This is a genomic window from Rhizobium sp. N621, assembly GCF_001664325.1.
Classification (GTDB): domain Bacteria; phylum Pseudomonadota; class Alphaproteobacteria; order Rhizobiales; family Rhizobiaceae; genus Rhizobium; species Rhizobium esperanzae.
This window is the reverse complement of sequence record NZ_CP013495.1, coordinates 4,017,501-4,129,879: the sequence shown is the minus strand read 5'-3', so window position 1 is coordinate 4,129,879 and position 112,379 is coordinate 4,017,501. Positions and strand designations below refer to the sequence as shown.

Genomic DNA, 112,379 nt, shown 5'->3' with positions numbered 1-112,379 from the left:
ACCGACGAACGCAGTGGTCCGCGTTTTCCGCTGCTGCTCACCACCGGCCGCATCCTCAGCCAGTACAATGTCGGGGCGCAGACGCGGCGGACCGAGAATGTCGTCTGGCACGCGGAAGACCGGCTGGAAATTCATCCGCACGACGCCGAACAGCGCGGTGTGCGTGACGGCGACTGGGTGAAGCTCATGAGCCGCTCCGGCGACACGACGCTCCGAGCGTTGATCACCGATCGTGTTGCGCCGGGCGTCGTCTATACGACCTTCCATCATCCCAATACGCAGGCGAACGTCATCACCACCGATTTCTCCGACTGGGCGACCAACTGCCCGGAATATAAGGTGACGGCGGTGCAGGTCTCGCCGTCGAACGGGCCGAGCGACTGGCAGCTCGAATATGACGAGCAGGCACGGCAATCGCGCCGTATCGCCGGCAAGCTCGAAGCGGCGGAGTGACAATGCCGGGGCGATTTGGCGTTTTCGGCGAGATCCTTCCTTCTCCCCTCGAGGAGAAGAGGAGGCGTCTGCGATGACTTTCCCCACCACCGCCCGTGCTCCCGAAACCGCCCGCCGCAACGGCGTCATGCACAGCGGTTCGCGCATCGTGCCTGAGGAAGTGCCGATCGCCTTTTCCTATGGCGGCAGTTCGCATGCGGTAATGATGGCGACACCCGCGGATCTTGAGGATTTCGCGGTCGGTTTCAGCCTGACCGAAGGGATTATCGCCAGGCCGGCGGAGATATCCGCCATCGAGATCGTCGCGGGCGGGCAGGGCATCGACGTGCAGGTCAGCCTTGCCGACGATGTCGCCGATCGGCTGCGGGCGCGCCGCCGCAGCATGGCCGGACCGGTCGGCTGTGGGCTCTGCGGCATCGAATCGATCGAACAGGCGGTGCGGCCGGTGCCCGATGTCTCGACATCGCCGTTGGCGCTGTCTCATGCGGATATCGTTCGGGCTGTTTCGCTTCTGAACGAGGCGCAGCCGCTGCATCGGGAGACGCGGGCCGTACATGGCGCTGGATTCTACCTTCCCGGCAGCGGGCTGATTGCGGTTCGCGAAGATGTCGGCCGCCATAACGCTCTGGACAAACTCTGCGGCGCCGTCATCCGCGCCGGCGAAAGCGGCGGAAACGGCGCGGTCGTCGTCACCAGCCGGCTGTCGGTCGAAATGGTGCAGAAGGCGGCGATCCTCGGCAGCCCCGCGCTCATCGCCATTTCAGCGCCGACGGCCCTTGCTATCCGCACGGCCGAAGCGGCCGGCATGACGCTCGTCGCGCTGGTGCGCGGCGAAGATTTCGAGATTTTCACACACCCGCACCGCATCTCGCCCGGAAGTATCGCCGATGTCGCATGATACCAAAACCAAGCTTGTCTATATGGCAAATCAGATCGCCACCTTTTTCAAAAGCCAGCCGCAAAATGAGGCCGCGCAAGGCGTCGCCATGCACATCAATAAATTCTGGGAGCCGCGCATGCGGCGGCAATTGTTTGAAATTCTCGATAAAGAGGAGAACGGTCTGGATGCACTGGTGCTTCAGGCCGCTCCCATGATCCGCAAGCCGGAGGCGGAGGCAAACCAGGTCCGGTAATCCAAAGTGGTGTCTGCCGGAGGGGGCAGCAGCAAACTGCCTGCGCACGCGCCACTGCATACGTCGAAATCTAATCGATTTAAAAAAATACGAAGTTTAAAGCGTTACAGCGTCCTTTGCGCGCCTGAAAAACAGGCGAGGCTACAATCACAGCAAGGTCTGAAACAAGGAGGAGTTGTTCATGACTGCAGCGGGAACACGTACTGACGGAGCGTTGGCGGGCTCAGGCCTGCTTGATCGCGAAAGGATTATCGCAAGGCCCGGTTTCAACAGGTGGCTGGTGCCGCCGGCCGCACTTGCCATCCATCTTTGCATCGGCATGGCCTATGGTTTCAGCGTGTTCTGGCTGCCGCTTTCCAAGTCGCTCGGGATCACGGCCTCGACCGCCTGCCCCGATCTGACCCTCGCCTCGGCGCTCTTCACCACCACCTGCGACTGGCGCGTTGCCGATCTCGGCTGGATCTACACGCTGTTCTTCGTTCTGCTCGGCTCGTCGGCCGCCATCTGGGGTGGTTGGCTGGAGCGGGCCGGCCCGCGTAAGGCGGGCGTCGTTTCCGCCTGCTGCTGGTGCGGCGGCATCGTGCTTGCCGCCGTCGGCGTCCTTACCCATCAGCTCTGGTTGATGTGGCTCGGTGCCGGCGTCATCGGCGGCATCGGTCTCGGCCTCGGCTATATCTCGCCGGTCTCGACGCTGATCAAGTGGTTTCCCGACCGGCGCGGCATGGCAACCGGCATGGCGATCATGGGCTTCGGCGGCGGCGCAATGATCGGCGCTCCGCTTGCCAACCTGCTCATGAACACCTTCAAGACCGATACATCGGTCGGCGTCTGGCAGACTTTCATCGTCATGGCGGCGATCTATTTCGTCTTCATGATGGGCGGCGCCTTCGGCTATCGCATCCCGCCGGCCGGCTGGCGGCCGGAAGGCTGGACGCCGCCCGCGGCCAAGAGCACGATGATCACCACCAGACATGTGCATCTGCGCGACGCCCACAAGACCAAGCAGTTTTGGCTGATCTGGGCCGTGCTCTGCCTCAATGTTTCGGCCGGAATCGGCGTTCTCGGCATGGCCTCGCCGATGCTGCAGGAAATCTTCGCCGGCTCGCTGATCGGCCTGCCTGATGTCGGCTTCGCTCAACTCGATGCCGGGCAGAAGGCATCGATCGCCACGATCGCTGCCGGTTTTGCCGGTTTGCTGTCGCTCTTCAATATCGGCGGACGGTTCTTCTGGGCGTCATTGTCCGACAAGATCGGCCGGAAGAACACCTATTATTGCTTCTTCCTCATCGGCATTGCGCTTTATGCGCTGGCGCCCACCTTCGCCGGCATGGGCAACAAGGCGCTGTTCGTTCTTTCCTTCGGCATCATCCTGTCGATGTATGGCGGCGGCTTCTCCACCATCCCGGCCTACCTTGCCGATATCTTCGGCACGCAGTTTGTCGGCGCCATTCACGGCCGGCTGCTGACTGCCTGGGCAACGGCGGGGATCGTCGGCCCCGTCGTGGTCAATTATATCCGCGAGGCTCAGATCGCCGCCGGCGTTGCCCCTGGTCCGGCCCTCTATACCGGCACCATGTATATCCTTGCCGGCATGCTGGCGCTCGGTCTCATCGCCAATGCGCTGGTCAGGCCGCTTCCGGACAAGTGGTTCATGAGGGATGACGAGGTCGCGGCGCTGCAGGCGAAGTCTGCGGCCGTCAATGCCGGGCCGACCGGCTCCTTCGGCATCGGCACCGGCGGGCTGGACGCCAAGGCAATGCTGGCCTGGGCCGTCGTCGGCATTCCGCTGCTCTGGGGCGTCTGGGTTACGCTGAAGGCGACTTTCGCCCTCTTCGGGTGAGCGGTCGCATTGCGCCGCCCGGTTTCCGCGGCGGCGCGCTCTATCGCAGCTTGCGCGACGATTTCCTCAAACGGTTGACCGATCCCGCCGACGAGACCGACCGTTGTAGGCCTAAATTACCTATGACGAATAATAAAAAACCGCCGAGAACGGCGGCTTTTCGATATCCAATTGTTCTGGCAGATCAGGCAGCCAGTTCATCCGTCTCGTTTTCCTTGAACATCTTGGCGAGGTTCAGGAAGCAGATCATGCCGTTTTCCGAAGCGATGATGCCCTCGCAGAAAGCGCGGTCGAAGGAGGCGGTCACCTCAGGCACCGGCTGGACCTGGCTGGACGAGATGGTGAGAATATCCGAGACGCGGTCGACGAGCATGCCGATGACCATGCTGTGAACTTCAGCGACCACGATGGCGCTGCGTTCGTTGGCAACGGTGCTCTTCATGCCGAGCTTATAGGCGAGATCGATGATCGGGATGACCGAACCGCGCAGGTTCATGACGCCGATGACATCGGCCGGCGAATGCGGGATCGGGGTCGAAGGCGCCCAGCCGCGGATTTCGCGAATGGTCGTGGTCTTGACGCAAAATTCCTGATCATGCAGGCGGAAGGCAATGATCTCGAGCGTATCGCCGCTGAAGCTAGTGGAATTGATCGTGGCCATTAGAATTCTTCCCAACTGTCGTAAGCCAAAGCAGAAGCGGGTGCGCCACCATTGGCGCCGACGAGCTTTGCCTTCACACCACGCGATGACTTTGCATTTGGCAAAGCATCGTTGCGGTTAGCGACGACATTAACGGAAGAGTGTTGCCCAAATCTAAATCGGGAACGGGAGTGTGAAGCTTTTCCGCCTCGATCTACTTCAACCGATCGTCTTTTCGATCTGCGAGACGGCCCAATCGACCTGCTCCCTCGTTATAACAAGTGGCGGAGCAAGGCGAATCGTGTGGTCATGGGTGTCCTTGGCGAGAAGGCCGCGCTCCTTCAGTGCATGGCAATATTGCCGCGCGCCGCCGGCTTCGGGCTCCAGCTCGATCGCCATCATCAGGCCGCGACCGCGCACCTCCCTGACGATGTTGGAGCGGATCGACCTCAAGCCTTCGATGAAATAATCGCCCATCGCGGCGGCATTCTCGATCATGCCTTCGTCGACGAGCACCTTGAGGGCCGTGCGCGCAACCGCGCAGGCGAGCGGATTGCCGCCGAAGGTCGAGCCGTGCTGGCCGGGCTTCAGCACGCCCAGCACCTCGGAATTCGAAAGGACGGCGGATACGGGATAGAAGCCGCCGGAAAGCGCCTTGCCGATCAGCGTCACATCGGCCTCGATGCCTTCGTGCTCCTCGGCCAGCAGCTTGCCGGTGCGGCCGAGGCCGGTCTGGATCTCATCGAGGATCAGAGTGACGTTGTTATCAGTGCAGAGTTCCCGGATACGCGTAAAGTAACCGGCCGACGGGATGATGACGCCGGCTTCGCCCTGAATCGGCTCGATCAGGGCCGCAACGGTATTGCCGTTGATCGCGGCCTCGAATGCCTCGGCATCGCCGAAGGGAATGATGCGGTAGCCCGGCGTGTAGGGGCCGAAGCCGGTGCGGGCGTCGGGATCTGTGGAGAAACTGATGATGCTCAGCGTGCGGCCATGGAAATTGTCGGCGCAGACGATGATCTCCGCCTTGCCTTCAGGCACGCCCTTGACCTCGTATCCCCATTTGCGCACAGCCTTGATGGCGGTCTCCACCGCCTCGGCGCCGGAATTCATCGGCAGGATCTTGTGCGAGCCCGTCAGTGCGGCAAGCTCCTCGTAGAGATGGGCGAGCTGATCATTGCGGAAAGCGCGGGATGTCAGCGTCAGCCTGCCCGCCTGTTCGACCATGGCGGCGAGAATCTTCGGGTGGCAATGGCCCTGGTTGACGGCAGAATAGGCCGAGAGGCAATCGAGATAACGATTGCCGTCGGTATCCCAGACATACACGCCTTCGCCACGCGTCAGCACCACGTCGAGCGGCTTATAGTTGTTGGCGCCGAGCCGCTGTTCCGTTGCGATCAGTTTTTCCGAAGTGTTCATGGCGCTTCTCCCTCAGCCTTGTCTATGCGGCACGTGTCGGACGATCGAAGATGCGGCGGCCGAACAGGCTTGCCGTCAGTTCCACCAGGATGCGAGCGCTCTTGCCGCGATCGTCGAGAAACGGATTGAGCTCGACGAGATCGAGCGACGAGACGAGGCCGCTGTCCGAAAGCATTTCCATGACAAGATGCGCCTCGCGAAAGGTCGCGCCGCCAGGCACCGTCGTGCCGACGCCTGGGGCGATGTCGGGATCGAGGAAATCGAGATCGAGGCTGACATGCAGCAGCCCGTTGGCCTTGGCGACGACAGCGAGAATCTCCCGCATGATCGCGCCGATGCCCTGCTCGTCGATCGCGCGCATGTCGAAGACATTGACGCCGTGTTCATGGATTTCCTCGCGCTCGCGCGCATCGACCGAACGGATACCGACCTGGAAGACATTCTTCGGGTCGACGAAGGGCCGGTCCTTCGGGAGGATTTCGGCGAACTCCGCCTCGCCGCAGAAAAAGGCAACGGGCATGCCGTGAATATTGCCGGAGGGCGACGTGGCCGGAGAGTTGAAATCGGCATGGGCATCGAGCCAGAGCACGAAGAGCGGGCGCTCCTTGCTGGCGGCATAACGCGCCATACCGGAGACGCTGCCCATCGACAGGCTGTGATCGCCGCCGAGAATCAGCGGAAAGCGGCCAGCGGCGGCGACGTCATAGACGCTGCTTTCCAATGCGCGCGTAAAGGCGCCGACGATCCTCAGATTATGGGCTTTCGGATGATTCGGCAGATCCATCGCGGGCACGATGGAGAGATCGCCAATATCGGCGACGTCGTGGCCGAGATCGATCAGTGTCTGGTCGACGCCGGCAATCCGCAGCGCTGCGGGGCCCATGGCGGCGCCTCTGCGGCCGGAGCCTTCTTCCAAGGGTGCGCCGATGAGGGTGACAGATCGCGATTGCGCGTTCATTCGAGGGCTCCGTGTTGAGGCCTGTTTCGGCCGATAGTGGGATAAAGGGCTGGCGGCAAAAAGATGGAAAAGTGCCAGAAATGGACTATGATTGCGCAGATTGATAAACCTATTTTGACAAAGTGTTCGACGTGGACGATCTCGATACCGAACTTCTGAGTGCGCTTCGCCACAATGCTCGCATCTCCGTCTCCTCGCTCGCGGCAATGACCGGTGCATCGCGGGCAACGGTCGCCGCCCGAATCGACCGGCTGGTCGCCAGCGGCACCATCGTCGGCTTCACCATCCGTACCAGTCACGAGACGCGATCCGCCGGCGTGCGCGCCATCGTCATGATCGAGGTGCTCGGCAAGCTCGCCGACCGGGTAGCCGATCAGCTCAGGGGCCTGCCACAGGTGCGTGCGCTTCACAGCACCAACGGCAAATGGGATTTCGTTGCCGAGCTGGAGGACCGCGATCTCGCCGCCTTTGACGAGACGCTGCGTCGAATCAGATTGATCAACGGCATCAATTCGACCGAGACCAATATTCTTCTCAAAACGAGCAAGACAGGTTTCTAGGGCATGATCTGCGGAACTAGCCCCTCATCCGCCGGCCGGCACCTCCGCTCCAACCTCGACGTTGCATTTGGCACGTCCCCCTCGCCCCGCAAGCGGTCGCAAGCAGGGAGAGGGTTAGGGTGAGTGGCAGACCTCAGGTCCGAACCGAACCGCCATCCGCTGCGTTCTGCTCCTGATTTAGCCGGCTTAATATTCCCGCTCGTAAACGACGCCTGCTTCGCCGGCACCATTCCCGCCAGCGGCTCCTCGCAATTTGACGCCGCGGCCGACATCGAGATTGATGATTGCCTTGGCGCCGGCCGAGCCGCCCTGCTGCAGTTCGAAATAGGTACGGTCGTTGAGGTAGCGGCCGACGCTGACACTCGTCTGGCCCTTCTCGTCGGTGCTGACGTCGAAATCGTCGACGCCGAGCTGGTTGCGCAGGCCCTCGAAGAGCGAGGTGGAGCGGTTGCCGGCCAGCTGGCTGACGGCGTCCGCGAGCTGGGCGATCTGTACCGGCGAGAGCTTCGACATCGACTGGCCGAAGATCAACTGCGCCAGCACCTCGTCCTGCGGCAGCTGGGGCGAGGAGGAAAAGGTGATCGAGGGATCGGTGGCAAGGCCTGAGACATCGACCGTCAGGGTCGTCGTGCCGGAGGTAGAGGTCGCTTCCATGTCGAGCGCCGGCGTCAGGTCGCCGGCAAAGGTGATCCTGCTCTTGTCGGAGAAGTTCAGACGGCGGTTGAGAATGGTCAGCCGGCCGCGGCGCATGGTAAAGCCGCCGGTGACGATGGGTGCTGCCGCCGTTCCGCGGATGGTCACGAGACCTCCGAGCTCGGCATCGATGCCGCGGCCGCGCGCGAAGATCTGCGAGGGCGCATCGATTTGGAGGTCGAGCGTGATAACGGGGGACTTCTCGCCCGGCTTTCGCTCGCCGTCATTGCGCAGCTGCGCCAGCACCGCTCGCGGTGCATTCTTATGCCGGATGTCGATTTCGCGGAGCGAGGTCGGCAATCTCTCCGGGACGGTGATCGAGGTCTTGTCCAGCCGGAGCTTGCCGCTCAGCGTCGCGCTCATGATCGGCCCGCGCAGGCCCACCGTTCCATTGACAGTCGAGACAACAAGCGTTCCGTCGACATAGACGGCCTTGTCGAGCTTGATCGAAATGTCGGCGGGAAATCCGCCGGCCGGCTGGATGCCGATGGTGCCGCTTGCCGAAATCGTGCCGCCGCCGCCAAGATTGCCGCTGAGGCGCGAGATGACGGCCTGGTTGCCATTGAAGGTGACGGTGGCTGCGAGATCGTTGACGGCAAGATTGCGCCTGACGTCGACGAGCTTGGCGGCTGATGTCGAGACAGTGCCGTTGATGACGGGTGCCGCGGCCGTTCCGCCAATCTTAAGATCGACGCTGGCGACGCCGTCGGCGACAAAGCCCTGCTGTGCGAGCGGGGCGCCAAGCACGGCGAAGGGAACATTGCCGTTGAAGCGCATGTCGACGGCGCGGTTGCCTGACATCACGACGCTACCGCCGCCTTTCAGCGACATGCCGGCATCGCCGGCAAGGTTGGTGTCGACTGTCAGCCTGTTATCGGCAAGCTTGCCGGATGCCCCGATGCTGAATGGCGAAAGACCGGCGCCTTTCGTCTGGCTCGTCGCGGCATTCTTCCAATCGACCTTGAAATCGACGGCGGGCGAGGACAGCGCGCCCGCCGCCTTGGCCGTCGCCGTGATCGTGCCTTCGGCTCCGATGCCCGGAACAAAGCCGTTGGCGATGGCGGCCGGAACATTGGCAGCGTTCGCGGTGACGTCGATCGATCGGATCGTAGTGCCTGCAATGGAAAGATTGCCGGCGGCTTTCAGCGAAATGCCGCCACTGCCGCTGAGGTCGGCATCGAAATCCAGTCGGTCGCCGGAATATTTTCCCGTCGCCGCCAAAGCAAGGCGGGAGAGGCCGGCGGCCTTGGTGTGGCTGGTCGCGGCATCTTTCCAGTTCAGCTTGAAATCGACGATCGGGTCTGCCGGCGTTCCAGATGTCTGGGCGCTCGCCGACAGAGTGCCTTCGGCACCGAGGCCGGGAACAAAGGCATTGGCGATATTTGCCGGCAGCGCCGGAATATCGGCATTGATCGAAATGTCGCGTATGGCCGTTCCCGCGATCGTCACGCCACCCGCCGCCTTGGCCAACATGCCGTCCTTGCCGGCAAGGCTGGCATCGAAGTCGACCCTGCCATCGGCGAACTTGCCGGAGGCCACGGCACTCAGGCCCGACAAGCCGCTGCTCCTGGTCTGGGCGGTGGCGGCGTTCCTCCAATCGAGCTTGAAATCGACGGCGGGCTTGGGCAGCGATCCTGAGGCGGATGCCGTTCCCGATACCGCGCCCTCCGCGGCAAGGCCGGCAACGAAGCCGTTGGCAAGGCGCGCGGGTAGATTGGCAAGATCGGCTTTGACGTCAATGTTGCGGATCGAAGTGCCCGATATCGCCACATTGCCCGCGGCATTCAGCGACAGGCCGTCCTTGCCGCCGAGATTGGCGTTGAAGTCGAGCTTGTTGTCGGCGAGGTGTCCCGATGCGGCAAGCGCGAGGCCGGAAAGATGCGCGCTTCTGGTGTGACTGGTCGCGGCGTCCGCCCAGTCGAGCTTGAAATCTGCCTTGGGTGCAGCGGGCGTTCCGGCTGCCGAAAGCGTGCCGGATATCACGCCGCCGGCCGCCAGATCGGGGACGAAGGCATTGGCGAGGGCGGCGGGGAGTTTGACGATTTCGGCATCGACCTTCACGCTGTCGATTGCCGCACCGGCGAGAGCGACATTGCCCATGGCCTTCAATGAGAGACCTTGGTCGCCACCGGCCGCCGCGTTGAAATCCAGCTTGTTATCGGCAAATTTCCCCGATGCGGTAACGGCGAGAGCGGCAAGGCCGGCACGCTTCGTGTGGCTGGTCGCAGCGTCTTTCCAATTGAGGTCGAAATTGGCGGTGGGGGCCGAAAGCGAGCCCGCAGCCGAGACCCTCCCCGAGACCGTGCCTTCGGCGGCGAGATCGGCGACGAAGCTGTTTGCCAGGCTTGCCGGAATATTTGACAGCGTCGCATCGGCCGCGACGGTGCCGATCGTCGTGCCGGTAACGGCGACATTGCCGTTCGCCTTCAGCGAGAGGCTGTCTGTGCCGGCAACTGCGACGTCGAAATCAAGCTTGTTGTCGGCGAACTTTCCGGACGCGGTGAGGCCAAGACCGGCAAGGCCGGCCCGTTTCGTGTGGCTCGTCGCGGCGTTTTGCCAATGGAGATCGAAATCGGCGGCCGGGGCTGCAAGCGACCCGCTGGCCGCGACGGTTCCGGAGATTGCGCCTTCCGCTGCGAGATCGGGAACGAAGCCGTTGGCAATCGCTGCGGGGATATTGTCCAGTGTTGCGCCGACCTTGATGTTACCGATCGTCGTCCCGGCGATATCCACGTTGCCGTTTGCCTTGAGCGAGAGTCTGTCGGCGCCGATGGCTGCGGCATCGAAATCGAGCTTGTTGTTCGCGAATTTGCCGGACGCGGTCACATCAAGAGCCGCGAGGCCGGCGCGCTTGGTGTGGCGCGTCGCAGCGCTTTTCCAGGCGAGGTCGAAATGGGCGATTGGGGCCTTAAGGGAACCGGCGGCGGTCACCTTTCCCGTGATCGTGCCTTCGGCGGTGAGATCGGAAGCAAAACCATTGGCGACCTGCGCCGGCAGGTTGAGGATATCGGCGTCGATATCAAGCACCGGCGCCGTCGGATCAGCGAGAGCGACGTTGCCGCGGGCCTTGAGCAACAGGCTGTCGGCACCGGCGATTGTCGTGTCGAAATCGAGCTTCTTCTCGGCAAATTTGCCGTTGGCGTTGATGCCGAGCGGTGCCAGGCCCGCGCCCTTAAGCTGCCCGGTCGTCGCATCCTTCCAGTCGAGTTTGAAATCGGCGATGGGTGCTGCCGGCGTTCCCGTCACGACAATCGTTCCCGAGATTGTGCCGCCGGCCGAAAGGTTCGGCACGAAACCATTGGCCAGCGCTGCCGGCAGTTGGTGGATGTCGGCATTCAGCTTCAGCGTCTCGCCGGCGGAACCGGTGACGCTCACCGAACCGGTGCCTGTTTTCAGCGTCAGTCCGTCCAGACTGGCGGTGCCGCCGCCGATCGTGACCTCAGTCGGTGCGGCAAGCTCGACCGGGATGTTGCGGGGGCTGGCCGAGAAGCGGTCAAGGTTTACCGCGATCGTGCCGCCTGATGCCAGGATATTGCCAGCGGCCAGCACCGGATTGCCGTCATAGGCGGCGTTGAGATCGAAATCGGTTCGGTTCTGCTGCTTGGTGAAATCGAGCGAAAGGCCGGCGAGCCTGTTTTCTCCGGCAGCCAGCTCTTCGGCGCGGATCGTGCCGTTTGCCGCAAGGGCGCTGAGATCGCTGACCGTCAGGTCGATATCCGGCTTGATGATCGCCAGCGTATCGCGGCGGATCGAGGCACCTGATGCAACGAGCTTGAGCGCGATCTTGCCGCCGTCGCTCTCGATGCCGAGCGAACCCTTGAGATCTCCTTCGGCTTTCTGGCCGCCGAGCGCAGCCAGCACGCCGAGCTTGGGGAAATCGAAGGTCAATGCGCCCGAGGGCGTCAGGGAGGGCGAAAGCTCCAGCTTGCCGGTCAGCCGGTTGCCGCCGACATCGGCGGTCAGTGCGGGAATGCTCGTCCTGCCGTTCTCAGAACGGATGTCACCGTTGATGCCGATCGGCTGTCCGTCGATCGTGCCGGTGGCCGCAAACTTCCCCTGCGGCGCCTTGGCATCGGCGACGCCCGACAGATCGATATTGAGGTCGGCGAGCGCGCGATCAGCCATCTCAAGGCTGGGAGCCTTGATATTGGCTGTCACGGAGATCGCCGGCAGTTCGCCTCCGATCCTCAGCGCGTAACCGGCGCCGCCGCTCGCGCCCGTCATCAGCTTGCCGATATCGGGCAGCCGACCTGAAAGATCGGCGTTCAACATCGAACCGTCTAACGCGACGTTGCCGGCGGCTTCAAGCGTGCCGGATTTCAGGACGAGATTGGACAGCGCGAATTTCGACGGGATCGTGCCGGTCACCTGGCTTTCGAGCGAGATCGGCTGATCGAACCTGCTCGTCGCCGCGGCCGGCAGGGCCGCTGGTTCGACGCTCAGCTTGACATTGCCGGTCAGCGCGCGGTCTGCCAGCCGATAGGAACCGTTGAGGCTGCCGTTGATATTGGCGCTTTCGACGGTGGTGCCGTTGAAGCCAATGTCGCCCGACGAAATCTGGAGCGGCGAGGCGATCGTGATAGGGCCCTGAACTGCGCGATTGAGGTTCGGTTCGGCAAAGGTTGCGTCCCCGGCCACGAGGCGCAGCTGAACGCTGCCGGAACGGGCGGCAAGATTGAAGGCATCGCTCTTTGCCGTCAGCTTGACGTTGCCGATATCGGCCTGCGGCAGGGTGGCGCTGTCGAGCGAGCCGCTGAGGCTTAGTCGGGCGCTCTGCGCATCGCCCGTCAGAGCCAGGTTGAGGCCTGAAATCAGGAAGCGCGCTTCGCCTTCGGCGAGCGGCCAGCGGAAATCGACGGGGCCGGATGTGCCGAGCAGATTGGCGTTCAGGCTGTTGTTGCCGGCCGGATCAAGCGCGCCCGATGCGGCGATGACGACGCTGCCGGTGGCGATATTGCCGGTCTGGATATCGATCTTGCCGTGGTCGTCGAAGGTGGCGGCAAGATCGATATTGGTCTGGCCGGCGAAAAGCGGCCGGAATGCTGCGGGAAGAAGCGAGCTCAGGTCACCGCCACCCTTGAGTTCGAGATGATGCAGCCTGTCTGCGCCAATCGCATGCCGGCCCTCGATTGCAGCGCGCTGCTGTCCGTCGAGCGCAGCCTGTATCTTGCCTGTCCAGTCGGATATCGGTCCCTGGCCGTCGAGGTCGATGTTGACCGCAGGATTGCCAGGCAGGCCGAGGAAGCCCGCCAACAGCCCACCCTTCGGCTCGGCAAGCTGCGCCTTCAGCCGCAGCCGGTTTTCGGCCGGCGCGTAGGCGATATCGGCAGTAAGGCGCGCATCCGGAACCGCGTGGCGGCTGACATTGACCATCGCTTCGCCGCCGTCGCCATTTGCCGAAAGGCTGCCTTCGGCGGCGAGCGCGAAAGCCCGCCCGGCAAAAGCTTCGGCCAGTTTGATATCGGGCAAGGCCACATGGTCGACATCGATCTTGACCGGAAGAGTGAAGCCGCCGGAGTTTTCGGCGCTGGGCCGCGAGGGCAGGGTGCGCACCGGCTTGCGCAGCACGTTGATCGTGTCGATCTGGAAACGCTTGGCGTGGAATGTTCCCGTCAACAGCGCCAGCGGGTTCCAATCGATCGCCACACCGTGGATTTCCGCAAAAACGCCCCTCGTGTCGGATAGGGAGATTTCGGTGGCGCGAAGCCCGCCGGTCAAAAGCCCTTCCGGTTCGCGCACCTCGATCGTCATATCGCGGTTGGAAAGGGTGGAGGCGATCTTTTCGGTGACGATGCGGGCGCCAAAGGAGGTGAAGCCGAAGATCGCAAGCGCCGCGACAGCGAGAATCAAGATGGCGCCGACGGCATAACCGGTGACCCGCACGATCCAGTTGACGATTTTTGCCAGCGTTTGCATCGGCGCGAACTACCCCGTTTTCATGCGGCCCATCGATTGGAACAAACCGGAATCGCAACCCTAGAAGGATTGGCCGATGCCGGCATAAATTCCATAATCTGTGCCATCTTCGTACTTGTTCAGCGGCACGGCAAAATCAAGCCGCAGCGGCCCGAAAGGTGTGGCATATCGTATTCCCGCGCCGGCGCCGGCGCGGATATCGGAAAAACCCGGGAAGGTGCTGTCCGATACGGTGCCGACATCGATGAAGGGCACGAGGCCGATCGTATCGGTGATCTTGAAGCGGGCCTCCAGCGACCCGGTCACATAGGAACGGCCGCCGGTGGCATCGCCATTGTCGTTGTAAGGCGAAATTTCCTGATAACTGTATCCGCGCACCGAGCCGCCGCCGCCGGCGAAAAAGCGCTGCGTGGCAGGAATGTCCTCGATTCCGCCGCCGCCGATCAGCACGCCGGCGGCGACCTTGCCGGCAAGCACGAGGCGATCCTCGGCGCCGAACGGCAGATAGCCGGAAATCGAGCCTTCGAACGCCGCATAGGGTGTGGCGTTGAAGACCTCGTAGCCGGGCTTTGCCGAGACTGTCGCGCGATAGCCTTCGGTCGGATTGAACTTGTCGTCGCGTGCGTCACGATCATACTGAAGCGGCAGGGTGATGGTCAGATAGTCATTGGTGCCGAAGGCGTCGTCATCGCGCTCCCAGCTGACTTCGCCGCTCGCCGAAACCGTGTCCTTCTCGGTCAATTCATAGGAAAGCCCGAGCGAGGCGGTGACGAGCGTCGCGTTATAGGCGTCCGGATTCTGGGTCTTGGCGACGATACCGGCCTTCAGCGTGGCGGCCGGGAAGAAGGCGCCGGGCTTGGTGAAGAGGATGCCGGCGGAATAGTCGAGGCTGCCGACATCGGTGGCTTCGCCGAGCCGCGAGACCGAGCCTTCGATCCTCAGCGTCTCGGCCTCGCCGAACAGGTTGCGGTGGCCCCAATAGCCCTGGATGCCGAGGCCGTCGGTGGTGGAATATTGCGCGCCGACGCCGAAATAACGCCTCTTGCCTTCGGAAACCTCGATCGTCATCGGCAGCGTACCATCAGGCGACAGCACATCGCCCTCATGAATGGTGACGCTCGAAAAGACGCCGAGGGCGCGAAGCCGCTCGCCGGCCTTCTTCAGCCTTTCCGGCGAATAGGCATCCCCTTTGTTCAGCCGGGAATAACGCTGGATGAAACCTGGCCGCACGGTTTTTTCGCCGGTGACCCCGACATCGCCGATCGGGGCGACAGGCCCGCCTTCGGCAGCAAGCACGATGTCGACCGTGTCGCTCCTGTGATCGGCGACGACCTTGCGTTCGGTCAATTTAGCGAAGGGCCGACCTTCGCTTTTCAACTGTTCGACAATCTTGTCGCCCGCCTTGATGATGGCGAGCGAGCCGGCCTCGGCGCCGGGGGCAAGGTCGTAATCGGCGGGATTGCGGTCCGCGGCGTCGCCGCCGAACTGCACCTCTTTGACCCTGAAAACGGGTCCGGGGGTTATATTGACGGTGACGGGGACCGGGCCGGAGCGGTCGAATGTCGGATTGGGCGGCAGCTCGTCGATATCCTTGCCGTCGATGGTGATCGTCACCACGCCGCCGTAACGGGCTTTTTCATACAAGGTGGCGATCAGCCGCTCGCGGTCGTCACGCGCCTTGACGACGATGCCGAGATCGCCGGAGACGGGCTGTTTCTGGTCGCTGACGAGGCGGGAGCTGTTTTCGAGCGCTTCCCTGAGATCGGGATCGGCGGTGTCGGCCTTGAGCTCGACGTGATAGCGCACCGGATCGGGCACCTGTTCGCTCTCGTCCTCCTCCTTGCCGAAGATGGTGATGCCGAAAAGCTTGAAGGCGTAAGCATCGCCGATCAGGACCGGTGAGAAAGCAGCTGCCGCTGCGACCACCATCATGGTGCCTGTTCGCCGATACGCAAAACCTGTTTTCGGACTTGTCCCTCTAATCCGCATCCGCTGCTTTTGGTTACGCCTACATGAAGCTTCGTTGCCCAGCCGTGAACAGCTTAGCGGCAAAATCGCGCAGGGTGTACCATTTTAAATTGCCCACGCGCTAATTCAGCACAAAAAATCCCGGATGTGTGTCCGGGATTTCCTGTTTTTGCGTTTTGCCAGCGCTCTCAGCGCGGGCAAGCGTCGATGTAACGGCGGCCATAGCGGTCGCGATAGTAGCACTGGCCGGGCTGTTCCGCGACGCTGCCGATCAGGGCGCCCGACACGCCGCCGATGGCGGCGCCGACCGCCGCGCCACGAACGTTGCCGGTGACTGCACCGCCAATGACTGCGCCGGATGCAGCACCGATGCCGGCGCCCTGCTGGGTCGGTGTGCAGCTTGCGACCGACAGGCCGATCAATGCGAGTATGACAGCTTTTTTCATCTCTTTTCTCCTGGGTTGTCGCCCAATGGGCATAGGCCGTCCCTATTGTTTTTTTGGCACGCTAGCTCGAAAACTATGTCGGAAGAAAGGGTTGTCCACTCTTGTCCGGATTTTTTTGCATTGAAGGGGTGTTGCGGGTGTTGCGGATTTTGCGCCTATGTCGGGCGCTTTTGCCGCATGGCCCCATTGATTGTGGCGCGCGTATTTTTTTGTCTGGAATCATTCAAAAAACTGGGCCTTTTGCCGCAGTTGATGTTAAACCAAAGGGTAAGCATTGACGCGCGGACGTCCCATCGGCAAGAACGGCCGCGTGATACTGGAGCATATGATGGATTTCGAAGCATTTTTCAAAAACGAGCTGGACGGGCTTCATGCCGAGGGCCGCTACCGCGTTTTTGCCGATCTCGAACGTCACCGCGGCAACTTCCCGCGGGCGACGCGCCATACGGCCGATGGCGAGAAGGAGGTCACGGTCTGGTGCTCCAACGACTATCTCGGCATGGGCCAGAACCCGAAAGTGATCGAGGCGATGAAGACCGCCATCGACCACTGTGGCGCGGGTGCGGGAGGCACCCGGAATATTTCTGGCACCAACCATTACCACGTCCTGCTCGAGCGTGAGCTTGCCGATCTGCACGGCAAGGAATCGGCATTGATCTTCACCTCAGGCTATGTCTCCAACTGGGCCGCACTCGGCACGCTCGGCGCCAAAATCCCGGGCCTGATCATCTTCTCCGATGCGCTCAACCATGCCTCGATGATCGAGGGCATCCGACATGCCAAATGCGACAAGGTGATCTGGAAACACAATGACGTCGCCGATCTCCAAGCCAAGCTTGCCGCCGCCGATCCGAAGGCGCCGAAGCTGATCGCCTTCGAGAGCGTCTATTCGATGGACGGCGACATCGCCCCGATCAAGGAGATCTGCGACCTGGCCGACCAATACGGCGCGATGACCTATCTCGATGAGGTGCATGCGGTTGGCATGTACGGCCCGCGCGGCGGCGGCATTGCCGAGCGCGAGGGGCTGATGGAGCGGCTGACGGTCATCGAGGGCACGCTCGGCAAGGCCTTCGGCGTGATGGGCGGCTATATCGCCGCGTCGACGGCGCTGTGCGACTTCATCCGATCGTTTGCCTCCGGCTTCATCTTCACCACGGCGCTGCCGCCCGCATTGGCAGCCGGCGCCGTCGCCTCGATCCAGCATCTGAAGGTCAGCCAGTTCGAGCGCGCCCGCCATCAGGACCGGGTGCGCAAATTGCGCTCGCTGCTCGATCAGCGCGGCATTCCGCATATGCACAATCCCAGCCATATCGTGCCGGTGATGGTCGGCGATGCAGCCAAGTGCAAGTGGATCTCCGACCTCTTGCTCGACAATTGCGGCGTCTATGTCCAGCCGATCAACTATCCCACCGTGCCGAAGAAGACCGAGCGACTGCGCATCACCCCGACACCGCTGCATTCCGACGCCGATATCGCCCATCTCGTCGACGCCCTGCATTCGCTCTGGTCGCGTTGCGCGCTGGCAAGGCACGTCGCCTGATCTTTCAACGATCGCCTGGGTTCTAACCTCGCGAATCAGAACCTCCATCGGAGGTTCTGATGGCGATTGTTTGTTCCGCATTCATCAGCTGGATAAGATTATCTAGCCTCAGTCCTGTCGCTCTATCGATGAATGACGCATTGCAGTCCGGTCTCGTGGATTCGCATCGGCCTTTTCCACGCCTTCCTTCCTTCAATTCACGCTTGTTGTTCCATCTGTCGAATTGCATGAGAAAACCTTTTCTCACTTGACAGAGAGATTGGTAAAAGCTTTTCTCAAGCCAATTCAGAAGGAGGAAGGCCTGAACATATCGGGAGGAAAAAGAGGCAGGATCACCATCCATGAGGTCGCGTCGGCTGCCGGCGTGAGCATCTCGACGGCGTCGAAGGCTCTCAACGACACCGGCCGGATGGGAGCGGAAACCCGCGAGCGCGTGAAGCGGATTGCCGGCGAAATCGGATATCGGCCGAATGCGCTGGCAAGAGGTCTGCTCAGCAAGCGCAGCTTCACCATCGGGCTGCTGACGAACGACACTTACGGCCGTTTCACGCTGCCTGTGATGGCGGGTATTTCGGACGCGCTCGTCGATCATGGGGTCTCGGTTTTCCTGTGCGCCATCGAAGACGATCCGGCGCTCGCCCAGATCCATGTCGATGCGATGCTGGACAAGCAGGTCGACGGTATCATCGCAACCGGCAAGCGGCTGGACAGGCGTCTGCCTGTCGACCTGTCGAATTTGCATGTGCCTGTCGTCTACGCCTTCACCGAGGGGACGCAGAACAGCGTTACCTTCCGTTCGGACGACGAACAGGGAGCGAGGCTGGCCGTCGAATGGCTCGCGACGATCGGGCGGCGGCGGATTGCGCATATTACCGGGCCGGAAGACTTCTTTTCGGTGCGGGAGCGGGCCGGGGCCTATCATCAGGTGGCGGGCCACCGCGAGCCGGTGCTCTATGGCGTCTGGTCGGAAAGCTGGGGCCATGAGGCGGTGGAACAGCTTTGGAAGAGACCGGGGGAAAAGCCGGATGCGCTCTTCTGCGGCAACGACCAGATCGCCCGTGGCGCGGTGGATGCGCTGCGTGAGCGCGGCGTCAAGGTGCCGCAGGATGTTTCGGTAATCGGCTTCGACAATTGGGAGATTGTTGCGGCCCAGACGCGGCCGCCACTGACGACGGTGGATATGGAGCTGAAGGAGCTCGGGCGGCAGGCCGGTTTGACGGTGCTGGCGCTTGCGGAAGGACGGCCCGTCGAGCCGGGAGTGAGGAAATTGCCCTGCCGGCTCGTCATCCGGCGGTCATGCGGGGGTAGGACTCCTCCGGAATGAGACTAAGGGAATGAGAATCAGGGAAATGAGCAAAGGCGCGAGGAGATGCGCCATATTGGGAGGAGTGTCATGATCAAGCGTCTATTGGCGGCGACCGGCATCGCTACTTTGTGCCTGGTGTCGGCTGCATCGGCTGCCGAAAACGTCGAAATGTGGGTCCGGTCGGGGATCGGCGACGCGTTCAAGAAGGTCGTCGAGGCTTATAATTCCAGTCATGAGAACAAGGTCGTGATGACCGAAGTGCCGTTCTCCGAGCTGGTGCAGAAATATGCGACGGCAATCGCCGGCGGACAGGCGCCGGATGCCCTGTCGATGGACCTCATCTACAATCCCGCCTTTGCCGCGGCCGGCCAGCTGGAAGACCTGACGGACTGGGCGAAGTCGCTGCCCTATTTCAACTCGCTGTCGCCGTCGCATGTCCGCCTCGGCACCTATCAGGACAAGATCTACGGCCTGCCGCTCTCTGTGGAAACATCGGTTTTTGCCTGGAACAAGGATCTCTACAAGAAGGCCGGCCTCGACCCGGAAAGGGCGCCGGCCAACTGGGACGAAATCACCGCCAATGCCGAGAAGATCCGGGCTCTCGGTGACGATACCTACGGCTTCTATTTCTCCGGCGGCGGCTGCGGCGGCTGCATGATCTTCACCTTCACCCCGCTCGTCTGGGGTGCGGGCGCCGACATCCTGTCGGCCGACAGCAAGAAAGCGACGCTCGATACGCCTCAGATGCGCAAGGCCGTCGACATCTACCGCAACATGGTCAGGAAGGACCTCGTGCCGGCGGGTGCGGCCAGCGACAACGGTACGAACTTCCTGACCTTCACCAATGGCAAGATCGGCCAGCAGAGCCTCGGCGCCTTTGCCATCGGTACGCTGGTGACCCAGCATCCTGAGATCAATTTCGGCGTGACCCTCATTCCCGGCGTCGACGGCAAACCGTCGTCCTTTGCCGGCGGCGACAATTTCGTCATCACCAAGGGAACGAAGAAGATCGACGCCGTGAAGGAATTTCTCGAATACATCTATTCGATGGACGGCCAGAAGATCATGGCGAAATATGGCAGCCTGCCGACACGCGGCGACATTGCCGATAAGGTGCTCGAAGGTCTCGACCCGCGCATGCAGGTCGGTCTGAAGGCAATCAGTGTCGCCAAGACGCCCTATACGCTGCAATTCAACGACCTGATCAACAGCGCCAACGGTCCCTGGGCAAGCTTCACCAATGCGGCGATCTTCGGCGACGATGTCGACGGGGCGTTCTCCAGCGCCCAGTCGGAAATGCAGTCGATCATCGATAGCGGCCAATAACTCTCCCAAGGCCGCGGCCGGGGAGCGGTGGCAGCTTCCCGGCCAACTTCAATTGACAGATGCGGAGCGTTTGATGACCGGTTCCGGTTCAGAGACTCTATTGCCTCGGCGCAGGCGGCGGCGCAGATCCAACTGGCGCGGCCTTGCCTATATCGCGCCGGCCATGGCGCTGGTCATCGTCTTCTTCATCATGCCGGTTCTCTTCACGGGGTGGATGAGCCTGCATAACTGGCCGCTGATGGGGGCGTCGCGCTGGATCGGCTTCAACAATTATTTCCGAATGGTCAACGACACTCGCTTCATGGCGGCACTGAATTTCACCGCCTATTACACCGTGATCGTCACCATTGCGATCTTTGCCGTCGCCTTTCCGCTGGCAATCTTCGTCGAGAAGGAACGGCAGTTCGTCAGCGCCTACCGCACGATCATCTTCCTGCCTGTCGTGGTCGGCCTTGCCACCGCCTCGCTGCTCTGGGTCTGGCTTGCCAATGTCGATAGCGGCTTCATCGGCCCAGCCTTGAAGGCGCTGGGTCTTCTGGAAAAGAGCCCCAATCTGCTTGCGACCTTCGACACGGCCTTTCTGACTGTTGTGGTGATGGTCGTCTGGAAGATCGCCGGCTTCACCATGATCATTCTGCTGACCGGGCTTCAGGCCATTCCGTCCGAGCTGACGGAGGCGGCCCGCATCGACGGCGCCGGCCGCTGGCAGCGTTTCCGGCATCTGACGCTGCCGCTGATGCGTAAGACGATCGCGCTGGCGCTGATCGTCTCGGTCACCGGCTCGATCCTTGCCTTCGACCAGTTTTACATCATGACGGCGGGCGGACCGCAGAACAAGATGATCTCGGTGGTCTATTACGTCTTCAACCAGTCGTTCGTCTCCTTCAATCTCGGTTATGGCGCAGCGCTTTCGATCGCCCTTCTCGCCATCCTGGTTGCCATCAGCATCGTCCAGCTCTGGCTGCTTCGCGTCGGGGAGGAGCGTCCATGACGACGTCAAGGCAACGCCGCGCCCGCAAGGCCATCCGCACGAAGTCGGCCTATCATCTCACCGGCATCGCCATTTCGATCTTCTTTCTGGCGCCCTTCGCGATCACGCTGCTCGCCTCCTTCCGGCCGGGTGCCGAAGCCAGTCTGCCGCCCTTGCCGCCGTGGCCGACATCCGGGGTCAGCTTCGATGCCTATGCGCTGCTCGATACGTTCGGCGCCGGCATCTGGCAGCACATGATCAATTCGCTGTTGGTGTCGGTCGCCACCGTGGTGCTGACCGTTCTGGTCAGCCTGCTCGCGGGCTATGGCTTCTCGCGTTATCGCTTCCCGATGAAGAATGCGCTCTTCGTGCTGATCATCGCCACGCTGATGATTCCGTTCCAGTCGATCCTGACGCCGCTCTTCATCATCCTAGCAAAACTCGGCCTCAACAATTCGCTGCTCGGGCTGACGCTCGTCTATGTGACGCTGCAGCTGCCTTTCTCCGTTTTCATGATGCGCAATGCCTTCGACGCCGTGCCGAAGGAAATCGAAGAGGCCGCGCGCATCGACGGCGCGCGCGATCTGAGGCTCCTGGCGCGGGTTCTCCTGCCGCTGGTGCTTCCCGGTGTTGCGACGGTGGCGATCTTTGCGTTCCTCAATGCCTGGAACGAGTTTCTCGCCGCGCTTGTGCTGCTCTCGAGCAATGAGAAATACACCCTGCCGGTGCTGATGACGGCAGTTCGCGCCGGGCGGCTCGGCGCCATCAACTGGGGAGCGGTGCAGGCCGGTGTCGTCGTCATGACGATCCCCTGCCTGATCGTCTTCCTGCTCCTGCAACGCTACTACATGCGCGGGCTGATGGCCGGCGCGGTGAAATGATCCCAAGAAGGTAGAGCCCATGACCAAGTCAAGCAACGACCGCCAGTTTCGCCCCGTCGCCGTTCCCGATGTCGAGCTCGGCGGGTTCTGGGGCAAATGGCAGGATGCCGTCTGCAATTCGACCGCCGAGACCCTGCTCGACCGCTGCGTCGAAGCCGGCATGCTCAAGGCGATCGACGTCAGCCAGCCGAGCCCCGGCGTCGTCATTCCCATTCAGCCGTGGGGCGGGACGACGCAGATGTTCTGGGATTCCGATCTTGGCAAGTCGATCGAGACCATCGCCTATTCGCTTTATCGCCGGCCGAACCCGAAGCTGGAGGCTCGGGCCGATGAGATCATCGACATGTATGAGCGGATGCAGGATAAGGACGGTTATCTGAACGCTTGGTTCCAGCGCGTCGAGCCATCCCGCCGCTGGACCAACCTGCGCGACCATCACGAGCTCTATTGCGCCGGCCACCTGATGGAAGCCGCGGTCGCCTATTATCAGGCGACCGGCAAGCGCAAGCTGCTCGACATCATGTGCCGCTTCGCCGACTATATGATCAAGATTTTCGGCCATGGAGAGGGTCAAATACCAGGCTATTGCGGCCATGAGGAAGTCGAGCTGGCACTGGTCAAGCTCGCTCGCGTGACCGGCGAGAAGAAATATCTTGACCTCTCGAAATTCTTCATCGACGAGCGCGGCACCGAGCCGCACTTCTTCACGGCCGAAGCGGCTCGCGACGGCCGGAGCGCTGCCGACTTCCATCAGAAGACCTATGAATATGGTCAGGCGCACTTGCCGGTACGAGAACAGACGAAGGTCGTCGGCCATGCCGTGCGCGCCATGTACCTCTATTCCGGCATGGCCGACATCGCCACCGAATACAAGGACGACAGCCTGACGGCAGCTCTGGAAACGCTCTGGGACGATCTGACGACCAAGCAGATGTACATCACCGGCGGCATCGGCCCGGCCGCGTCCAACGAAGGTTTCACCGACTATTACGACCTGCCCAATGATACGGCCTATGCCGAAACCTGCGCCTCTGTCGGTCTGGTCTTCTGGGCAAGCCGCATGCTCGGGCGCGGGCCGGACCGGCGTTACGCCGACATCATGGAGCAGGCCCTTTATAACGGCGCGCTGCCCGGCCTTTCCACAGACGGCAAGACCTTCTTCTATGACAATCCGCTCGAAAGTGCGGGCAAGCACCACCGCTGGAAATGGCACCATTGCCCCTGTTGCCCACCGAACATCGCCCGGCTGGTGACGTCGATTGGCTCATACATGTATGCGGTTGCCGATGATGAGATCGCCGTACATCTCTATGGCGAAAGCACCGCCCGGCTGAAGCTTGCCAACGGCGCCGAGGTGGAGTTGGAACAGGCCACCAACTATCCGTGGGACGGCGCCGTCGCCTTCACGGCCAAGCTGGCAAAGCCGGCCCGGTTTGCACTGTCGCTGCGCATTCCGGATTGGGCGGAGGGCGCAACCCTCAGCGTCAACGGGGCGATGCTCGACCTCGATGCTCATGTCCGCGACGGATATGCGAGGATCGACCGCGAATGGGCGGACGGTGATAAGGTGGCCCTCTACCTGCCGCTGGCGCTTCGCCCGCAATATGCCAATCCGAAAGTGCGCCAGGATGCCGGCCGCGTCGCCTTGATGCGCGGTCCGCTCGTCTATTGCGTGGAAACAACGGACAATGGCAAAGATCTCAACGCCATCGTTCTGCCCCGCGAACTCCCGGCCGCCGAAACCGTCGTGCTGAAGGACCTCAATGATGCCGTCGCCCTCGATCTCAAGGTCGAGCGTGAGGAAACATCGAATTGGGGCAATTCGCTCTACCGCAAGGCGCCGGCCGAAAGGCGGGTCGCCACCGCACGCTTTGTGCCCTATCATCTCTGGGACAACCGCGCGCCCGGAGAGATGCTCGTCTGGGTCCAGGCGGACAAGTAGGTCGTTTGGGGATGACGAACGGTATGGGTAACAAGAGCGTCGTCCTTCAGGACGTGCGAAAAAGCTATGGCAATCTGCAGGTGGTCCATGGCATCGACCTGACGATCGAGGAGGGCGATTTCGTCGTCTTCGTCGGTCCGTCCGGCTGCGGAAAATCGACGCTGCTTCGGATGATCGCGGGTCTTGAGGACGTGACCGATGGGGAGATCGAGATCAAGGGACGTGTTGTCACCGATCTCGATCCGTCCGAGCGCGGCATCGCCATGGTCTTCCAATCCTACGCGCTCTATCCGCATATGAGCGTGCGCGACAACCTGGCCTTCGGACTGAAGATGGCGCGTACGAATGGTGCGGAGATCGAGACGCGCGTCAAGGCCGCCTCGGCGATCCTGAAGATCGACCATCTGCTCGACCGGCGGCCCGGGCAGCTTTCCGGCGGCCAGCGCCAGCGTGTGGCGATCGGCCGGGCGATCGTGCGCGAGCCCGATGTTTTCCTGTTCGACGAACCGCTCTCCAATCTCGATGCAGAGCTGCGCGTTTCCATGCGCATCGAGATCGCCCGCCTTCATCGCGAGCTCGGCAACACGATGATCTATGTCACCCATGATCAGACCGAGGCGATGACGCTCGCCGACAAGATCGTCGTGCTGCGTGACGGTCGCGTCGAGCAGGCCGGAACACCGCGCGAAATCTACGAGAATCCTTCGAATACATTCGTGGCGGGCTTCATCGGCTCGCCGAGGATGAATCTCCTGAATGCTCGATGGGGCGAAGACGGTCTGGTCGACGTTGCCGGCGGGCGCGTCGAAAGTGGCCTGTTGCCGAAAGACAGGCCGGCCGGTGCGGCCGTGACGCTCGGTCTGCGGCCGGAGCATCTGAAGGTGGCCCCGGAGCTCACAGGCAGCCTGACGGCAAGGGTCGATTTTTCGGAATATCTCGGCGGAACGCAGTATCTCTACTGCCAGCTCTGCGATGGCCAGTCGCTCACCGTCGAGCACCGGTCGCCGACCAGCATTGCTGCCGGGGAAGAGGTCAGCCTGCAGTTTGAGCCGTCGAATTGCCGATTGTTCGACGAAGGCGGCAATCGGCTGCGATAATCGCCGCCCGAGCCCTCACCCGACAAGATCGAGTTTCATCAGCGCCGACGCGCGCTGCCGGGCCTGCCTGTCGGCGTTGAAGACATCGTCCATGCCGGCAGCCGGCGGCAGGCCGGCCAGATCATCCATGACTCTCTCGGTGACCTCGGCCATGGCGAGGAAGGACAGGCGCCCTTCGATGAAGGCCTCGAGGGCCACCTCCTTGGCGCCGTTCAGCACCGCGCCCTGAACGCCGCCGCGCGTCATCGCAAGGCGCGCCAGTCGCAACGCGGGGAACCGCACCTCATCCGGCGCTTCAAAATCCAGTCTCGCGAGCCTTGCGAAATCCAGCCGCTCGACCGGCAGGTTCGGCCGGCGGGGAAAGGACAGCGCGTACCCGATGGCGGTGCGCATGTCAGGTGCGCCGAGCTGCGCCAGCACCGAGCCATCGGTATAACCGACCATGGAATGAATGATCGACTGCGGATGGAAGATCACCTCGATCTGCTCGGGCTTCAATCCGAAAAGGTGGCGGGCTTCGATCATCTCCAGCGCCTTGTTGAACATCGAGGCGCTGTCGATCGAGATCTTCAAGCCCATCGACCAGTTCGGATGGGCGCGCGCGGTTTCCACCGTCACATCGGCCATCTCCTTCAACGAGGCGGTGCGGAAAGGGCCGCCGGAGGCGGTCAGGATGACACGCTCGACGGCATGGCGCTGGTTTTCTTCCAGCACCTGGAAAATCGCATTGTGCTCGCTGTCGACGGGAAGCAGCCTGCCGCCGCCGGCGCGGATCGCCCCGATGAAGAGATCGCCGGCCGAGACCAGACATTCCTTGTTGGCAAGGGCGATATCGGCACCACGGCGTGCAGCGGCAAGCGTCGGCGCCAGACCCGCGGTGCCGACGATTGCCGCCATCACCCAGTCGGCTTGCCGGTCGGCTGCTTCCATGAGGCCGGATTTCCCCGACGCGACCGCGATGCCGCTGCCGGAAAGTTCGCTTTTCAGCGCTTCATAATGCCGGTCGTTTGCCGTCACCGCCAGCCGCGCGCCGAAGGATCTGGCCTGCCGGGCGAGCAGCTCGACATTGCCGTTGCCTGTCAGAACGGAAATTTCGAAGTTCTCCCGCCCGCCCAGATGTTCGACAACATTGAGGGTATTGCGGCCGATCGACCCGGTGGAGCCGAAAATGCTGAGGCGCCGCGGCGCGGTTTTGCCGGTCATCATTTGGAATTTCGCGAAAAATGTCTCTCGTAGGCTCAGGCTCTACTAGGGTTTGGAGGGTGCGGCAAGTGTGCGGTGCAGCAGATATCAGCTCTTCAGGGGTTTACAGAGCGGCGGCTGGATGTGATCCTTATGACATTCCTGAAGGGGATGTGATTCCCCTGCGGCCTCTCGTAGGCACATGGGCAATTGGGCCGCTGCGGCGGCCATTGAAAAACGGGCACTTGGCTGTCCTCGGCTTTTTCGGCCAACATTAAATCGAGGATGACATCGGGAAAACGGCTTGGCCGTGCTGCCTGCCCGTTTTCGCTGCCGGCACTTTGGTGCGGTATCGTGCCATTCGATGAGCCAGCACGTGTCAGGTCAAAACGATCGGATCACATGACGATATTCAGAATAGCCATCCTTCTTTTCGCCATCGTGCCTTCGCTGAGCGTGGCTGCGAAGGCGGACGACCTACTGATCTGGTCGCCTGCCAAGGTTTCGGATCGGTCGTACAAGGCGACGATGGGTTTTCGTCTGCCGACGGAATGGGAGACGAGCGCCGGCGCCGACCTCGCATTGGCAGCGACAAAAGGCGGTGCGCCGCTGCCCCATTCCGAACAGGCCATGCTTTGGGGCAGGATCAGCAAGACGAGTGTCACGCCGGCAGGTCAATCACAGCAGGGCGCCAGGGTCAGCGTCGATACGCTGCGCGGCAGCGGCGCGCTGACACTCAGCCGCTCGCGCAGCTGGATCCTGTCGGATTCGCTCGACATGCAATCGAGCCGCTCCGTCAGCGTCCGTTACGACCCGGTCGATGCCAGGGAGACTTCGGTGACGGCGTCGCAGGCGCTGAAATTGATCCATCCCTGGACGGGAACCTCGCTTTCGGCCGGCGCAGGCATCAGCAACGCCAGCGGCGACTTCTCGAGCACGGTGGCGGTCAACCAGGCGATCCTGCCTAACCTCAACCTCGATGCCTCGGTCAGCAATCCGTTCTCGCCCGATCAGGCCGGCAGCGTCAATCTTCGCTATCGCGTGCAGTGGTAGCGGTACGAAACCAAACGAGGCTGGTGGCGTTTCTTCTTCAGGTTTTTCGGAGGAATGGAATATGGTTTTCAAAGAGCCGACATTTCACGGGCTTGCGCCCGAAATGGAAGCGGAGATCGCCAATCGCGCATCTCTCGAGGCCGCCGTCGCCAATGCATTGGCAATTGCCGGCGGCATCGATGCGTCGGATGTGGAAGTGACGATGGAGGAAGATCAGGTCGTGTTGACAGGCACTGTTGGTACGGTCGGGGAGATCGAACGGGCAACCGCCGTCGCCAGGGCGGTGGAAGGCGTGACCGCGGTGCAGAACCGAATCCTGCTCAGCGGGTCTGCCAGGGGCGACCCGCATTGATATTATCGAAACTCGCTTGCGATCGCCGGTCTTGCCGGCCGCACGCTGTTACGCCGGCGCTCGGCTGATCAACCTGCGAAGCGCTCGACGAGGAAGGATGAACCTTCCAGGCGATCGGTCTTCGCTGCGGTCACCGGCCCCTGCGGCTGATAGGCGATGGCAAGCAGCAGAGCGCTGACGGCGACATAGGCGATTGCCAAAAGAGTCATCTTGATACGCATGATGCGTTCTCCCATTTTCGCGATAAACGCGGCCGATGTCGCGAAGTTCCTGATGGCGAAATCAGAGGAAAGGCCCGACCAGGGGAGGAGCGGCCGGGCTTTTCGTGCATGGACCGCCTTATCGGCAGATCCGGGTCTCCTTGATGATCGTATGGCCGTGACGGCGGATTCTTTCCGTCTTGGTGAAGCAATCATCGGAGACGCGGCGCATCATGTGATGGCGGTAGTAGGGCCGGTGGTGGCGATAATAGGGGCCTTCCGAATCGCTATAATAAGGACGCGGGTTATCCGTGGTGATCGTCACGCTGGCCGCCTGGGACGGCATGGCGGAAAGGACGGACGCTGCAGCGAGCGTGCAAGCAAGAATGAACTGTTTCATGACGAACCTCTCTTTCTCAGTTGCTCACGGGAGCGACTTGTTGGTCATAGTCTCAACTCGTCGGAAGCGCCGCCGGTTCAATCACATAGCGTTACCGATTGTGTCGAAGGCAGAAACCTTTGGCCCGCCGGATCGTTAGCGCAGGGAACAGCCGGAGGCCACGATCATGGGACAGATTGCAAGGATCATCGCCATTGTCGCCGGACTTGCCGGCGGCACGGTGTTTTCGCAAGCGCCGGAATTTGCGCAGCAATATCGCCAGCGGATCGGCGGGGCGATCGATGAACTCCGTGTCATTGTCGAGGACTTCAACCGCCAAGCCGCCCAGCACCATCTCGACCGCGAGCAGGCGTTGAACGCCTATGCCCAATCTTCCGACGATTTCCTGCGCGACCGCGGCGTCTCGATGCAGAGCACGATCGCGCGTTACGAAACACTGCAGCGTCAGCAACTGAAACTCGGCACCGCCGCCCCCGTCGCCAAGCCCTTCGTGCTGCTGAGGAATGCGGATGATGTGGTTTTCGCCAATACCTGGCGCGACTTCGTGCCCGGGATGCCGATGAGCTTTGCCGGCCTCGTCTGGGGCGCCATCGGTTTTGTCGGCGGATCGGTTGTGGCGGCGCTGCTGGGATTGGGGGCACGACGCGTTGGACGCCGACGAGCCTATCGTCAGGTGCCGTGAGCATATACGGGAGTCAGGCGCCGCCCTGCTGCCCATCTTTAAGACGAGATCAGTCATTCCACTCCTCCCGCAGCATGCGAGGAAGCAGACGACTTAAAGCAAGCGGCCGCTGCACGACGCCCTGCCTAGCTCAATGAAGAACGGCGATGGCCGTTACGCCAGCTTCGTCCGCGGCGCGAATAATCGCCGCCCTCAGTTGCTCAGATTTAGCGTTACCCTTCACGACGTCCAGGCAGATTTCAATCGCAGCAAGGAACTCCTTTCCGTCGTCGTAAGGGAACTCGTTCATCAGCGCGTGGGCGGCCCCCACGGCCGTCCTGACGGAAAAAAGCCGTTCCGGGTTGTTAAAGAGAAGGATGACGGGATCGAATTCGATCGAAGTGCCCCATTCCATTACACAATACTCCTGATGGGATGGCATATTGTTAACAGTGCAAGGGGCGTGCCACTGCGCGGGACGGTTTACGCAAAAGCTGGCATGGCATCGAAAGGCAATGAATTGGCACCTCGAAAGAGGGCACAATGCATCGTGAACGGGGATGCTCACAGCCGAGCTCGACATCATCTTTGAAGGTATAAGCCGGAGAAATCCGATGTCAGCCACGTATCGAGCCGCTTGCCGCTGCCTCGTTTGAATCCCTGGGAAATCAACGGAAGCAGCTGCAAAACGATTGCGACATGCGGCGGCAACATTTCGATGTAGATTGTTTGATAGTGGTGATCCCGGCGCGATTCGAACGCGCGACCCCCAGATTAGGAATCTGATGCTCTATCCTGCTGAGCTACGGGACCACTTGCACGCCATGCATACAAAAGGCTTGGCGCGAAGCCAAGCCTTAATTCTTGTCAAAGGCCGAGGCGTTGTTCGGCGAGGCGGACCCAGTAGGAGATGCCGTGGGCGATGGCTTCGTCGTTGAAGTCGTAGGCCGGGTTGTGCAGGCCGGCGCTGTCGCCGTTGCCGATGAAGATGAAGGCGCCGGGGCGGGCGTTGAGCATGTAGGAAAAGTCCTCGCCGCCCATCATCGGATCGATTTCGGCATTGACGTTGACCTCGCCGGCAATGGCGCTGGCGACGGCCACCGCATGCTCGGTTTCGTCGGGATGGTTGACGGTGACGGGGTAGTTGCGGTTGAAGCTGATTTCGGCCTCGGCGCCATGGGCTGCGACCATGCCCTCGATGATCTGCCGGAAGCGCGTCTCGGCGAGCGTGCGCACCTCGCTGTCGAGGGTGCGCACGGTGCCGGCGAAGGTCGCGTCATTGGGGATGACGTTATGGGCGAAACCGGCATTGAACTTCGTCACCGAAACGACGACAGAGCTGATCGGATCGGCGGTGCGCGAGGCGATCATCTGCAGATTGCCGACGATCTGGGCGGCGATGGCGATCGGGTCGATCGTCCGGTGCGGCTGGGCGGCGTGGCCGCCGCGGCCCTTGATGGTGACGGTGAATTCGTCGGTCGCCGCCATGATGGCGCCCTTGCGGATCGCGAACTGTCCGACGGGCAGGCCCGGCAGGTTGTGCATGCCGTAGACCTCTTCGATGCCGAAGCGCTCCATCATGCCATCCTTGACCATCAGATTGCCGCCGCCGCCGCCTTCTTCGGCGGGCTGGAAGATGACGGCGACATTGCCGTTGAAATTGCGGGTTTCGGCGAGATATTTCGCGGCGCCGAGCAGCATGGCGGTATGGCCGTCATGGCCGCAGGCATGCATCTTGCCGGGTGTCTTCGAAGCCCAGGGCTTGCCGGTGACTTCGGTCAGCGGCAGGGCATCCATGTCGGCCCGCAGGCCGATCGTGCGGCGGCCTTCGCCCTTGCCCTTGATCAGGCCGACGACGCCGGTGCGGCCGATGCCGGTGACGATCTCGTCGACCCCGAATTCCTTGAGTTTTTCAGTGACGAAAGCGGCCGTGTTTTCCACCGCGAAAAGAAGCTCGGGCCGGGCATGGATATGGCGGCGCCATTCGGCGACTTCGTCCTGCAATTCGGCGGCTCTGTTCAAAATCGGCATATTGGCTTTCCTGTTATCAAATCCCGACAATCGTTCGTCGCTTCAATGGGCGTGAGGCCCATGCAAATTACTTCGTCAATGACCTTTGCCATGTCATAGCCATATAGGCTAGATAGATGAAGGTTGCGAGATTTTCCGGACATCTGAAGGACGAACCGTGTCGACGAGCCACTTCCGTTTGTTTGCCGCCATGCGGCCGTTTCGTTTCATGATTGCCGCGACTGCCGCTTTTGTCGCCTCCGTTTCGCTCGTTCAGGCCAATCCGCATATTCTCGTCGACGTGCAGACAGGCCGCGTCCTCGAACACGAAGAAGCCTTCCGCAAGTGGTATCCGGCCTCGCTCACCAAGCTGATGACCGTCTATACCGTCTTCGATGCGATCCGCGCCGGTCAGATCAGCCTCGATACGCCCATCGTCATGAGCAAACGCGCCGCCGCACAGCCAGCCGCCAAGATGTATTTCAAACCGGGCCAGAAGCTGACGCTCGACAGTGCGTTGAAGATCCTGATGGTGAAATCGGCCAACGATATCGCGGTTGCGGTCGCAGAAGCCGTCGGCGGTACGCAGGAAGGTTTCGTGACTCGGATGAACGGCGAGGCGCTGAAGCTCGGCATGACGGATTCGCATTTCGTCAATCCGAACGGCCTGCCCGGCAAAGGCCAATACACCACGGCGCGTGACCTGGCGGTGCTGACGGTGGCGTTGCGCCGCGATTTTCCGCAATATGCCGCCTATTTCGCGCTCGAGGGCTTCACCACCGGCCAGCAGAACGTGCCGAACCTCAACATGCTGATCGGCCGTTTCGCCGGCGCCGACGGCATGAAGACGGGTTTTATCTGCGCCTCGGGCTTCAACCAGATCGGTTCGGCGACGCGCAACGGCCGTACGCTTGTTTCCGTCGTGCTCGGCACGGACAGTCTCGCGGCGCGCGCCGATGCGACGGCGAACCTGTTGCAGAAGGGCTTTACGACGCAGTTTCCCGGAAACGAGACGCTCGGTTCGCTGAAGCCCTACGGGCCGGGACAAGACCAGGTGACCGACATTACCGCCGATATCTGCAGCGCCAAGGGCGCCAAGGTGCGCAGCGAAACGCGAGACGAGGTCGGCCGCATGAAGGTGCACTCGCCCTATATTCTGGAAATGGACCACGACCCGCAATTCGTCTTCGCCGGCCTCATTCCGGGGCAGGACCCGCAGCCGCCTCAGCAGCCGGAAAAGGTGGCGACCGGCGATACGGCTGGCGGCATCGCCAACGTCCCGGTGCCGCTGCCGCGCCCGACCGCGTTTTAAGACAAGATGGGCTTCTAAGGTAAGGCAGATATGAGCGCGTTCAACGACAGGATTCCGGTCACCATCCTGACCGGCTTTCTCGGCGCCGGCAAATCGACGCTGCTGAACCGCATCCTCAAAGACCCTGACATGAAGGATGCGGCTGTCATCATCAACGAATTCGGTGATGTCGGCATCGACCATCTGCTGGTCGAAAGTTCCGGCGATTCGATCATCGAATTGTCCGATGGCTGCCTCTGCTGCACCGTGCGCGGCGAGCTTGTCGACACGCTGGCGAACCTGATGGACGCCGTGCAGACGGGCCGCGTCAAGCCGGTGAAGCGCGTCGTCATCGAAACGACCGGCCTTGCCGATCCGGCGCCCGTCATGCAGGCGATCATGGGCAATCCCGTCATCGCCACGAATTTCGAACTCGACGGCGTCGTGACGGTCGTCGATGCGGTCAATGGGCTGCAGACGCTCGACAATCACGAGGAAGCGCGCAAGCAGGCGGCCGTTGCCGACCGGCTGATCGTCTCGAAGACATCGATGGCAGGCGCAACGGCCGGGCTGGAACAGCGCTTGCGGGCGCTCAATCCACGCGCGGCGATGATGGATGCCGACGGCATGGACGCCGGCAGCGCCGCGGTGCTGGTGAACGGGCTCTACGATCCGGCGACAAAGATCGCCGATGTCGGCCGCTGGCTGCAGGACGAGGATGCGCATGAGGCGCATCACCACAATCACGGCCACGATCATGATCACGATGGCGATCACCATCACCATGGCCACCGCCATGATCACAGCCATGCGGGTCAGGATCCGCACGGCGTCAATCGTCACGATGCCTCGATCCGGTCTTTCTCCATCGTCGAAGAGAAGCCGATCGATCCAATGGCGCTCGAAATGTTCATCGATCTCCTGCGCTCGGCCCATGGCGAGAAGCTGCTGCGGATGAAGGCGATCGTTTCGGTCTCCGATCGGCCGGAACGGCCGTTGGTGCTGCACGGCGTCCAGAGCATCTTCCATCCGCCGGTGCGGCTACCGGCGTGGCCGGATCCACAAGACCGTCGCACGCGCATGGTGCTGATCACCAAGGACCTGCCCGAGGCCTTCGTGAAGGATCTCTTTGACGCCTTCCTCGGCAAGCCGCGGATCGATACACCGGATCGTCAGGCGCTGTCCGACAACCCTCTCGCCATTCCGGGTTTGCGCATCTAAAGGCGCCGCATTGTGCTATCCGAAAATCGAGTCCGATTTTCAGGCCGATGCGCTGGCGACATGTTTCACCGCTTGCGGATCAGGAAGCGATGACCGCTCTCGGTCTTTTCCGTCTCGACCAGTTCGTGGCCGTCCTCATTGCAGAAATGCGGCATGTCGATCACCGCCATCGGATCGCTGGTATCGACGAGGATGAGCGTGCCGCTTGCCATGGCGGCAAGCTTCCGGCGTGTCTTCATCACGGGGAGTGGGCATTTCAAGCCGCGAAGATCGTAGAGAGCGGGGTTCAAGCCGTTCAGTTCCGCGCCCAGAACTTCCAGAACGGCTTCTTTGCCGCGGCTTCTGCCGTCTCCTGTGGTTCCGGCGCGGGCGCGGTATAGGCGAGCGGGTTCTGCATCGGCACCGGCACGACCGCAGGCGTCGCGGCGGCGACGGTCGTTGCCTGCGGCTGGGCCGGCGTTGCGGGTGTGGCGCCGGCCGCGGAGTTGGCGGTGAGGCTCTGCGTCGTGCGCTTGGCCATCAGGTCTTCCAGTTCGGCGACCTTGACCATGCGGCCGGCTTCGAGCGAGGTGCCGGTCGGCGCGAAGGCGAGTTCGCGGCCCTTGCGCGTCTTGGCGACGACGGCTTTGCGCTCGGCTTCGGACGGGTCGTACCAGGCCATGCCGTCATATTTGCTCATCGCCTTGGCGTAGTCGGCGTCATAGGTCTTGCCATAGGAGGCCAGGGCTGCCGCCAGTGCCGGCGGCGTCGACATGGCAGGGCATTTGCCGGCGGCATTGAAGGCGCCGCCATCGGTTGCCTGCTGGTTGAAGACATATTTCTTCTCACAGACGTTCACCTCGGGCGGGCGCTTCGTCACTTCGAAATTGTCGTAGCCGACCTTCAGCATCTTCCAGAAGTCGTTGTTCGGATCGAGACGATGCTTGACCATGTTTTCCGCCGTCATGCGGAACGGGAAGGCCTGCAGCTGCACCGTCGACTGGCCGCCCTTGAAGGCGTCGCGGGCGAACGCATAGATCTCCAGCACCTGCTGGTCGGTCATCGAATAGCAGCCGGAGGACGAGCAGGCGCCGTGGATCATCAGATCGGAGCCGGTGCGGCCGTTCACCGCGTCGTAGCGGTTCGGGAAGCCGGTGTTGATCGCCAGATAATATTTGGAATTGGGATTCAGGTTGGCGCGCGTCAGCTCGTAGAAGCCTTCCGGCGCCTGCCGATCGCCGGTCTTGACCTTCGGACCGAGGCGGCCGGACCAGGCGCAGATCTTGTAATCGGCGATCTTGTCGAAGCGGTTGTCGGTCTTCGCTTTCCATATCTCCATTGCACCTTCTTCCTTGAAGATGCGGATCATGATGGGCGAATTGCGGTCCATGCCCTTGGCGGCCATGGCGTTGAGGATATGGGGAGGGAGCGGCTGCTCGACCTTGTTCTTGACCTTGGAGAGATCGACCTGCGCCACTTCCAACGTGTCATTGCAGCCGGTCAGAGCCAGCGCCATGAGGGAAACATAGGCAAAATGACGTATGCGCATCCAAATTAGCCCATAAAGATAGTGCGACCCGGTCCGCCTATGGAGTTCGGGCACTGGAAGGAATCATAAGCGGTTTATACTTTATAAAACCTTACCAGCCTATGACGTGCCCCGAACATCCCCGCAAGCGCGAATGTTACAGATAATATCAATGTGGCCAAGATTTGGCCCCAATCGCTGAAAAGCGCAACTTGTCTTAGAGGTTGCGGCCCATATTGAGGAATTTCTGACGCCGCTCGTTGCGCAGCTGTTCGCCGGAACGCGATGCCATTTCGCCGAGCGCATTGGCGATTACATCGCCGGTTGCGGCTATCACGCTGTCGGGGTCGCGATGGGCGCCGCCGAGCGGCTCGGAAATGATGCCGTCGATGACGCCGAGCGATTTCAGGTCTTCGGCGGTGATCTTCATGTTGGTCGCCGCTTCCCGGGCGCGGGTCGAATCGCGCCAGAGGATGGAGGCCGCCCCTTCCGGCGAAATGACGCTGTAGATTGAATGCTCGAGCATATAGACCCTGTTGCCGGTGGCAATTGCGATCGCGCCGCCCGAGCCGCCTTCGCCAATGACGACGGAAACCAGGGGAACCTTGACGCCGAGGCACATTTCTGTCGAACGGGCGATCGCCTCGGCCTGGCCGCGCTCTTCGGCGCCGACGCCGGGATAGGCGCCGGCCGTATCCACCAGCGAAATGACAGGCAGGCCGAAACGGTCGGCCATCTCGAGGATGCGGATCGCCTTGCGGTAGCCTTCCGGGCGGGGGCTGCCGAAATTGTGTTTCAGGCGGGACTTGGTGTCATTGCCCTTTTCCTGGCCGATGACGGCGACGGGCTGACCGCGAAAGCGGGCAAGCCCCGCCTGGATCGCAGCGTCCTCGGAAAACTTGCGGTCGCCGGCAAGCGGCGTGAATTCCTGGAACAGCGTCTTGGCGTAATCGACGAAATGCGGGCGCTGTGGATGGCGGGCAACCTGCGTCTTCTGCCAGGCATTGAGCTTGGAATAGATTTCGACGATCGCTTCGCGGACGCGAACCTCCAGCCTGCCGATCTCATCGGTGGTGTCGATGCTCTCGTCTTCCGATGCGAGCTTCTTCAGCTCGATGATCTTGCCTTCGAGGTCGGAGATCGGCTTTTCGAAGTCGAGATAATTGTGCATGAGGTGCGTTTCCGTTCCTTGTGCCCGGGGCGTTTTCCTGGCTCCGCCCCTTGTCGCCGGTCCTATTCGTGCTTTTTCGCCTGTTTGGCAAGGGGGTGATGCGTCTGGACGAGCTGCTGCAGCCTCTCTTCAAGCACATGCGTGTAGATCTGTGTGGTCGAAATGTCCGAATGGCCGAGGAGTTCCTGCACGACGCGCAGGTCGGCGCCGTTGGCGAGCAGATGGCTGGCAAAGGCGTGACGCATCACGTGTGGCGAGATCAGCGACGGCGTCAGGCCGGCGCGGATCGCCAGGTTCTTGAGGTCGCGGGCGAAAACCTGACGCGGCAGATAGCCCTCCTTCGAGGCGGCCGGAAACAGCCAGGGGCTTTCCTGCGGCTCTTTGCCCGCGGCATTTTCCGCCGCCAGCAGCCGGCCGTAGGATTTCAGCGCCGCGATCGCCGAATGCGATAACGGCACCAGGCGCTCCTTGTTGCCCTTGCCGCGGATCATCAGGAAGCGGCCTTCCTGGTCAAGGACGCGGGCGGGAAGCGAGACGAGTTCGCTGACGCGCATGCCGGTGGCATAAAGCAGTTCCAGCAGCGCCAGCATGCGCAGGCGCTGCAACTGGCCCGGAGCCGGATCGTTGGCCTCGGTCTGCGCTTGGGACAGCAGGCGGCCGACCTCCTCGACCCCCATCGTCTTCGGCAGCGGACGCCCCTTCTTCGGCGCGTCGAGAACGCCTGTGGGGTCGTCGGTGCGCAGGCCCTCGGCATAGAGGAACTTGTAGAATTGCCGCATGGCGGCAAGCCGGCGTGCCTGCGAGGAGGGCTTGAAGCCCTGGCGCGCCAGCGAGGCGAGATAGGCGGCCAGGTCGGTGGAGGCGGCTTCGGTCAACCTTATGCGGCGGCCGTTCAGGAAAGCGCTGACATCGTCGAGGTCGCGCTGGTAGGATTGCAGGGTGTTGGCGGCAGCCCCACGTTCGGCGCTCATCATTTCCAGGAAGGATTCCACGTGGACGCGGCTTAGATCCATCTCACTCACTTCCCGGTCGTGTCGATCGTGCCCGTCGCCGGCGGGTTGACCCGCTCGGAGGGAATACGGATCGTCACGTCGCGCTGCTGCGGCTCGACGAAGGTCACGAGCGCCCACATCGCTCCGTAAACCGTCCCGGCGAGGATCGCGCAGAAGAACAGGAAACGGAACAGGGTCGGCATCCGGCAACTCCTTCATGCTCTGCTTCTGTTATAAGAAGCGTATTCGCAAGTGCAAGAAGCGCCATTCAAGCCATGATTCCCTTGTCCGCGACTTGACGCTCCACCTGCATTTGTCGATACGGTTTGCAAACAAAGTGTGAATGGACCGATGAGTGACCCACTGCTGACCGTTGCTGACAGCCTGAAAGACAGAGCTCGCGCCGCGCTCGGTTCACGCAATCTGGTTCTCGTCGGGCTGATGGGCGCCGGGAAATCCTCCGTCGGGCGCATCGTCGCCAGCCAACTCGGCATTCCCTTCATCGATAGCGATCATGAAATCGAGCGGGTGTCGCGCATGACGATCGCCGAACTTTTCGCAGCCTATGGCGAGGAAGAGTTCCGGGCGCTGGAAACGCGGGTGATGAAACGGCTCCTCAAGAGCGGACCACGCGTCGTCTCCACCGGCGGCGGCGCCTTCATCAACGACCGCACGCGCAGGCATATCAAGAAGGGCGGGCTTTCGATCTGGCTGAAGGCGGACCTCGACGTGCTTTGGGAGCGGGTCAACAAGCGTGACACGCGGCCACTGCTCAAGACCGAAAATCCGAAGCAGACCCTCGAAAGCCTGATGAACGCGCGTTACCCGATCTATGCGCAGGCAGACCTCACCGTACTCTCGCGTGATGTGCGCAAGGAAATCATGGCAGACGAGGTGCTGAAGGCCGTGGCCGAACAGAAAGAAAGTTCAGCATCATGAATGCGATAAGCTCCACCTCATCAGTCCAGACGGTACATGTGCCGCTCGGCGAGCGCGCCTACGACATCCTGATCGGACCGGGGCTGATTGCGCGGGCCGGCGCCGAGATCGCCTCACGTCTCAAGGGCCGCAAGGCGGCCATCATCACCGACGAAAATGTCGCTCCGCTCTATCTCGAGACCCTCGCCGCGAGCCTGGATGCGGCAGGCATCGTCTCGGCCGAGGTCGTGCTGCCGGCCGGCGAAAAGACGAAGAGCTTCGAACATCTCATTGATGTCTGCGACAAGGTGCTCGAAGCCCGGGTCGAACGCAACGACTGCGTGATCGCGCTCGGCGGCGGCGTCATCGGTGACCTTTCCGGCTTTGCGGCCGGCATCGTCCGCCGCGGCGTACGCTTCGTGCAGGTGCCGACTTCGCTGCTGGCGCAGGTCGATTCCTCTGTCGGCGGCAAGACCGGCATCAATTCCCCCCGCCATGGCAAGAATCTGATCGGCGTCTTCCATCAGCCGGACCTGGTCCTGGCCGATACGGATGTGCTGAATACACTGAGCGAGCGGGAATTCCGCGCCGGCTACGCCGAAGTCGCAAAGTATGGGCTGATCGACAAACCGGATTTCTTTGCCTGGCTGGAAGCGAACTGGAAGTCGGTGTTTACGGGCGGCTCCGCCCGCATAGAGGCCATCGCTGCCAGCTGCCAGGCGAAAGCCGATGTCGTCGTTGCCGACGAACGTGAGACCGGCCAGCGGGCGCTGCTCAATCTCGGCCACACGTTCGGCCATGCGCTGGAAGCGGCGACCGCCTATGACAGCCGCCGCCTGGTGCACGGCGAGGGTGTTGCGATCGGCATGGTGCTGGCGCATGAGTTTTCCGCACGCATGAATCTTGCGAGCCCCGACGATGCACGGCGCGTCGAGCGGCATCTGAAGGAGGTCGGCCTGCCGACCCGCATGGCCGAAATTCCGGGCGAGCTGCCGCCGGCCGAGGTGCTGATGGATGCGATCGCGCAGGACAAGAAGGTCAAGAACGGCAAGCTCACCTTCATCCTGACGCGCGGTATCGGCCAGTCCTTCGTCGCCGACGATGTTCCGGCATCCGAAGTGCTCAGCTTTCTCCGGGAAAAACATCCTTGACGACGATCGAAGGCGTTCTGACATTTGTCGCGGCCTATTGGCCGGAGATCCTTTCGATCACAGCGCTCGTGCTGACGTCCGCCTTCTTTTCCGGCTCGGAAACCGCGCTGACCGCCGTTTCGCGCAGTCGCATCCATACGCTGGAGGTCAACGGCGACGAGCGCGCCGGGCTCGTGCGCCAACTGATCGAGCGGCGCGACCGGCTGATCGGCGCGCTGCTGATCGGCAACAATCTCGCCAATATCCTGTCCTCCTCGATCGCCACCAGCCTGTTTCTCGGGCTGTTCGGCAGTTCCGGCGTGGCGCTGGCGACGCTGGCGATGACCGTTATCCTGGTCATTTTCGCGGAAGTGCTGCCGAAGAGCTGGGCGATCTCGACGCCCGACCGCTTCGCGCTTGCCGTCGCACTGCCGGCCAAGCTCTTCGTCACCGTCGTCGGCCCGGTTTCCTCCTTCGTCAATGCGATCGTTCGGCGGATCCTGGCGCTGTTCGGCATCAATCTCTCGCGGGAAATATCGATGCTGACGGCGCATGAGGAGCTGCGCGGGGCCGTCGACCTGCTGCATCGCGAGGGATCGGTGGTGAAGGCCGACCGCGACCGCCTCGGCGGCGTGCTCGACCTCGGCGAGCTGGAACTGTCTGATATCATGGTTCACCGCACCAAGATGCGGGCGATCAATGCCGACGATCCGCCGGAGGCGGTGGTGCGCGCCATTCTGGAAAGCCCTTATACGCGCATGCCGCTCTGGCGCGGCACGATCGACAACATCATCGGCGTCGTCCACGCCAAGGATCTGCTGCGCGCGCTTGCCGAGCCGCACATGGAGCCGCAGAACCTCGATATCGTCAAGATCGCGCAGAAGCCGTGGTTCGTGCCCGACAGCACCAACCTCGAAGATCAGCTCAATGCCTTCCTGCGCCGCAAGCAGCATTTCGCCGTCGTCGTCGACGAATATGGCGAGGTGCAGGGCATCGTCACGCTCGAGGATATTCTCGAGGAGATCGTCGGCGACATTTCCGATGAGCACGACATCGAGATTCAGGGTGTCCGCCAGGAAGCGGATGGTTCGGTCGTCGTCGACGGCGGCGTGCCGATCCGCGACCTGAACCGTGCGCTCGACTGGAACCTGCCCGACGAGGAGGCGACGACGATCGCCGGCCTCGTCATCCATGAATCGATGACCATCCCGGAAGAGCGCCAGGCCTTCACTTTTTACGGGAAACGTTTCGTCGTCATGAAGCGGGAGAAGAACCGCATCACCAGGCTGCGCATCCGTCCGGCCGGGGAAGACGGTGCCAAGCCGACCTGATCGGCTTGGCACGAAGGCAATCGGTTCCTATATGAGCTGCGGTCCTACCATCGCGTCGCCTCGCCGGGTGCCGCCGGTTCGACGGCCAGCGCATGCAGGCCGGCATCGAGTTCCGGTTTCAGCAGGTCGGTGATCGCCCGGTGGCGCGCCAGGCGGGAGAGGCCGGCAAATTTTGCCGAAACGATCCTCACCCGCATGTGGGTTTCGCCGGTGCCTGTGATGTCAGGCTGGTGGCCGGCATGCAGATGGCTTTCGTCGATGACGCTCAGACGTTCGGGCGCGAAGGCTTCGACAAGTTTTTCTTCGATGCGGGTCCGCAGGGTCATCATCCGGTCTTGCTGCTTGGCGAAAAGGGTTCCCACCAAGCCAGCAACATTCCCATTTGTCAATTCTTGTTGTCGCCTCGCGACAGCCTCATAATTAGCGCCGCCATGAGACTTGATTCCAAATATTTCGATCGCATCCGCACACGCCGCAAACGCGAGCAGGAGGCGGAGCAGGCACCGCCTACCTGCCAGTGGGACGGCTGCGACAAAAAAGGCTCGCATCGCGCTCCCGTGGGACGCAATGCGGAAGGCCAGTTCTTTTTGTTCTGCTTCGAGCACGTCAAGGAATACAACAAGGGCTATAATTATTTCTCCGGGCTTTCGGACGGCGAGATCGCGCGCTACCAGAAAGAGGCGATCACCGGCCATCGTCCGACATGGACCGTCGGCGTCAACAAGTCGGCCAAGGATAGTCCGCTGCATTCCGAGGTGCGCTCCGGCGCCTATACACGGGTTCGCGATCCCTTCGGCTTCGTCAAGGAAGGCGGCAAGGGCAGCGGCCCGCGCTTTCCCCAGACACGCAAGCTGAAATCGCTCGAAAGCAAAGCCTTCGACACGATGGGCCTCAACGCCAATGCGACGTCGGCAGAGATCAAGAGCCGCTACAAGGAACTGGTCAAGAAGCACCATCCGGATGCCAATGGCGGCGACCGCGGCTCGGAAGAGCGTTTCCGCGCCGTCATCCAGGCCTATCAATTGTTGAAGCAGAACGGTTTTTGTTAATTCCCGTCCTTGCTCTTGGGCTTCAATCGGGTATGGTCCAAATCGGCTGAGGCCGCAGGCAAACGCGGCTCCTATCTGCGTGTTTTCCCGACATCGCCTCGGCCGACCTTCCGGACGCGGCGTTTCTTGTCCGGGACTCTTTCAAGAATGCTCGCACGCGGTCATTATCCCGCCGAGGTTTCGTTTCAGTCCCGGAGAAGTATCGCCGACGTTCCGACCTGGACGGGCGCGGAATAAAATCGCGGCGTCACGGTTGCGACATGGCCTGAGACAGTTTGGCCGGGTGGCTTCACCCGCCTTGGAGACATGATGAGCAAGATCGACCTCGATATTTCAGAACTGCCCGATACCACCGTTTCGGTCCGCGAGACCTTCGGCATCGACTCCGACATCCGCGTTCCCGCCTACAGCAAGGGCGACGCCTATGTGCCGGATCTCGATCCCGACTACCTGTTCGACCGCGAGACGACACTCGCCATTCTCGCAGGCTTCGCGCATAACCGCCGCGTAATGATCTCCGGCTATCACGGCACGGGCAAATCCTCGCATATCGAGCAGGTGGCGGCGCGCATCAACTGGCCTTGCGTGCGCATCAACCTCGACAGCCATGTCAGCCGTATCGATCTCGTCGGCAAGGACGCGATCGTCGTCAAGGACGGGCTGCAGGTCACCGAATTCAAGGACGGCATCCTGCCCTGGGCCTATCAGCACAATGTCGCGCTCGTCTTCGATGAATATGATGCCGGCCGTCCCGACGTGATGTTCGTCATCCAGCGCGTGCTGGAATCGTCAGGCCGCCTGACGCTGCTCGATCAGAGCCGCGTCATCCGGCCGCACCCGGCCTTCCGCCTGTTTGCCACCGCCAATACGATCGGCCTCGGTGACACCACGGGCCTCTATCACGGCACGCAGCAGATCAACCAGGCGCAGATGGACCGCTGGTCGATCGTGACGACGCTGAACTACTTGCCGCATGATCACGAAGTGAACATCGTCGCCGCCAAGGTGAAGAGCTTCGGCAAGGACAGGGAAGGGCGCGAGATCGTCTCGAAAATGGTCCGCGTCGCCGATCTGACACGCGCCGCCTTCATGAACGGCGATCTTTCGACTGTCATGAGCCCGCGCACTGTTATTACCTGGGCCGAGAATGCCGAAATCTTCGGCGACCTCGCCTTTGCCTTCCGCGTCACCTTCCTCAACAAGTGCGACGAGCTGGAGCGCCCGCTGGTCGCCGAGCACTATCAGCGCGCCTTCGGCGTCGAGCTGAAGGAAAGTGCTGCCAACATCGTCCTCGGAGCCTGAGGCCCGACCGATCATGGCAGCTCGCGGTGACAATTCGAAAGCAAAACCCGGCGCACCGGTCGACGTCGAGCCGTTGCGCCGGGCGATATCCGGTTGCGTCCGCTCGATCGCCGGCGACGGCGATGTCGAGGTGACCTTCGCCAATGAACGGCCTGGAATGACCGGCGAGCGCATCCGTCTGCCGGAGCTTTCCAAACGGCCGACGGCGCATGAGCTGGCGGTCACCCGCGGGCTCGGTGATTCCATGGCGTTGCGCCTGGCCTGCCATGACGAGAAGATGCATACGACGATGGCGCCGCAGGGCTCGGACGCCCGGGCGATCTTCGATGCGGTCGAGCAGGCGCGTGTCGAATCGATCGGGACACTGCGCATGGAGGGCGTGGCGGCGAACCTGCGCTCCATGACGGAAGAGAAATATTCCAAGGCGAATTTCACCGGCATCGAGCGCCAGGAAGACGCGCCGATCGGCGAAGCCGTCGCCATGATGGTGCGCGAGAAGCTGACCGGCCAACGCCCGCCGGCCTCGGCCGGCAAGGTGCTCGATCTCTGGCGCGGTTTCATCGAAGACAAGGCGGGGGCTGAACTCGGCAACCTGTCCGGCGCGATCAACGACCAGCAGGCCTTCGCCAAGGTCGTCCGCAACATGCTGTCGGCCATGGAAATGGCCGAGGAATACGGCGACGACGACAGCGAAGCCGACAATGACGATCAGTCGGAGCAGGAAGACCAGCCGAGCGGCGATGAGCAGGACCAGGACGAGGTCGACGAGGATGCCGGCACCGACGCCGCGCCCGTCGAGGACAGTGAAGTCTCCGACGAGCAGATGGAGGACGGCGAGACCGAAGGCGCCGAAATCTCCGACGACGACATGATGGAAGAGGGTGAGGACGATTCGGAAACGCCGGGCGAGACCCGCCGTCCGAACACGCCTTTTGCCGATTTCAACGAGAAGGTCGATTATCACGTCTATACCGAAGAGTTCGACGAGATCATCACCGCCGAGGAGCTCTGCGATGCCGCCGAGCTGGAGCGCCTGCGTGCCTTTCTCGACAAGCAGCTGGCGCATCTGCAGGGCGCGGTCGGGCGTCTCGCAAACCGGCTGCAGCGCCGCCTGATGGCGCAGCAAAACCGCTCCTGGGATTTCGATCTGGAAGAGGGCTATCTCGATACGGCCCGGCTGCAGCGCATCATCATCGATCCGATGCAGCCGCTCTCCTTCAAGATGGAGCGCGACACACAGTTCCGCGACACGGTCGTCACCCTGCTCATCGACAATTCCGGCTCCATGCGCGGCCGGCCGATCACGGTTGCCGCCACTTGCGCCGATATTCTTGCCCGCACGCTGGAACGCTGCGGCGTCAAGGTCGAGATTCTCGGCTTTACGACCAAGGCCTGGAAGGGCGGGCAGGCGCGTGAGACCTGGCTTGCCGGCGGCAAGCCGCAGACGCCGGGTCGTCTCAACGACCTGCGTCACATCATCTACAAATCGGCCGACGCGCCGTGGCGGCGCGCACGCGCCAATCTCGGGTTGATGATGCGCGAAGGCCTGCTCAAGGAAAATATCGACGGCGAGGCGCTGATCTGGGCGCATAACCGCCTGCTCGCCCGCCGCGAGCAGCGCCGCATTCTGATGATGATCTCGGACGGCGCGCCGGTCGACGATTCGACGCTGTCGGTCAATCCGGGCAATTATCTCGAGCGGCATCTGCGCGCCGTCATCGAGCAGATCGAGACGCGCTCGCCTGTCGAATTGCTGGCGATCGGCATCGGTCACGACGTGACGCGCTACTATCGCCGCGCCGTGACGATCGTCGATGCGGACGAGTTGGCCGGGGCGATGACCGAACAGCTTGCCTCACTCTTCGAAGATCAATCCGCCCAGCCGCGCGGCGGCCGGCTACGCCGTGCCGGCTGACGCTCCTGGAAGGAAACACGTGGAATGATGGTCAAGCGCCTCTGCCGTGCGGCATCGGTCTTGCTCTGCCTGGCAGGGGGCGCTTCCGCGGCGATGGCCGGCGACGAAATACCCGTCATTGGCCGACAAATTACCGATTTCAGGATCGGATCGTCGGAGACGACGTTCGGATCGCTGGAATTTCTCGGCGGGCTGGAGATGGTTTCCAGCCGCGCGCTGTTCGGCTCTCTTTCCTCCATCCGTTTCCGGCAGGACCAGAAGCACTTCATCGTCGTCCTCGACACCGGCCAGTGGCTGACCGGCAGCATCGAGCGCGATGCCAAGGGCAGGCTTTCGGGCCTTTCTCAGGTCGAGATCAACCCGATGAAGAACCGCGCCGGCCGCAGCCTCGAGGGCAAGGGCTATATGGATGCCGAGGGCTTGGCGCTCGACGGCGACCGTATTCTGGTCTCTTTCGAGCAAAATCATCGCGTCGATGCCTATCCCGATCCCGGCTTTGCCGCATCGCGCGCGATCGCGACCCTGCCGATCCTCATCCCACGCAAGATGCTGAGCGACAATCGCGGTATCGAAACCATAGCCGTGGCGCCCGCCTCCAGTCCATTGAAGAGCGGCGTGATCATCGTCTCCGAGCGCGGTCTCGACAGCGGGGGCAACCGGATGGCGGCCATTCTCAGCGGCCCGCTGAAAGGGCTGTTCTCGATCAAACGCGACGGCAGCTTCGACGTGACCGACGGTGCCTTCCTGCCGGACGGCGACCTGTTGCTCCTGGAGCGGCGGTTCAATATGGCCGAAGGCATAGGCATGCGCCTTCGGCGCATCAAAGGCGCCGATATCCGGCCGGGGGCGATCGTCGACGGCGAATTGCTGATCGAGGGTAATTTCAACTCGCAGATCGACAATATGGAAGGGCTTGACGTGTTCCAGGCCGCCGACGGCACGGTCCATGTCATTATGGTGTCGGACGACAACCACTCGATCCTGCAGCGCAATCTGATGCTGGAATTCCGGCTCTCCGATCGCCACGTGCTCAGCGCGGCGTCGGATTGACGTCACATGCCTCGGCTATCCCATTGTCGCATCGAGAGCAGCTTTCGGAGGGACAGTCATGGTGCATATTCATATCATGGGTGCCTCCGGTTCCGGTACAACATCGCTCGGCTATACGCTTGCCGAACGGCTTGATATCGCTCATCTCGATACCGACGATTTCTTTTGGCTGCCGACCGACCCGCCATTCACGACCCCGCGGGACGCCGACGAACGCATACGGCTGCTTCTTGCCGAAGCGGCACGGCATGACGGCTGGATCCTCTCCGGATCGGCGCTGAAATGGGCGAGGCAGGTCGAGCCGTTCTATGATCTGATCGTGTTCCTCAGGATCGAGCCGGAGCTGCGGATGGCGCGGATCCGTGCGCGCGAGATCGCCCGCTACGGAGACAGGATCGGGCCTGGGGGCGATATGGAAATCAAAAGCGGGGAATTCATGGAATGGGCGGCAAGTTACGACACGGCCGGTCCGGAACGCCGCAGTCTTGCGGCGCATGAGCAATGGTTGGAAACGCAGACGGCCCCGGTCCTGCGGCTCGATTCGTCACGAGAGATCGATGATCTGGTTGCAGAGGTTTTGCTGCATCCGGCCATCGCCGCCGGCGCGGTCCGACAGCGTCGTTGAAAGGCTTTAGCTGACGCGTGCGGGCTGCATCGGCCGCAGCACGTTCATGAGCGCGCCATAGGGCAGCAGCATGACGAGGCCGACGATCATCTTGACGGCGAAATCGCCGATCGCCCAGGAAATCCAGCGCGGGGCCTCGGCGGCAAAGATGCCGAGGACAGGAGCTGCTTCGAGCGCAAAGGGCTCGTTCGGGCCGAGGAAGACGAAAAATGCGGCAAAGGACAGCGAGAAGAACATCACCGTGTCGAGCGCCGAGCCGATCAGCGAGCCGATGAGCGGCGCGCGCCACCAAGCCTGGCGGCGAAGGCGGTTGAAGACGGCGATATCGAGCAGCTGGCCGGCGAGATAGGCCGAGCCGGAGGCGATGGCGATGCGCGGCACCGAGGTGAAGAAGGACAGTGTCACGCCGACGACGAAGCCGGCAAAAACAACCTTGCGGGCTGCCTGCGGGCCGAACTGGCGGTTGGTCAGATCGGTAATCAGGAAGGCGACCGGATAGGAGAAGGCGCCCCAGGTCAGGATGTCGGCCAGGTTGACGCCGCCGACTTCAACGTTCAGCGGAAACTGGACCAGGAAGTTGGAGGCGACGACGACAAGCGTCATCAGTGCGACATAGGCAATGGTGTAGCGCGTCTTCAGCATTTTTTTATCCTGGGTGATGCCACCAGTTGGAGTGCTCTGGCAAAGCAAAAGGCTTGTCCGGTGTTATCCGTCAAGCCTTTCGAAGCCGTATGAAAGAAGGGCAGAAGCTTACGCAGCAGCGGCTTCGGCAGTCTTCTTGACGATCTGACGGCGCAGCAGGCGCGCGCGCATCGACAGTTCGTTTTCGCTTGCCTTGATCAGGAAGGCATCGAGGCCGCCACGATGTTCGACGGAGCGAAGAGCCGCAGCCGAAACGCGAAGACGATAACGCTGGTTGAGAGCGTCGGAGATCAGCGTTACCTGGCACAGGTTCGGCAGGAACCGGCGCTTGGTCTTGTTGTTGGCATGGCTGACATTGTTACCAGTCAGGACGGCCTTGCCGGTCAATTCGCACACGCGGGACATGGAACACCTATTCTTGTTTTTCTCGGGCCATCGAATTGACATCCCCGGCAAAGCCGGGCGCGCAATCCAACAGGCATGATTGGAAAGTTGCGGTTCTATAGTCAGAGAGGCTGCGCGCGTCAAGCCAAACCTTGGCCTTTCCCGCAATTCTGTCAAAAAGCTGCTGTTTTCTTCCCTTTGCGGCAGGAGTATAGAGCGCTCGGCAGGGCTGCCGGCGCGCGGCAAGACAAGGCTTCACTCATGGCTCACTCGGGCAGACGCATTTTCATTTCGGCTATCGCCGCACTCCTTGCCATACCGGCATCGGCGGCCGAAATCCAGCATCAGACAGTATACCGGGTGACGCTTGCCGGCCTGCCGATCGCGCGCGCGGCGTTTCTGACGCAGATCGAGGATGATCACTCTTATAAGATCGCGGGCGATATCAAATCCGCCGGCCTTGCCGATCTCATCAAGACAATCTCGGCAAAGACCAGCGTCACCGGCGTCGTCCGTAATGACCGGCTGCAGGCGCTGAAATATTCGCTCTATTACAAGAGCGGCAAGAAGGCCCGCGTCTACGAGGTCAGTTACCGCAACGGCAACATCATCTCGGCGACGACGACACCGCCGCCGAAGCGCCCGAAGAACTGGATCGACGTCACCCCGGGCGACATGCGTTCGGTGCTCGATCCGATCTCCGGCCTTGTTTTCACCGGGGATACCAAGGTCTGTGCACAGACGCTGCCGATCTTCGACGGCGAGACGCGCATGGATCTGGTGCTTTCGCCGAAAGGCGACGAGGATTTTTCGACCGACGGCTTCAAGGGCAAGGCGGTCGTCTGCGGCGTGCGTTTCGTGCCGCGCTCCGGCTACAAAAAGGGCCGCAAGGACATCGACTATCTCAGCAAGAGCGACCGCATGGAAATCTGGTTTGCCAAGTCGGAGGCGGCCAATGTATACGCTCCGGTCTATGTGCGCATTCCCACAGAATATGGAATGGTGACGATCACCGCCGTCAAATATGGCAGCGTCGGCTGACGGAGCTTTCGCCTCCGTGAAGGGGGACAGGTGAAGCTTCGTGCGACGGTAGTCGGTTTTACAGCTATTCTGATGTGGTCGTTCCTGGCACTATTGACGGCCGGCTCCGGCAAGATGCCGCCCTTCCAGCTTTCGGCCGTCTGCTTTGCGATCGGCAGCATTCCGGGTCTCGTCATGCTTGTCCTCAACCCGGCGCGGCTGGGGCTGCTGAAGCAGCCTGCCCGGGTCTGGATCACCGGTATTGCGGGTCTCTTCGGCTATCACTTCCTCTATTTTACCGCGCTCAGGAGTGCGCCTGCGGTGGAGGCAGGGCTGATCTCCTATCTATGGCCGCTTCTGATCGTCGTTGGCTCGGCGCTGCTGCCGGGAGAGCGGTTGCGCTGGTATCACGTGGCGGGCGCGCTTGCGGGGCTTTGCGGAACCTTCCTGATTGTCGGCCGCAATGGCATCGATTTCGATGGAGCTTACGCAGTCGGTTATGGCGCTGCCTTCCTCTGCGCCTTCACATGGTCGGGCTATTCCCTGCTGACACGGCGTTTCGAGGCTGTCTCCACAGATGTCGTCACCGGCTTCTGCCTTGCGACCTCCATCCTGTCCTTCTTCAGCCATCTCGGCCTGGAGGCGACTGTCTGGCCGGAAACCGGCGTCGAATGGGTGTCCGTCGTCGGGCTCGGCCTCTTCCCGGTCGGGGCGGCCTTCTATGCCTGGGACTACGGCGTCAAGAATGGCGATATCCAGATTCTCGGCGCAGCAAGTTATGCCGCGCCGCTGCTTTCGACGCTCATCTTGACGCTGTTCGGATTTGCCGAGCCGAGCTGGCGCATTGCTCTCGCCTGCCTGCTCGTCACCGGTGGAGCGGTGCTCGCCGCCCAGGACATGTTCCGCCGCAAAAGCCAGGTACAGCCCGCGGCCGCAGAGTAAGTCTCAGCCGCCGGGTTTCCAATCCGCCGGCGCCATCTCGAAGCTCGAAAATTCGAAACCGGGCGAGACAGTGCAGCCGACCAGGGTGAAATCGCCGAGCGGCTCGGCCGATTGCCACCAATTGGCGGGAATGATTGCCTGCGGCCGCTCGCCGGCAGGAAGGTTGGTTCCGAGCGTCAGTGTCTCGCTTGCCATCCCGTCCTGCGAGCGGTGCAGCGCCAGCGGCGCACCGGCATAATAATGCCAGACCTCGGCCGCGTCATGGACCCGATGCCAGTGCGAACGCTGTCCCTTTGTCAGCAGATAATAGATCGCCGTCGAATGACCGCGCGCTCCACCCGCCGTGTCGCGGAATGTCTGCACGTACCAGCCGCCTTCGGGATGCGGCTGCATGCCGAGCTCGCGAATGATCCCTTCAGGCGACATCAAAAGTTGTCCTTGCGCTTGCGGATCTCGGCAAAGACCTCCTCATTCGTCTTGCCTTCCATGAGCAGATTGCGGCGGATCGCGGGATCGGCGGCACGCAGAAACGGATTGGTTTCCTTTTCCAGTCCGAGCGTCGTCGGGATGGTGAATTTGCCTTCGGCGCGCAGGGCTTCGATTTCGGCGGCGCGGCTCTTCAGGCGCTCATTGTCGGGATCGACAGTCAGTGCGAAGCGGGCGTTAGACAATGTATATTCGTGGCCGAAATAGACGGCGGTCTCGTCCGGCAGCACGGCGAGCTTCTGCAGGGAATGCCACATGTCGGCGGCGGGGCGTTCGAACAGGCGGCCGCAACCGAGCGCAAACAGCGTGTCGGCGGCAAAAAGCAGCTTATCGTCGACGAAGTGATAGCAGATGTGACCGGCGGTGTGACCGGGAGTCTCAATGACCTTGACCGTGTGATCGCCGAAAAGGAAGCTGTCGCCATCGGCCATCGTCCGGTCGAGACCAGGAATGGCGATGGCCTCGTTGATCGGACCGATGATCTCGCAGCCGAACTGCTCCTTCAGCGCCAGGTTGGCGGCGACGTGATCGGTGTGGTGATGCGTGGTGAAGATGTGGGTGATCTTCCAGCCGCGCCGTGTTGCCGCTTCCAGAATCGGCGCCTCCTCCGGCGCATCGATCGCCGCGGTAAATCCTGTCTCCGGGTCGTGCACGAGCACGCCGAAATTGTCGGTGCGGCAGAGAAAAATGTCTAATTCCAAAGGTTTCATCTTCAAACAATCCCTTGTCCCACGACTCTCGCGGGAATGTAGAGAGTCCGGCCTTGAAGTCCAACCGCCCGCTGATAACATTTATCGCAAATGCACGCCGATATCGTCGACCTACGTCAGTTCTATCACTCCGACCTCGGGCGTCTTGCCGAGCAGTCGATCGCCATGGCGCTTTCGTCGCTCTGGGTGCGCCTGCCGCAGGAGCGTCTCGTCGGGCTCGGTTATGCCGTGCCTTTCCTCGATCGCTTCCAGGCCGATACCGAACGCACCTTCGCCTTCATGCCGGCTGGACAGGGCGCGGTGAACTGGCCGATGGGCTCGCTGTCGTCGACGACGCTTATCTTCGATGAGGAACTGCCGCTGCCGGATTCCTCGATCGACCGGGTGCTGATGGTGCATTCACTCGAGTTCGCGGAAAGCCCGCGCGAGACGCTGAAGGAGCTCTGGCGGGTGCTGGCGCCGGGCGGGCGGCTTGTTATCGTGGTGCCGAACCGGCGCGGAGTCTGGGCCCGCATGGAACACACCCCCTTCGGTTCGGGCCGGCCCTATTCCCGGGGCCAGCTGACGCATTTGCTGCGCGAGACCAACTTCACGCCGGGTGCGACCGCCGAAGCGTTGTTCTTTCCGCCCTCGAAGCTCAGGACCATCCTGCGCCTTCGCCGCGCCTTCGAGCGGATCGGCCGCACCTTATGGCCGGCGTTTTCGGGTGTCATCATCGTCGAGGCGCAGAAGCGGCTCTATCAGGGGTTGCCGGTCGCCGCCCGTGCCTCCCGCCGCGTCTTCGTGCCCGTTCTCGCGCCGCACGGCGTACCGACAACACGCAACAGCTGAATAGCAGAATGATATTCTCCTTCTGCTTGTGTCACGCCCATGCCTCTCGACAACAATCACATTCCGCTTTAATGCCACTTGGTCATTTTCCGGAAAATCCAAGGTCGACCCATGAGCGTTGAGATGAGCAAGCCCGTTCCGCGTCCCGGTATTCTCGATATCGCATCCTATGTGCCGGGCAAGGAACACGCGCCGGGTGTTGCCCGCGTCTACAAGCTTTCCTCCAACGAAACGCCGCTCGGCGCCAGCCCGAAGGCGATCGCCGCCGTCAAGGCAGCTGCCGACAATCTGGGACGTTATCCCGACGGGCAGGCAATTGAACTGCGCGAGGCGATCGCCGCTGTGCATGGCCTCAATCCGGCAAACATCCTCTGCGGCAATGGTTCCGACGAGCTGCTCGGCCTGCTCTGCCATGTCTATCTGGGCGCCGGCGACGAAGGCATCATCACCGAGCATGGCTTCCTGGTCTACAAGATCCAGATCATGGGCACGGGTGCCACGCCCGTCGTCGTCAAGGAGAAGGACTATACCGTCGACGTCGATGCGATCCTGGCAGCGGTGACGGAAAGGACGAAGATCGTCTTCATCGCCAATCCAGGCAACCCCACCGGTACATATGTTCCGGTCAGCGAAATCCGCCGTCTGCAGGCCGGCCTGCCGAAACACGTCGTGCTTGTGCTCGATGCGGCTTATGCCGAATATGTGCGCCGCAACGATTATGAAGCCGGCATCGAGGTTGTATCGTCCAGTTCCAACGTGGTGATGACCCGCACTTTTTCGAAGGCCTACGGTCTTGCGGCTCTGCGCGTGGGCTGGATGTATGCGCCCGCGGAGATCGTCGACGCCGTGAACCGTGTCCGCGCTCCGTTCAACCTGAATGCGGCCGCGATTGCCGCCGGTGCCGCGGCCATCCGCGACCAGGCCTTCGTCCAGCAGGCCGTCTCTTTCAACCAGATGTGGGTGGAGACGCTCACCGAGGCCCTCGAAGCGATCGGGCTGAAAGTGACGCCCTCCGTCGCCAATTTTGTGCTCATTCATTTTCCTGACGTCGACGGCAGGCGCGCGGCCGATGCCGACGAGCTCCTGACGAGCCGCGGCTACATCCTGCGCGCCGTGCGCAGCTACGGCTTTTCCAATGCGCTGCGGATGAGCATCGGTCCTGAAGAGGCCAATCGCGGCGTCATCGCCACGCTGCGTGAGTTCATGGGACGGCAGGCATGAGCGTGCTGTTCGATCGCATCGCGCTGATCGGCATCGGGCTGATCGGCTCTTCGCTTGCTCACGATATCCGGCGGCTCGGGCTTACCAAAGAGATCGTCGTCGCAACGCGCAGTGCCGATACGCTGAAGCGCGCCGAAGAGCTCGGCCTCGGCGACCGTTATACGACCTCTTCGGCCGATGCTGTTCGAGATGCCGACCTCATCATCGTTTCGGTTCCGGTCGGCGCTTCGGAAAGCGTGGCGAAGGAAATCGCCGGCAGCCTGAAGCCGGGGGCAATCGTCACCGATGTTGGTTCCACCAAAGCATCGGTGATCGCGCAAATGCAGCCGCATATGCCCGACCACGTGCATTTCATCCCCGGTCATCCGCTGGCCGGCACGGAAAAATCCGGCCCGGATGCCGGTTTCCCCGGCCTCTTCGAAGGTCGCTGGTGCATCTTCACGCCCGTTCCGGGAACCGACGAGACGGCGCTGAAGCGGCTGCGCAGCTTCTGGGAAGCGCTCGGATCCAAGGTCGACGAGATGGATGCGGAGCATCACGACAAGGTGCTCGCGATCGTTTCGCACCTGCCGCATATCATTGCCTACAACATCGTCGGCACCGCCGACGATCTGGAGACGGTGACGGAGTCCGAGGTCATCAAATATTCGGCCTCCGGCTTTCGCGATTTCACCCGACTTGCCGCTTCCGACCCGACGATGTGGCGCGACGTCTGCCTGCACAATCGCGATGCGATCCTCGAAATGCTGGCGCGCTTCTCAGAAGATCTCGCTTATCTGCAGCGCGCGATCCGCTGGGGTGAAGGCGACAAGATTTTCGAACTCTTCACCCGCACGCGCGCCATCCGTCGCTCGATTATCCAGGCTGGCCAGGATGTTGACGCGCCCGATTTCGGCCGCCCCCACCCGCTTGATAAGAAGTAGACTCTCGCGATGGTGGAGGTGGCGAGCGCAAGTCAGGCGGATATCGACTGGCTGGCTCGCGAGGATGCCGGTGCCGGCAAGGCGTGGGTATCGCGATGCGTGGCGCTTGGCGAATACCTGATTGCCAGGGAGTCCGGCGAGATCGTCGGCTTCCTGCGCTTCTCCCGCTTCTGGGGCAGGGTTCCCTATATGGAGATGATCCGCGTTCTGCCCGGCAATCGCCGGTCGGGCGTCGGCACCGCACTGTTTCTCGCCTGGGAAGCGGCCATGCGTGGCGATGGCGCCCGGCTGCTGATGACGTCGATCGAATGCGACGAGAGCCGGCCGCAGGACTGGCATCGCCGCAACGGATTTACCGAAACGGGCGCGATCGAGTTGCTTGGCCTGCAATCGGTGCCTGAGGTGTTCTTCACCAAACGGATTGATTAGATCGGCGGGATCTGACCGAGCGGAATGAAGCCGCCGACGGTGGCATTGCCGCGGTCGACGACGAGATCGACCGAGACCTTGTCTCTGCCGCCGGCCAGCGCCTTCAACATCTTCGTCGCCGTGTTGATGGTCGAGGCAATATCCGGGAAGGCCTGTTTCAGGCTATCGCCCCAGGGGCCGAGTCGTTCGATTTCCAGCTTGAATTTTCCGGAGAGGAAGCCTTGCTCGTCGAAGGAAAAGGGGCCGGTGAGCGTCATCACCTTACCGTCGCCGATGTCGGCGACGATGCGACGCAGTTCGCCGGCAGAACCATTGAGGCCGTTCGGGTCGCTGCCGTCAATCAGGCCGGCTTTGCCGGCGATCGTGAGATCGATACTGGCGGAGAGTTTCGGGAAGAGTTGCGGCCAGTCCTTGATCGCGGTGTTCGCATCCTGCACCGAGATTGCGCCGTCGAGATCGGCGCCGTTCTGGCGCAGGTGAATTTCGGTGCGAGCCGCATCGAAGCTGATGGTCTGACCGGTATAGGAGGAGACTGCCGTCGCCTTAAGACCCTTGATGACGGTGGAGCTGTGATCAACGCCCTGCAGCTTGGTCGTCAGGCTCGCCTGCAGATTCGTCCACTGAGCCGAAACCGAAAGGCCGTTTGTGGTGCGGATTTCGGCCGGCGAATCGAGCTCCCAGACGATATGGCTCGGCGCATAGACCTGCGCGGCGGAGCGCAATGCGCCGAAGGTGGCGGAGACGCCGTTGACATTGTCGTCGACATCGACCTTGGAGCAAAACAGACCGATGCGGAAGGGATAGCCGCGGAATTCGATATCGGAGCATTCGCCGGTGACGCCTGCCTGATCGCGCGGCGCGATTGCTTTCAACACCGTCGTTTTCAAAGCCGATGCGGCATAGAACCAGCCGCCGGTATAAAGGGCGATCACCAGGAGGATGCCTCCGCCCAGCAACCAGAATTTCTTGCTGTTGCCGGTTTGGCTGCTGCCGGATCGGCTTGACGCTGCCATGATGTTCTCCAATGGTGAATCGCAAAGTGATTCCGGTCTGGCGTGCGATATGGACGAATTTTGGGTGTTTGGCTACGGCTCGCTTATGTGGAATCCGGGCTTCGAGTTCCTGGAGCGGGCAGAAGCTCTGGTGCATGGTTACCGGCGTTCGCTGTGCGTCCGATCCTTCGTTCATCGCGGCACGCGCGACAATCCGGGCCTGGTTCTCGGCCTCGACAGGGGTGGAGCATGCCGCGGCATGGCGTTCCGTATTTCGGCGCACAAATGGGACGAGGTGATCGAATATCTCCGTGCCCGCGAACTCGTCACCAATGTCTATCTGGAGCGCCGGGTTCGGCTGCAGTTTGCCGGCGGTCGCCGAACGGAAGCGGTTACCTACATCGCTGATCGCGACCACGAGCAATATGCCGGTACGCTCGATGCGCTTGCGGCCGCGCGGGTTGTGAACGAGGCCAGAGGACAGTCAGGCCCGAACGATGCCTATGTCTTCAACACGCTTGAGCACCTGAAACAGATGGGCATTCGCGACCCATGGCTGGAGCAGGTCGGCAACGAGGTGGAGCGGCTGCGGGCCGGCTGATCAGGCCGTCGCCGCCGTCACTTTGCGCAACTCGGTCAGCCGAGCGACCGCTGTTGGCGGCAACGGCAGATGCGGATTACGGTCGACGGTGTCGATGAGGAGCTCGTCGCTTGCCCGTTCCGTGACCTCGATCAGATGAGCGAAGAAGGCATCGGGATCCATTCCCGGCATGATCGGCGGCAGGATCCTGACCTTGAAATGGCCGGGATAGCGGCGGACGCTCCGCCGCGGCCAGAAGAGGCCGGGATGCATGGCAACCGGCACGACGGGAATGCCAAGATCGCGGTACATGCGGGCGATGCCGTATTTATAGACCGGCTCCGCCCCCGGCGGGCGGCGGGTGCCCTCAGGATAGATGATCAGCTGACGGCCGGTCGAAAGCTCTTCCTTGGTGCGTTTCAGCACTTCTACCATCACCTTGCCGCGGGCGCCGCGGTCGACCGGGATCATGCGCTGCTTCTTCGCATACCAGCCAAAGAGCGGAATCCACATCAGCTCGCGCTTCAGGATGTAGACCGGATCCTTGAGATTGGGCAGCAGCGCATAGGTGTCCCAGAAGGACTGGTGCTTCGGCGCCAGGATAAAACTGCCCTCAGGCAGGTTCTCCAGCCCCTCGATCTCGAAGGTCGTGCCGACGATCATGCGCATCAGCCAATGGTTGGAGCGCGCCCAATTCTTCGGAATCGCATAGGCCGTCAGCCGCGGCACCACGAAATAATAGGGCGAGAGCACGATCATCCGGATGATGAGATTGGCGTAGAAGATCGTGTTGAAGAGGACGGAACGCAGGGCGATCATAAAATTATCCCGAGGCAGGCTCATGCGACCGGCCTACACGATATTGCCGGTCATAAAAAGCGTTTGATGCGGCCTCGATGCAAAAGCTCAGTCTGCGGCGGATACGCTTGCCGAGCGCAGTCCGGTGTGACGGCCGAAGCCGGTGATATTTCGGGCGCCTGTTAACAGCACCTTTGCATATTCGGCGAGCATGACGCGCATCGCGTTCGGGTCGGTAAACCAGTTGCGGGTCTTCAGATCCGAATTGACCACCGGATAGGGGATGAACTCGATGTCCGGATCGACATAGGAGAGTTCTGCGAGGCTGCGCGGCATGTGATAATTGTTGGTGACGACGAGAACGCTTCTGTATCCCCTGGCGTGGATCCAGTTGGAGGTTTCCTCGGCGTTGCCGATCGTATCTATTGCATCATGGCCGATATCGACGCAGCAGGAGAAAAGATCGGCCGGGCCTTGCGTCATCTTGCGAATCTGCGCCGGCGTCGTCGTCGGGTGGACACCGGAGATCAGCAGTCGTTTGCCCGCCCCCTTCTGCAGCAGTTCCACGGCCTGGTCGATGCGCTGGTAGCCACCGGTCAGCACGACGATCGCGTCTGCCTTGGGCTCGACCGGTGGCTTGAGCGTGGTTACGGAATCGGCAAACCGCAGGAAGCCGCCGAACACCAGGGCGATTGCCAGAACGCAGCCAAAGCCGCCCCAGCGCAGCAGGCGGCGGATCGGACCGCGCCGCGGCGGCAGGCCCGCCGGACGATCAAGCTCCGGGTCCTGCCGAATCGGATTGCGTGTCGTATCGCCCATGGTCATGAATCGTGATTATACGCTGATTGCGGCGCGGAACAGACGCTTTCACGATAAAACGGCATGGCACGATCAACTTGCGATGCCGTCGGTGCGTGTCGGGTCCGAACGCAATGTATCGATTTCATAGATCGTCCGCATGACGGTCAGCCGCGCCGTGACGGTCGTCAAGAGCGCGATGACGATCATCGTCGCGAAGATGCCGGCATAACCGAGTACGCCGACGGAGAAGGTGCCGAATAGCGCCGTCGCCTGATCCGTCTCCGGCGTGGCCAGCGTGCGGCTCTGCCAGAAGCCGGCGGTGGCGAAGAAAAGAGCCGCAAGCGCGCTGCCGATCGCCGAGCCCTTGAGACTGATCTTCAGAAAATGCTTCTGAAATTCAGTAGCGACGAAGGAGCTCTCGGCACCGACGAAATGCAGCACTTCGACGATGTGGCGGTTGCCCGACAGCGCGCCGCGCGTGGCGAAGACGACGGTCAGCACCATGGCCGAGAAAACCAGGAGCAGGACGCCGGTGCCGATCAGCACCGTCGTGTGCGCCATGGAGACCAGCCGGTCGACCCAGGTGCGATGATCGTCAAGGCTCGCCTGCGGGATGCTGTCCTTCAGGAGGCCCCGCATCGCATCGAAATCCGGCGGATTGTTTTCGTCGATGGTGATGACGACGAGACGGGGAACAGGCAGATCCTTGAGATCAAGACCAGGCCCGAGCCAGGGTTCGAGCAACCGGGCGGTGGCTGCCTCGTCGACGATCTGGCCGCTCTTGGTGCCGACGAAGGTCAGCGCCAGGTCGCGTGCCTGCGTCAGCGCCTTTTCCATATCGAGATTGTCGTCCGGCTTGATCTGGATGGTGATCTCGCGGGAGATCTGGCTCTCCCAGCTTGCCGCCGTCGAACGCACCATGCTGACGCCGCCGAGCGTCAGGCAGGCGAGAAAGGCCATGATCGATATGACCACCATCAGGGCATTGCCCTGGATATTGGAGGGCGGCAGGATCGGCGCGGTCGGGCGCACACGCATTTCCGGGCGCTTCTGCTGGGCGGCAGGCTGGGCCGACGCCTTCTCTCGGTTCCTGGACGGGGGCTCAGTCATAGATATCGAGATGCCCCTCCGAGAGGATCATACGGCGGGCTTCCACCTGTTCCATCAACGTCAGGTCATGGGTGGCGATCACGACCGCCGTACCAAGCCGATTGAGTTCGAGGAAAAGATTGAGCAGGCGCCTCGCCATCGGCGGGTCGACATTGCCCGTCGGCTCGTCAGCCAGCAGGACTTCCGGCCGGTCCATCAGCGCCCGGGCGATGGCGGCGCGCTGCTTCTCCCCGCCGGAGAGGACCGGCGGCAGCACGTTGATGCGTTCGCCGAGCCCGACCCATTTCAAGAGTTCCAGAACATCGGTTTTGTAGGAGCTTTCCTCCTTGCCGCGCACCCGCAAGGGCAAAGCGACGTTTTCATAGGTCGTGAGATGGTCGAGCAGGCGGAAATCCTGGAAGACGATGCCAACGCGCCGGCGCAGCAGCGGCAGTTCCGGCCGGGGAATTTCGGAAATGTCGCGCCCGAACATGCGGATCAGGCCACGTGTCGGCTGCAGCGACATGAAGAGCAGCCGCAGCAGCGAGGTTTTGCCGGCACCGGATGGGCCCGTCAGGAACTGAAAGGATTTCTTCGGAATGTCGAAGGTCAGGTCCCGGAGGATTTCCGGGCCCATGCCGTAGCGCAAACCGACATTCTCGAAGTGGATCAACGGGCAGCTCAGTCTGTTCTTGGTTTCACCGCGCGACTTGTTAACCAACACCGTTAACAGCCGGTAAATTTTGCCGGAAAGACGCCCGTTTGATGGCAATCTTTGCGAAGCATTAACCATTAAAATTTACGACTGAGGAGGATTCGTTTCAATGCCAAGATTTCTTGCGGCAGCGAAACCATGTGGACATCTGCGAGGCAGCCACCATGGAAGCATCCTCCTTCAGCCGCCGGACACCGGGCCAGGCCTATGATTTCCTGCCGCCCGAACCCGCGCGCCGCCAGTATCGTTCGACACGTCCTGCCGATATTTCCGACGCCGAATTCGTGACGGTCGGCAAGACCCGGCCGAAGGACTTCAGCTCCAGGATCCATAACGACAACAGCAGGCGCATGGCGGCAGCGCGCGCCGCACGGCCGCCGTTCCTGCTGGCGATGACTGCTTCCGCTCTGCGAAGGGCGGAATCCTGGCTGCAGCGGGCGTCGCTGCGCAGCTTCGCGGTGCTGGTACTGGCGCTTGCCGTGCTCGTTTTCGGGGTCGCAGGCGGCTTTTCCGGCCTTTCCGCCGCGGGCGCCTCCTCCGGAGCGCCGCTGCATTTCACCCATGTCACCGTGACGCCGCGTGATGCGAACGGCATGCGTGTGCTCGTCGTCAACGGCATCATCGAAAATGAAAGCGGCACGACGCAGACGGTGCATCCGATCCGCGCCGATCTGGTGGCAGACGAACGGCTGACGGCAAGCGTCGTCATTGATCCGCCCGCCGACGTCATCTATGACGGCCAAAGCCGTGGTTTTTCGGCGCGAGTCCAGCACGCCGGGGGAAAATTGCCGGAGGTTCGGCTTTCCTTCCTGCCGTAGAAATAACCGGATTCGTGATGGCTTTCCGCCACAGGGCGGGCCAATCCCGTTGATTTCATGAACGGCGAGGCTGTTTCAGGCGCGCATATGTGCTAACGGCTTACCCTTCTTTTCATGGAGCAAGCCCTTATGCCTGTCGTGCGCGGAAAAAACATCGAGCCGCTCTTCACCGCCGAGCAGATCGCGGAGCGCAATCATGCGATGGCGCGGGAGATCGCCAACGGCCCGACCAAGGACCTGCTCGTTATTGCCGTGCTCAAGGGCTCCTTCATCTTCGCCGCCGACCTGATCCGCGCCCTGCACGACACCGGGCTTGCTCCCGAGGTCGAGTTCATCACGCTGTCGAGCTACGGCACCGGCACGGTTTCCCAGGGGGTGCGCATCGTCAAGGATATCGACAGCGACGTGCATGGCCGAGACGTCCTCCTGATCGACGATATTCTCGAGTCCGGCCGGACGCTGCTCTTTGCCAAGGAGCTGCTCTTCGAACGTGGCGCGCGCAACGTGACGATCGCCGTGCTGCTCGACAAGCGGGTCAAGCGCAAGGAAAAGCTGGAGGCCGATTATGTCGGCTTCGAATGTCCCGATTACTTCGTCGTCGGTTACGGCATGGACGTTGCCTATGCATTTCGCGAACTCCCCTTCGTCGGCGTGGTGACCGGCGACGCCTGACGGAATGCGGGCGTCACGTCATTGCCGCGTGAAGACGGGTTGTTAACCATCTCGTCCATCGCTTCGCCATCTTTACCGATCGAAAAGGAAAGTCTGGTGATTTCCGTCGCGGGGCTGAAGACGGAGCAATGCACATATGGCAAGAATTCTGATTACGGAAGACGAGGATTCCCTGCGGTCTTTCGTAGCCCGGGCCTTGCGGCTCGACGGTCATGAGACCGATGAGGCGGCCGACGGCGCCGAGGGGCTGGAGAAGCTGAAGGACGGGGTCTACGATCTGCTGCTGTCGGATATCCGCATGCCCGTGATGGACGGCATCGAACTCGCCCATCAGGCGAAAGACGCCTTCCCTGCTTTGAAGATCCTGCTGATGACCGGTTATGCCGAGCAGCGCGAGCGCGCCGACGATCTTGCAGAAAAAATCATCGACGTCGTCGCCAAGCCATTTGCGCTTCCCGATATACGCAAGGCTGTCGCCCGGGCACTCGTCGCTTAAGCGCGCGGCTATCTTTGACGGCGGTATGAGGCTTACTGGATGTCCAGAAGCCGCTCGAGGTACCGCCGTTCCATTTCCTGTGGCGGATTGTTGCCGAGCTTCTCGCGGATCGCATCGAGAATTTCGCGTGCGCGCTGAACGTCGATTTCGTCAGGCACCTTCACGCCATCGTCGTCGATATAGCCGTTGCTCATGCGTGGCCGTCCCAACGGATCCCGGCCGTTCTGATCGCCCTGGCCGACCTGGCCGTTCGGGCCCTGTCCCTGCTGGCCCCGTTGCGCCTGCATCATCTGGTTCATCATGTCGCGGGCACCCTGGCGAAGGGCTTCCAGGGCACGGCCCTGGCTCTCGACGGCCGTGTCGCCGCGGCCCTGGCCGAGCTCGCGGCCGGCGCCGTCCATCTCGCGTTGGGCCTGGCCGAAGCCCGGGCCGGGCTTCATGCCCATTTCGCCGAGTTTCTTCTGCAATTCTCCGAGCTGCTTGCCGAGGGCATCCTGCTGGGCGCGTAACTGTTTCAGTGCTTCCCTGAGCTGCTCGGCGGTCATCTGGTCGGAAGGTTGCTGGCCCTTACCTTGCTGGCTCTGGCCTTGCTGCCCTTGCTGCTGATCCTGCGGCTCGCCATTCTCTCCCGGCATCATCTCGTCGAGCAGTGGATCGTTTTCGCCCATATCGGATTCGCCACGCTGCATACGGTCCTTGAGCTGCTGATCGAGGCGGAAGGTTTCTTCCATCAGCTTCTGCTGATCGCGCAGGATCTCGCCGAGCTTGTCGATCTGCTTGCGGGCTTCGCTGTTTTCCTGACCCTGCTGGCCCCGCTGCGGCCGGCCAGCCTGCAGGTTGTTCATCATGCGCTGCAATTCCGACAGCATCTGCTGTGCCGCGTCGCGATTGCCCGAGCGGGCGAGATTCTCGATCTGGTCCATCATCCGTTCCAGATCCTGCTGGCGCAGGATGTTCTGCGCATTCTGGTTCGGCTGCATCGTCGGGGCGTTCTGCATGCGTTCGGCAAGCTCCGTCAGATAGTCCTGCATCGCCTTGCGCAGCTCATCCATCAGCTTCTTGATCTCTTCGTCGGGCGCGTTGCGGTCCAATGCGTCGGCAAGCTTCTGCTGGGCTTCACGCAGCTTGCGCTCGGCAAGCGAAAGATCGCCGTCCTCCATGCCGAGCGCAATCTCCCAGAGATACTGGGCCGTATCCTTCAGCGCCTCCTCGCCCTTTGCCAGCTTCATGCGGGCCAAGGCCGATTCCAGCAGCAGGTAGTTGGTGAGCTTGGGGATGGTCTCCTCGGGACGGATGGTCAGCGCCTCGTTCAGCGCGATCGCCTGCGGCATCTTACGGGTATCGAGCGCGAAAACCTGCCGTTCCTCGGCGACGGCTGCGGCAAGCGGCTCGTTGAAGGGCCGCGACGGCAGCGTCATTTCGTAGGGCGGGCTGCGGCCGGTCTGGCCGGCGGCATCCTTGGCGACGAGGGTAATGCGCACCGGCTTGCCGGCAAGCGGATGTTCGGTCAGATTCCGGCTGGTCACGCCCTTGGCGTCGCGGGCGTTGCGGCGGGGAATATCCAGCCGGTACTCCGGCAGTGGATAGAGCGGCGTCGCCGCCGGATCGTTTTCCAGAGGAACGATCTCCGCATGGGCCTCCTGGACACCATAGTCGTCCTTGACGGTGAAGCCGATTTCCAGCGCGCCGTTGACGCTTGCCTTCGGCATGCCGTCAAAGGCGATTTCAGGCGCCTTGTCGGGCAGCACGTCGAAGCTCCAGCGGCGACCGTTGACCTCGAGCGCGCCGTTTTCCTCAAGCTTCATCACATGCGTCTGTGCGATGAGGGCATTGTTGGCAGGCGCGCCGGCCGTCGGCTGCTCGCCGGCAGGTGCGCTTGCCTGCTGCGGCCTTGTGTCGGTCTGTACGGCGATATCCCGCGCCTCGCCGTTCGCCTTGCGGAACACGACCTTCTCGGCCGTCTTTCCGCCGCTGACGCGCACGGTGAGACCGGAAAACTGCGGAATGCCGATCGGCGCCTGTTCGCTGCCGTCGGCGGTCAGGTAAACCGGCGCGCGACCGGTATAAGAGGGCGGCGTCACCCAGGCGTCGATGCGCACCGCCGGATCGACCGCCACCTGCTCGGGCGCTGACTGCAATGCGTCACTGACCGAGCCGCCGTTGAGCGACAGCGAATAGCCAAAAGCGGTGACGAGCAGCAGAGCAGGGATGGCGCGCAGGGCGAAGCGGTCATGTGCGGCGATATCAGGCTGCGGCATGCCGGCATCGAGTGCTGCGATCTTTTCGGCCATGCGCACTTGGTGCTCACGCCAAAGTGCCCGCGAAAAGGGCGTGTTGTAGGCGGGCTCGTCTTCCTGGACCGAAACTGGCTGGTGCGGCAGGCCATTGCGCTCTTCCAGCATGCGATCGGCTTCAGCGGTTTTCGGCCAGCGCAGATGGCGGAAGGGGACAAGCGAGACGAGGAACGCCGCGGCAAAGGCGATCAGCAGCAAGATGCGCAGCCAGTCCGGCACGTTGCGGAAGATGCCGAACCAGGAGGCCGAGAGATAAATGGCGACGATGCAGAGGACCGGCATCAGCAGCGGCAGCAGTTGCTCGAAGAAGAGCACGGTGCGCGCCAGCAGGCGTTTTGTCGTTACCAGCCGGGCAAGCGAGGGGCGGAGCGCGAATGCACCCTTCCTCTGCCTTGAGGGGCTTGTCATCGGTCCGGTCTCCGCGATCTGGCGTTCTGGTACAGAGGGCGCTTCCGGCGATTGCGGGGCAATACGCTCATGAACGAAAGGATAACACTCTTTGTGGCGAAGGCGAGGGCGAACGGGCAGGAATACCGCCTTTTCACGTTTATTCGCCGAAAAGTGATGTTGCTGCTAAAGCGCGTCGTGGTCTTTCAGATTCGCTTCTTGCGCTTTAACTCTTTGTTTTACGCCTGTCGTTATCGAAAAACCGTTTCACACTTTTGCGCAACATGCTCTAGTCGAGCCAGGCCGGAACGGAATCGAGGCTGATCAGCTCGGCATAGGTCCTGCGCGGGCGAATCACATGAAAATCGCTGCCCTTGACCAGAACCTCGGGCACCAGCAGACGGCTGTTATAGGTGCCGGCCTGGACGGCCCCATAGGCGCCGGCAGTGCTGACGGCCATAAGGTCGCCGGGCTTCGGCATCGCCATTTCGCGGTCGAGCGCCAGATAATCGCCGGTCTCGCAAACGGGGCCGACCACATCGGCGCGGATGCGCGGCGCGTTTGCCGCCGAAATCGTCACCGGACGGATTTCGTGATAGGCCTCGTAGAGCGTCGGGCGAATGAGGTCGTTCATCGCACCGTCGACGATGACGAAAGTCTTCTCGCCGCCGTCCTTCACATAAAGAACTTCGGTGACGAGAATGCCGGCATTGCCGACGATCAGGCGACCGGGTTCGGTGACGATCTTGCAGTTCAGACCGCGCAGCTGGTTCTTGACGATCGCCGCATAGGCATCGGGCAGCGGCGGCGGATTGTTGTCATCCTTATAGGGAACGCCGAGGCCACCGCCGATATCGACGTGATGGATGGCGTGGCCGTCGGCACGCAACGTGGCGACGAGATCGCGCAGCAGCTTGAAGGCGTCGTCGAAGGGCTGCAGCTCGGTGATCTGGCTGCCGATATGCATGTCAATGCCGGTGACATCGATCCCCGGCAGCTTGGCGGCATGGGCATAGATGGCGCGGGCTCGATCCCAGGAAATGCCGAACTTATTTTCCTTCTTGCCAGTCGAGATCTTCGCATGCGTCTTGGCATCGACATCCGGATTGATGCGGAAGGAGACCGGTGCTCTCTTGCCGGCGTTGACGGCGCGCTGGTTGAGGATCTCGAGCTCAGGCTCAGATTCGACATTGAAGCAGTAGATGCCGGCCTCTAGCGCGAAATCCATCTCCTGCGGCGTCTTGCCGACGCCGGAAAACATGATGCGGTTCGCCGGAATGCCGGCAGCAAGCGCACGGCGCAGTTCGCCTTCCGAGACGACGTCGATGCCGGCGCCGAGGCGTCCCAAGGTCTTCAGCACGGCTTGGTTCGAGTTCGCCTTCATCGCGTAGCAGACCATCGAGTCGACATCGGCGAAGGCTTCGGAGAAGACGCGATAGTGGCGCTCCAGCGTTGCGGTGGAATAGACATAGAACGGCGTACCGACCGCCTTGGCGATCTCGGGAACGGGGACGTTCTCGGCGTAAAGGATGCCGTCGCGGTAATCGAAATGGTTCACGGGGCGCGCGCCTTAAAGGAGGGGGTCAAGAAGGAAGGGCTTATCGACGGTGCCGGGCTGTTTCGTCGGCTTGGAAACGTCGCCTTCCTTCGTCGCCGCAGCACTCGGCGGATCGAGATCGCCCTTGCGTCCGCATCCGGCAACGGCAAGGCCGATGACGGCGAGCACCGCCGTCAGGCGGATGAGGTGCGGCAAGCTCTTCTGCATGGATATCCTCTTGTGCGGCGTATGGCTGATATCTTCATATCGAACGACGGGATCTTCATAGCGAAGTTTATCCGCCTTGTGCACCCTGATTGTTGGACGGCATTTCCGCGCTTGCAGGAAGGGGGAGACGGCTTTCACCCGCCCGATCTCTCTCAATTGCGGGCGCGCCAGAAGGCGATCTGCTTGCGCACTTCAGAGGGCGCCGTGCCGCCGAAGCTCTTGCGGCTGGCGACCGAGGCTTCCACCGTCAACACGTCATAGACCTTGTCGGTGATTGCGGAATGAATCGCCTGCAGGTCGGAGAGCGGCAGCTCGGCAAGATCGCAGCCCTTGCTTTCGGCGAGCGCCACGGCGCGGCCGGTGACGTGATGGGCGTCCCGGAAGGGCAGGCCTGCTTCGCCCACCAGCCAGTCGGCAAGATCGGTCGCCGTCGAAAAGCCGGAGCCGGCCGCCGCCTTCATGCGCGCTGTGTTGACGGCCATGTCGCGCACCATGCCGGTCATGGCGGCGATCGCCAGCTCCAGGCTCTCGGCTGCGTCGAAGACCTGCTCCTTGTCTTCCTGCATATCCTTGGAATAGGCGAGCGGCAGGCCCTTCATGATCGTCAGCAAGGCGATCAGCGAGCCGTTGATACGGCCGGTCTTGGCGCGCACCAGTTCGGCGGCATCGGGGTTCTTCTTCTGCGGCATGATCGAGGAGCCGGTCGAGAAGGCGTCGGATAGACGCACGAAACCGAATTGCGGCGTCGACCAGATGACGATCTCTTCCGCGAGGCGCGACAGATGCATGCCCGTAATCGCGGCGATCGCCAGGAACTCGATGGCGAAGTCGCGGTCGGAGACCGTATCGATGGAATTGCGGGTGGGCTCGCGGAAACCCAGTGCCTTGGCCGTCATGTGGCGGTCGATCGGATAGCCGGTGCCGGCCAGCGCAGCCGCGCCGATCGGGCTTTCGTCCAGATGTTCGATCGCGTGGCGCACGCGCGAACGGTCGCGGCCGAACATTTCGACATAGGCCATGCAGTGATGGCCGAAGGTGACGGGCTGGGCAGTCTGCAGATGGGTGAAGCCCGGCATGACGCTTTCGGCATGTTCCTCGGCGCGGTCGAGGAAGGCGGCAATCAGGCCGGTCAGCATCTTCTCGGTCTTCTCAAGCTCTTCCTTCACCCAGAGGCGGAAGTCGAGCGCCACCTGGTCGTTGCGCGAGCGGGCGGTGTGCAGGCGGCCGGCGGCCGGTCCGATCAGCGTTGCCAGGCGCGCTTCGATGTTCATATGGATGTCTTCGAGCCGGCGCGAGAATTCGAAATTGCCGCTTTCGATTTCTGACAGGATCGTGTTTAGCCCGTGAACGATCTTGTCCTTATCGTCCGATGAAATGATGCCCTGATGGGCGAGCATCGTCGCATGGGCGACGGAACCACGGATATCCTGGGCGAATAGCTTCTTGTCGAAACCGATCGAGGCATTTATCTCCTCCATGATCGCGTCCGGGCCGGAAGCGAAACGCCCGCCCCACATCTGGTTGGAGGATTTGGTGTCCGTGTTGTTCTCGGCCATAAGATGCCCGTCCTGGAGAATGAAATGACGACGAAAAAACCCTTCGGCCTGCCGTCCGGAAAACTGATCGCAATCGCCGCCGTCGCAGGTGTCGTTGCAGGTGCGGCAGCGGTATACGTGAAGGAGACGGGCATTGGCAATGGCATCGGCAGCAGCGCTTCGGCCGAATGCCCGTTGGCAAAGGGGCGCGCCGCCAATCTGACGCCGCTCATGAAGGGTCAGGTCGCCGCCATGGTTGCCGCCAACGAGCCGCGCAAACTGACCACGGTGTCCTTCAACGGACCGGATGGCAAACCGCTGACGCTCGACCATTTCGCCGGCAAGACCGTGCTGCTCAATCTCTGGGCGACATGGTGCGTGCCCTGCCGCGAGGAGATGCCGGCGCTGAACGCTCTGGAAAAGGAGATGGGCAGCGACAAATTCCAGGTCGTGCCGGTCAATATCGACACTGGCGACGATGAAAAGCCGAAGACTTTCCTTGCCGAGACCGGTGTCGATGCGCTGCAGCTTTACCGCGACAATACGATCGGCGTCTTCAACAGCCTGAAGAAGGAAGGTCTCGCTTTCGGCCTGCCGGTGACGCTGTTGCTCGACGACAAGGGCTGCCTGATTTCCGCCATGAACGGGCCTGCCGCCTGGGACAGCGAAGATGCAAAGGCGCTGATCAAGGGCGCAATCGGGTCGTGAGGATATCAGTCCCCATCGCCTCTTATGAGGAAGACGCCTGCGAGTCCGATCAGGACGCAACATTGCAGCAGGAACATGGGTGTTTCGGTCGACATGGCATTCCTCCGTTCCCGGTAAGGAAAGCATTTCGCGGGCGTGCGGTCCATTCGCCCTTTCTGATGATGTCTGCTTACCGCGTCGGGACGGGCACTTCGCCACGATAATCGTAGAAGCCGCGGCCGGATTTGCGTCCGAGCCAGCCGGCTTCGACATATTTCACCAGCAGCGGGCAGGGGCGATACTTCGAGTCCGCCAGGCCGTCATGCAGCACCTGCATGATCGACAGGCAGGTGTCGAGGCCGATGAAATCGGCAAGCTGCAGCGGCCCCATTGGATGGTTGGCGCCGAGCTTCATCGCCGTATCGATGGCGTCGACGGTGCCGACACCTTCGTAGAGCGTATAGATCGCCTCGTTGATCATCGGCAAGAGGATGCGGTTGACGATGAAGGCTGGGAAGTCCTCGGCGACGGTGACGGTCTTCTCCAGCGAGCCGACGAACTCCTTGGCGGCGGTGAAGGTCTTCTCATCGGTTGCAATGCCGCGCACCAGCTCGACCAGCTTCATCACCGGCACCGGGTTCATGAAGTGTATGCCCATGAAGCGCTCGGCGCGGTCGGTGGCGGCGGCAAGACGGGTGATGGAAAGCGAAGAGGTGTTGGTGGCCAGCAGCGCTTCCGGCTTCATCACCGGACAAACCTGGCTATAAATCTTGCGCTTGACGCTTTCGTCCTCGGTGGCCGCCTCGATGACGAGATCGGACGGGGCGAGATCGTTGACATCGGCGGAGCCTGATATGCGCGACAAAGTCGCCTTGCGCTCCTCGTCGGTCATCTTGCCGTTCGTCACCAGGCGGGCGAGATTGCCGTTGATGGTGGCGAGGCCGGATTCGATGCGGTCCTGCGAGAGATCGTAGATGTGAACCCTGTAACCTGCGGCGGCCGAAACATGCGCGATGCCGCAGCCCATCTGGCCGGCACCGATAATACCAATATTCTTCAACACCGCATTCATCTCCAAACCCCCGCTCGGCAGTCGCCCCCGCGGTGCCGTATTATATTAGCAATACTGCCGGACGAAAGATCGCCCGGCAGTAAGTAGTAGACCGATAAAAGACAATTTTCCAGTCATTCGCAAGTGCGAAAGAAAGGCATTTGCCTCGCTCAGAGCGCCTTTTCCAATTCCGGCAGGGCGTCGAACAGATCGGCGACGAGGCCGTAGTCGGCGACCTGGAAGATCGGCGCCTCCTCGTCCTTGTTGATGGCGACGATCACCTTCGAATCCTTCATGCCGGCCAAGTGCTGGATGGCCCCGGAGATGCCGCAGGCGATATAGAGATCGGGCGCCACCACCTTGCCGGTCTGGCCGACCTGCCAGTCGTTCGGGGCATAACCGGCATCGACGGCGGCGCGCGATGCGCCGACGGCGGCACCGAGCTTGTCGGCAACCGGCAGGATGACCTCTTTGAACTTCTCGGCCGAGCCGAGCGCCCGGCCGCCGGAGATGATGACCTTGGCCGAGGTCAGTTCCGGACGTTCCGAAGCCGACAGCGCATCGGAGACGAAACGCGACAGGCCCGGATCGGACACCGCCGGGATCGCCTCGACCGTTGCCGAACCGCCTTCAGCCGCGGAGGCGAAGGAGGCGGTGCGCACGGTGATCACCTTCTTGGCGTCGCTCGCCTGCACCGTCTGGATGGCATTGCCGGCATAGATCGGCCGCTTGAAGGTATCGGGGCTGACGACCTCGATGATCTCCGAGATCTGGGCGACATCGAGCAGCGCGGCCACCCGCGGCAGCACCGTCTTGCCGACCGAGGTGGCGGCCGAGACGATCGTGTCGTAGGAACCGGCGAGCGAGACGATCAGGTCGGCCAGAGGTTCGGCGAGATTGTTGGCAAGCGCGTCGCTTTCGGCGAACAGCACCTTGGTCACACCGGAAAGTTTTGCCGCCGCATCGGCCGCAGCCCTGGCAGCCTTGCCGGCAACCAGCACATGCACGTCGGAGCCGATCTGGCTTGCTGCGGTCAGTGCCTTGGCGGTCTGGTCGGAAAGGTGATTGCCGTCATGGTCGGCCAGAAGAAGAATGGTCATGATAGTTGCTCCTGTTCTTGCCCGTTACAGCACGCCGGCTTCGTTCTTCAGCTTGTCGACCAGTTCGGCGACCGACTTGACCTTGACGCCGGCCTTGCGGCCGGACGGCTCCTCGGTCTTCAGCACCTTCAGCCGCGGCGTCGTCGAGACGCCGAAATCGGCAGGAACCTTCTTGTCGAGCGGCTTCTTCTTCGCCTTCATGATGTTCGGCAGCGAGGCATAACGCGGCTCGTTCAGGCGCAAGTCGGTGGTCACGACCGCCGGCAGCTTGATCTCGATCGTCTGCAGACCGCCGTCGACCTCGCGGGTGACCGTCGCCTTGCCGTCACCGATCTCGATCTTCGAGGCGAAGGTCGCCTGGGCCGAACCGAGCAGTGCCGCCAGCATCTGGCCGGTCTGGTTGGAATCGTCGTCGATCGCCTGTTTGCCGACGATGACAAGACCCGGCTGTTCGGCATCGGCGACCGCTTTGAGGATCTTGGCGACGGCAAGCGGCTCGACCTGATCGTCGGTCTCGACCAGGATCGCCCGGTCGGCGCCCATGGCGAGGGCCGTGCGCAGCGTCTCCTCGGCCTTGGCCGGACCGATCGACACCACCACCACTTCCTCCGCCTTGCCGGCTTCCTTCAGCCGCAGCGCCTCTTCCACCGAGATCTCGTCGAACGGGTTCATCGACATCTTCACATTGGCAAGCTCGACACCCGAACCATCCGGCTTCACCCGGATCTTCACGTTGTAGTCGACAACCCGTTTGACGGGCACGAGAATCTTCATGGGGGCCTTCCTTCAAGAGAAACTGGTTTCACGAGTTTTTTGGAAAATGCGCGCTCAGGCGCCGCTTCGATTGTCGAATGGCGACATGGATACGCGTTTTTCCTCCAAATACAACGCTTGCATGACGCCGGCGGGGAATCGCCGCGGCAATATATGGACGTTTACGTACACGTCAACATATTGATCAGCGCCGGCCCCGGCCCCAGGGAAGACGCTGCTCGTTGCGGCCGCCCGTGGCGGCCGCAACGGCGCCGGCTTCATCCCTCACGGCGCGGGGCGTTACGATTTCCCGGTCGAAGAGCGGCACGCCCGGACGGCGCAGGACGAGGATCAGCAGGGCACCGACGAGGATGCCGCCGACATGGGCGCCCCAGGAAACATCGCCATGCGGCGCAATCGCCAGCATGAAGAATTGCTGTCCGATCCACAAAAGCAGCGGCACGAAGGCGGGCAGGGGCAAGGGCACACGCAGGAACACCAGCACCCAGACCCTGACGCGCGGATGCAGCATGACATAAGCGGCAATGACGCCAGAGATCGCCCCGGAAGCGCCGACCAGCGGCGCTTCCGACGTCGTCGTCAACAGACCGTGGCAAAGGGCGCCGGCAGCCGCGGAGAGGAGGTAGAATAGCAGGAAGCGCATATGCCCCATCGCATCCTCGACATTGTCGCCGAAGACCCAGAGGAAGACCATGTTGGAGGCCAGATGCCAGAAACCCGCATGGACGAAGGCATAGGTGAGATAGGTCAGCGGCTCCGGCACGATTTCCAATCCCTGTGCCAACTGCGCGTGGCCGAAGGCGATCGCCGGAATAAAGCCGAGACCAACCGTCGTCGCTTGGGCAGCCAGTTCGCTCTCCAGACTGGTGAAGAGCCAGACCGCGACATTCAGGATGATCAAGGACAGGGTCACCCACTGGACCTTGATATGCTTCAGAGTATTGGCATCGTGAAGTGGTATGAACATAAGGCCCCCCGGCGATCGTGATCGCGGCAAACCTATCTGTTTTTTCCCGGAACCCAAAGCACATCCGCACGACCCTGGTCATTTGCATGACGGGCCGCGACGAAGAGGAAATCCGAGAGCCGATTGATATATTTCATCGCGGTTTCGCCGACGATCTCCCCGTCCGTGCGCGCAAGCGTGACCATCAGGCGCTCGGCCCGGCGCGCGATCGTGCGGGCGAGATGCAGATGGGCGGCAGCCGGGCTGCCGCCCGGCAGGATGAAGGATTTCAGCGGATCCAGATCGGCGTTCAGCCGGTCGATATCGCATTCGATCCGCTCGACCTGCGTCTCGACGATCCGCAACGGCTCGTAGACCGGGGGCTCGCCGGTGTCGGGAGTGGCGAGATCGGCGCCGAGGTCGAAGAGATCATTCTGGATCGACATCAGCATCGCGTCGAGCTCGGGCAAGCCTGTCGTGTGAAGCCGCGCCAAGCCGATCGCGGAATTGGCCTCGTCGATCGTGCCGTAGGCGGCGACGCGCAGGTCGTCCTTCCTTCGGCGCCGGCCAGCGGCCAGTCCAGTCGTGCCGTCGTCGCCGGTTTTCGTGTAAATCTTGTTGAGCTTCACCATGCCGCACCGCCTGTCAGGGGGAGGGCGGCCGCCTCTGCCCAACCTCCGTGCTCGGGCTTGACCCGAGCATCCACACCGCATCCGTCGGCGGTTAGGAGGATGGGTCCTCGGGTCAAGCCCGAGGACGACGGAAGGTGAGGTTGGCCTTTTCGCCAAACCGGCCCCGGCATACTGACGCACACCGCGTCAGGGTGCTTCCTCGAGCCAGCGCTTGCCTCACCTCCCTCATTCCTGTGCTCGTCACAGGAATCCAGTGCGCCCAAGTCCTTGGGCGCGGGAGACTTCTTCAATGGCAGGCTATGGTCATTCACGGCGCGAACTCGCCGTGGCTGGATTCCTGTGACGAGCACAGGAATGAGGGAGGATATGTTTGCGTGCGTCATTAAAATCCCCGTTCCATGGTCCCTCAGCTCGGACGGCCGCCGCCGGTGATCCAGAGTGTGATCATAATCAGGACGACGGCGATTGCCTGCAACAGAACACGAAGCTGCATCAGCTTGTTGGAAAGGTTGGCATCACCGCCCTTCATCATGTTGAAGAGGCCGCGGATCAGCACGAGGGCGACGAGGCCCATGACGATGATTGCAAGGATATAGGTGGCCGTGGACATGGCATTCAACTTTCTCGATCAATCGGTCCAGCGCATCAGATTGTAGAAGAGGTCCGCCGGAAGCAGCCGCTTCAGGAGCATGCCCTGTTTAGCCGGAGTCGTTACAGGATAATGTGGCCTTGGTCTTTTCGAGTTCAATGCGTGTTTCAATACCGAGTAGACCGCGTCCGGACCAAGTTTGTGGCGGTTGACCGGCCCGGAGCCGTCAAGCCTCGCCAACTGTCTGGCATAATCGGCTGCGTGCGGCGAATTCTCGAGATCGATATTTTCCTTGATCTTTGCGAGCGCGTTGGCGGTGAAACGCGTGGCGATCGGCCCGGGCTCGATCAGGCTCACATGGATGCCGCTGCCGTAGAGTTCCATGCGCAGGGTGATGCTGAGGCCCTCGAGGGCAAATTTCGAGGCAGTATAGGCACCGCGATAGCGATAGGGAACCAGGCCGAGAATGGAGGAGCATTGCACAATCCGTCCGCGACCATGTTTGCGCATCGACGGAATGAGCTGCCGCGTCAATTCGTGCCAGCCGAAGAAGTTCGCTTCGAACTGCGCCCGCAACGCCGCCGTCGACAGATCCTCGACGGCGCCAGGCTGGCCATAAGCACCGTTGTTGAAGAGCGCGTCGATGCGGCCGCCGCTGCGATCGAGGACCGCGGCTACCAGGTCGGAGATGGTGTCGGCTCTGGCATAGTCCATCACGAAAACTTCGATGCCGTCGGTTTCCAGTGCCGGCAGATCATCGGCTTTGCGCACCGTCGCAAAGACACGCCAGCCATCGGTTTTCAGCGCTCGGGCGCAGTAAGCGCCGATGCCGGAGGAACAGCCGGTGACGACGATTGTGCGCTGTTCCGCCATGGAATGATTCCTGTACAAAATGGGACTCGTTTCCCATATTCGACCAGAGGATACAATCTGGAAGCCGGGGACGGAATGCGGAAGGTGCTGCGCACGAGCTACGACGTGGTCTATGACGCGATCTGTCACATGGTCGAGGACGATGGCTTTGCAATGGCGAGCCACGTGGCGCTGTCGAGCCTGCTCGCAGTTTTCCCATTCCTGATCTTCGGTACCGCACTTGCAAGCTTCCTCGGCGCCGATCAGTTTTCCTCCACCGCCATTCACCTGATCTTCGACACCTGGCCGGAAGCGATCGCCAAGCCGCTCGCCGACCAGGTGCTCCAGGTCCTGACCATTCAGCGCGGCGGGCTGCTGACGATCTCGGTGCTGGCGGCGGCCTATTTCGCTTCGAACGGCGTCGAAGCGCTGCGCATCTCGCTCAACCGTGCCTATCGGGTGCAGGAAACGCGGCCGTGGTATTTCACCCGCCTCGCCAGCCTCGGCTATGTGCTGATTGCCGTCATCATCTTCGCGGCGATCAGCATCCTGCTGGTGGCGGTGCCATTGGCTCTCGACTATGCCCGGAAGTGGCTTCCGCTGTTTGCCGATACGCTCGACGTCGTCTTCAGCTGGCGCATCTACGGCACGCTTGTCGTGCTCACCGTCGGCCTGCTGGTCATGCATCTGTGGCTGCCGGCCGGCAAGCGGCGGGTGTTCGACGTCATTCCCGGCGTGCTGCTGACGCTGCTTCTGTGGCTGGCCGGTGCGTTGGTCTTTGCCTATTATCTCGCGACCTTCGCCAATTATACCGCGACCTATGCCGGTCTCGCCTCGGTGATGATCGTGCTGATCTTCCTCTACATGGTCGGCGTCATCTTCATCATCGGCGCAGAGATCAACGCGGCGCTGATCAAGTTCCGCGTTTTCCGGATGTTCTCGCACACACTTTCGATCGTCGGCAGAGAGCGTGTCAAACGGCGGTCAGAGCCCGACGAGGCGGCGAATATCGGCCCCTGACATGCCCTGGGCACGCAATTCGGCAAGGCCGCTGTCACCTTCGCTTTTCGAAAGCTTGCGGCCATCGGTATCGAGAATGAGACGATGGTGGTGATAGAGGGGCTGCGGCAGGCCGAGCAGCACCTGCAGCAGCCGGTGCACCGATGTAGCGTGGAAGAGGTCGAGCCCGCGTACGACATGAGTGACGCCCTGCAGCGCATCGTCGACGACCACCGAAAGATGATAGCTCGAGGGGGCATCCGAGCGAGACAGGATGACGTCGCCCCAGACGTCGGGTTCGGCGGCGATCTCGCCTGTCCTGCCGTCGCCGGTTTCGGTCCAGAACAGCAGTTCGCCGATCAGGTCGAGCGCCTTGCGCATATCGAGCCGCCAGGCATGTTTTTTGCCCGAAGAAAGAATATCCCGCCATTCGGCCTCGGACCGCTCGCGATCAATCGGCGGATAATGCGGCGTGCCATCGGGGTCGCGCGGCCAGGACTGGCCCGTTACCTCGTAGGCGGAGACACACGCCTTCACCTCGCCGCGTGTCAAGAAGGCCGGGTAGACCAGGCCGCGCTCGATCAATGCGTGGAGCGCCGCCTGATATTCCGGGAAATGTTCCGACTGGCGCCGCACCGGGCTTTCCCAGTCGATAGCAAGCCAGTCGAGATCCCTCAGGATGCCGGCCTCGAATCTGGGGGTGCAGCGCGTCTGATCGATATCCTCGATGCGCAGCAGAAGGCGGCCATTTTCGGCTTCGGCCATGTCGCGGTTCAAAAAGGCCGACAGTGCATGGCCGAGATGCAGCGATCCGTTGGGACTCGGCGCAAAACGAAAGACAGGTTTTTGACGCTCGCTCGTGGTCATGCTTTCTTCTGCCACGGATTTTGGTTTGGAACCACTGGGAGGACGCGGTGCAGATCATCCGCAACGACGATGACGTCAGGCTGGGGCTCGAAGCGCTGCTTCGCCTCGATCCGCGCCTTGCACCGATCGCCGCGGATGTAGGCCCCCTTCCGCTGCGGCTGCGCGAAGCCGGTTTTGCTGGCCTTGCCCATATCATCGTATCGCAAATGGTCTCGCGCGCCAGCGCCGAGGCGATCTGGCGGCGCATGCTGCCGGCGGATGGTCCGCTGACGGCGGAAGCTTACTTGCTGCTTCACCCCGAGGCATGGCGGGAATTCGGCCTGTCGCGCGCCAAGGCCGAGACGCTGACGCGGATCGCTGAAGCGGTTGCCTTCGGCCGCCTCGATCTTTCCGGGCTCTGCCTGAAGCCGCCGGGCGACGCGCTCGGCGAACTGACGGAGCTGAAGGGCGTCGGCCCGTGGACGGCGGAGGTCTATCTGATGTTCTGCGGCGGCCACGCCGATGTCTTTCCGGCCGGTGATGTCGCGCTGCAGAATGCCGTCGGTGTCGCGCTCGGACTTGCGGCGCGGCCGCAAGCGAAGGCGCTTGCCAAGCTTTCGCAGGTCTGGTCGCCGTGGCGCTCGGTGGCAGCCCGGCTTTTCTGGGCCTATTACGCCACGAAAATGCGTCGTGACATGGTGCCGGTCGGCTGATCGGCCACACTCTTTAAATTGCCTTTATCCTCTGAATTTATTGGACTTCACAATCCTGTAACAACCGGCCTAATATACAGGTGCAGATGCCGAATCGATCAGGAGAGTCCCTTGACGATTGCAGTCTCCCCGCAGGCCCTGCCGGCGCTCGTCCTGAACGCCGACTACCGGCCGCTGAGTTATTATCCCTTGTCGCTCTGGTCCTGGCAGGACGCGATCAAGGCGGTCTTCCTCGACCGTGTGAACATCATCGCGGAATATGAACACTCGGTCTCCTCACCGAGCTTTTCAATGCGGCTTCCGAGTGTCGTGTGCCTGAAGACTTACGTTCAGCCATCGCGCAATCCGGCTTTCACCCGGTTCAACGTCTTCCTGCGCGACCGGTTCGAGTGCCAGTATTGTGGTTCTCATGACGACCTGACTTTTGACCACGTCATCCCGCGTGCCCATGGCGGCGAGACGACCTGGGAGAATGTCGTGGCAGCCTGCTCGCCCTGCAATCTGCGCAAGGGCAGCAAGCTTCCGAAGCAGGCGGGCATGTTCCCGGCGCAGAAGCCCTATCAGCCGACGGTGCAGGATCTGCACAATAACGGCCGGCTGTTTCCGCCCAACTATCTGCATGAAAGCTGGCTAGACTATCTCTACTGGGATACCGAACTGCAGCCCTGATAGGCTCGCCTCACGCAGATTTGCGGACGCCGACGAAGGCGAAAGCTGCGAGCAGAATGCCGGCGATCACGTTCCAGCCTGCAAAAGAGAGGCCAAGCACCCTGAGCGCCGCATCGGTGCAGGATGGGCCTTTGATCGTATTGAGCTCAGTGAGCAGATCGCCGGCATTGCTCGTCATGCTGTTTGCAGTCGTCGAGCAGGTCGCCGGCCCCGGCCAGAAATGCCATTCCACGCCAGCGTGATAGACGCCCATGCCGGCCGTCACCAGCATCAGGATGCCGGCAGCAAGCAGCATTGCGCGGGAAATCCAGTTCGGCAGACCGGCAAGCTCGCAGATGGCAGCGAGAATGGCGATCGGGATGGCATAATAATAGGGCTGGCGCTGCAGCAGGCAGAGTGCGCAGGGAATATAGCCGCCGATATACTGGAAGCCGAGCGCGGCACCGACCACCGCCGCCATGCCGATAGCGAGCAATATGGAATAGGTAAAGCCGGGGCGGGCGAGCGGCGAGGAAACAGTCATGGCGGAACTCCGCAAAGTGGGCCTAGTGAGCGAAAGAGCGGTAGCCGACATATAGCACGATCACCGCACCAGCACCGATGCCGACGATCTGGCCGAGGCGCTTTTCGATGAAATGCCGGATCGGCTCGCCGTAGCGGCGCAGCAGCCAAGCGAGGAACAGGAAACGCGCGCCGCGCGCAACAATCGCCGAAACGATGAAAAGACCGAGATTGACGTGGATGACGCCGGACAGGATGGTCACGACCTTGATCGGCGGCAGATGCGCGATACCCGAAGTGACGAGCAGCAGCAGGATCCACTCGTAGCTGACATAGGCCTTCATCTGCTCAAAGGCATCGAGCTTGCCGTAGAATTCGAGAACCGGTCGCGCCACCGTCTCATAGGCGTAAAAGCCGAGCGCCCAGCCGGCGATGCCGCCGAGCACGGAGGCGACGGTCGCAATCAGCGCATAGCGGTAGGAGCGTTCCGGCTTGGCAAGCGCCATCGGCAGAAACAGCACATCGGCGGGGACGAGAAAGACGGAGCTTTCGACGAAGGCGATGACGGCGAGCCAGACTTCGGCCGATTTGCGCGAGGCCAGAGACATGGTCCAGTCGTAAAGTCTGCGAAGCATTCCATTCCTTTCCTATTGCGGTGCAAAAAGCTTTAGGGGTCGTATGCGGCGCTGTAAATGCTCGCCCGTGTCCTTCGTGCCACCGCCGTCTAAAAATTTTGTGATGCAGAGGCGTCGCCGCCTCTCCCAAGATTTCATGGGATTGCGAATCGGCCATTCTGCGGCAAGGTTTACGTGGTCGACGTGCAGGGTGGCATGAGAATGTTCAAAGTGATCGAAGGCGGCCTTGGGCGGGCCGTGCAAATAAATGACCGGGCCGAAGCGGGCCCGGGACCGAGCAGGGAAGATGTGCGCCAGGAAGCGAACCGACGGCTCAAGGAAAGTGGTTATCACCCGTCCCGCATCCGGGAATTTGCCACCGGTGTGCCGATGCTGGCCTCCCTGAAATACCTGTCGCTGCAGATCGATTTCGCAGCCGAGACCTTGTCGCGGCTCGACCCGATTCCGGACGATTTCCGCTCCGATGGCTATTGGCCGGCGGGTTGAGACGAGCGCCGCGCCCTCAGGACAGATCCATCGACTTTTCCCATTGCTGGCGCAGGACGTTCATTTCGGTGCGCTTCTGCGCCATTTCGCTGACGATGGCGCGCAAGTTGGGATGATGCGACATGAACATGTTGAAATCGCGCCGCTCGAGCACCTCGAACTGACAGAAGTCGACGGCGATGACGTCTGCCGTGCGCCTTCCGCCGCTCAGCAACGCCATTTCGCCGAAGAAGGCGCCCGGTTCCAGGCGAATCGCGCCGCTGGCGAGACGCACTTCGACCGCACCTGAGGAGATGAAATACATGCTGTCGCCGCGATCGCCGCGACGGATGACACGTTCGCCTGGTGGAGCCGACTTCGCCTTGAAGAGCAGCAGCAGCTCTTCCTGCGCATCCTCCCCGACCTGAGAGAACAGCGGAAACGTTTCGATCAGCTGCTGCATCTTCAGCTGATGCTGGCGTTCGCGTTCTTCGCCGAGCGCCCTGATCTTTTCCAGTTCTTTGCCGAGCGTCTTCTGCCTCTTTCTGCCGAAACTTTCGAATAGGGAGGGCCATTGCGCATGGATATGTTTCTTCAGGCCCTCGGTTGCGACGATCACGATCGGGTTGAGGGTGATCGACAGGATCGCTGCGGCAAGGATCAGATCCTGGCCTTCATGCGGCAGAAGCCCGAGCGAGACGCCGAGGCCGGCGAGGATGAAGGAAAATTCACCGATCTGGGCAAGGCCGCCGGCCAAGGTCAGCCCCATGCCGATCGGATATCTGAGCAGCATGACGATGGCGAAGGTAATGACAGCCTTGCCGAGGATGACGAGGGCCAGGGCGCCGATCACGGCCAGCGGCTGGCGAACCAGGATCGAGGGGTCGAAGAGCATGCCGACCGAGACGAAGAACAGCACGGAGAAGGCATTCTGCAACGGCAGCGAATCGGCTGCTGCTCTGTGGCTGAGCTGGGATTCGCTCATGACGACGCCGGCGAAAAAGGCGCCGAGTGCAAAGGAGACGCCGAAAATCGCCGCCGAGCCGAAAGCGATCCCGAGCGCGATCGCCAGCACCGTCAGCGTGAAGAGTTCGCGCGAGCCGGTGCGGGCGATCATCGTCAGCAGCCAGGGCACGATACGGGGGCCGAGGAAGATCGCCATGGCGGCGAAGGCCAGCACCTTGAACAAGGTCAGTCCGATCGTCAGCACCAGCGGCAGCTCACCGAGGCCGTGATTGGTATCGAGGGCATGGCCGCCGAGAAGCTCTGCCAGCGCCGGCAGCAGCACCAGGGCCAGCACCATCACCAGGTCCTCGACGATCAGCCAGCCGACGGCGACGCGCCCGCTCGGCGCATTGACGAGATTGCGTTCCTCCAGCGCCTTCAGGAGCACGACCGTACTCGCTACCGAGAGGCTGAGCCCGAAGACGACGCCGGCGCCGAGGCTCCAGCCCCAGAGCATGCAGAGGCCGATGCCCAGCAGAGTGGCCAGAACAATTCGGCCGATCGCGCCCGGCACCGCGATCCCGCGTACGGCAAGCAGGTCGGATGCGGAAAAATGCAGGCCGACGCCGAACATCAGCAGGATGACGCCCATTTCGGCAAGCTGACCGGCAAGGGCGGTATCGGCGACGAAGCCTGGCGTGAGCGGCCCGATCAGGATACCGGCCATCAGATAGCCGACGAGCGGCGGCAGCCGCAGCCGGTCGGCGCCATAACCGAGGACCGCCGCGAAAACAAAACTGACGGCGACCGTCGCAATGAGTCCCACTTCCTGATGCACGTCTGCCCTCGCCTGATGGTAACGGCCGCCACCTTGGACGAAGCGCAAGCAAAATTAAATAGTTGATTTGCGTTTTGCGGCTGCTCTGGGAGGTGTCGGCTTGGTCGCGAACAATAAATTCCACGTCTATTCGAGAATGACAGGGTTGCCGCTGATGTCGGAACCACTTCCCTTTTGCTTCGTTGGCCCTTTAGACAAGGAGAAACGACATGAGAAAGATCATTCTGAACTGTGCCGTGACGGCCCTTGCCGCCTGCTCGTTTGCAGCGCCTGTCCTCGCCGACAGCGTTTATGTCAGGGAGCGTTCCTATGACGATGACTATCGTTACGAGCGAGTGCGGCCCGGCATCACCATCAGCGAGCGCGGCGTGACCTTCGGCGTGCGCGAACGCGAGCATCGTCGCTATCGACATGATGGCTGCGATGTCAGGAGCGTCACCCGTCAGACCGATGAAGGCGAAGTGACCAGGACGGTCAGGCGCTGCTATTGACAAAAATTCGCGACAAAGACGAAGCCCGGCTCCCGCAAGCCGGGTTTTCGCCTTTCGCGTGGCACGCACGCGCAATGCGGTGGTGGAAGTGATCAGGCGGTGTTATGAGCACCCTTTCGTTCGAAGCGCATTTTCGGCGCACAGAACCCCGCACAGGAATTTTTCAGTATGATTGAGCTTACCCCATCCCAGATTGTTGCACTCAAGCTCGCCAAGGCCGGAGATCTCTATCCTCAGCCGGCGAATAGATGGACGCATCAGAACGCGACGGTGACCTACGCAAAGACCGACCGCTGGAAAGAGCGGCCGCAGAAGGTGAAATCGGTCACGGCTAAGACGCTGGGCGAGTTGAAAGAGCCGGGCTTCCTCGAGCGGCGTCACCTCGACGATGACGCATCAAAAGATGTCTACGGCATCACGATGGCCGGCAAGATGTGGCTGCTGAAGAACAAGTAGTTTCGGGCAGATGTGAATTCGTTCCGTGCTTCCGCGTCAGCTTGATGATGCGGAGGCGCGACACGATTGTATTCGGGATAATGGCGCCGCTAAGCGGAGCATCATCGAACCAGTCCGCCTTCGCTTAGCTGCTCTCTTCGGCTCGCCGAGCCGAAGCTCATAGAGCGGAGGCTGGTGCCCCATGCCGGGGTCGAACCAGCACTTCTTTCGAAACTCGATTTTGAGTCGAGCGCGTCTACCAATTCCGCCAATGGGGCAACGGATACGGACGGGCGGCTGTCTAACATGCGAGAACCCGCGCGCGCAAGACGGGCCGGCGAAGTTATCGCAATGAAGCGTTGGAGGATCCGGCCTGGTTTCGAGGCCGGATCCTGTTTCATATCAGTGGACGGCGGCAGGTGCCGGGTTGGTCAGGCCGGACTTCTTCAGCGTGATCGCCAGGATCGAAGCTAAGAGGCATAAGGCGCCGGCGACGAAGAAGGCGGGCAGGTAGCTCGACAGCTCCGTGCGCGACAGGCCGGCGCCATAGGCGGCGGTGGCGGCGCCCAGCTGATGGCCGGCAAAGACCCAGCCGAAGACGAGGCCGGCCTTTTCGCGGCCGAAGCGGTCGGCGGCAATCTTGACGGTTGGCGGCACGGTGGCGATCCAGTCGAGACCGTAGAAGATGGCAAAGATGGAAAGGCCGTAGAAGCTGAAATCGCTGAAGGGCAGATAGAGCAGCGAGAGACCGCGCAGGCCGTAATACCAGAACAGCAGCCAACGATTGTCGAAGCGATCGGAGAGCCAGCCGGAGCCGATGGTGCCGAAGAAATCGAAGATGCCCATGACGGCAAGCACGCTGGCGGCTGCCACCGGCACGATCCCGAAATCGCCGCACAGGGTGACGAAATGCGTCTGGATCAGGCCGTTGGTGCTGAGGCCGCAGATGAAGAAGGTGGCAAACAGGATCCAGAAAGTCGAGGTCGTCGAGATTTCGCGGAGCGTGGTGATCGGCGTCATCAGCGCAGCGCCGAGCGTCGTGCGGGCCGGCGCAGGCGCGACATGGGCTTCTCCCAGCGACGGCAGGTTCACGTCAGAGGGACGGTCGCGCATGAAGAGAAGGACGAGAAGCGCGGCAAGCATGATCATGGCGCAGACGAAGAACACGGTGGCCCGCCAGCCGTAACGTTCGGTGAGTTCCGCCATCAGCGGCAGGAAGACGAGTTGGCCGGTTGCCGAGCTCGCTGAGAGCATGCCGACGACAAGGCCGCGGTGCTTGACGAACCAGCGCGTCGAAACCGTTGCCGCCAGCACCATAGCCGTCAGGCCGGTGCCGAAGCCGACGACGATGCCCCACAGGGCCAGCAGATGCCAAAGCTTGGTCATGAACAGCGAACCGATGAAGCCTGCGCCGATCAGCGCCAGTGCAAAGACGATGACCTTTCGGACCCCGAAATAATTCATGAAGGCAGCTGCGAACGGGCCCATAAAACCGAAAAGGAGCAAGCGAATCGCCAGTGCGGAGGAAATCTGCGACGTTTCCCAGCCGAACTCGTCCTGGAGCGGCTTGATGAGGACGCCGGGGGCGCCCATGGCGCCTGCCGTCACCAGCATGGTCAGGAAGGTCGCGGCAACGACGACCCAGCCGTAATGAATGTTGCGCCGCGCAAGGGAGGAGGCAAGAACTGCTGAAACCATGAGGGGATTCCATTCGAATTCAGGTGGGGAAGATACAGAGCCGCTTTACATGATGGTCATCATATTTGTTGCTTATTGATGATAGACATCATATATTTTGTCAAGCGACGATTTCTGGAGATGAAGATGCGGGTCAGCCGCGAAAAATTTGTCGAGAACCGCGAGAGGATTCTCGATGTTGCCGGCGTGCTCTTTCGCGAGAACGGTTTCGATGGCGTCGGCGTTGCCGATATCATGAAAGCGGCGGGGCTGACGCATGGCGGCTTCTACGGCCACTTCAGTTCGAAGGACGAACTGGCGCTTGAGGTCAGCCGCAAGCTGATCGACAAGGTCGAGACGCGCTGGAGGGAACATATTGCCGAGTCACCCGACCGGCCACTGCAGGCACTTCTCGACCATTATATTCATTGGCGCACGGTTGACGATCCGGGCGGCAGCTGTGTTTTCGCGACCTTGATTCAGGAGGTGAGCCGCAGCCGCGGCGCGATGCGCGCGGTCTTCAGCGACGGTCTGTCCGTATTGGTCGATACACTTGCCGATATCGTTCCCGGCGAAACCGAGGAGGAGCGTCGCGCCAATGCAGCGACGACGCTCTCATCGATGATGGGCGCCGTTATTCTTGCCCGCGCCGTCGAGGACCGGGCGCTTGCCGAGCAGTTTCTGGTGACGATGCGCCGGCAGCTCGATCCCGCCAACCTGACATAATCCGAGCCCGGAAGCCGAGGGTCCGACCCCCTCCACGCCAGTCTGCCCATCGAGATGCCAACGGCTATTTGAATCCGGCGATGGCGTGCGGGATGTAGGGCGCTTCGAGTTCCGCGATTTCCTCGGCGGTGAGTTTGACCGATAGCGAGGCGACGGCATCCGCCAAGTGGTTCGGCTTGGAAGCGCCGATGATCGGGGCGGTCACCACACTCTTCTGCAGGATCCAGGCCGTGGCTATCTGGGCGCGGGAGATGCCGCGGGCTCTGGCGATTTCGGCGACGGCATCGACGATCTTGCGGTCGGCATCGATGGACTGCGTGTAGAGCGTCTTGCCGAATTCGTCGGTTTCGCTGCGCGCCGTCGTCTCGTCCCAGTCGCGGGTCAGGCGGCCGCGGGCCAGCGGGCTCCAGGGGATGACGGCGATCTTCTGGTCTTCGCAGAAGGGCAGCATTTCGCGCTCTTCCTCGCGGTAGAGCAGGTTCAGGTGGTTCTGCATACTGACGAACTCGGTCCAGCCGTTCAGCCGGGAGATATAAAGGGCCTTGGCGAATTGCCAGGCATACATCGACGAGGCGCCGATATAACGCGCCTTGCCCGATTTGACGACGTCATGCAGCGCTTCCACCGTTTCCTCGATCGGCGTCGTATAGTCGAAACGATGGATCTGGTAGAGGTCGACATAGTCGGTGCCGAGGCGGCGCAGGCTATTGTCGATCTCGTCGAAGATCGCTTTGCGCGACAGACCGGCGCCGTTCGGGCCCGGCCGCATGCGGTTGAACACCTTGGTCGCCAACACGATATCCTCGCGCTTGGCGAAGTCTTTGATGGCACGGCCGACGATCTCCTCCGAGGAGCCGTTGGAATAGGTGTTGGCGGTGTCGAGGAAATTGATGCCGAGGTCGATCGCCTGCTTGATCATCGTCCTACTTTCCTCTTCCCGCAGGCTCCAGGCATGATTGCCGCGGCCGGGATCACCGAAGGTCATGCAGCCGAGGCAGATTTTCGAGACTTCGAGACCGGTCTTTCCAAATTTGACGTATTCCATGAAACGACTCCAGAATTGAGATAACCCCGCACGGCGTTTCATGATCTAGTGCGAAGCCGCCAACGTCGCAGGGGGCTGAATGAAAAATCTGCGGGCGGCAAGTACAATGGTGCGTGACGGGGCCGCCGTTTCGTCTGCGGCTTGCGTATCCGCGCCGCAAGGTGTTAGCTGCTGCAGCATTTCACCGGAATTCGACTATGCGACTGCCGTCCTTCGATCGTTATGGCGATCTCTACCGTGATTTTTCCTGGCGGATTCCGGAGGATTTCAATATCGGCCGCGCTGTCAGCGACGAATGGGCGGTGCGAGAGCCGGAGCGTGTCTGTCTGGAGCATTTCAGCCCGGACGGCGACCATCTTTCACTGACCTATGGTGAACTTTCCGCGGCCTCTTCGATGTTCGCCAATGCGCTGGCATCGCTCGGCATCAAGCGCGGTGATCGCGTCGCTCTGCTGATGCCCCAGTCCTTCGAGACCGTGATTGCGCACGTCGCGATCTATAAAATGGGCGTGATCGCCCTGCCGCTGGCGTTGCTGTTCGGCATCGAGGCGCTTGAATATCGGCTCAGAATCTCAGGCGCGGCGGCAATCATCACCAATGATTTCGGCCTCGATCGTGTCCGGCAAATTCGCGATCGGCTGCCGGAGCTGCGACATGTGATCAGTGTCAGCGAGGCTGCCGACGCCCTCTCCTTTGCCGATCTGACCGCCTCGCATGCGCCGGTCTTCGAGGGAGAGAAGACAACGCCCGACGATCCGGCGCTGATGATCTTCACCTCGGGCACGACGGGGCCGCCCAAGGGCGCATTGCATGGCCACCGTGTTCTGCCCGGGCATATCCCCGGCATGCAGTTCGCCCATGAAGGGTTTCCCAAGGCGGGCGACAAGGTCTGGACCCCGTCCGACTGGGCTTGGGCCGGCGGTCTGCTCAATGCGTTGCTGCCGAGCCTGCTGCTCGGCATTCCCGTCGTCTCGTCGCCGGCGCAGAAATTCGACGCCGACACGGCCTATCGGATCATGGCGAAGATGAAGGTGCGCAATGCCTTCATCCCGCCGACGGCGCTGCGGCTGATGCGATCGGTTTCCGATCCGCGCTCGAAATATGATCTGGTGCTGCGCACGATCGGCTCGGCGGGAGAAGCGCTCGGCCGCGAGACCTATGACTGGGCGCGGCGCACGCTCGGCGTCACCGTTAACGAATTCTACGGCCAGACGGAGTGCAATTTCGTGCTGTCGTCGAGTGCCGCCTTTGGTGTCACCAAGGCCGGCGCCATCGGACGCGCGGTGCCGGGACATCGCGTCGCGATCGTCAGCGAGGCCGGCGACGAGCTGCCGGCGGGCGAATCCGGTCAGATCGCCATCGCCAGTCCCGATCCCGTCATGTTCCTCGGCTATTGGAACGACGCGGCGGCGACCGAGCGAAAATTTCTCCACGGCTGGCTGCTTACCGGCGACATCGGCCGGCAGGACGAAGACGGCTACGTCACCTTCGAAGGCCGCGACGACGACGTCATCACCTCGTCCGGATATCGCATCGGTCCGGCCGAGATCGAGGATTGCCTGATCGGCCATCCCGCCGTGCAGCTTGCGGCGGCCGTCGGCAAACCCGATGCGGTGCGCACCGAGATCGTCAAGGCCTATATCGTGTTGTCACCCGGTCATTTGCCGAGCGAGGCGCTGGCCGCCGAAATCAGGGAATGGGTAAAGATGCGGCTTTCGATGCACGAATATCCGCGCGAGGTGGAATTCGTCGAGTCATTGCCGTTGACGACAACCGGCAAGGTCATCCGCCGGCTGCTGCGGGAGAAAGCTGCGGCTGAGGGCTAAGCTCCCGGAGATGCTTTAGCCCCGGCCGGCGAGCGACATGATCTTCTCGCGCAACATCTTCGCCATGTTACGCGTGCTGCGATACATGTGGAGGTGGGCGGCGGCCTGGCGCATGTCGCGGTCGCCGTTCTGGGTCAGGCCGATGACCAAAGTTCCCATCTCCTCGCGCTCCTGCCAGAAGCGGCTCATGATCGGATGATCGGAGACGGCGCAGGAATCCGAGCGCACGATGTTGGCGTCATCGAGGTGCCATTCCGTGAGTTCGCTCATCAAGAGCTTGCCCGGCGAATAGCGGGCATAGTTCTCGTCATAGGCGGTCTTCCAAGTATAAGCTTCGCCGCCCATCATCAACACCACGATGGCGGCGATCGCTTTGCCGTTAAGATCGATCGTATGAATGCGCACGGCGTCGACGGCGGCAAGGTTCGACACGGCCTCACGCGCGAAGGCAGTATGATAGCGATCGGTGACGAGAGCGCTTCGCCGTTTGCCCTTCCAGCCACCGGCCTCCATCGCCAGGAATTCCTCGAAACGGACGTGGACGTCGCGCGGCTGGCGGGCGACGGCGTAGACGGCCGTTCCCTGTTCCTCCAGCAGGCGCCACTGGCGGCGCATCTCACGCATGTGTGACGAGGATATGGTTTTGCCGAGATAGGCGGGCGCCTCTTCCTCGCTGTGCAGCATCGGGCGCAGATAGGGGTTGGTCACGGTGAGCGGAAGGTTGCGGCTGAGCGCCACGGCCTTGAGCATGCGCACGAAAATGCCGTTCAATCTCAGATCCGGCAAGACCAGTGTGCTCGGCAGGCTGAGATCGGGAACGGTCAGTCCTTCGAAGAAATTGTCGAGGGTTTCGGCCGCATCTTCGCTGTCGACGAGCGGTGTGCCGAGCGGGCCGAAGCTGTTCGACCAGCCGCGGATGATCGAGGGGCCGACGGCAAAACCCGGTCTGTCGACCGAAAACGGCAGGAGGAAGCGCATGCGGCTGCGGCCGGCGCCGTGATCGCGGATGAGGGCGAAATTGACCTGCCGGTCCTCGATCCGCGGCATGGCCGGCGCAAGGAAGCGGCCGGAGAAAAAGACGTTCGGTTCCATCGCCCGGTTGGACAGGAAGTCGAGCTCATCCTGAAGTTCGTAGCCGAGCTTGCCGGGATAGAGGCAGAGCTCGCGCCCCGGCCGGCCGATCTCGGCGCGGGCCTCGGCCTGCGGCGCTTCGAAATGCAGCGCCGCAAGCTCATGGATCATGCGGTTGCTGATGCTGTCGGTGCTTTCGGTGACGGGGGGCAGGCGCACCATCTATCGAACTCTCATTTCTGGCGTTGCGGCGGAGGGGCTGGCGAAGGCGAAGAGGGCGATGCCGAGCGTGCGGCGCACGGCGACATGCAGGAGGATAGCTTCGACCGCCATGGCCGAGGCTGTGGCGACAGCGGTGCCTTCGATGCCGTAATCCGGGATCAAAGCAAGGTTGAGGCCGACATTGGCAGCCAATGCGCCGGCATAGAGCGCCACACACAGGTTCTGCTTGCCCGCCATCATCAGCAGTGTTTCAGCCGGGCCGACCAGTGACTTGGCAAGGATGCCGGCGAGCAGGATCGCCATGACAAGATAACCTGATGTGAAGGCGCCGCCGAATAGCGACAGCAGCAGATGGCCGGCCGCGAGCACGGCGAGGCCGACCCCGAGCGCCGGCCAGAAGGTCCAGCGGGCGGCGTCGGCGGCGGCCGCCGCCAGCTGAGCGTGGTCGCCTTCGGCGATGATCGAGGAAAAGCGCGGGCCGGAAGCGGCCTTGACCGAGAAATTGATGAAATGCACCAGCGCCATGGTCTTGGCGGCGGCGAAATAGATGGCGACGTCGTGCGGTTCAAGGAAAATGCCGACGACGATGACATCGGAATTGGTGAGCAGGAAACTCACGCCCTCGATCAGGAAGATCGGGAAGGCGACACTGAGCCAGGCGAGGAAATCGATTTTGCGCGGACCTTCGTCATAGTGCCGGCGAAGGCGATAGAGTGTCGCGCCGTACTGGCCCAACGCGGTGACGAAGGTGGCGGCAAGTGCTGCCTGCATGGCGGTGACGGCCGTATGCTCTGCACCCATTGCAATGGCGATCAGCATGAAGGCGATGATGAGAATCGGCCGGACGATATAGACCGGGCTCAGCGCCATCACCGGCCAATGGTTCGCCCGCGACGTGCCTTCCAGAATATCGCCGAGCGCGATCATCGGCATGGCAAGCAGGCCGAGGAAGATCGGGACGAGATAATAGGTCTCGATCCTATCGCCGAAGAAATGCAGTCCGATCATGCCGGCGGCGAGCATTACTGTGCCGGAAAGCATCGCGAAAATGCGTGCCGTGCCGGTCAGGCCGCGGATTTCGTCGAAGGCGCCTGCCGCCTTGTACTGCGGCAGAAAGCGGACGATCGCGGTGTGGAAGCCAAGGCAGGAGAGATCGCCGAAGACGACGATCAGCACCCAGACGAAAACGAAGATGCCATATTCATATTCGCCCATCAGCCGTGCGAGCACGATCTGCGAGATAAAGGCAAGCGCGGCGCTGAGGATGCGGATCGAGAAGGCCGTCAGCGCCATCCGCCGGGCGGCGGCTTTTTCGCCGCCTTCGGTGAGCATGGCGGCAAGCATGCGCAGCGTGCGGCCGCCGATCGGGCGCAGGCCCACGGGCAGCAGTTTCTCCGCTGTTTCTATGACCGCCATGATGAACACGCAAAACTCTGAGGTCAGGCAAATCGTCCCCGAAGTCTTGACAGAACAGGGTTAAGAAACGGTTCCGGATCGGGCTGCCATTCGGTGGTGAAGGCCAGGTTTTTGTGCTGCCGCAGAAAAGAAAATGCCGCCCGGAGGCGGCATTTTCCAGCTTTTCGCGATTTGCCTCAGACCTGCTCGAAGGCACCGTGGCAATGCTTGTATTTCTTGCCGGAACCGCAAGGGCAAGCCTCGTTGCGCCCGACCTTGCCCCAGGTGGCGGGGTCGTCCGGATTCCGGTTCTCAGGCGAGACGATGACTTCGGAAGCCTGGTAGATCGGGGCGAAATCGTCCTCGCCGGTCGTCGGATCGAGATGATGGGCCTGCATCAGCGGTGGTTCCGGCTCAGCAGGCGCCTGCTGCACCAGCTCGACGCGCATCAGCTGGGCGGTGACGGCCTCGCGCAGATTGTTGAGGAGGCCGGTGAAGAGTTCGAAGGCTTCGGACTTATATTCCTGCAGCGGATCGCGCTGGGCATAGCCGCGGAAACCGATGACGGAGCGCAGATGGTCGAGGTTGACGATATGCTCGCGCCAGAGATGGTCGAGCGTCTGCATGACGATCGAGCGTTCGACGTAATGCATGATGTCGTCGCCGAAGCGCTCGGCCTTTTCGGTAAAGGCGGCGTTGGCGGCCTGCGTCAGGCGCTCGCGAATGTCGTCTTCGCCGATGCCTTCTTCCTTGAACCATTCTTCGATCGGCAGATCGAGGTTCAGGATATTGGCAACGCCGGTCTTCAGCCCGACCGCATCCCATTGTTCGGCATAGGCGCGCTCGGGGATATGCTTTTCGACCAGATCCTCGATCACTTCGCGGCGCATATCGGAGACGGTCTCGGAAATATTGGCCGATTCCATCAGTTCGAGACGCTGCTCGAAAATCACCTTGCGCTGATCGTTGAGGACGTCGTCATACTTCAGCAGATTCTTGCGGATATCGAAGTTGCGGGCTTCGACCTTCTTCTGCGCGCGCTCGAGAGCCTTGTTGATCCATGGATGGACGATCGCCTCGCCCTCCTTGAGGCCGAGCTTGGTCAGCATGCTGTCCATGCGGTCGGAACCGAAGATGCGCATCAGGTCGTCCTGAAGCGAAAGGTAGAATTTCGAGCGGCCGGGGTCGCCCTGACGGCCGGAACGGCCGCGCAGCTGGTTGTCGATGCGCCGGCTCTCGTGGCGTTCGGTAGCGATGACGTAGAGACCGCCGGCGGCGAGCGCCTTCTGCTTGAGCTCCTTGATCTCCTCGACGATCGCCTGGATCCTGGCGTCGCGCTCCGGACCGGCCTCGAGTTCGCCGAGTTCGCGCTCGATGCGCATATCCAGGTTGCCGCCGAGCTGAATGTCGGTGCCGCGGCCGGCCATGTTGGTGGCGATCGTGACGGCGCCCGGCACGCCGGCCTGGGCAACGATATAGGCTTCCTGCTCGTGGTAGCGGGCGTTCAGCACCTGGAAATCGTTGAAGCCCTGCTTGCGCATGCGCTCGGCGAGCAGTTCCGACTTCTCGATCGAGGTGGTGCCGACGAGCACCGGCTGACCGCGCTTGTGAGCGTCGAGGATCTCCTCGATGATCGCCTTGAACTTCTCGTCGAAGGTCCGATAGACCTCGTCGTCCTCGTCGAGACGCTTGATCGGCAGGTTGGTCGGGACTTCGATGACATCGAGATTGTAGATATTGCCGAATTCTTCCGCTTCCGTCTGCGCCGTGCCGGTCATGCCGGCGAGCTTGTCGTACATGCGGAAGTAGTTCTGGAAGGTGATCGACGCCAGCGTCTGGTTCTCCGGCTGGATCTGCACCTTTTCCTTGGCTTCGAGCGCCTGGTGCTGGCCTTCCGAATAACGGCGGCCCGGCATCATGCGGCCGGTGAATTCATCGATGATGACGACTTCGTCGTTGCGGACGATATAGTCCTTGTCGCGCTGGAAGAGTTTGTGGGCCTTCAGCGCATTGTTGATGTGGTGGACGATCGCGACGTTCTCGATGTCGTAGAGCGCGTTACCCTTCAAGAGGCCGGCCTGACGCAGCAGGTTTTCCAGCTTCTCGGTGCCCTCTTCGGAGAAGTTGGCGGAACGCTGCTTCTCGTCGATCTCGTAATCGCTGGGTGCGAGCAGCGGAATGAAGGCGTCGATCGTATTGTAGAGTTCCGAGCGGTCGTCGAGCGGACCGGAGATGATCAGCGGCGTGCGCGCTTCGTCGACGAGGATCGAGTCCACTTCGTCGACGATCGCGAAGTTGTGGCCGCGCTGGACCATCTGATTCTTCTCGTACTTCATGTTATCGCGCAGATAATCGAAGCCGAGCTCGTTGTTGGTGGCATAGGTGATGTCGCAGGCATAGGCCGCGCGGCGCTCCTCGTCGGAGAGGCCATGGACGATGACGCCTGTGGTCATGCCGAGGAAGCCGTAGACGCGGCCCATGGTCGCCGCATCGCGCTGGGCAAGATAGTCGTTGACGGTGACGACGTGCACGCCCTTGCCGGAAAGCGCGTTCAGATAGACCGGCAGGGTGGCGACGAGAGTCTTGCCTTCGCCGGTCTTCATCTCGGCGATCGCATTCGAATGCAGGATCATGCCGCCGATCAGCTGTACGTCAAATGGTCGCAGGCCGAGAACGCGGCGCGACGCCTCGCGCACCACGGCAAAGGCGGGAATCAGAATGTCGTCGAGCGTCTTGCCTTCGGCGAGAAGGGCGCGGAATTCGGCGGTCTTTGCCGCGAGCTGCTCGTCCGTCAGCGCCTTCGTCTTCTCTTCGATGGAGTTGATCGCGGCGACGTTCGGCTGGTAGGACCGCACGCGGCGATCATTGGACGACCCAAATAACTTGCGGGCTATACCGCCAAAGCTGACCATGTGACTGGTCCTTTCTCAATATTCATCCGCGACGTTTCTTGTCCGCGGCCCAGCCGAAAATCAGGCGCACGCCTTGAAACGCCCGGAAACTGTTCTGGACGCGAGGTTGCGTGACAGATAAGAGGGGGGTCGAATGATGTCAACGGATTTGGCGGATACAGAAAGGCCACAATCCGGTGTTGATGGCTATTTTGAGCTGGAACAGGCGATGCTGAAGCCGGCGATGTAACTGTGAAGGGTTATTTGATGTTGAGCACCAATAAATTCGCCGTGCTGGCGTTTGCAACTTTCGTTGCATTCCAGGCTCCGGCCCGTGCAGAGGACGCCGTCGTCGCCAAGGTCGGCAATCTGGAGATCCACCAGTCTGAGCTCGATCTCGCCGTCGCCAACCTCGATCCGCAGCTGGCGCAGCTTCCCGACGACCAGAAGAAGGTCGCAGCCCTGTCCGCCGCCATCGATGTGAAGCTGCTAGCGGCCGGCGCGACGACGGAGAAGCTCGACCAGACTGACGAGTTCAAGAAGCGCATGCAGTACCTCACCGACCGCGAGCTTCACAATGCTTATTTCAAGAAGCACGTCGTCGACACCGTGACGCCCGACGAAATCAAGGCTCGTTACGACAAGGAAGTCGCCGCGCTGCCGAAGCAGGAGGAAGTCCACGCCCGCCACATCCTGGTCAAGACCGAGGACGAAGCCAAGGACATCATCAAGCAGCTCGACGCCGGCAAGGATTTCGCCGAACTCGCCAAGGAAAAATCCACTGATCCGAACAAGTCGGAAGGCGGCGATCTCGGCTATTTCTCGCGCGGCCGTATGGTGAAGGAATTCGAGGACGCGGCCTTCGCACTCGAGAAGGGCACCTATTCGAAAACGCCCGTCAAGACCGATTTCGGCTATCATGTCATCAAGGTCGAGGACAAGCGCGACGCTCCGCCGCCGCCTTTCGACCAGGTGCAGGACCAGGTTCGTCAGCTCGTCATGCGCGACAAGTATCTTGCCCTCCTCAACCAGGCCAAATCGTCTGCCAAGGTCGAGATCTCGGACGAGACGCTGCGCAAGGGTTACGACGAGGCCAACAAGCAGCCGGAGCCGGGCAGCGAGCCCGCCCAGCCGGCGCCGAAGCAGTAATATTCGCATCAGGGCCCGGTTCTTCCGGGCCCTTCCTTATCGTTGTTGTCGCATTTCCGGACGGCGAGCCGGTTCTTTCAGTCGCTGGGAAATGCTCATTGGCAGGTTTCATCATGTCCGGTTCCGTTTCGCCGCTCGCCCCGAAATCCTTCGTTCCGATGCCTTCGCTGCGCGGCGTGCGCATGGCGACGGCTTCGGCCGGCATCAAGTACAAGAACCGCACCGACGTGCTGATGATGGTCTTCGATAAGCCGGCATCGGTCGCGGGCGTCTTCACCCGTTCCAAATGCCCCTCCGCGCCAGTCGATTTCTGCCGTGCGAACCTGCCGCACGGCACTGCGCGCGCCGTCGTCGTCAATTCCGGCAACGCCAATGCCTTTACCGGCATGAAGGGCCGCCAGGCGACCGCCCTGACGGCAAAGTCGGCTGCTGCGGCCGTCGGCTGCGGCGAAAACGAGATCTATCTGGCATCGACCGGCGTCATCGGCGAGCCGCTCGACGCCACCAAATTCTCAGGCGTCCTTGACAGGATGCAGGCCGAGGCGACCGGCGATTTCTGGTTCGAAGCCGCCAAGGCGATCATGACGACCGATACCTATCCGAAGGTTTCAACCCGCAGCGCCGAGATCGGCGGCGTGGCCGTGACGATCAACGGCATTGCCAAAGGCGCCGGCATGATTGCGCCCGACATGGCGACCATGCTCTCCTTCGTCGTTACCGATGCCGACATCGCGTCGGAAGCGCTGCAGGCGCTTCTGTCCGACGGCGTCGGGCCGACCTTCAATTCCATGACCGTCGACAGCGACACGTCCACCTCCGATACGCTGATGCTGTTTGCGACGGGGGCTGCGGCCGAGGACGGCCAGGCCCGCATCGAACGCGCCGACGATCCGCGCCTTGCCGCCTTCCGCGCCGCGCTCAACGAAGTGCTGAAGGACCTGTCGCTGCAGGTTGTGCGCGACGGCGAAGGCGCCACCAAGATGCTCGAAATCACCGTGACGGGCGCCGAGAGCGATGCCGCCGCCAAGCGCATTGCGCTGTCGATCGCCAATTCGCCGCTGGTCAAGACAGCGGCTGCCGGCGAAGACGCCAATTGGGGCCGTATCGTCATGGCGGTCGGCAAATCCGGCGAGATGGCCGACCGCGACCGGCTCGCCATCTGGTTCGGGGACATCAGGGTCGCCGTCAACGGCGAACGTGACCCGGATTATTCCGAGGCAGCCGCGTCAAACGTGATGAAAGCGCAGGATATCCCCGTCAAAGTCGATATCGGCCTCGGCACTGGGTCGGCGACCGTCTGGACCTGCGACCTCACCAAGGAATATGTTGCGATCAATGGCGACTATCGGAGCTGATCGTCTATTGGTGCAGGCATCCATATCTTCAACGAATCTGCCATTGGTCCGCAGGCTGGAGGCCGTCGGCTTTCGCGCCTGGCCGGCGGCGTCCGTGCAATATGACGGCAGCTGGCAGGTGCGGCTGACGGCGGGCCACCCGTCCAACCGGCTGAATTCCATCGTGCCGCTCGACCCCTCGGACCATCGCGATGTCGAGATCCGTCTGGAAAAGGCGAGCCGGAAGTTCGAGGCCTATGGCCGCGCCGCCGTGGTCCGTCAGACGCCGCTCGCCTCGCCGGTGCTGATCGACCTTCTCAGCGCCCGGAACTGGACACGGTTCGACGAGACCATGGTGATGACCTGCGATCTCGCCGAGGCCGAGCTGCCGGATACGCTCGATCATCTGCCGACCCATGATGTCGGCCGTTTCGTCGATGCCAACCTGGCGGTCGACAGGGCGCCGCTGAGCCTGAAGCCGGCGCTTGCCGAAATCATTTCGGCGATCAAGCCGCCGTCGGGTCTGTTCATGATCGAGAATGCCGTGGAGGGACCGCTCGCGACCGTGCTCTGCGTTCAGGACAACGATCTTGCCGGCATCATGTCGCTTTCAGTCTGCGAAACGCGGCGGCGTCAGGGGCTCGGCACCGAAATCCTGACCTCGGCGCTGCGCTGGGCGCGCATGCGCAGCGCCCGCTCGGCTTGGCTGCAGGTCAGGCTTTCCAATCGCCCGGCCATCGCGCTCTACGAGCGCCTCGGTTTTCGCGATGCCTATCATTATTGCTATTGGCAACGAGGTCCGCGATGAGCGAGGCAGGCCGAAAAATATTGCTGGTCGCCGCCTGTGCGCTGATCGATGCCGATGGGCGTATCCTATTGGCACAGCGTCCCGAGGGAAAGTCGCTGGCCGGGCTTTGGGAGTTTCCCGGAGGGAAAGTCGAGCCCGGCGAGACTCCGGAGGAGACGCTGGTGCGTGAGCTCGAGGAAGAGCTTGGTGTCAAGACCAAGATCGCCTGCCTGGCGCCGCTCACCTTTGCCAGCCATTCCTACGAGACGTTCCACTTGTTGATGCCGCTCTATATCTGCCGGCGCTATGAGGGGATTGCCCAAGGCCTTGAGGGGCAGGCTTTGAAATGGGTGCGTGCGCAGGCGCTGCGCGACTACCCCATGCCGCCCGCCGACGAGCCGCTTATCCCGATGCTGCAGGATTTACTTTAAGCGCGTCCCGACATGTATTAGCATCGGCTGATTTTTATTGTGCCGCAGCGTTTTCGGCTGTGGATATTAATGGATCGTTTAACACCTTCTGCCAAAGATCGGCCTCAATCAAGCATCTGGCGTGCGTGTATTAAAAGGCTTGACGTCATGGACGACGATTTCTGGAAAGCTGTCCGGGAAAAGGAACGGGCTTCGTCTGCCTCGCGCAGGACGGGTGCGCTCAATATCGCCCTTCTGTTCGGCACGGCGGTGGTCGCGTTGACGTTGATTCTGACGCCTATGCTTGCGGATTCCTCGAAGAAAAGTGTCTTTGCGAGTGCACCGGTCGATTTCGATACGATCACGACCGGATCGATTCCGAAGAACGAAAGCGGCAAGCACTATACCATTCGTCGTAGCGTCCTTCAGGACACGCCCGGCTCAGTCTGCGTCGTCCAAGGCTACGGCGTCGGCGCCGGTTGCTGAAGCGGACGCTTGGGATGGCCATCGCTCGGTGGCTGTGGAATTGATCGTTGCAGGCGGTTCACGCAGAAGGTTGGGGTAATGCGTCTTTGGAAAGCATTTCTTGCAGATGACAACGGCGCAACGGCGGTCGAATACGGCCTGATCGCCGCCATTATTTGCACAGCGCTTGTCTCCGGTCTCGGCATCTTTAGCGGCAGCCTGCAGAACGTCTTCAACGTGGTCAGCAACAATATCACCGTCAATTGACGAAGCTGCGGACGATCACTGCCTGAGCTTGTGTTCGTCCACTTTCAGCGCGTCGGCAAGGCGTGCTTTGGCCGAGCCCGGCTGGAGCGGCTTCTGCTGGCTCTCGTGCGGAGCCCATCCGGAGACATAGATGATCGAGAATGTCGCGCGAATGCGCCCGTCGGAATCGGAATAGCGTTCGGCGTAGATCTCTGCGGCGCGCAGGAAGAAGGCGCGCGTCAGCGGCATGCGACTGCGGGCTGCAAGCGGATTGCTCATGCCCATCGCCCTGAGATCACGCATCAGCGGGAAGAGCGAGTCATATCGGACCGTATAGTTCTCAGCGTCGATCACCGGAAGGGTGAAGCCGGCGCGCTGCATCAGACTGCCGATATCGCGCACATCGGCGAAAGGGATGACGCGCGGGCTTGCGCCGCCCGTCATCTCGACCTCGGCTGCCAAAAGCACGTCGCGCAGTTCCTGCAGCGTGCCGGCGCCGGGAATGGCCGCCAGGAAAAGGCCGTCCGGCTTCAGGGCACGACGAATCTGGATGAAAACGCCGGGCGTATCGTTGGTCAGATGAAGGCTGAGCGGCGCGAGGATAAGATTGACCGATTGCGGCGCAAGCGGCACGTCCTCGAGCGTCGCCTCGACAAAAGTTTCGCCTGGGCCCGCATAGGTCTTCTCGCTCTCGACGCGGATCATCGTGCCGATCTTGCCCGTCGCCATTGCCGCGCGGGCGGCTGCACCGGTCGTGCCATGCAATTCAACGGCGGTTTCGAAGCGCCGCTCGACGACATCAAGTCTCTCGGCCATTTCCTCGGCCGCGATGTCGAGCAGGAAAGTGGCTTTCGGGTCGTTGTTAACAAGCGCGCGATGGCGATGTGCGGCGATCAGGGCTCTGTCGAAGATCGTTTCCATGGGGATGTCCATAGTCCCGGCTCGCTGCAGCGGCAAGGCGATTTTCCTTTCGAAGAGAACAGGCTAGTCTCGACCTCATGAAACGGATCCACTCCGAATGGCCGGCAGATTTGCTCCGGGCGCATCTCCTGCGACCGTTTTCGGCGCTTGCCGATTTTCTCTATCCGCCCGCCTGTTCCGTCTGCGGCATTTCGACCGGCGGCCATCGCGGACTGTGTGCGAAATGCTGGTCCGGCATCCGCTTCATCGAGCGGCCCTATTGCGAAGTGCTCGGTATTCCCTTCTCGCATGATCTCGGCGCTGGCATCCTCAGCGCCGAGGCGATCGCCAATCCGCCGCCTTTCGACCGGTTGCGGTCAGCGGCGACGCACGACCATGCCGTCCGAGATCTCGTTCACGGGTTGAAATATCGCGATCGCACCGATCTGGCGCCGATGATGGCCGTCTGGATGCTGCGTGCCTCCGACGGCGCGGTGGAAAGCTGCGATGCGCTGATCCCGGTGCCGTTGCACCGCACCCGCATGCTGTCCCGTAAGTTCAACCAGGCTGCCGAACTTGCCCGCCATATCGCGAGCCTATCGGGCAAACCGCTGCTTGCTGCAACGCTCATCCGCGTCAAGCGCACCAGCCAGCAGGTCGGCCTCGGCGCCAAGGCGCGCGAGGACAATGTCAGAGGTGCTTTCGCGATTGCCAAAGGCTGCGAGAACGACATTTTCGGCAAGCGTATTGTGCTTGTCGACGATGTCTACACAACAGGCGCGACAGTCGCCGCCGCCAGCCGGACGCTGCGGAAGGCTGGTGCGGCCGAGATAACGGTTTTAACCTTTGCAAGGGCCCTTTCCGAGCCTATATGACAGAAAATACCCGGCATCCGTCTGGAGATATCATGGTACCCGTCACCATCTATACACGGCAGTTCTGCGGCTATTGCAGCCGCGCCAAGTCCCTTCTCGAACAAAAAGGCGTCGACTATATCGAGCACGACGCGACCTATTCGCCGGATCTTCGCCAGGAGATGGTCGGCAAGGCGAATGGGCGCGCGACCTTCCCGCAGATCTTCATCGGCGCCGAACATGTCGGCGGTTGTGACGACCTCTTCGCGCTCGATCGCGCCGGCAAGCTCGATCCGATGCTGGCGGCCTGAAGGAAGACCCGATGAGCTTCAAGGCCGCCGCCGTTCAGATGTGCTCCGGGGTCGACCCGGCAAAGAACGCCACCGCCATGGCGCGGCTGGTGCGCGAGGCGGCCGCCAAAGGCGCCACCTATGTGCAGACGCCTGAAATGACCGGTATGCTGCAGCGTGACCGCGCGGCGGCACGCGCCGTGCTTACCGATGAGGCGCGCGATATCATCGTCAAGACGGGGTCCGAGCTTGCCCGGGAACTCGGCATCCACATGCATGTCGGCTCGACGGCGATCGCGCTTGCCGACGGCAAGATCGCCAATCGTGGCTTCCTCTTCGGTCCTGACGGGCGGATCCTCAATCGCTACGACAAGATCCATATGTTCGACGTTGATCTCGACAATGGTGAGAGCTGGCGCGAAAGCGCGTTCTATACGGCCGGCTCGGAAGCCCGCGTTCTGTCGCTGCCCTTTGCGGAAATGGGTTTTGCGATCTGCTACGACGTTCGCTTCCCCGCACTTTTCCGCGCTCAGGCCGTTGCCGGCGCCGAGGTAATGACGGTTCCTGCTGTGTTCACCAAACAGACCGGTGAGGCGCATTGGGAAATCCTGCTGAGAGCGCGCGCGATCGAGAACGGCGTTTTCGTCGTTGCCGCGGCGCAGGCCGGCCGACACGAGGACGGGCGCGAGACCTTCGGTCACTCAATGATCATCGACCCCTGGGGCACGGTGCTGGCTTCGGCCGGCGCAACGGGCGAGGCGGTCATCGTCGCCGAGATCGATCCCGGCGCGGTCAAGGCCGCCCATGATAAGATCCCGAACCTCAGGAACGGTCGGGAATTCTCGGTCGAGAAGATCGCGGGGGCAGTCGCAGGAGGCGTCGCCGCTTGATCCGCTATTCCCTCACCTGCGACAATGCCCATGAATTCGAAGGCTGGTTTTCAGAAAGCGCCGATTTCGACCGTCAGGTCGCGAGCGGGTTTCTGACCTGCCCGGTCTGCCATTCCGCCGCCATCTCCAAGCTCCTGATGGCGCCTTCGGTGTCGACTGCGCGCAAGAAGGACGAGAGGCAGACGCTGGCGATGGACGCCATGCGCCGGGAGGCCCTGCAAAAGCTGAAAGAGGCGGTCGCGGCCGTCAAAGCCAATTCCGAGGATGTGGGCACGAAGTTCCCTGAGGAAGCCCGCAAGATCCATTATGGCGAGGCGGATGCTCGCGGCATCATCGGCCAGGCGACGGTCGACGAGGCCCAGGCGCTGGTGGAGGAAGGTATCGAGATCGCCGCCATTCCGGTACTGCCGGAAGACGTGAACTGAGATGCATTCAGTTCACCTGGCCCCTCTTGAAAGTTGGCGGGAAGGCGCCGCAGACATTTAGCCGACTAATGGTCTGCGGGAACTATGCGGGCCGCTTTGCCAGCAACATGTAGTTCACGTCCATATCCTTGGACAGGTTCCACTGGTTGGACAGCGGATTGAAGAAGACGCCGGTGCGGTCGGTAATCTCAAGGCCGCTTGCCGTGAGCGGCTTTTCCAGCTCTTCCGGGCGCACCAGCTTTTCATACTGATGGGTGCCGCGCGGCAGCCAGCGCAGGATGTTTTCAGCGGCGAAGATGGCAAGGGCCGCCGCCTTCATCGTGCGGTTGATCGTGGCGATGAAGATCAGGCCGCCGGGGCGAACCATCTTTGCGCAGGTCGTCATGAAGAACTCGACGTCGGCGACGTGTTCGACCACTTCCATGTTCAAGACGATATCGAAAGTCTCGCCGGCGTCGGCAAGTTCCTCGGCGGTGACCGCGCGATAGTCGACCGCAACGCCTGAGGCCTTCGCATGGGTCGAGGCGATGCCGATATTCTTCTCGGAGGGGTCCGCGCCGACGACAGAGGCGCCCATGCGGGCGACGGGTTCGGACAGGAGGCCGCCGCCGCAGCCGATATCGAGCACGCGCAGGCCTTCGAGCGGGCGGGCGCTTTTCGGATCACGGCCGAAATTCTCACAGGCCTTGTCTCTTATATAGGCGAGACGGACGGGGTTGAATTTGTGCAGTGGCTTGAACTTGCCGGTCGGGCTCCACCATTCCGCCGCCATCGCCGAGAAGCGGTCCACTTCGCCCTGGTCGATCGTGCTCCTGGCGCCTTCCGTCATCGTCTTCTCCTTGCGTTCGTGACAAGTGAAGTCGGACGATCGGCGACATAAGTCAAGGGCGGAGGTTATCGAGGAGCGACGGGCGTGCAGACGCTCGGCAATTGCTTTATATCGTGCGCTTGCCTCCCCCCGCCAAACTCGCTAAGAGACCCCGCAACTTGGGGCCTTCAGGGCCTGGGCTTTTAGAGCGGTTCCAGAAAGTAGGAGCCCGGCTCTTTCGCCAAGCCGTTCGCCCCAGAGCTTTCGTGATGCCGGGTCGGGTTTCCGCTTCCCGGCGCCAGTCGTGGTAGAGGCATATGGCACGCATCGTAATGAAATTCGGCGGCACGTCCGTCGCTGACCTGGACCGCATCAAGAACGTTGCCCGCCACGTCAAACGCGAAGTCGATGCCGGTCACGAGGTCGCGGTGGTGGTCTCGGCGATGTCCGGCAAGACCAATGAGCTGGTCGGCTGGGTGCAGGGCACGCCGAAGGTCATCGGCGCCAATTCGCCGTTTTACGATGCGCGGGAATATGATGCGGTCGTCGCCTCCGGTGAGCAGGTGACCTCGGGGCTGCTGGCGATCGCATTGCAGGCGATGGATATCAATGCGCGGTCCTGGCAGGGATGGCAGATTCCGATCCGCACGGACAACGCACATGGCGCAGCCCGGATTCTGGAGATCGACGGTTCCGACATCGTCAAGCGGATGGGCGAGGGGCAGGTCGCCGTCATCGCCGGCTTCCAGGGGTTGGGACCGGACAACCGCATCGCCACTTTGGGACGCGGCGGGTCGGACACGTCGGCCGTCGCCATTGCCGCGGCTGTCAAAGCGGATCGCTGCGATATCTATACGGATGTCGACGGTGTCTATACGACCGATCCGCGCATCGTGCCGCAGGCGCGCAGGCTGAAGAAGATCGCCTTCGAGGAAATGCTTGAGATGGCCTCGCTCGGCGCCAAGGTGCTGCAGGTGCGCTCGGTCGAGCTTGCCATGGTGCACAAGGTGCGTACCTTCGTGCGCTCGTCTTTCGAAGATCCCGATGCTCCGGGCATGGGCGATCTGTTGAACCCGCCCGGAACGCTGATTTGTGACGAGGATGAAATCGTGGAACAGGAAGTAGTCACCGGCATCGCCTATGCCAAGGATGAGGCTCAGATCTCGCTTCGCCGTCTTGCCGACCGGCCGGGCGTTTCCGCCGCGATCTTCGGACCGCTTGCCGAATCCCATATCAATGTCGACATGATCGTCCAGAATATCTCCGAGGACGGGTCGAAGACCGATATGACCTTCACCGTGCCGTCGGGCGATGTCGAGAAGGCGATCAAGGTGCTCGGCGACCATAAGGAGAAGATCGGCTACGACGTCGTTCAAAACGAATCGGGGCTGGTGAAAGTCTCGGTCATCGGCATCGGCATGCGCAGCCATGCCGGCGTGGCAGCGACCGCGTTTCGTGCACTTGCCGAAAAAGGCATCAACATCAAGGCGATCACCACCTCCGAGATCAAGATTTCCATCCTGATTGACGGTCCCTATGCAGAACTCGCTGTCAGGACTTTGCATTCCTGCTACGGTCTGGATAAGAATTGATTCCCAGCGGGCGGCCTGCCCCTTCAGGTTGAGGAGACGAAGGCAGGCCGGCCGGGACAGAGTGCGTTGTTTCGGGAGCTTGAGACGCCATGAGAGACCTTTCCGGCGGTCCGCGCGTGCTGCTCAGGCGGCTGCGCGAGTTGATGGCAGAGCCGCTGGAGCCGCAGGATCGTCTTGACCGGATCGTCCGACAGATTGCCAGCAACATGGTGGCGGAAGTCTGCTCCGTCTATGTGCTGCGCGCCGACGGTGTGCTCGAACTCTACGCGACCGAAGGCCTCAACCGGGAGGCCGTGCACCTGGCGCAGTTGAAGATGGGGCAGGGCCTCGTCGGCACGATCGCGGCTTCAGCGCAGCCGCTCAACCTTTCCGACGCGCAGTCGCATCCGGCGTTCCGCTACCTGCCGGAGACGGGTGAAGAAATCTACCATTCCTTCCTCGGTGTGCCGATCCTCAGGACCGGGCGCTCGCTTGGCGTTCTCGTCGTCCAGAACAAGGCGAGCCGCAACTATCGCGAGGAGGAGGTGGAAGCACTCGAAACGACGGCGATGGTGCTTGCCGAGATGATCGCCACCGGCGAGCTCAAGAAGATCACCAAACCGGGCCTCGAACTCGACCTGACGCGTTCGGTGACGATTGACGGCGACACCTATAATGACGGCATCGGCCTCGGCTATGTCGTGCTACACGAGCCCCGCATCGTCGTTACCAACCTGCTGAACGAGGATGCCGAGAAGGAAATCCGCCGGCTGGCAGAGGCCATGGGGTCGCTCAGGATCTCGATCGACGACATGCTGTCGCGCCGCGACGTCTCGATGGAAGGCGAACATCGCGAGGTGCTCGAAACCTATCGCATGTTCGCGCATGACCAGGGCTGGGTGCGCAAGCTCGAGGAAGCGATCCGCAACGGCCTGACGGCGGAAGCGGCGGTCGAAAAGGTGCAGAGCGACACCAAGGCGCGGATGATGCGGTTGACCGACCCTTATCTGCGCGAACGCATGCACGATTTCGAGGACCTGGCGAACCGGCTGCTCAGGCAGTTGACGGGTTATACCGGGCGCACGACCGCCGAGGGTTTTCCCAATGACGCGATCATCCTGGCGCGGGCCATGGGGGCGGCCGAGCTGCTCGATTATCCCCGTGCCAATGTGCGCGGGCTGGTGCTGGAAGAGGGAGCGGTGACGAGCCATGTGGTGATCGTCGCCCGCGCCATGGGCATTCCCGTCATCGGCCAGGCGGCGGGTGTTGTGGCGCTCGCCGAGAATGGCGATGCCGTGATCATCGACGCCGACGAAGGGCATGTGCATCTCCGGCCGATGGCCGATCATCGGCGCTCCTACGAGGAAAAAGTGCGCTTCCGCGCGAGGCGGCAGGAGCAGTTCCGGGCGTTGCGCGCGATCGAGCCGGTCACCAAAGACGGCCAGCGGATCTCGCTTATGATGAATGCCGGCCTGCTGGTCGACCTGCCGCAGCTCTCGGAATCGGGTGCGGAGGGCATCGGTCTCTTCCGCACCGAGCTGCAGTTCATGATTGCCTCGACCATGCCGAAGGCGGAAGAGCAGGAGCAGTTCTACCGCAATGTGATCAAACAGGCGGCAGGCCGCGTCGTCACCTTCCGCACGCTTGATATCGGCGGCGACAAGGTGGTGCCTTATTTCCGAGGCCATGAGGAGGAAAATCCCGCACTCGGCTGGCGCGCGATCCGGCTGTCGCTCGACCGTCCGGGATTGTTGCGCACCCAGCTGCGCGCCATGCTGAAGGCGTCCGCCGGCACCGAGCTGAAGCTGATGGTGCCGATGGTGACTGAGGTTTCCGAGCTGAAGATGGTGCGCGAACTCCTGCAGAAAGAAGTGCAGCATCTGTCGCGCTTCGGGCATGGACTGCCGCGCAAGCTGCAATTCGGAGCGATGCTGGAGGTGCCTGCGCTGCTCTGGCAGCTCGACGAACTGATGGAGGCGGTCGATTTCGTCTCGGTCGGTTCCAACGACCTTTTCCAGTTTGCTATGGCGGTCGATCGCGGCAATGCGCGGGTGTCCGATCGCTTCGACCCCCTCGGCAAACCGTTTTTGCGGATCCTCCGTGATATCGTGCGCGGGGCGGATCGGAACACGACGCCGGTGACGCTTTGCGGCGAGCTTGCCGGCAAGCCGCTTTCGGCAATGGCGCTGCTCGGCATCGGCTTTCGGTCGATCTCGATGTCGCCGGCCTCGATCGGTCCGGTAAAGGCAATGCTACTCGGGCTTGATGTCGGAGCGCTGGCGAAGGTGATGGACGAAGTGCTGGACGATCATCGCAGCACGGTGCCGATGCGCGAGGTGCTTGCCCGCTTCGCCGAGAGCCACAATATTCCCCTTTAGAGAAATATAAGAAGAATCGGAGTGAAGGGTGGCGAAGCTTCCCGTTGAAAAAATGCGCGAGCTGGAACGCCGTTTCGGCGAGATCGAAGCGCGCATGTCGGCTGGCCCGGCCGCCGATGTCTATGTGAAGCTCGCATCCGAATATTCCGAGCTGCAGCCCGTCGTGACGAAGATCCGCGCCTATGAGAAGGCTGTCGCCGAGCTCGCCGATCTCGAAACGCTGCTCGAGGACAAATCGGTCGATCGCGAGATGCGCGATCTTGCCGAGCTCGAACTGCCCGAAGTGAAAGGGCGGATCGAGGCGCTGGAGCAGGAAATGCAGATCCTGCTTCTGCCGAAGGACGCAGCCGACGAAAAGAGCGCGATCCTGGAAATCCGCGCCGGCACCGGCGGCTCGGAAGCTGCCCTTTTTGCCGGCGATCTTTTCCGGATGTACGAGCGTTTCGCGTCGGAAAAGGGCTGGAAGGTAGAGGTGCTCTCGGCAAGCGAGGGTGAAGCCGGCGGCTACAAGGAAATCATCGCGACGATCACAGGCCGGGGGGTGTTCGCCAAGTTGAAGTTCGAATCCGGCGTGCACCGTGTGCAGCGCGTGCCGGAGACCGAAGCAGGCGGGCGCATCCATACTTCGGCCGCGACGGTGGCGGTGCTGCCGGAAGCCGAGGAGATCGACATCGACATTCGGCCGGAAGACATCCGTATCGATACGATGCGCTCTTCGGGCGCCGGAGGTCAGCACGTCAATACGACGGACTCGGCAGTGCGCATCACCCATCTGCCGACCGGCATCGTCGTCACCAGCTCGGAAAAATCACAGCATCAGAACCGCGCCAAGGCGATGCAGGTCTTGCGTTCCAGGCTTTACGATGCCGAGCGGCAGCGGGCCGATAGCGAGCGCTCGGCCGATCGCAAGAGCCAGGTCGGCTCCGGCGATCGTTCGGAACGCATCCGTACCTATAATTTCCCCCAGGGTCGCATAACGGACCATCGCATCAATCTGACGCTTTACAAGCTCGACCGGATGATGGAAGGCGAGATCGAAGAGGTCGTCGACGCACTGATGGCCGATTATCAAGCAAGCCAGCTGGCGCAGCTCGGCGAACAGCAATGAGCGCTACGGTCGCCGATATGCTTGCCGAAGCGCGCCGTCGTTTCACAGAGGCAGGCATTGTCGATCCGGTGACCGATGCGCGGCTGCTTGTCGCAGGCATTTTGAAACTGTCGTCAACGGAGCTTTTGACGCGGTCGGCCGAGAGGCTCTCTTTAGATCAGGCGGAGGCGATTTCGAGGGCCTTGGAGCGGCGTCTCGGCCATGAGCCGGTGCATCGTATTCTGGGCGAGCGGGAATTCTACGGCCTGCCGCTTGGCTTGTCGACGGAAACTCTGGAGCCGCGTCCGGATACGGAAATCCTGGTCGATACGGTGCTTCCCTATTTGAAGGACCTTGCAAAGGCGCAACGCCATCTCCATATTCTTGATATCGGAACCGGGAGTGGGGCGATATGCCTCGCGCTCTTGAGTGAATGTCCCGAGGCGTCAGGTATCGGCAGCGACATATCGGCTGATGCACTTAGGACGGCGAAGTCAAATGCAGAAAGAAACGGGTTGCAGGATCGTTTTCAGGCCGTGCAGTCGAAATGGTTCGAGAACATCCAGGGCTCCTTTCACGCGATTGTCTCAAATCCGCCCTATATTGCCTCCAATGTCATTCACGATCTCGCTCCCGAAGTGACGAAATTTGATCCGGTTGCAGCGCTGGATGGCGGCCCGGATGGGCTTGACGCTTACAAAGCCATAGCCAAGGATGCGGCAAGGTTCATGAGGCCCAACGGGGTTCTCGGACTGGAAATCGGCTACGATCAGCGAAACGATGTGACGGCGATCTTCGAAGCGAAAGGCTTCAAGTGCCTCAAATCCGTGAAAGATTATGGTCAGAACGACAGGGCGCTTGTTTTCGCGCTTGCGTAAAAGGCGGTAACTGCGGCATCGGACGGGACATTATTGCTATTGCGAAGAAAAGGCTTGGATTTCCCAGGGAAGCAATATAGGTTGCGGACACGTGTTGGGCAGATAGGAATGAACGAGATTCGTTCGGCACTTGGTTTGCCTCGGGGGTCCGCTCTTTTAAACGAGAGTTTCAACGGTTGAACACGACCCAACGCGTGAATCAGTCAAACTGACTTGAGAACCAAGCGGCAGGTCGGCGCAAAGGCGCAGTATGCTCGCGGCACAAAGGTCCTGACCCGGTTTTCCGGTCATGGCGGTTGGTGCCATGTATCCATCACAAACAGAGAATTCAGGTGAACGATCTATGAGGCCAGGACAGCAAAACAAGCGCGGTCGAGGGCGTGGTAACAACAATAACAATGGCGGCGGCGGAAATAACAATAACAACAATTTCAACCGCAAGGGCGGTAACCCGCTGACCCGGAGCTATGACAGCTCCGGTCCCGATGTTAAGATTCGCGGTACTGCACAGCATATCGCCGAGAAATATGCGCAACTTGCCCGTGATGCCCAGAGCTCTGGCGACCGCGTGATAGCCGAGAATTATCTTCAGCACGCCGAACATTACAATCGGATCATTGCCAGCGCTCAGGCGCAGATGCAAGAGCGGTTCCAGCGCGACGATCGCAGCGACTACAATGACCGCGACGCGGCGGATCGCGACAGCGACGACATCGATACCAGCGACAATGATGGCGACGATGTCGTCGTCGTCCAGCCGCCGCAGAGCAGGCAGCATCAGCCGCAGGCACAACCAAAGTCCGCGCCGGCACCCGTTGCTGCGCCTGCCCCGGCACCCCAACCCGAAATCATCGACGGAACCGGCCCGCAGCCGGAGATCGAAGGCATTCCTGCCGAGGTCGCCATGGACGAGGAAGGCTCTGCCGGCCAGTCACGCGAACGCCAGCCCCGTCGTCGTAGCCCCGGCAATCGTCCCCGTCGCCCGCGCCGCGGCGCAGACGGCGATGCAGCCTCCGAGGGCGAGGGTGCTTCCGCCGAGGCGCCGGTTCTGGCGGATGCCGCATCGGAATAAGGGATCTGGCCGCTCCTTTCGGGGAGAGCCGGGTGCTCATGCCATCTGTTCGAATTTCCTTGAAAATCCCCGGCCTCGTGCCGGGGATTTTCGTCTTATGGGCTCTTTAAACTCCCGAAACAGCGTACCATATTCTCCTCGACTGCTTCGCCCAAATCCCAGATGGGCCAAGCGCGGCCTGCCTTTTCAGGGGGTCGATCTCAATCATCGGTCTGCGCCTCGTAAGGGCAGGGCGATCAATGGAGGTAGAATATGAATATCGAGAAATATTCCGAGCGGGTGCGCGGTTTCATTCAGTCGGCCCAAACCTATGCGCTGGCGCAGGGGCATCAGCAATTTTCACCCGAACATGTGCTCAAAGTTCTGCTCGATGACGATCAGGGCATGGCGGCGTCGCTGATCGAGCGTGCCGGCGGCGATGCCAAGGCTGCTCGCCTTGCCAATGACGCGGCTCTTGCCAAGTTGCCGAAGATATCGGGCGGCAACGGCAACATCTACCTGGCGCAGCCGCTCGCCAAGGTGCTTTCGACCGCCGAAGAGGTGGCCAAGAAGGCCGGCGACAGTTTTGTTACGGTCGAACGTCTGCTGCAGGCGCTGGCGATCGAATCCTCGGCTTCGACCTATTCGACGCTGAAGAATGCGGGCGTGACAGCCCAAGGTCTCAACCAGGTCATCAACGATATCCGCAAGGGCCGGACCGCGGATTCCGCCAGCGCCGAGCAGGGCTTCGATTCACTCAAGAAATTCGCCCGCGACCTCACTGGCGAAGCCCGCGAGGGCAAGCTCGATCCGGTGATCGGCCGCGACGATGAGATCCGCCGCACCATCCAGGTCCTGTCGCGCCGCACCAAGAACAATCCGGTGCTGATCGGCGAGCCGGGCGTTGGCAAGACGGCGATCGTCGAAGGTCTGGCTCTGCGCATCGTCAACGGCGACGTGCCGGAATCGCTGAAGGACAAGAAGCTGATGGCGCTCGACATGGGCGCGCTGATTGCCGGCGCGAAATACCGCGGCGAATTCGAAGAGCGGCTGAAAGCGGTCCTCAATGAAGTTCAGGCGGAAAACGGCGAGATCATCCTGTTCATCGACGAGATGCACACGCTGGTCGGCGCCGGCAAGGCGGACGGGGCGATGGATGCCTCCAACCTTCTAAAGCCTGCGCTTGCCCGCGGCGAGCTGCATTGCGTCGGCGCAACCACGCTCGACGAATATCGTAAACATGTCGAGAAGGATCCGGCGCTTGCCCGCCGTTTCCAGCCTGTCGTCGTCGACGAACCGACGGTCGAAGATACGATCTCGATCCTGCGCGGACTCAAGGAAAAATACGAGCAGCATCACAAGGTTCGCATCGCCGATGCGGCGCTGGTCGCCGCCGCGACGCTGTCCAACCGCTATATCACGGATCGCTTCCTGCCCGATAAGGCCATCGATCTGATGGATGAGGCGGCGGCGCGACTGCGCATGCAGGTGGATTCCAAGCCGGAAGAGCTCGATGAACTCGACCGCCGGATCATTCAGATGAAGATCGAGCGTGAGGCGCTGAAGAAGGAAACCGACGTTGCTTCCGCCGACCGGCTGAAGCGACTGGAGACCGAACTCACCGCGCTTGAAGAGGAGGCCGATGCGCTGACGGCCCGCTGGCAGGCGGAAAAGCAGAAGCTCGGCCTTGCCGCCGATCTCAAGAAGCAGCTCGACGACGCCCGCAACGAACTGGCGATTGCCCAGCGCAAGGGTGAATTCCAGCGCGCCGGCGAGCTCACCTACGGCGTCATTCCGGATCTCGAAAAGCAGCTGGTCGAAGCCGAGAAGCAGGATGGTGAACGCGGCGCGATGGTGCAGGAGGTGGTCAGCCCCGACAATATCGCCCATGTCGTTTCCCGCTGGACCGGCATCCCGGTCGACAAGATGCTGGAAGGCGAACGCGACAAGTTGCTTCGGATGGAAGACGAGCTGGCGAAATCGGTGATCGGCCAGGGCGATGCGGTTCAGGCCGTGTCGCGCGCCGTCCGCCGCGCCCGCGCCGGCCTGCAAGATCCGAACCGGCCGATCGGCTCGTTCATCTTCCTCGGCCCGACCGGCGTCGGCAAGACCGAACTTACCAAGGCGCTCGCCCGCTTCCTCTTCGACGACGAAACGGCCATGGTGCGCATGGACATGTCGGAATACATGGAGAAACACTCCGTCGCCCGTTTGATCGGCGCGCCTCCCGGCTATGTTGGTTATGACGAAGGCGGGGCGTTGACGGAAGCCGTGCGCCGCCGGCCATATCAGGTCGTGTTGTTCGATGAGATCGAGAAGGCGCATCCCGACGTTTTCAACATCCTGCTGCAGGTGCTGGACGACGGACGGTTGACGGACGGTCAGGGCCGGACGGTCGACTTCCGTAATACGATGATCATCATGACCTCGAACCTCGGAGCCGAATATCTGACGCAGCTCAGGGACGGCGATGACAGCGATACGGTTCGCGAGCAGGTGATGGACGTCGTGCGTGGGCATTTCCGGCCGGAATTCCTGAACCGCATCGATGAGATCATCCTCTTCCACCGCCTGAAACGCGAGGAGATGGGCGCGATCGTCGATATCCAGCTGAAGCGGCTGGTGGCTCTGCTGTCCGAACGCAAGATTGTTATCGATCTCGACGAGGAAGCTCGCCATTGGCTGGCGAACAAGGGGTATGATCCGGTTTACGGCGCAAGGCCGCTGAAGCGGGTGATCCAGAAATTCGTGCAGGACCCGTTGGCCGAGCAGATCCTGTCGGGCCAGGTGCCGGACGGATCGACTGTCAAGGTGACGAACGGTTCGGACCGGCTGCAGTTCAGCATGCGGCAGACGGTGAGCGCAGCGGCTTAATTTGGTTTGTCGAGAAATGAGAAATGGCGGCTTCAGCCGCCATTTTTCGTTTAGAGACTACTTGCTCGCCACCTGATCCGGCGTCTGGTTGTTCAGCAGCGTATCGATACGCTTTCGCTCGTCCTCGAATTTCGCCAGCGCCTCGCCCTGCAGCGATTTGCCGCCCGGCAGACGGATGCGCAGCGGATCGACCTTGGTGCCGTTGACGATCAGCTCGTAATGCAGATGCGGGCCGGTGGATTCACCCGTCGTGCCGACCCAGCCGATCACCTGGCCCTGACGTATTTTCGCGCCGGGAACGACGCCTTTGGCAATGGCGCTCTGGTGATTGTAGGAGGATTCATAGCCATTGGCATGGCGGATGATCGTCTGATTGCCGTAGCCGCCGGAATCCCAGCCGGCTTTTTCGACTGTGCCATTGCCGGAGGCGATAATCGCGGTGCCACGCGGCGCCGCCCAATCGACGCCGGTATGCATTCGCGCGAAACCGAGGATCGGATGGCGGCGCATGCCGAAGCCCGACTTGAAAATGCCGTTGGGAACCGGGTTGCGCAGCAGGAACTGACGGATGCTCTTGCCGTTCTCGTCGAAATAATCGACCGTGCCGTCGTCGGGATCCTGGAAGCGATAGAAGCGCGTCTGCGTATCGCCGAAACGAGCATTGACGTAGAGCAGTTCGGAATCCTCGGTCGCCTGGCCGGTGCTGTCGGCGACGGAGAAGAAGGCCTCCAGCTTATCGGTCGATCTCAGCTGCGCCTGGAAATCGACATTGCTTGCGAGCAGCTTGATGATCAGCGCGGTCATATCCTTGGTCATGCCATAGGAAAGGGCGGCACGATAGATGCCGTCATAGACGCGCGGCAGGTTCTGGCCGGGCGGCGGAGCGAAGGTATTGTCATCGAAAGCCGTGGCGATGGCATCCAGCATCGGCGGCTCGCTGCCGGACACGTATTTGCCCTTGTCGTCGAGGGCTACGGTGACGAGATGGCGCGTGCCGCGGTAGACGCTGGCCCGGATGATCTTTGCCTGTTCGCCCTTCTGGATGATGCCGATGCGCAGCACGTCACCCTTTTCGAGATCGCTGGCGCCGAGTTGCTGCGAGATATAGTTGGCAATGCCATCGGCATATTGCTGTGGGTAGCCTGAATCCGTAAGCGCCTTGGCGATCGGTGTATCGGCGCGCACCGGAAGAATGTCGTCGGCGAATTCTTCGGTCTGCGGCGTGATCGATTCCGGCGCAGAAACCGTCATGTTCTGCTCGAGCACGCGGGCTGACAGGCCGGCGGTCAGATCGACATCGGCTTCCTCATTGGAGAAACGACGTGGATCGACGTAGTAGAGGGCTGCGAGCTGCGTATTGCCGTCGGTCAGCACGGAGCCGTTGGAACGGACGTTTTCCTCGACCTCCTCGAGTGACAGGCCGGAGGCCATTTTCATACTGGTCTTAGCGGTCGGGAAGGGAACGGTCTTCAGGCTGACCTCGGATTCGACGTCGGAGCCGTAGAGTACGCCGGTGCGGCTCTGCGGGGCGGGCTGCGGTTCGTCGGCGGAAAATATCGCCAGAGGATCGAAATCGGGGTAGTCCTCGGTCGCCACATGGTTGGCGGCCAGCGTCATCTTCACATGCGCGAACGGCTGGCGGCGCACGACCTCCTTCTCGCCGTCATGGACGACGGTCGATACTTCCATGATCGCCCGGTCCGAAGGTTTTGCGGCGATGGCGGGAGCGATCAGCCGGCCGCCGCGGACCACGGCCGTGTCCACATGCGCCTCTGCGGCAGCACTCGCATAGGCCTCGGCAGGAATCGCCAGCTGTTGGCGGCCATCAAGCGCGGCAAAAAGGGCGACGCCCATCAGGACAGAGGATGTGATACCGGTGAGGAACGTGCCCGAGAGCCAGCGCAAGGAAACTTCGCGCTTGTCGGGCGCACGCCTGCCGTCGGCCAGAAGCGGAGGCTCGTTGCCCAACGAGCGGATCAT

The 112,379-nt window shown here is 61.8% G+C and carries 109 protein-coding genes and 2 tRNA genes (2 of these 111 cut by a window edge); 60 read left to right on the top strand and 51 right to left on the bottom strand.

Annotated features, from left to right (window positions below):
- The 4 genes from fdhF to AMK00_RS19805 form a co-directional block, all read left to right on the top strand.
- Positions 1–453, top strand: the end of a protein-coding gene (fdhF, locus tag AMK00_RS19820; RefSeq protein ID WP_064811482.1) for a formate dehydrogenase subunit alpha. It extends 2,427 nt beyond the left edge of the window; 453 of the gene's 2,880 nt are visible here — the last part of the coding sequence; its start codon lies off the left edge, out of view; its stop codon occupies positions 451–453.
- Positions 454–526: 73 nt separating this feature from the next.
- Positions 527–1,351 (top strand): formate dehydrogenase accessory sulfurtransferase FdhD, encoded by an 825-nt coding sequence (fdhD, locus tag AMK00_RS19815; RefSeq protein ID WP_064811481.1) that lies wholly within the window; start codon positions 527–529, stop codon positions 1,349–1,351.
- Positions 1,341–1,586, top strand: a complete 246-nt coding sequence (locus AMK00_RS19810) for a formate dehydrogenase subunit delta (RefSeq protein WP_064811480.1) — start codon at positions 1,341–1,343, stop codon at positions 1,584–1,586. The genes fdhD and AMK00_RS19810 overlap by 11 nt, the downstream gene beginning before the upstream one ends.
- 181 nt (positions 1,587–1,767) lie before the next feature.
- Complete coding sequence (locus AMK00_RS19805; protein WP_064811479.1) at positions 1,768–3,426, top strand: OFA family MFS transporter; 1,659 nt, start codon at positions 1,768–1,770, stop codon at positions 3,424–3,426.
- 184 nt (positions 3,427–3,610) lie between these two features.
- Here the strand turns inward: AMK00_RS19805 and AMK00_RS19800 are convergent, their stop codons facing one another.
- The 3 genes from AMK00_RS19800 to rocF form a co-directional block, all read right to left on the bottom strand.
- Positions 3,611–4,087 carry a chemotaxis protein CheW gene (locus AMK00_RS19800; RefSeq protein ID WP_064707940.1) on the bottom strand — a complete coding sequence of 159 codons (477 nt, stop codon included), beginning with the start codon at positions 4,085–4,087 and terminating at the stop codon, positions 3,611–3,613.
- A 198-nt stretch (positions 4,088–4,285) separates the two neighbouring features.
- Complete coding sequence (rocD, locus tag AMK00_RS19795) at positions 4,286–5,485, bottom strand: ornithine--oxo-acid transaminase (protein ID WP_064811478.1); 1,200 nt, start codon at positions 5,483–5,485, stop codon at positions 4,286–4,288.
- A gap of 22 nt (positions 5,486–5,507) precedes the next feature.
- Positions 5,508–6,443: an arginase gene (gene rocF, locus AMK00_RS19790; protein WP_064811477.1), complete on the bottom strand. Its 936-nt coding sequence runs from the start codon at positions 6,441–6,443 to the stop codon at positions 5,508–5,510.
- A 122-nt stretch (positions 6,444–6,565) separates the two neighbouring features.
- On the opposite strand from rocF, the gene AMK00_RS19785 reads away from it, so the two are divergent.
- Complete coding sequence (locus tag AMK00_RS19785) at positions 6,566–7,003, top strand: Lrp/AsnC family transcriptional regulator (protein ID WP_170965837.1); 438 nt, start codon at positions 6,566–6,568, stop codon at positions 7,001–7,003.
- A 186-nt stretch (positions 7,004–7,189) separates the two neighbouring features.
- Here the strand turns inward: AMK00_RS19785 and AMK00_RS19780 are convergent, their stop codons facing one another.
- From AMK00_RS19780 to AMK00_RS19770, 3 genes are all read right to left on the bottom strand, one after another.
- Complete coding sequence (locus AMK00_RS19780) at positions 7,190–13,612, bottom strand: translocation/assembly module TamB domain-containing protein (RefSeq protein WP_064811476.1); 6,423 nt, start codon at positions 13,610–13,612, stop codon at positions 7,190–7,192.
- A gap of 60 nt (positions 13,613–13,672) precedes the next feature.
- Positions 13,673–15,601 (bottom strand): autotransporter assembly complex protein TamA, encoded by a 1,929-nt coding sequence (locus AMK00_RS19775; RefSeq protein WP_189637615.1) that lies wholly within the window; start codon positions 15,599–15,601, stop codon positions 13,673–13,675.
- A 167-nt stretch (positions 15,602–15,768) separates the two neighbouring features.
- Positions 15,769–16,026, bottom strand: coding sequence for a YMGG-like glycine zipper-containing protein (locus AMK00_RS19770; protein ID WP_011427043.1), 258 nt, complete (start codon positions 16,024–16,026; stop codon positions 15,769–15,771).
- Between the two features lie 328 nt (positions 16,027–16,354).
- Here AMK00_RS19770 and hemA point away from each other — a divergent pair, with 328 nt between their 5' ends.
- The 7 genes from hemA to AMK00_RS19735 all read left to right on the top strand — a co-directional run bounded on the left by hemA (position 16,355) and on the right by AMK00_RS19735 (position 25,091).
- On the top strand, positions 16,355–17,569 hold the full coding sequence (gene hemA, locus AMK00_RS19765; protein WP_064811474.1) for a 5-aminolevulinate synthase: 1,215 nt from the start codon (positions 16,355–16,357) through the stop codon (positions 17,567–17,569).
- Between the two features lie 301 nt (positions 17,570–17,870).
- A complete protein-coding gene (locus tag AMK00_RS19760; RefSeq protein WP_064811777.1) occupies positions 17,871–18,893 on the top strand; it encodes a LacI family DNA-binding transcriptional regulator in 1,023 nt (340 codons plus the stop codon).
- Between the two features lie 69 nt (positions 18,894–18,962).
- Positions 18,963–20,201: an ABC transporter substrate-binding protein gene (locus tag AMK00_RS19755; protein WP_064811473.1), complete on the top strand. Its 1,239-nt coding sequence runs from the start codon at positions 18,963–18,965 to the stop codon at positions 20,199–20,201.
- A gap of 73 nt (positions 20,202–20,274) precedes the next feature.
- The gene (locus AMK00_RS19750) at positions 20,275–21,192 is read left to right on the top strand and encodes a carbohydrate ABC transporter permease (RefSeq protein ID WP_064811472.1); all 918 of its coding nucleotides are present in this window, start codon (positions 20,275–20,277) and stop codon (positions 21,190–21,192) included.
- On the top strand, positions 21,189–22,052 hold the full coding sequence (locus AMK00_RS19745) for a carbohydrate ABC transporter permease (protein WP_011427038.1): 864 nt from the start codon (positions 21,189–21,191) through the stop codon (positions 22,050–22,052). The genes AMK00_RS19750 and AMK00_RS19745 overlap by 4 nt, the downstream gene beginning before the upstream one ends.
- A gap of 19 nt (positions 22,053–22,071) precedes the next feature.
- Positions 22,072–23,994: a glycoside hydrolase family 127 protein gene (locus AMK00_RS19740; RefSeq protein WP_064811471.1), complete on the top strand. Its 1,923-nt coding sequence runs from the start codon at positions 22,072–22,074 to the stop codon at positions 23,992–23,994.
- Between the two features lie 11 nt (positions 23,995–24,005).
- Positions 24,006–25,091, top strand: coding sequence for an ABC transporter ATP-binding protein (locus tag AMK00_RS19735; protein WP_064805346.1), 1,086 nt, complete (start codon positions 24,006–24,008; stop codon positions 25,089–25,091).
- A 15-nt stretch (positions 25,092–25,106) separates the two neighbouring features.
- Here AMK00_RS19735 and dxr read toward each other — a convergent pair whose 3' ends face one another.
- A complete protein-coding gene (dxr, locus tag AMK00_RS19730; RefSeq protein WP_064811470.1) occupies positions 25,107–26,297 on the bottom strand; it encodes a 1-deoxy-D-xylulose-5-phosphate reductoisomerase in 1,191 nt (396 codons plus the stop codon).
- A gap of 378 nt (positions 26,298–26,675) precedes the next feature.
- Here dxr and AMK00_RS19725 point away from each other — a divergent pair, with 378 nt between their 5' ends.
- Positions 26,676–27,326: a hypothetical protein gene (locus AMK00_RS19725; RefSeq protein ID WP_064811469.1), complete on the top strand. Its 651-nt coding sequence runs from the start codon at positions 26,676–26,678 to the stop codon at positions 27,324–27,326.
- 61 nt (positions 27,327–27,387) lie between these two features.
- A complete protein-coding gene (locus AMK00_RS19720) occupies positions 27,388–27,678 on the top strand; it encodes a BON domain-containing protein (protein WP_064805340.1) in 291 nt (96 codons plus the stop codon).
- A gap of 68 nt (positions 27,679–27,746) precedes the next feature.
- Here the strand turns inward: AMK00_RS19720 and AMK00_RS32645 are convergent, their stop codons facing one another.
- Positions 27,747–27,899, bottom strand: a complete 153-nt coding sequence (locus tag AMK00_RS32645) for a hypothetical protein (protein ID WP_164517809.1) — start codon at positions 27,897–27,899, stop codon at positions 27,747–27,749.
- 118 nt (positions 27,900–28,017) lie between these two features.
- The gene (locus AMK00_RS19715; protein WP_064811468.1) at positions 28,018–28,278 is read right to left on the bottom strand and encodes a hypothetical protein; all 261 of its coding nucleotides are present in this window, start codon (positions 28,276–28,278) and stop codon (positions 28,018–28,020) included.
- Between the two features lie 166 nt (positions 28,279–28,444).
- Here AMK00_RS19715 and AMK00_RS19710 point away from each other — a divergent pair, with 166 nt between their 5' ends.
- A complete protein-coding gene (locus AMK00_RS19710; RefSeq protein WP_064811467.1) occupies positions 28,445–28,960 on the top strand; it encodes a DUF2937 family protein in 516 nt (171 codons plus the stop codon).
- A 130-nt stretch (positions 28,961–29,090) separates the two neighbouring features.
- On the opposite strand, the gene AMK00_RS19705 is transcribed toward AMK00_RS19710, so the two are convergent.
- The 3 genes from AMK00_RS19705 to AMK00_RS19695 all read right to left on the bottom strand — a co-directional run bounded on the left by AMK00_RS19705 (position 29,091) and on the right by AMK00_RS19695 (position 30,970).
- Positions 29,091–29,354 carry a DUF982 domain-containing protein gene (locus tag AMK00_RS19705; protein ID WP_064805335.1) on the bottom strand — a complete coding sequence of 88 codons (264 nt, stop codon included), beginning with the start codon at positions 29,352–29,354 and terminating at the stop codon, positions 29,091–29,093.
- A gap of 321 nt (positions 29,355–29,675) precedes the next feature.
- Positions 29,676–29,752 (bottom strand) — tRNA-Arg (locus AMK00_RS19700).
- Positions 29,753–29,806: 54 nt separating this feature from the next.
- Entirely contained in the window at positions 29,807–30,970 is a 1,164-nt protein-coding gene (locus AMK00_RS19695; protein WP_064811466.1) for a M20 aminoacylase family protein, read from the bottom strand.
- A gap of 157 nt (positions 30,971–31,127) precedes the next feature.
- Between AMK00_RS19695 and AMK00_RS19690 the strand changes: the two genes are divergently transcribed.
- A complete protein-coding gene (locus AMK00_RS19690; protein WP_064805331.1) occupies positions 31,128–32,261 on the top strand; it encodes a D-alanyl-D-alanine carboxypeptidase family protein in 1,134 nt (377 codons plus the stop codon).
- Positions 32,262–32,291: 30 nt separating this feature from the next.
- Entirely contained in the window at positions 32,292–33,461 is a 1,170-nt protein-coding gene (locus AMK00_RS19685) for a CobW family GTP-binding protein (RefSeq protein WP_064811465.1), read from the top strand.
- 65 nt (positions 33,462–33,526) lie between these two features.
- On the opposite strand, the gene AMK00_RS19680 is transcribed toward AMK00_RS19685, so the two are convergent.
- The 5 genes from AMK00_RS19680 to AMK00_RS32640 form a co-directional block, all read right to left on the bottom strand.
- Positions 33,527–33,751: a sulfurtransferase TusA family protein gene (locus AMK00_RS19680; protein WP_064805327.1), complete on the bottom strand. Its 225-nt coding sequence runs from the start codon at positions 33,749–33,751 to the stop codon at positions 33,527–33,529.
- Between the two features lie 5 nt (positions 33,752–33,756).
- Positions 33,757–34,989: a L,D-transpeptidase family protein gene (locus tag AMK00_RS19675; protein WP_064805326.1), complete on the bottom strand. Its 1,233-nt coding sequence runs from the start codon at positions 34,987–34,989 to the stop codon at positions 33,757–33,759.
- 196 nt (positions 34,990–35,185) lie between these two features.
- A complete protein-coding gene (locus tag AMK00_RS19670) occupies positions 35,186–36,139 on the bottom strand; it encodes an acetyl-CoA carboxylase carboxyltransferase subunit alpha (protein WP_011427025.1) in 954 nt (317 codons plus the stop codon).
- Positions 36,140–36,201: 62 nt separating this feature from the next.
- A complete protein-coding gene (gene xerD / locus AMK00_RS19665; RefSeq protein WP_064811464.1) occupies positions 36,202–37,152 on the bottom strand; it encodes a site-specific tyrosine recombinase XerD in 951 nt (316 codons plus the stop codon).
- A gap of 5 nt (positions 37,153–37,157) precedes the next feature.
- Entirely contained in the window at positions 37,158–37,334 is a 177-nt protein-coding gene (locus tag AMK00_RS32640; protein ID WP_020922424.1) for a hypothetical protein, read from the bottom strand.
- Between the two features lie 148 nt (positions 37,335–37,482).
- Between AMK00_RS32640 and AMK00_RS19660 the strand changes: the two genes are divergently transcribed.
- The 3 genes from AMK00_RS19660 to AMK00_RS19650 are packed head-to-tail and all read left to right on the top strand — an operon-like array spanning position 37,483 to position 40,510.
- Entirely contained in the window at positions 37,483–38,070 is a 588-nt protein-coding gene (locus AMK00_RS19660; protein ID WP_064811463.1) for a shikimate kinase, read from the top strand.
- Entirely contained in the window at positions 38,067–39,200 is a 1,134-nt protein-coding gene (gene aroB, locus AMK00_RS19655) for a 3-dehydroquinate synthase (protein WP_064811462.1), read from the top strand. The genes AMK00_RS19660 and aroB overlap by 4 nt, the downstream gene beginning before the upstream one ends.
- Positions 39,197–40,510, top strand: a complete 1,314-nt coding sequence (locus AMK00_RS19650; protein ID WP_064811461.1) for an HlyC/CorC family transporter — start codon at positions 39,197–39,199, stop codon at positions 40,508–40,510. Before aroB ends, AMK00_RS19650 begins: the two co-directional genes overlap by 4 nt.
- Positions 40,511–40,554: 44 nt before the next feature.
- Here AMK00_RS19650 and AMK00_RS19645 read toward each other — a convergent pair whose 3' ends face one another.
- Complete coding sequence (locus AMK00_RS19645; protein ID WP_170961494.1) at positions 40,555–40,839, bottom strand: BolA family protein; 285 nt, start codon at positions 40,837–40,839, stop codon at positions 40,555–40,557.
- A gap of 102 nt (positions 40,840–40,941) precedes the next feature.
- Between AMK00_RS19645 and AMK00_RS19640 the strand changes: the two genes are divergently transcribed.
- The 5 genes from AMK00_RS19640 (at position 40,942) to AMK00_RS19620 (ending at position 46,451) form a co-directional block, all read left to right on the top strand.
- Complete coding sequence (locus tag AMK00_RS19640) at positions 40,942–41,559, top strand: J domain-containing protein (RefSeq protein ID WP_064805318.1); 618 nt, start codon at positions 40,942–40,944, stop codon at positions 41,557–41,559.
- Between the two features lie 309 nt (positions 41,560–41,868).
- Positions 41,869–42,861 (top strand): cobaltochelatase subunit CobS, encoded by a 993-nt coding sequence (gene cobS, locus AMK00_RS19635; protein WP_064805316.1) that lies wholly within the window; start codon positions 41,869–41,871, stop codon positions 42,859–42,861.
- A gap of 13 nt (positions 42,862–42,874) precedes the next feature.
- Positions 42,875–44,776: a cobaltochelatase subunit CobT gene (gene cobT / locus AMK00_RS19630; protein ID WP_064805314.1), complete on the top strand. Its 1,902-nt coding sequence runs from the start codon at positions 42,875–42,877 to the stop codon at positions 44,774–44,776.
- A gap of 24 nt (positions 44,777–44,800) precedes the next feature.
- Positions 44,801–45,826, top strand: a complete 1,026-nt coding sequence (locus tag AMK00_RS19625) for an esterase-like activity of phytase family protein (protein WP_064811460.1) — start codon at positions 44,801–44,803, stop codon at positions 45,824–45,826.
- Between the two features lie 58 nt (positions 45,827–45,884).
- Entirely contained in the window at positions 45,885–46,451 is a 567-nt protein-coding gene (locus tag AMK00_RS19620; protein WP_064805311.1) for an ATP-binding protein, read from the top strand.
- Between the two features lie 6 nt (positions 46,452–46,457).
- Here the strand turns inward: AMK00_RS19620 and AMK00_RS19615 are convergent, their stop codons facing one another.
- Together AMK00_RS19615 and rpmB are read right to left on the bottom strand one after the other, a co-directional pair.
- Positions 46,458–47,093, bottom strand: coding sequence for a VUT family protein (locus AMK00_RS19615; RefSeq protein WP_064805309.1), 636 nt, complete (start codon positions 47,091–47,093; stop codon positions 46,458–46,460).
- A 108-nt stretch (positions 47,094–47,201) separates the two neighbouring features.
- Entirely contained in the window at positions 47,202–47,498 is a 297-nt protein-coding gene (gene rpmB, locus AMK00_RS19610) for a 50S ribosomal protein L28 (RefSeq protein ID WP_008527777.1), read from the bottom strand.
- 240 nt (positions 47,499–47,738) lie between these two features.
- Here rpmB and AMK00_RS19605 point away from each other — a divergent pair, with 240 nt between their 5' ends.
- Both AMK00_RS19605 and yddG read left to right on the top strand, forming a co-directional pair.
- Positions 47,739–48,518: a DUF3108 domain-containing protein gene (locus AMK00_RS19605; RefSeq protein WP_064805308.1), complete on the top strand. Its 780-nt coding sequence runs from the start codon at positions 47,739–47,741 to the stop codon at positions 48,516–48,518.
- A 30-nt stretch (positions 48,519–48,548) separates the two neighbouring features.
- Positions 48,549–49,439, top strand: coding sequence for an aromatic amino acid exporter YddG (gene yddG / locus AMK00_RS19600; RefSeq protein WP_064811459.1), 891 nt, complete (start codon positions 48,549–48,551; stop codon positions 49,437–49,439).
- Positions 49,440–49,442: 3 nt separating this feature from the next.
- Here yddG and AMK00_RS19595 read toward each other — a convergent pair whose 3' ends face one another.
- Positions 49,443–49,865: a cupin domain-containing protein gene (locus tag AMK00_RS19595; protein WP_064805304.1), complete on the bottom strand. Its 423-nt coding sequence runs from the start codon at positions 49,863–49,865 to the stop codon at positions 49,443–49,445.
- Complete coding sequence (gene gloB / locus AMK00_RS19590; RefSeq protein WP_064811458.1) at positions 49,865–50,635, bottom strand: hydroxyacylglutathione hydrolase; 771 nt, start codon at positions 50,633–50,635, stop codon at positions 49,865–49,867. The genes AMK00_RS19595 and gloB overlap by 1 nt, the downstream gene beginning before the upstream one ends.
- A 90-nt stretch (positions 50,636–50,725) precedes the next feature.
- Between gloB and AMK00_RS19585 the strand changes: the two genes are divergently transcribed.
- The 4 genes from AMK00_RS19585 to AMK00_RS19570 all read left to right on the top strand — a co-directional run bounded on the left by AMK00_RS19585 (position 50,726) and on the right by AMK00_RS19570 (position 54,039).
- Positions 50,726–51,466 carry a class I SAM-dependent methyltransferase gene (locus tag AMK00_RS19585; RefSeq protein WP_064805300.1) on the top strand — a complete coding sequence of 247 codons (741 nt, stop codon included), beginning with the start codon at positions 50,726–50,728 and terminating at the stop codon, positions 51,464–51,466.
- 123 nt (positions 51,467–51,589) lie between these two features.
- Positions 51,590–52,687, top strand: coding sequence for a histidinol-phosphate transaminase (gene hisC / locus AMK00_RS19580; protein ID WP_189637614.1), 1,098 nt, complete (start codon positions 51,590–51,592; stop codon positions 52,685–52,687).
- Positions 52,684–53,610 (top strand): prephenate/arogenate dehydrogenase family protein, encoded by a 927-nt coding sequence (locus tag AMK00_RS19575; protein WP_064811456.1) that lies wholly within the window; start codon positions 52,684–52,686, stop codon positions 53,608–53,610. Before hisC ends, AMK00_RS19575 begins: the two co-directional genes overlap by 4 nt.
- 9 nt (positions 53,611–53,619) lie before the next feature.
- The gene (locus AMK00_RS19570; protein ID WP_064811455.1) at positions 53,620–54,039 is read left to right on the top strand and encodes a GNAT family N-acetyltransferase; all 420 of its coding nucleotides are present in this window, start codon (positions 53,620–53,622) and stop codon (positions 54,037–54,039) included.
- On the opposite strand, the gene AMK00_RS19565 is transcribed toward AMK00_RS19570, so the two are convergent.
- Positions 54,036–55,052: a DUF2125 domain-containing protein gene (locus AMK00_RS19565; protein WP_064811454.1), complete on the bottom strand. Its 1,017-nt coding sequence runs from the start codon at positions 55,050–55,052 to the stop codon at positions 54,036–54,038. The genes AMK00_RS19570 and AMK00_RS19565 overlap by 4 nt on opposite strands.
- Before the next feature lie 49 nt (positions 55,053–55,101).
- On the opposite strand from AMK00_RS19565, the gene AMK00_RS19560 reads away from it, so the two are divergent.
- Complete coding sequence (locus tag AMK00_RS19560; RefSeq protein WP_064811776.1) at positions 55,102–55,632, top strand: gamma-glutamylcyclotransferase; 531 nt, start codon at positions 55,102–55,104, stop codon at positions 55,630–55,632.
- Here AMK00_RS19560 and AMK00_RS19555 read toward each other — a convergent pair whose 3' ends face one another.
- The 4 genes from AMK00_RS19555 to ftsE all read right to left on the bottom strand — a co-directional run bounded on the left by AMK00_RS19555 (position 55,633) and on the right by ftsE (position 58,972).
- The gene (locus AMK00_RS19555; protein WP_064811453.1) at positions 55,633–56,430 is read right to left on the bottom strand and encodes a lysophospholipid acyltransferase family protein; all 798 of its coding nucleotides are present in this window, start codon (positions 56,428–56,430) and stop codon (positions 55,633–55,635) included. It abuts the gene before it with no gap.
- 87 nt (positions 56,431–56,517) lie between these two features.
- Positions 56,518–57,234 carry a YdcF family protein gene (locus AMK00_RS19550; RefSeq protein WP_189636981.1) on the bottom strand — a complete coding sequence of 239 codons (717 nt, stop codon included), beginning with the start codon at positions 57,232–57,234 and terminating at the stop codon, positions 56,518–56,520.
- Positions 57,235–57,300: 66 nt separating this feature from the next.
- Positions 57,301–58,320: a cell division protein FtsX gene (locus tag AMK00_RS19545; protein WP_064805286.1), complete on the bottom strand. Its 1,020-nt coding sequence runs from the start codon at positions 58,318–58,320 to the stop codon at positions 57,301–57,303.
- On the bottom strand, positions 58,313–58,972 hold the full coding sequence (gene ftsE, locus AMK00_RS19540) for a cell division ATP-binding protein FtsE (RefSeq protein WP_064805284.1): 660 nt from the start codon (positions 58,970–58,972) through the stop codon (positions 58,313–58,315). Before ftsE ends, AMK00_RS19545 begins: the two co-directional genes overlap by 8 nt.
- Positions 58,973–59,178: 206 nt before the next feature.
- Between ftsE and AMK00_RS19535 the strand changes: the two genes are divergently transcribed.
- The 3 genes from AMK00_RS19535 to AMK00_RS19525 all read left to right on the top strand — a co-directional run bounded on the left by AMK00_RS19535 (position 59,179) and on the right by AMK00_RS19525 (position 61,000).
- Positions 59,179–59,832, top strand: coding sequence for a hypothetical protein (locus AMK00_RS19535; protein ID WP_064811775.1), 654 nt, complete (start codon positions 59,179–59,181; stop codon positions 59,830–59,832).
- A 129-nt stretch (positions 59,833–59,961) separates the two neighbouring features.
- Entirely contained in the window at positions 59,962–60,504 is a 543-nt protein-coding gene (hpt, locus tag AMK00_RS19530) for a hypoxanthine phosphoribosyltransferase (protein WP_064805282.1), read from the top strand.
- 136 nt (positions 60,505–60,640) lie between these two features.
- Complete coding sequence (locus AMK00_RS19525) at positions 60,641–61,000, top strand: response regulator (RefSeq protein ID WP_010028815.1); 360 nt, start codon at positions 60,641–60,643, stop codon at positions 60,998–61,000.
- A gap of 32 nt (positions 61,001–61,032) precedes the next feature.
- Here the strand turns inward: AMK00_RS19525 and AMK00_RS19520 are convergent, their stop codons facing one another.
- From AMK00_RS19520 to argH, 4 genes are all read right to left on the bottom strand, one after another.
- Positions 61,033–63,702, bottom strand: coding sequence for a TIGR02302 family protein (locus AMK00_RS19520; RefSeq protein ID WP_064811452.1), 2,670 nt, complete (start codon positions 63,700–63,702; stop codon positions 61,033–61,035).
- 268 nt (positions 63,703–63,970) lie between these two features.
- Positions 63,971–65,239 (bottom strand): diaminopimelate decarboxylase, encoded by a 1,269-nt coding sequence (gene lysA / locus AMK00_RS19515; protein WP_064805278.1) that lies wholly within the window; start codon positions 65,237–65,239, stop codon positions 63,971–63,973.
- A 12-nt stretch (positions 65,240–65,251) separates the two neighbouring features.
- On the bottom strand, positions 65,252–65,446 hold the full coding sequence (gene lptM, locus AMK00_RS19510; protein WP_003582619.1) for an LPS translocon maturation chaperone LptM: 195 nt from the start codon (positions 65,444–65,446) through the stop codon (positions 65,252–65,254).
- Between the two features lie 152 nt (positions 65,447–65,598).
- On the bottom strand, positions 65,599–67,002 hold the full coding sequence (gene argH / locus AMK00_RS19505; RefSeq protein WP_064811451.1) for an argininosuccinate lyase: 1,404 nt from the start codon (positions 67,000–67,002) through the stop codon (positions 65,599–65,601).
- Positions 67,003–67,026: 24 nt separating this feature from the next.
- On the opposite strand from argH, the gene tlpA reads away from it, so the two are divergent.
- On the top strand, positions 67,027–67,689 hold the full coding sequence (gene tlpA / locus AMK00_RS19500) for a thiol:disulfide interchange protein TlpA (protein WP_064806374.1): 663 nt from the start codon (positions 67,027–67,029) through the stop codon (positions 67,687–67,689).
- 169 nt (positions 67,690–67,858) lie between these two features.
- On the opposite strand, the gene AMK00_RS19495 is transcribed toward tlpA, so the two are convergent.
- From AMK00_RS19495 to AMK00_RS19465, 7 genes are all read right to left on the bottom strand, one after another.
- Positions 67,859–68,740, bottom strand: coding sequence for a 3-hydroxybutyryl-CoA dehydrogenase (locus tag AMK00_RS19495; protein WP_064805274.1), 882 nt, complete (start codon positions 68,738–68,740; stop codon positions 67,859–67,861).
- 149 nt (positions 68,741–68,889) lie between these two features.
- Positions 68,890–69,819, bottom strand: coding sequence for an electron transfer flavoprotein subunit alpha/FixB family protein (locus AMK00_RS19490; RefSeq protein ID WP_064811450.1), 930 nt, complete (start codon positions 69,817–69,819; stop codon positions 68,890–68,892).
- Between the two features lie 24 nt (positions 69,820–69,843).
- Positions 69,844–70,593: an electron transfer flavoprotein subunit beta/FixA family protein gene (locus tag AMK00_RS19485; protein WP_064811449.1), complete on the bottom strand. Its 750-nt coding sequence runs from the start codon at positions 70,591–70,593 to the stop codon at positions 69,844–69,846.
- Positions 70,594–70,777: 184 nt separating this feature from the next.
- On the bottom strand, positions 70,778–71,560 hold the full coding sequence (locus tag AMK00_RS19480) for a rhomboid family intramembrane serine protease (RefSeq protein ID WP_064811448.1): 783 nt from the start codon (positions 71,558–71,560) through the stop codon (positions 70,778–70,780).
- Positions 71,561–71,592: 32 nt separating this feature from the next.
- Entirely contained in the window at positions 71,593–72,171 is a 579-nt protein-coding gene (locus tag AMK00_RS19475) for a cob(I)yrinic acid a,c-diamide adenosyltransferase (protein WP_064811447.1), read from the bottom strand.
- Positions 72,172–72,577: 406 nt separating this feature from the next.
- Positions 72,578–72,781 (bottom strand): twin transmembrane helix small protein, encoded by a 204-nt coding sequence (locus AMK00_RS19470; RefSeq protein WP_064805263.1) that lies wholly within the window; start codon positions 72,779–72,781, stop codon positions 72,578–72,580.
- 18 nt (positions 72,782–72,799) lie between these two features.
- Positions 72,800–73,633 (bottom strand): SDR family oxidoreductase, encoded by an 834-nt coding sequence (locus tag AMK00_RS19465; protein ID WP_064811446.1) that lies wholly within the window; start codon positions 73,631–73,633, stop codon positions 72,800–72,802.
- A 75-nt stretch (positions 73,634–73,708) separates the two neighbouring features.
- Here AMK00_RS19465 and AMK00_RS19460 point away from each other — a divergent pair, with 75 nt between their 5' ends.
- Positions 73,709–74,632: a YihY/virulence factor BrkB family protein gene (locus tag AMK00_RS19460; RefSeq protein ID WP_064805259.1), complete on the top strand. Its 924-nt coding sequence runs from the start codon at positions 73,709–73,711 to the stop codon at positions 74,630–74,632.
- Here AMK00_RS19460 and gluQRS read toward each other — a convergent pair.
- Positions 74,597–75,478 (bottom strand): tRNA glutamyl-Q(34) synthetase GluQRS, encoded by an 882-nt coding sequence (gene gluQRS, locus AMK00_RS19455; protein ID WP_064811445.1) that lies wholly within the window; start codon positions 75,476–75,478, stop codon positions 74,597–74,599. The genes AMK00_RS19460 and gluQRS overlap by 36 nt on opposite strands.
- A gap of 47 nt (positions 75,479–75,525) precedes the next feature.
- Between gluQRS and AMK00_RS19450 the strand changes: the two genes are divergently transcribed.
- Both AMK00_RS19450 and AMK00_RS19445 read left to right on the top strand, forming a co-directional pair.
- Positions 75,526–76,170, top strand: a complete 645-nt coding sequence (locus tag AMK00_RS19450) for a DNA-3-methyladenine glycosylase family protein (RefSeq protein WP_064811444.1) — start codon at positions 75,526–75,528, stop codon at positions 76,168–76,170.
- Between the two features lie 111 nt (positions 76,171–76,281).
- Positions 76,282–76,839: an HNH endonuclease gene (locus AMK00_RS19445; RefSeq protein WP_064710619.1), complete on the top strand. Its 558-nt coding sequence runs from the start codon at positions 76,282–76,284 to the stop codon at positions 76,837–76,839.
- A gap of 10 nt (positions 76,840–76,849) precedes the next feature.
- On the opposite strand, the gene AMK00_RS19440 is transcribed toward AMK00_RS19445, so the two are convergent.
- A complete protein-coding gene (locus AMK00_RS19440; protein WP_064811443.1) occupies positions 76,850–77,362 on the bottom strand; it encodes a disulfide bond formation protein B in 513 nt (170 codons plus the stop codon).
- A gap of 22 nt (positions 77,363–77,384) precedes the next feature.
- Positions 77,385–77,975, bottom strand: a complete 591-nt coding sequence (locus AMK00_RS19435; RefSeq protein ID WP_064805251.1) for a YqaA family protein — start codon at positions 77,973–77,975, stop codon at positions 77,385–77,387.
- A gap of 195 nt (positions 77,976–78,170) precedes the next feature.
- On the opposite strand from AMK00_RS19435, the gene AMK00_RS19430 reads away from it, so the two are divergent.
- The gene (locus AMK00_RS19430; RefSeq protein WP_064806372.1) at positions 78,171–78,461 is read left to right on the top strand and encodes a hypothetical protein; all 291 of its coding nucleotides are present in this window, start codon (positions 78,171–78,173) and stop codon (positions 78,459–78,461) included.
- A gap of 16 nt (positions 78,462–78,477) precedes the next feature.
- On the opposite strand, the gene AMK00_RS19425 is transcribed toward AMK00_RS19430, so the two are convergent.
- Positions 78,478–80,223, bottom strand: a complete 1,746-nt coding sequence (locus tag AMK00_RS19425) for a cation:proton antiporter domain-containing protein (RefSeq protein WP_064806369.1) — start codon at positions 80,221–80,223, stop codon at positions 78,478–78,480.
- Positions 80,224–80,432: 209 nt separating this feature from the next.
- Between AMK00_RS19425 and AMK00_RS19420 the strand changes: the two genes are divergently transcribed.
- The gene (locus AMK00_RS19420) at positions 80,433–80,714 is read left to right on the top strand and encodes a hypothetical protein (protein WP_064805249.1); all 282 of its coding nucleotides are present in this window, start codon (positions 80,433–80,435) and stop codon (positions 80,712–80,714) included.
- 168 nt (positions 80,715–80,882) lie between these two features.
- Positions 80,883–81,170, top strand: coding sequence for a hypothetical protein (locus AMK00_RS19415; RefSeq protein WP_064811442.1), 288 nt, complete (start codon positions 80,883–80,885; stop codon positions 81,168–81,170).
- A gap of 172 nt (positions 81,171–81,342) precedes the next feature.
- Here the strand turns inward: AMK00_RS19415 and AMK00_RS19410 are convergent.
- Positions 81,343–81,427: transfer RNA gene (locus tag AMK00_RS19410), tRNA-Leu, on the bottom strand.
- Between the two features lie 124 nt (positions 81,428–81,551).
- The gene (locus AMK00_RS19405; protein ID WP_064811441.1) at positions 81,552–82,847 is read right to left on the bottom strand and encodes an MFS transporter; all 1,296 of its coding nucleotides are present in this window, start codon (positions 82,845–82,847) and stop codon (positions 81,552–81,554) included.
- A gap of 126 nt (positions 82,848–82,973) precedes the next feature.
- Between AMK00_RS19405 and AMK00_RS19400 the strand changes: the two genes are divergently transcribed.
- Complete coding sequence (locus AMK00_RS19400; RefSeq protein ID WP_064805228.1) at positions 82,974–83,552, top strand: TetR/AcrR family transcriptional regulator; 579 nt, start codon at positions 82,974–82,976, stop codon at positions 83,550–83,552.
- Positions 83,553–83,616: 64 nt separating this feature from the next.
- Here the strand turns inward: AMK00_RS19400 and AMK00_RS19395 are convergent, their stop codons facing one another.
- Positions 83,617–84,597: an aldo/keto reductase gene (locus tag AMK00_RS19395; RefSeq protein ID WP_064805227.1), complete on the bottom strand. Its 981-nt coding sequence runs from the start codon at positions 84,595–84,597 to the stop codon at positions 83,617–83,619.
- Between the two features lie 197 nt (positions 84,598–84,794).
- Here AMK00_RS19395 and AMK00_RS19390 point away from each other — a divergent pair, with 197 nt between their 5' ends.
- Positions 84,795–86,423, top strand: coding sequence for an AMP-binding protein (locus tag AMK00_RS19390; protein WP_064811440.1), 1,629 nt, complete (start codon positions 84,795–84,797; stop codon positions 86,421–86,423).
- 15 nt (positions 86,424–86,438) lie between these two features.
- Here AMK00_RS19390 and AMK00_RS19385 read toward each other — a convergent pair whose 3' ends face one another.
- From AMK00_RS19385 to secA, 3 genes are all read right to left on the bottom strand, one after another.
- Positions 86,439–87,716 (bottom strand): GNAT family N-acetyltransferase, encoded by a 1,278-nt coding sequence (locus AMK00_RS19385; RefSeq protein WP_064811439.1) that lies wholly within the window; start codon positions 87,714–87,716, stop codon positions 86,439–86,441.
- Positions 87,717–89,132: a lipopolysaccharide biosynthesis protein gene (locus AMK00_RS19380; protein WP_064811774.1), complete on the bottom strand. Its 1,416-nt coding sequence runs from the start codon at positions 89,130–89,132 to the stop codon at positions 87,717–87,719. It lies immediately after the preceding gene.
- 176 nt (positions 89,133–89,308) lie between these two features.
- A complete protein-coding gene (secA, locus tag AMK00_RS19375; RefSeq protein WP_064805220.1) occupies positions 89,309–92,023 on the bottom strand; it encodes a preprotein translocase subunit SecA in 2,715 nt (904 codons plus the stop codon).
- A 246-nt stretch (positions 92,024–92,269) separates the two neighbouring features.
- Between secA and AMK00_RS19370 the strand changes: the two genes are divergently transcribed.
- From AMK00_RS19370 to AMK00_RS19345, 6 genes are all read left to right on the top strand, one after another.
- Positions 92,270–93,151, top strand: a complete 882-nt coding sequence (locus AMK00_RS19370) for a peptidylprolyl isomerase (protein ID WP_064806365.1) — start codon at positions 92,270–92,272, stop codon at positions 93,149–93,151.
- Between the two features lie 113 nt (positions 93,152–93,264).
- On the top strand, positions 93,265–94,506 hold the full coding sequence (argJ, locus tag AMK00_RS19365) for a bifunctional glutamate N-acetyltransferase/amino-acid acetyltransferase ArgJ (protein WP_064806364.1): 1,242 nt from the start codon (positions 93,265–93,267) through the stop codon (positions 94,504–94,506).
- Positions 94,487–95,293 carry a GNAT family N-acetyltransferase gene (locus AMK00_RS19360; protein ID WP_064811438.1) on the top strand — a complete coding sequence of 269 codons (807 nt, stop codon included), beginning with the start codon at positions 94,487–94,489 and terminating at the stop codon, positions 95,291–95,293. Before argJ ends, AMK00_RS19360 begins: the two co-directional genes overlap by 20 nt.
- Complete coding sequence (gene mutT, locus AMK00_RS19355; RefSeq protein ID WP_064805216.1) at positions 95,290–95,703, top strand: 8-oxo-dGTP diphosphatase MutT; 414 nt, start codon at positions 95,290–95,292, stop codon at positions 95,701–95,703. The genes AMK00_RS19360 and mutT overlap by 4 nt, the downstream gene beginning before the upstream one ends.
- Before the next feature lie 147 nt (positions 95,704–95,850).
- Positions 95,851–96,168, top strand: a complete 318-nt coding sequence (locus AMK00_RS19350; RefSeq protein ID WP_064697586.1) for a hypothetical protein — start codon at positions 95,851–95,853, stop codon at positions 96,166–96,168.
- A 78-nt stretch (positions 96,169–96,246) separates the two neighbouring features.
- Positions 96,247–96,414, top strand: coding sequence for a Flp family type IVb pilin (locus AMK00_RS19345; protein WP_064805214.1), 168 nt, complete (start codon positions 96,247–96,249; stop codon positions 96,412–96,414).
- 15 nt (positions 96,415–96,429) lie between these two features.
- On the opposite strand, the gene AMK00_RS19340 is transcribed toward AMK00_RS19345, so the two are convergent.
- The gene (locus tag AMK00_RS19340) at positions 96,430–97,314 is read right to left on the bottom strand and encodes a methyltransferase domain-containing protein (protein WP_064811773.1); all 885 of its coding nucleotides are present in this window, start codon (positions 97,312–97,314) and stop codon (positions 96,430–96,432) included.
- A 77-nt stretch (positions 97,315–97,391) separates the two neighbouring features.
- Between AMK00_RS19340 and AMK00_RS19335 the strand changes: the two genes are divergently transcribed.
- The 4 genes from AMK00_RS19335 to AMK00_RS19320 are packed head-to-tail and all read left to right on the top strand — an operon-like array spanning position 97,392 to position 99,752.
- Entirely contained in the window at positions 97,392–98,168 is a 777-nt protein-coding gene (locus tag AMK00_RS19335) for a ComF family protein (protein WP_064811437.1), read from the top strand.
- A gap of 32 nt (positions 98,169–98,200) precedes the next feature.
- Positions 98,201–98,458: a glutaredoxin 3 gene (gene grxC / locus AMK00_RS19330; protein ID WP_064805210.1), complete on the top strand. Its 258-nt coding sequence runs from the start codon at positions 98,201–98,203 to the stop codon at positions 98,456–98,458.
- 11 nt (positions 98,459–98,469) lie between these two features.
- Positions 98,470–99,327 carry a carbon-nitrogen hydrolase family protein gene (locus AMK00_RS19325; RefSeq protein ID WP_064805208.1) on the top strand — a complete coding sequence of 286 codons (858 nt, stop codon included), beginning with the start codon at positions 98,470–98,472 and terminating at the stop codon, positions 99,325–99,327.
- Positions 99,324–99,752 carry a DUF1178 family protein gene (locus AMK00_RS19320; RefSeq protein ID WP_064811436.1) on the top strand — a complete coding sequence of 143 codons (429 nt, stop codon included), beginning with the start codon at positions 99,324–99,326 and terminating at the stop codon, positions 99,750–99,752. The genes AMK00_RS19325 and AMK00_RS19320 overlap by 4 nt, the downstream gene beginning before the upstream one ends.
- A gap of 82 nt (positions 99,753–99,834) precedes the next feature.
- Here the strand turns inward: AMK00_RS19320 and ubiG are convergent, their stop codons facing one another.
- A complete protein-coding gene (ubiG, locus tag AMK00_RS19315; protein ID WP_064811435.1) occupies positions 99,835–100,581 on the bottom strand; it encodes a bifunctional 2-polyprenyl-6-hydroxyphenol methylase/3-demethylubiquinol 3-O-methyltransferase UbiG in 747 nt (248 codons plus the stop codon).
- Positions 100,582–100,877: 296 nt separating this feature from the next.
- On the opposite strand from ubiG, the gene AMK00_RS19310 reads away from it, so the two are divergent.
- The 6 genes from AMK00_RS19310 (at position 100,878) to clpB (ending at position 110,399) form a co-directional block, all read left to right on the top strand.
- On the top strand, positions 100,878–102,152 hold the full coding sequence (locus tag AMK00_RS19310) for an aspartate kinase (protein WP_064697592.1): 1,275 nt from the start codon (positions 100,878–100,880) through the stop codon (positions 102,150–102,152).
- A gap of 89 nt (positions 102,153–102,241) precedes the next feature.
- The gene (gene ptsP, locus AMK00_RS19305; RefSeq protein ID WP_064805203.1) at positions 102,242–104,509 is read left to right on the top strand and encodes a phosphoenolpyruvate--protein phosphotransferase; all 2,268 of its coding nucleotides are present in this window, start codon (positions 102,242–102,244) and stop codon (positions 104,507–104,509) included.
- A 28-nt stretch (positions 104,510–104,537) separates the two neighbouring features.
- Positions 104,538–105,617: a peptide chain release factor 1 gene (prfA, locus tag AMK00_RS19300; protein WP_064805201.1), complete on the top strand. Its 1,080-nt coding sequence runs from the start codon at positions 104,538–104,540 to the stop codon at positions 105,615–105,617.
- Positions 105,614–106,474 (top strand): peptide chain release factor N(5)-glutamine methyltransferase, encoded by an 861-nt coding sequence (gene prmC / locus AMK00_RS19295; protein ID WP_064805199.1) that lies wholly within the window; start codon positions 105,614–105,616, stop codon positions 106,472–106,474. The genes prfA and prmC overlap by 4 nt, the downstream gene beginning before the upstream one ends.
- Positions 106,475–106,817: 343 nt before the next feature.
- The gene (locus AMK00_RS19290) at positions 106,818–107,546 is read left to right on the top strand and encodes a DUF4167 domain-containing protein (protein ID WP_064811434.1); all 729 of its coding nucleotides are present in this window, start codon (positions 106,818–106,820) and stop codon (positions 107,544–107,546) included.
- A 252-nt stretch (positions 107,547–107,798) separates the two neighbouring features.
- A complete protein-coding gene (clpB, locus tag AMK00_RS19285; protein ID WP_064811433.1) occupies positions 107,799–110,399 on the top strand; it encodes an ATP-dependent chaperone ClpB in 2,601 nt (866 codons plus the stop codon).
- A gap of 57 nt (positions 110,400–110,456) precedes the next feature.
- On the opposite strand, the gene AMK00_RS19280 is transcribed toward clpB, so the two are convergent.
- A protein-coding gene (locus AMK00_RS19280) for a M23 family metallopeptidase (RefSeq protein WP_064805194.1) crosses the window boundary here: on the bottom strand, positions 110,457–112,379 show its 3' portion. The gene runs 18 nt beyond the window's last position; 1,923 of the gene's 1,941 nt are visible here — the last part of the coding sequence; its start codon lies beyond the right edge, outside the window; the stop codon is at positions 110,457–110,459.

Bases quoted from the DNA above. Each gene is read 5' to 3' on its own strand.
- AMK00_RS19475 (WP_064811447.1), bottom strand. From the start codon at position 72,171: ATGGTGAAGCTCAACAAGATTTACACGAAAACCGGCGACGACGGCACG.
- secA (WP_064805220.1), bottom strand. From the start codon at position 92,023: ATGGTCAGCTTTGGCGGTATAGCCCGCAAGTTATTTGGGTCGTCCAAT.
- AMK00_RS19555 (WP_064811453.1), bottom strand. From the start codon at position 56,430: ATGATCGCCCTGCGTTCCGTCCTCTTCAACACGATCTTCTACGCCAAT.
- AMK00_RS19775 (WP_189637615.1), bottom strand. From the start codon at position 15,601: ATGCGGATTAGAGGGACAAGTCCGAAAACAGGTTTTGCGTATCGGCGA.
- AMK00_RS19720 (WP_064805340.1), top strand. From the start codon at position 27,388: ATGGTTTTCAAAGAGCCGACATTTCACGGGCTTGCGCCCGAAATGGAA.
- AMK00_RS19780 (WP_064811476.1), bottom strand. From the start codon at position 13,612: ATGCAAACGCTGGCAAAAATCGTCAACTGGATCGTGCGGGTCACCGGT.
- tlpA (WP_064806374.1), top strand. From the start codon at position 67,027: ATGACGACGAAAAAACCCTTCGGCCTGCCGTCCGGAAAACTGATCGCA.
- AMK00_RS19660 (WP_064811463.1), top strand. From the start codon at position 37,483: ATGAGTGACCCACTGCTGACCGTTGCTGACAGCCTGAAAGACAGAGCT.
- AMK00_RS19770 (WP_011427043.1), bottom strand. From the start codon at position 16,026: ATGAAAAAAGCTGTCATACTCGCATTGATCGGCCTGTCGGTCGCAAGC.
- AMK00_RS19705 (WP_064805335.1), bottom strand. From the start codon at position 29,354: ATGGAATGGGGCACTTCGATCGAATTCGATCCCGTCATCCTTCTCTTT.
- aroB (WP_064811462.1), top strand. From the start codon at position 38,067: ATGAATGCGATAAGCTCCACCTCATCAGTCCAGACGGTACATGTGCCG.
- dxr (WP_064811470.1), bottom strand. From the start codon at position 26,297: ATGATGACCGGCAAAACCGCGCCGCGGCGCCTCAGCATTTTCGGCTCC.
- AMK00_RS19595 (WP_064805304.1), bottom strand. From the start codon at position 49,865: ATGTCGCCTGAAGGGATCATTCGCGAGCTCGGCATGCAGCCGCATCCC.
- AMK00_RS19310 (WP_064697592.1), top strand. From the start codon at position 100,878: ATGGCACGCATCGTAATGAAATTCGGCGGCACGTCCGTCGCTGACCTG.
- AMK00_RS19625 (WP_064811460.1), top strand. From the start codon at position 44,801: ATGATGGTCAAGCGCCTCTGCCGTGCGGCATCGGTCTTGCTCTGCCTG.
- AMK00_RS19350 (WP_064697586.1), top strand. From the start codon at position 95,851: ATGGACGACGATTTCTGGAAAGCTGTCCGGGAAAAGGAACGGGCTTCG.
- gloB (WP_064811458.1), bottom strand. From the start codon at position 50,635: ATGAAACCTTTGGAATTAGACATTTTTCTCTGCCGCACCGACAATTTC.
- AMK00_RS19520 (WP_064811452.1), bottom strand. From the start codon at position 63,702: ATGACAAGCCCCTCAAGGCAGAGGAAGGGTGCATTCGCGCTCCGCCCC.
- rpmB (WP_008527777.1), bottom strand. From the start codon at position 47,498: ATGTCCCGCGTGTGCGAATTGACCGGCAAGGCCGTCCTGACTGGTAAC.
- AMK00_RS19415 (WP_064811442.1), top strand. From the start codon at position 80,883: ATGATTGAGCTTACCCCATCCCAGATTGTTGCACTCAAGCTCGCCAAG.
- AMK00_RS19575 (WP_064811456.1), top strand. From the start codon at position 52,684: ATGAGCGTGCTGTTCGATCGCATCGCGCTGATCGGCATCGGGCTGATC.
- mutT (WP_064805216.1), top strand. From the start codon at position 95,290: ATGAGCGAGGCAGGCCGAAAAATATTGCTGGTCGCCGCCTGTGCGCTG.
- AMK00_RS19800 (WP_064707940.1), bottom strand. From the start codon at position 4,087: ATGGCCACGATCAATTCCACTAGCTTCAGCGGCGATACGCTCGAGATC.
- AMK00_RS19370 (WP_064806365.1), top strand. From the start codon at position 92,270: ATGTTGAGCACCAATAAATTCGCCGTGCTGGCGTTTGCAACTTTCGTT.
- AMK00_RS19335 (WP_064811437.1), top strand. From the start codon at position 97,392: ATGAAACGGATCCACTCCGAATGGCCGGCAGATTTGCTCCGGGCGCAT.
- grxC (WP_064805210.1), top strand. From the start codon at position 98,201: ATGGTACCCGTCACCATCTATACACGGCAGTTCTGCGGCTATTGCAGC.
- AMK00_RS19805 (WP_064811479.1), top strand. From the start codon at position 1,768: ATGACTGCAGCGGGAACACGTACTGACGGAGCGTTGGCGGGCTCAGGC.
- AMK00_RS19570 (WP_064811455.1), top strand. From the start codon at position 53,620: ATGGTGGAGGTGGCGAGCGCAAGTCAGGCGGATATCGACTGGCTGGCT.
- AMK00_RS19670 (WP_011427025.1), bottom strand. From the start codon at position 36,139: ATGCACAATTATCTCGACTTCGAAAAGCCGATCTCCGACCTCGAAGGC.
- AMK00_RS19420 (WP_064805249.1), top strand. From the start codon at position 80,433: ATGAGAAAGATCATTCTGAACTGTGCCGTGACGGCCCTTGCCGCCTGC.
- AMK00_RS19345 (WP_064805214.1), top strand. From the start codon at position 96,247: ATGCGTCTTTGGAAAGCATTTCTTGCAGATGACAACGGCGCAACGGCG.
- AMK00_RS19435 (WP_064805251.1), bottom strand. From the start codon at position 77,975: ATGCTTCGCAGACTTTACGACTGGACCATGTCTCTGGCCTCGCGCAAA.
- gluQRS (WP_064811445.1), bottom strand. From the start codon at position 75,478: ATGACCACGAGCGAGCGTCAAAAACCTGTCTTTCGTTTTGCGCCGAGT.
- lptM (WP_003582619.1), bottom strand. From the start codon at position 65,446: ATGCAGAAGAGCTTGCCGCACCTCATCCGCCTGACGGCGGTGCTCGCC.
- AMK00_RS19740 (WP_064811471.1), top strand. From the start codon at position 22,072: ATGACCAAGTCAAGCAACGACCGCCAGTTTCGCCCCGTCGCCGTTCCC.
- AMK00_RS19745 (WP_011427038.1), top strand. From the start codon at position 21,189: ATGACGACGTCAAGGCAACGCCGCGCCCGCAAGGCCATCCGCACGAAG.
- argJ (WP_064806364.1), top strand. From the start codon at position 93,265: ATGTCCGGTTCCGTTTCGCCGCTCGCCCCGAAATCCTTCGTTCCGATG.
- AMK00_RS19695 (WP_064811466.1), bottom strand. From the start codon at position 30,970: ATGCCGATTTTGAACAGAGCCGCCGAATTGCAGGACGAAGTCGCCGAA.
- AMK00_RS19710 (WP_064811467.1), top strand. From the start codon at position 28,445: ATGGGACAGATTGCAAGGATCATCGCCATTGTCGCCGGACTTGCCGGC.
- AMK00_RS19325 (WP_064805208.1), top strand. From the start codon at position 98,470: ATGAGCTTCAAGGCCGCCGCCGTTCAGATGTGCTCCGGGGTCGACCCG.
- AMK00_RS19440 (WP_064811443.1), bottom strand. From the start codon at position 77,362: ATGACTGTTTCCTCGCCGCTCGCCCGCCCCGGCTTTACCTATTCCATA.
- AMK00_RS19750 (WP_064811472.1), top strand. From the start codon at position 20,275: ATGACCGGTTCCGGTTCAGAGACTCTATTGCCTCGGCGCAGGCGGCGG.
- cobS (WP_064805316.1), top strand. From the start codon at position 41,869: ATGAGCAAGATCGACCTCGATATTTCAGAACTGCCCGATACCACCGTT.
- AMK00_RS19685 (WP_064811465.1), top strand. From the start codon at position 32,292: ATGAGCGCGTTCAACGACAGGATTCCGGTCACCATCCTGACCGGCTTT.
- AMK00_RS19470 (WP_064805263.1), bottom strand. From the start codon at position 72,781: ATGTCCACGGCCACCTATATCCTTGCAATCATCGTCATGGGCCTCGTC.
- AMK00_RS19405 (WP_064811441.1), bottom strand. From the start codon at position 82,847: ATGGTTTCAGCAGTTCTTGCCTCCTCCCTTGCGCGGCGCAACATTCAT.
- AMK00_RS19460 (WP_064805259.1), top strand. From the start codon at position 73,709: ATGCGGAAGGTGCTGCGCACGAGCTACGACGTGGTCTATGACGCGATC.
- clpB (WP_064811433.1), top strand. From the start codon at position 107,799: ATGAATATCGAGAAATATTCCGAGCGGGTGCGCGGTTTCATTCAGTCG.
- AMK00_RS19545 (WP_064805286.1), bottom strand. From the start codon at position 58,320: ATGACTGAGCCCCCGTCCAGGAACCGAGAGAAGGCGTCGGCCCAGCCT.
- cobT (WP_064805314.1), top strand. From the start codon at position 42,875: ATGGCAGCTCGCGGTGACAATTCGAAAGCAAAACCCGGCGCACCGGTC.
- AMK00_RS19490 (WP_064811450.1), bottom strand. From the start codon at position 69,819: ATGACCATTCTTCTTCTGGCCGACCATGACGGCAATCACCTTTCCGAC.
- AMK00_RS19715 (WP_064811468.1), bottom strand. From the start codon at position 28,278: ATGAAACAGTTCATTCTTGCTTGCACGCTCGCTGCAGCGTCCGTCCTT.
- AMK00_RS19395 (WP_064805227.1), bottom strand. From the start codon at position 84,597: ATGGAATACGTCAAATTTGGAAAGACCGGTCTCGAAGTCTCGAAAATC.
- AMK00_RS19550 (WP_189636981.1), bottom strand. From the start codon at position 57,234: ATGACCATGGGCGATACGACACGCAATCCGATTCGGCAGGACCCGGAG.
- ptsP (WP_064805203.1), top strand. From the start codon at position 102,242: ATGAGAGACCTTTCCGGCGGTCCGCGCGTGCTGCTCAGGCGGCTGCGC.
- AMK00_RS19615 (WP_064805309.1), bottom strand. From the start codon at position 47,093: ATGCTGAAGACGCGCTACACCATTGCCTATGTCGCACTGATGACGCTT.
- AMK00_RS19725 (WP_064811469.1), top strand. From the start codon at position 26,676: ATGACGATATTCAGAATAGCCATCCTTCTTTTCGCCATCGTGCCTTCG.
- rocF (WP_064811477.1), bottom strand. From the start codon at position 6,443: ATGAACGCGCAATCGCGATCTGTCACCCTCATCGGCGCACCCTTGGAA.
- AMK00_RS32640 (WP_020922424.1), bottom strand. From the start codon at position 37,334: ATGCCGACCCTGTTCCGTTTCCTGTTCTTCTGCGCGATCCTCGCCGGG.
- AMK00_RS19430 (WP_064806372.1), top strand. From the start codon at position 78,171: ATGAGAATGTTCAAAGTGATCGAAGGCGGCCTTGGGCGGGCCGTGCAA.
- rocD (WP_064811478.1), bottom strand. From the start codon at position 5,485: ATGAACACTTCGGAAAAACTGATCGCAACGGAACAGCGGCTCGGCGCC.
- AMK00_RS19755 (WP_064811473.1), top strand. From the start codon at position 18,963: ATGATCAAGCGTCTATTGGCGGCGACCGGCATCGCTACTTTGTGCCTG.
- AMK00_RS19480 (WP_064811448.1), bottom strand. From the start codon at position 71,560: ATGTTCATACCACTTCACGATGCCAATACTCTGAAGCATATCAAGGTC.
- AMK00_RS19525 (WP_010028815.1), top strand. From the start codon at position 60,641: ATGGCAAGAATTCTGATTACGGAAGACGAGGATTCCCTGCGGTCTTTC.
- hemA (WP_064811474.1), top strand. From the start codon at position 16,355: ATGGATTTCGAAGCATTTTTCAAAAACGAGCTGGACGGGCTTCATGCC.
- AMK00_RS19605 (WP_064805308.1), top strand. From the start codon at position 47,739: ATGGCTCACTCGGGCAGACGCATTTTCATTTCGGCTATCGCCGCACTC.
- AMK00_RS19675 (WP_064805326.1), bottom strand. From the start codon at position 34,989: ATGCGCATACGTCATTTTGCCTATGTTTCCCTCATGGCGCTGGCTCTG.
- AMK00_RS19495 (WP_064805274.1), bottom strand. From the start codon at position 68,740: ATGAATGCGGTGTTGAAGAATATTGGTATTATCGGTGCCGGCCAGATG.
- AMK00_RS19735 (WP_064805346.1), top strand. From the start codon at position 24,006: ATGACGAACGGTATGGGTAACAAGAGCGTCGTCCTTCAGGACGTGCGA.
- AMK00_RS19340 (WP_064811773.1), bottom strand. From the start codon at position 97,314: ATGGAAACGATCTTCGACAGAGCCCTGATCGCCGCACATCGCCATCGC.
- ubiG (WP_064811435.1), bottom strand. From the start codon at position 100,581: ATGACGGAAGGCGCCAGGAGCACGATCGACCAGGGCGAAGTGGACCGC.
- AMK00_RS19485 (WP_064811449.1), bottom strand. From the start codon at position 70,593: ATGAAGATTCTCGTGCCCGTCAAACGGGTTGTCGACTACAACGTGAAG.
- AMK00_RS19400 (WP_064805228.1), top strand. From the start codon at position 82,974: ATGCGGGTCAGCCGCGAAAAATTTGTCGAGAACCGCGAGAGGATTCTC.
- AMK00_RS19565 (WP_064811454.1), bottom strand. From the start codon at position 55,052: ATGGCAGCGTCAAGCCGATCCGGCAGCAGCCAAACCGGCAACAGCAAG.
- AMK00_RS19645 (WP_170961494.1), bottom strand. From the start codon at position 40,839: ATGATGACCCTGCGGACCCGCATCGAAGAAAAACTTGTCGAAGCCTTC.
- xerD (WP_064811464.1), bottom strand. From the start codon at position 37,152: ATGGATCTAAGCCGCGTCCACGTGGAATCCTTCCTGGAAATGATGAGC.
- AMK00_RS19620 (WP_064805311.1), top strand. From the start codon at position 45,885: ATGGTGCATATTCATATCATGGGTGCCTCCGGTTCCGGTACAACATCG.
- argH (WP_064811451.1), bottom strand. From the start codon at position 67,002: ATGGCCGAGAACAACACGGACACCAAATCCTCCAACCAGATGTGGGGC.
- AMK00_RS19465 (WP_064811446.1), bottom strand. From the start codon at position 73,633: ATGGCGGAACAGCGCACAATCGTCGTCACCGGCTGTTCCTCCGGCATC.
- AMK00_RS19535 (WP_064811775.1), top strand. From the start codon at position 59,179: ATGGAAGCATCCTCCTTCAGCCGCCGGACACCGGGCCAGGCCTATGAT.
- AMK00_RS19560 (WP_064811776.1), top strand. From the start codon at position 55,102: ATGGACGAATTTTGGGTGTTTGGCTACGGCTCGCTTATGTGGAATCCG.
- AMK00_RS19810 (WP_064811480.1), top strand. From the start codon at position 1,341: ATGTCGCATGATACCAAAACCAAGCTTGTCTATATGGCAAATCAGATC.
- hpt (WP_064805282.1), top strand. From the start codon at position 59,962: ATGCCTGTCGTGCGCGGAAAAAACATCGAGCCGCTCTTCACCGCCGAG.
- prmC (WP_064805199.1), top strand. From the start codon at position 105,614: ATGAGCGCTACGGTCGCCGATATGCTTGCCGAAGCGCGCCGTCGTTTC.
- AMK00_RS19585 (WP_064805300.1), top strand. From the start codon at position 50,726: ATGCACGCCGATATCGTCGACCTACGTCAGTTCTATCACTCCGACCTC.
- AMK00_RS19380 (WP_064811774.1), bottom strand. From the start codon at position 89,132: ATGGCGGTCATAGAAACAGCGGAGAAACTGCTGCCCGTGGGCCTGCGC.
- hisC (WP_189637614.1), top strand. From the start codon at position 51,590: ATGAGCAAGCCCGTTCCGCGTCCCGGTATTCTCGATATCGCATCCTAT.
- AMK00_RS32645 (WP_164517809.1), bottom strand. From the start codon at position 27,899: ATGCGTATCAAGATGACTCTTTTGGCAATCGCCTATGTCGCCGTCAGC.
- AMK00_RS19640 (WP_064805318.1), top strand. From the start codon at position 40,942: ATGAGACTTGATTCCAAATATTTCGATCGCATCCGCACACGCCGCAAA.
- AMK00_RS19290 (WP_064811434.1), top strand. From the start codon at position 106,818: ATGAGGCCAGGACAGCAAAACAAGCGCGGTCGAGGGCGTGGTAACAAC.
- AMK00_RS19360 (WP_064811438.1), top strand. From the start codon at position 94,487: ATGGCGACTATCGGAGCTGATCGTCTATTGGTGCAGGCATCCATATCT.
- AMK00_RS19390 (WP_064811440.1), top strand. From the start codon at position 84,795: ATGCGACTGCCGTCCTTCGATCGTTATGGCGATCTCTACCGTGATTTT.
- fdhD (WP_064811481.1), top strand. From the start codon at position 527: ATGACTTTCCCCACCACCGCCCGTGCTCCCGAAACCGCCCGCCGCAAC.
- AMK00_RS19385 (WP_064811439.1), bottom strand. From the start codon at position 87,716: ATGGTGCGCCTGCCCCCCGTCACCGAAAGCACCGACAGCATCAGCAAC.